107 protein-coding genes and 1 pseudogene (1 of these 108 running past the window's edge) are annotated in these 115,343 nt (G+C 59.3%); 33 read left to right on the top strand and 75 right to left on the bottom strand.

The annotated features are described in order from the left end of the window. Positions 1-138 carry the 3' end of an EscU/YscU/HrcU family type III secretion system export apparatus switch protein gene (locus tag QYH43_RS11335; RefSeq protein WP_301157063.1) on the top strand. Its footprint begins 192 nt before the window's first position, so 138 of the gene's 330 nt are visible here — the last part of the coding sequence; the start codon falls outside the window, past its left edge; the stop codon is at positions 136-138. An 85-nt stretch (positions 139-223) separates the two neighbouring features. On the opposite strand, the pseudogene QYH43_RS11330 reads toward QYH43_RS11335, so the two are convergent. The 15 genes and pseudogenes from QYH43_RS11330 to flhA form a co-directional block, all read right to left on the bottom strand. Further along, positions 224-715, bottom strand: a pseudogene (locus QYH43_RS11330) (DUF6622 family protein); the annotation flags it as partial. 389 nt (positions 716-1,104) lie between these two features. Further along, positions 1,105-1,497 carry a DUF2802 domain-containing protein gene (locus QYH43_RS11325; protein WP_095059043.1) on the bottom strand — a complete coding sequence of 131 codons (393 nt, stop codon included), beginning with the start codon at positions 1,495-1,497 and terminating at the stop codon, positions 1,105-1,107. After that, complete coding sequence (locus QYH43_RS11320; RefSeq protein ID WP_007946765.1) at positions 1,498-1,983, bottom strand: chemotaxis protein CheW; 486 nt, start codon at positions 1,981-1,983, stop codon at positions 1,498-1,500. 77 nt (positions 1,984-2,060) lie between these two features. After that, positions 2,061-3,017: a CheW domain-containing protein gene (locus QYH43_RS11315; RefSeq protein WP_301157061.1), complete on the bottom strand. Its 957-nt coding sequence runs from the start codon at positions 3,015-3,017 to the stop codon at positions 2,061-2,063. 120 nt (positions 3,018-3,137) lie between these two features. Beyond that, a complete protein-coding gene (locus QYH43_RS11310; protein ID WP_095059041.1) occupies positions 3,138-3,926 on the bottom strand; it encodes a ParA family protein in 789 nt (262 codons plus the stop codon). A gap of 43 nt (positions 3,927-3,969) precedes the next feature. Continuing rightward, the gene (motD, locus tag QYH43_RS11305; protein WP_095152115.1) at positions 3,970-4,860 is read right to left on the bottom strand and encodes a flagellar motor protein MotD; all 891 of its coding nucleotides are present in this window, start codon (positions 4,858-4,860) and stop codon (positions 3,970-3,972) included. 12 nt (positions 4,861-4,872) lie between these two features. Beyond that, complete coding sequence (locus QYH43_RS11300) at positions 4,873-5,613, bottom strand: flagellar motor protein (protein WP_095059039.1); 741 nt, start codon at positions 5,611-5,613, stop codon at positions 4,873-4,875. After that, positions 5,613-6,749, bottom strand: coding sequence for a chemotaxis response regulator protein-glutamate methylesterase (locus QYH43_RS11295; RefSeq protein ID WP_095059038.1), 1,137 nt, complete (start codon positions 6,747-6,749; stop codon positions 5,613-5,615). The genes QYH43_RS11300 and QYH43_RS11295 overlap by 1 nt, the downstream gene beginning before the upstream one ends. Before the next feature lie 49 nt (positions 6,750-6,798). Beyond that, positions 6,799-9,048, bottom strand: a complete 2,250-nt coding sequence (locus QYH43_RS11290) for a chemotaxis protein CheA (RefSeq protein WP_301157060.1) — start codon at positions 9,046-9,048, stop codon at positions 6,799-6,801. Positions 9,049-9,102: 54 nt separating this feature from the next. Continuing rightward, positions 9,103-9,891, bottom strand: a complete 789-nt coding sequence (locus QYH43_RS11285) for a protein phosphatase CheZ (protein ID WP_095059036.1) — start codon at positions 9,889-9,891, stop codon at positions 9,103-9,105. A gap of 21 nt (positions 9,892-9,912) precedes the next feature. Further along, entirely contained in the window at positions 9,913-10,284 is a 372-nt protein-coding gene (locus tag QYH43_RS11280) for a chemotaxis response regulator CheY (protein ID WP_003183998.1), read from the bottom strand. 168 nt (positions 10,285-10,452) lie between these two features. Further along, a complete protein-coding gene (gene fliA / locus QYH43_RS11275; RefSeq protein WP_095059035.1) occupies positions 10,453-11,193 on the bottom strand; it encodes an RNA polymerase sigma factor FliA in 741 nt (246 codons plus the stop codon). After that, positions 11,190-12,020, bottom strand: coding sequence for a flagellar synthesis regulator FleN (gene fleN / locus QYH43_RS11270; RefSeq protein ID WP_007975361.1), 831 nt, complete (start codon positions 12,018-12,020; stop codon positions 11,190-11,192). The genes fliA and fleN overlap by 4 nt, the downstream gene beginning before the upstream one ends. Positions 12,021-12,136: 116 nt before the next feature. Continuing rightward, positions 12,137-13,462 (bottom strand): flagellar biosynthesis protein FlhF, encoded by a 1,326-nt coding sequence (flhF, locus tag QYH43_RS11265; RefSeq protein WP_301157059.1) that lies wholly within the window; start codon positions 13,460-13,462, stop codon positions 12,137-12,139. Between the two features lie 11 nt (positions 13,463-13,473). Beyond that, entirely contained in the window at positions 13,474-15,603 is a 2,130-nt protein-coding gene (flhA, locus tag QYH43_RS11260; RefSeq protein WP_095059032.1) for a flagellar biosynthesis protein FlhA, read from the bottom strand. A 342-nt stretch (positions 15,604-15,945) separates the two neighbouring features. On the opposite strand from flhA, the gene QYH43_RS11255 reads away from it, so the two are divergent. Continuing rightward, positions 15,946-17,043: an RHS repeat-associated core domain-containing protein gene (locus QYH43_RS11255; protein WP_301157058.1), complete on the top strand. Its 1,098-nt coding sequence runs from the start codon at positions 15,946-15,948 to the stop codon at positions 17,041-17,043. A 66-nt stretch (positions 17,044-17,109) separates the two neighbouring features. On the opposite strand, the gene flhB is transcribed toward QYH43_RS11255, so the two are convergent. The 40 genes from flhB to QYH43_RS11055 all read right to left on the bottom strand — a co-directional run bounded on the left by flhB (position 17,110) and on the right by QYH43_RS11055 (position 57,092). Further along, positions 17,110-18,249, bottom strand: coding sequence for a flagellar biosynthesis protein FlhB (flhB, locus tag QYH43_RS11250; protein ID WP_095059030.1), 1,140 nt, complete (start codon positions 18,247-18,249; stop codon positions 17,110-17,112). A 3-nt stretch (positions 18,250-18,252) separates the two neighbouring features. Further along, the gene (gene fliR / locus QYH43_RS11245; protein WP_095059029.1) at positions 18,253-19,038 is read right to left on the bottom strand and encodes a flagellar biosynthetic protein FliR; all 786 of its coding nucleotides are present in this window, start codon (positions 19,036-19,038) and stop codon (positions 18,253-18,255) included. 3 nt (positions 19,039-19,041) lie between these two features. Next, complete coding sequence (fliQ, locus tag QYH43_RS11240; protein WP_095059028.1) at positions 19,042-19,311, bottom strand: flagellar biosynthesis protein FliQ; 270 nt, start codon at positions 19,309-19,311, stop codon at positions 19,042-19,044. Further along, a complete protein-coding gene (gene fliP, locus QYH43_RS11235; RefSeq protein ID WP_095059027.1) occupies positions 19,308-20,066 on the bottom strand; it encodes a flagellar type III secretion system pore protein FliP in 759 nt (252 codons plus the stop codon). Before fliP ends, fliQ begins: the two co-directional genes overlap by 4 nt. Further along, a complete protein-coding gene (fliO, locus tag QYH43_RS11230) occupies positions 20,066-20,512 on the bottom strand; it encodes a flagellar biosynthetic protein FliO (RefSeq protein WP_095059026.1) in 447 nt (148 codons plus the stop codon). Before fliO ends, fliP begins: the two co-directional genes overlap by 1 nt. Then, complete coding sequence (gene fliN, locus QYH43_RS11225; RefSeq protein WP_095059025.1) at positions 20,513-20,959, bottom strand: flagellar motor switch protein FliN; 447 nt, start codon at positions 20,957-20,959, stop codon at positions 20,513-20,515. A 67-nt stretch (positions 20,960-21,026) separates the two neighbouring features. Further along, positions 21,027-21,995 carry a flagellar motor switch protein FliM gene (gene fliM / locus QYH43_RS11220; protein WP_095059024.1) on the bottom strand — a complete coding sequence of 323 codons (969 nt, stop codon included), beginning with the start codon at positions 21,993-21,995 and terminating at the stop codon, positions 21,027-21,029. A 9-nt stretch (positions 21,996-22,004) separates the two neighbouring features. Beyond that, positions 22,005-22,505, bottom strand: coding sequence for a flagellar basal body-associated protein FliL (gene fliL, locus QYH43_RS11215; RefSeq protein ID WP_095059023.1), 501 nt, complete (start codon positions 22,503-22,505; stop codon positions 22,005-22,007). Between the two features lie 185 nt (positions 22,506-22,690). Further along, positions 22,691-24,040, bottom strand: coding sequence for a flagellar hook-length control protein FliK (locus tag QYH43_RS11210; RefSeq protein ID WP_301157057.1), 1,350 nt, complete (start codon positions 24,038-24,040; stop codon positions 22,691-22,693). Positions 24,041-24,140: 100 nt separating this feature from the next. Then, positions 24,141-24,491, bottom strand: coding sequence for an Hpt domain-containing protein (locus tag QYH43_RS11205; RefSeq protein ID WP_301157056.1), 351 nt, complete (start codon positions 24,489-24,491; stop codon positions 24,141-24,143). A gap of 30 nt (positions 24,492-24,521) precedes the next feature. Continuing rightward, positions 24,522-26,228, bottom strand: coding sequence for a fused response regulator/phosphatase (locus QYH43_RS11200; protein ID WP_301157109.1), 1,707 nt, complete (start codon positions 26,226-26,228; stop codon positions 24,522-24,524). 5 nt (positions 26,229-26,233) lie between these two features. After that, the gene (locus tag QYH43_RS11195) at positions 26,234-26,533 is read right to left on the bottom strand and encodes an STAS domain-containing protein (protein WP_095059020.1); all 300 of its coding nucleotides are present in this window, start codon (positions 26,531-26,533) and stop codon (positions 26,234-26,236) included. Positions 26,534-26,721: 188 nt separating this feature from the next. Continuing rightward, a complete protein-coding gene (gene fliJ, locus QYH43_RS11190; protein ID WP_095059019.1) occupies positions 26,722-27,171 on the bottom strand; it encodes a flagellar export protein FliJ in 450 nt (149 codons plus the stop codon). Between the two features lie 6 nt (positions 27,172-27,177). Next, entirely contained in the window at positions 27,178-28,536 is a 1,359-nt protein-coding gene (gene fliI, locus QYH43_RS11185) for a flagellar protein export ATPase FliI (protein ID WP_095059018.1), read from the bottom strand. Continuing rightward, positions 28,526-29,323: a flagellar assembly protein FliH gene (gene fliH / locus QYH43_RS11180; protein WP_095059017.1), complete on the bottom strand. Its 798-nt coding sequence runs from the start codon at positions 29,321-29,323 to the stop codon at positions 28,526-28,528. Before fliH ends, fliI begins: the two co-directional genes overlap by 11 nt. Positions 29,324-29,327: 4 nt before the next feature. After that, positions 29,328-30,347 (bottom strand): flagellar motor switch protein FliG, encoded by a 1,020-nt coding sequence (fliG, locus tag QYH43_RS11175; protein WP_301157055.1) that lies wholly within the window; start codon positions 30,345-30,347, stop codon positions 29,328-29,330. Then, on the bottom strand, positions 30,340-32,127 hold the full coding sequence (gene fliF, locus QYH43_RS11170) for a flagellar basal-body MS-ring/collar protein FliF (protein ID WP_301157054.1): 1,788 nt from the start codon (positions 32,125-32,127) through the stop codon (positions 30,340-30,342). Before fliF ends, fliG begins: the two co-directional genes overlap by 8 nt. 16 nt (positions 32,128-32,143) lie before the next feature. After that, positions 32,144-32,473 (bottom strand): flagellar hook-basal body complex protein FliE, encoded by a 330-nt coding sequence (gene fliE / locus QYH43_RS11165; protein ID WP_034146274.1) that lies wholly within the window; start codon positions 32,471-32,473, stop codon positions 32,144-32,146. Positions 32,474-32,708: 235 nt separating this feature from the next. Further along, positions 32,709-34,094 carry a sigma-54 dependent transcriptional regulator gene (locus QYH43_RS11160; RefSeq protein WP_301157053.1) on the bottom strand — a complete coding sequence of 462 codons (1,386 nt, stop codon included), beginning with the start codon at positions 34,092-34,094 and terminating at the stop codon, positions 32,709-32,711. A gap of 5 nt (positions 34,095-34,099) precedes the next feature. After that, entirely contained in the window at positions 34,100-35,293 is a 1,194-nt protein-coding gene (locus tag QYH43_RS11155) for an ATP-binding protein (protein WP_301157108.1), read from the bottom strand. 128 nt (positions 35,294-35,421) lie between these two features. Next, on the bottom strand, positions 35,422-36,897 hold the full coding sequence (locus QYH43_RS11150) for a sigma-54 dependent transcriptional regulator (protein ID WP_095059012.1): 1,476 nt from the start codon (positions 36,895-36,897) through the stop codon (positions 35,422-35,424). A 172-nt stretch (positions 36,898-37,069) separates the two neighbouring features. Next, entirely contained in the window at positions 37,070-37,366 is a 297-nt protein-coding gene (gene fliT / locus QYH43_RS11145) for a flagellar protein FliT (RefSeq protein WP_095152129.1), read from the bottom strand. Positions 37,367-37,383: 17 nt separating this feature from the next. Further along, on the bottom strand, positions 37,384-37,779 hold the full coding sequence (gene fliS, locus QYH43_RS11140; RefSeq protein ID WP_095059010.1) for a flagellar export chaperone FliS: 396 nt from the start codon (positions 37,777-37,779) through the stop codon (positions 37,384-37,386). A gap of 153 nt (positions 37,780-37,932) precedes the next feature. Next, a complete protein-coding gene (gene fliD / locus QYH43_RS11135) occupies positions 37,933-39,318 on the bottom strand; it encodes a flagellar filament capping protein FliD (RefSeq protein ID WP_301157052.1) in 1,386 nt (461 codons plus the stop codon). An 81-nt stretch (positions 39,319-39,399) separates the two neighbouring features. Beyond that, on the bottom strand, positions 39,400-39,747 hold the full coding sequence (locus QYH43_RS11130) for a flagellar protein FlaG (protein WP_301157051.1): 348 nt from the start codon (positions 39,745-39,747) through the stop codon (positions 39,400-39,402). Between the two features lie 74 nt (positions 39,748-39,821). Beyond that, positions 39,822-41,246: a flagellin gene (locus QYH43_RS11125; protein WP_301157050.1), complete on the bottom strand. Its 1,425-nt coding sequence runs from the start codon at positions 41,244-41,246 to the stop codon at positions 39,822-39,824. A gap of 246 nt (positions 41,247-41,492) precedes the next feature. Continuing rightward, positions 41,493-42,422, bottom strand: a complete 930-nt coding sequence (locus QYH43_RS11120; RefSeq protein ID WP_095059006.1) for a ketoacyl-ACP synthase III — start codon at positions 42,420-42,422, stop codon at positions 41,493-41,495. A 314-nt stretch (positions 42,423-42,736) separates the two neighbouring features. Further along, complete coding sequence (locus QYH43_RS11115; protein WP_095059005.1) at positions 42,737-44,320, bottom strand: flagellar hook-associated protein 3; 1,584 nt, start codon at positions 44,318-44,320, stop codon at positions 42,737-42,739. 13 nt (positions 44,321-44,333) lie between these two features. Then, on the bottom strand, positions 44,334-46,346 hold the full coding sequence (gene flgK / locus QYH43_RS11110) for a flagellar hook-associated protein FlgK (protein ID WP_301157049.1): 2,013 nt from the start codon (positions 46,344-46,346) through the stop codon (positions 44,334-44,336). Between the two features lie 10 nt (positions 46,347-46,356). Beyond that, positions 46,357-47,640 carry a flagellar assembly peptidoglycan hydrolase FlgJ gene (flgJ, locus tag QYH43_RS11105; RefSeq protein ID WP_301157048.1) on the bottom strand — a complete coding sequence of 428 codons (1,284 nt, stop codon included), beginning with the start codon at positions 47,638-47,640 and terminating at the stop codon, positions 46,357-46,359. A gap of 11 nt (positions 47,641-47,651) precedes the next feature. Next, complete coding sequence (locus QYH43_RS11100; RefSeq protein WP_095059002.1) at positions 47,652-48,740, bottom strand: flagellar basal body P-ring protein FlgI; 1,089 nt, start codon at positions 48,738-48,740, stop codon at positions 47,652-47,654. Between the two features lie 27 nt (positions 48,741-48,767). Then, a complete protein-coding gene (gene flgH / locus QYH43_RS11095) occupies positions 48,768-49,463 on the bottom strand; it encodes a flagellar basal body L-ring protein FlgH (protein WP_095059001.1) in 696 nt (231 codons plus the stop codon). A 52-nt stretch (positions 49,464-49,515) separates the two neighbouring features. After that, positions 49,516-50,301: a flagellar basal-body rod protein FlgG gene (gene flgG / locus QYH43_RS11090; protein WP_053156553.1), complete on the bottom strand. Its 786-nt coding sequence runs from the start codon at positions 50,299-50,301 to the stop codon at positions 49,516-49,518. 45 nt (positions 50,302-50,346) lie between these two features. Further along, entirely contained in the window at positions 50,347-51,087 is a 741-nt protein-coding gene (locus QYH43_RS11085) for a flagellar basal body rod protein FlgF (protein WP_095059000.1), read from the bottom strand. Positions 51,088-51,290: 203 nt separating this feature from the next. Beyond that, a complete protein-coding gene (locus QYH43_RS11080) occupies positions 51,291-51,887 on the bottom strand; it encodes a cytochrome c3 family protein (protein WP_095058999.1) in 597 nt (198 codons plus the stop codon). A gap of 9 nt (positions 51,888-51,896) precedes the next feature. Further along, entirely contained in the window at positions 51,897-52,388 is a 492-nt protein-coding gene (locus QYH43_RS11075) for a nitrate reductase cytochrome c-type subunit (protein WP_095058998.1), read from the bottom strand. A gap of 11 nt (positions 52,389-52,399) precedes the next feature. Further along, complete coding sequence (gene napA / locus QYH43_RS11070; protein ID WP_301157047.1) at positions 52,400-54,904, bottom strand: nitrate reductase catalytic subunit NapA; 2,505 nt, start codon at positions 54,902-54,904, stop codon at positions 52,400-52,402. Further along, complete coding sequence (locus QYH43_RS11065) at positions 54,895-55,161, bottom strand: chaperone NapD (protein ID WP_095058996.1); 267 nt, start codon at positions 55,159-55,161, stop codon at positions 54,895-54,897. Before QYH43_RS11065 ends, napA begins: the two co-directional genes overlap by 10 nt. 37 nt (positions 55,162-55,198) lie before the next feature. After that, a complete protein-coding gene (locus tag QYH43_RS11060) occupies positions 55,199-55,366 on the bottom strand; it encodes a periplasmic nitrate reductase, NapE protein (protein WP_095058995.1) in 168 nt (55 codons plus the stop codon). A 169-nt stretch (positions 55,367-55,535) separates the two neighbouring features. Continuing rightward, entirely contained in the window at positions 55,536-57,092 is a 1,557-nt protein-coding gene (locus tag QYH43_RS11055) for a sigma-54-dependent transcriptional regulator (protein WP_095152138.1), read from the bottom strand. A 361-nt stretch (positions 57,093-57,453) separates the two neighbouring features. On the opposite strand from QYH43_RS11055, the gene phhA reads away from it, so the two are divergent. The 5 genes from phhA (at position 57,454) to QYH43_RS11030 (ending at position 61,907) form a co-directional block, all read left to right on the top strand. Then, positions 57,454-58,245 (top strand): phenylalanine 4-monooxygenase, encoded by a 792-nt coding sequence (phhA, locus tag QYH43_RS11050; protein WP_301157046.1) that lies wholly within the window; start codon positions 57,454-57,456, stop codon positions 58,243-58,245. A gap of 106 nt (positions 58,246-58,351) precedes the next feature. After that, a complete protein-coding gene (locus QYH43_RS11045) occupies positions 58,352-58,708 on the top strand; it encodes a 4a-hydroxytetrahydrobiopterin dehydratase (protein ID WP_095058993.1) in 357 nt (118 codons plus the stop codon). Next, on the top strand, positions 58,708-59,901 hold the full coding sequence (locus QYH43_RS11040; RefSeq protein WP_095058992.1) for an amino acid aminotransferase: 1,194 nt from the start codon (positions 58,708-58,710) through the stop codon (positions 59,899-59,901). The genes QYH43_RS11045 and QYH43_RS11040 overlap by 1 nt, the downstream gene beginning before the upstream one ends. 521 nt (positions 59,902-60,422) lie before the next feature. Beyond that, positions 60,423-60,608 carry a hypothetical protein gene (locus tag QYH43_RS11035; RefSeq protein ID WP_095058991.1) on the top strand — a complete coding sequence of 62 codons (186 nt, stop codon included), beginning with the start codon at positions 60,423-60,425 and terminating at the stop codon, positions 60,606-60,608. 99 nt (positions 60,609-60,707) lie between these two features. Continuing rightward, positions 60,708-61,907, top strand: coding sequence for an MFS transporter (locus QYH43_RS11030; protein ID WP_095058990.1), 1,200 nt, complete (start codon positions 60,708-60,710; stop codon positions 61,905-61,907). Here the strand turns inward: QYH43_RS11030 and arfB are convergent. The 7 genes from arfB to QYH43_RS10995 form a co-directional block, all read right to left on the bottom strand. After that, positions 61,904-62,317 carry an alternative ribosome rescue aminoacyl-tRNA hydrolase ArfB gene (gene arfB / locus QYH43_RS11025; RefSeq protein ID WP_095058989.1) on the bottom strand — a complete coding sequence of 138 codons (414 nt, stop codon included), beginning with the start codon at positions 62,315-62,317 and terminating at the stop codon, positions 61,904-61,906. The genes QYH43_RS11030 and arfB overlap by 4 nt on opposite strands. A gap of 198 nt (positions 62,318-62,515) precedes the next feature. Then, positions 62,516-63,928, bottom strand: a complete 1,413-nt coding sequence (locus QYH43_RS11020; RefSeq protein WP_095058988.1) for an amino acid permease — start codon at positions 63,926-63,928, stop codon at positions 62,516-62,518. A gap of 774 nt (positions 63,929-64,702) precedes the next feature. Beyond that, positions 64,703-65,926, bottom strand: a complete 1,224-nt coding sequence (gene rluB, locus QYH43_RS11015) for a 23S rRNA pseudouridine(2605) synthase RluB (protein WP_095058987.1) — start codon at positions 65,924-65,926, stop codon at positions 64,703-64,705. 276 nt (positions 65,927-66,202) lie between these two features. After that, complete coding sequence (gene scpB, locus QYH43_RS11010; protein ID WP_095058986.1) at positions 66,203-67,186, bottom strand: SMC-Scp complex subunit ScpB; 984 nt, start codon at positions 67,184-67,186, stop codon at positions 66,203-66,205. Between the two features lie 11 nt (positions 67,187-67,197). Next, positions 67,198-67,896: a ScpA family protein gene (locus QYH43_RS11005; RefSeq protein ID WP_177408826.1), complete on the bottom strand. Its 699-nt coding sequence runs from the start codon at positions 67,894-67,896 to the stop codon at positions 67,198-67,200. 120 nt (positions 67,897-68,016) lie between these two features. Then, entirely contained in the window at positions 68,017-68,646 is a 630-nt protein-coding gene (locus QYH43_RS11000) for an L-threonylcarbamoyladenylate synthase (protein WP_095059054.1), read from the bottom strand. 13 nt (positions 68,647-68,659) lie between these two features. After that, positions 68,660-69,523 (bottom strand): PHP domain-containing protein, encoded by an 864-nt coding sequence (locus QYH43_RS10995; RefSeq protein ID WP_095058984.1) that lies wholly within the window; start codon positions 69,521-69,523, stop codon positions 68,660-68,662. An 87-nt stretch (positions 69,524-69,610) separates the two neighbouring features. Here QYH43_RS10995 and QYH43_RS10990 point away from each other — a divergent pair, with 87 nt between their 5' ends. The 6 genes from QYH43_RS10990 to QYH43_RS10965 all read left to right on the top strand — a co-directional run bounded on the left by QYH43_RS10990 (position 69,611) and on the right by QYH43_RS10965 (position 73,828). After that, positions 69,611-70,207 (top strand): septation protein A, encoded by a 597-nt coding sequence (locus tag QYH43_RS10990; RefSeq protein WP_095058983.1) that lies wholly within the window; start codon positions 69,611-69,613, stop codon positions 70,205-70,207. A 1-nt stretch (position 70,208) separates the two neighbouring features. Then, positions 70,209-70,508 carry a YciI family protein gene (locus QYH43_RS10985; RefSeq protein ID WP_057715934.1) on the top strand — a complete coding sequence of 100 codons (300 nt, stop codon included), beginning with the start codon at positions 70,209-70,211 and terminating at the stop codon, positions 70,506-70,508. Between the two features lie 110 nt (positions 70,509-70,618). Then, positions 70,619-71,032 (top strand): translation initiation factor 2, encoded by a 414-nt coding sequence (locus tag QYH43_RS10980; protein ID WP_095058982.1) that lies wholly within the window; start codon positions 70,619-70,621, stop codon positions 71,030-71,032. Positions 71,033-71,039: 7 nt separating this feature from the next. After that, positions 71,040-71,717, top strand: coding sequence for a response regulator transcription factor (locus QYH43_RS10975; protein ID WP_301157045.1), 678 nt, complete (start codon positions 71,040-71,042; stop codon positions 71,715-71,717). A gap of 215 nt (positions 71,718-71,932) precedes the next feature. Next, positions 71,933-72,382 carry an LTXXQ domain protein gene (locus tag QYH43_RS10970; protein WP_095058980.1) on the top strand — a complete coding sequence of 150 codons (450 nt, stop codon included), beginning with the start codon at positions 71,933-71,935 and terminating at the stop codon, positions 72,380-72,382. Between the two features lie 102 nt (positions 72,383-72,484). Beyond that, complete coding sequence (locus tag QYH43_RS10965) at positions 72,485-73,828, top strand: cell wall metabolism sensor histidine kinase WalK (RefSeq protein ID WP_301157044.1); 1,344 nt, start codon at positions 72,485-72,487, stop codon at positions 73,826-73,828. A 20-nt stretch (positions 73,829-73,848) separates the two neighbouring features. On the opposite strand, the gene QYH43_RS10960 is transcribed toward QYH43_RS10965, so the two are convergent. Beyond that, entirely contained in the window at positions 73,849-74,415 is a 567-nt protein-coding gene (locus QYH43_RS10960) for an NAD(P)H nitroreductase (RefSeq protein ID WP_301157043.1), read from the bottom strand. Positions 74,416-74,535: 120 nt separating this feature from the next. On the opposite strand from QYH43_RS10960, the gene QYH43_RS10955 reads away from it, so the two are divergent. Then, entirely contained in the window at positions 74,536-75,990 is a 1,455-nt protein-coding gene (locus QYH43_RS10955) for a TrkH family potassium uptake protein (protein ID WP_095058977.1), read from the top strand. Here the strand turns inward: QYH43_RS10955 and QYH43_RS10950 are convergent. Then, positions 75,947-77,008 (bottom strand): AraC family transcriptional regulator, encoded by a 1,062-nt coding sequence (locus tag QYH43_RS10950; protein WP_095058976.1) that lies wholly within the window; start codon positions 77,006-77,008, stop codon positions 75,947-75,949. The genes QYH43_RS10955 and QYH43_RS10950 overlap by 44 nt on opposite strands. A 162-nt stretch (positions 77,009-77,170) precedes the next feature. On the opposite strand from QYH43_RS10950, the gene QYH43_RS10945 reads away from it, so the two are divergent. Beyond that, complete coding sequence (locus QYH43_RS10945; protein WP_301157042.1) at positions 77,171-77,482, top strand: DUF962 domain-containing protein; 312 nt, start codon at positions 77,171-77,173, stop codon at positions 77,480-77,482. Between the two features lie 27 nt (positions 77,483-77,509). Further along, the gene (locus QYH43_RS10940) at positions 77,510-78,100 is read left to right on the top strand and encodes an HD domain-containing protein (RefSeq protein WP_095058974.1); all 591 of its coding nucleotides are present in this window, start codon (positions 77,510-77,512) and stop codon (positions 78,098-78,100) included. Between the two features lie 34 nt (positions 78,101-78,134). Here QYH43_RS10940 and QYH43_RS10935 read toward each other — a convergent pair whose 3' ends face one another. After that, complete coding sequence (locus QYH43_RS10935; RefSeq protein ID WP_095152147.1) at positions 78,135-78,950, bottom strand: UDP-2,3-diacylglucosamine diphosphatase; 816 nt, start codon at positions 78,948-78,950, stop codon at positions 78,135-78,137. A 134-nt stretch (positions 78,951-79,084) separates the two neighbouring features. On the opposite strand from QYH43_RS10935, the gene QYH43_RS10930 reads away from it, so the two are divergent. Then, entirely contained in the window at positions 79,085-79,849 is a 765-nt protein-coding gene (locus QYH43_RS10930; protein WP_095058972.1) for an AraC family transcriptional regulator, read from the top strand. Between the two features lie 145 nt (positions 79,850-79,994). Then, the gene (locus QYH43_RS10925; RefSeq protein WP_095058971.1) at positions 79,995-80,888 is read left to right on the top strand and encodes a DMT family transporter; all 894 of its coding nucleotides are present in this window, start codon (positions 79,995-79,997) and stop codon (positions 80,886-80,888) included. Here the strand turns inward: QYH43_RS10925 and QYH43_RS10920 are convergent. From QYH43_RS10920 to recQ, 4 genes are all read right to left on the bottom strand, one after another. Beyond that, complete coding sequence (locus QYH43_RS10920) at positions 80,882-81,169, bottom strand: SelT/SelW/SelH family protein (protein ID WP_095058970.1); 288 nt, start codon at positions 81,167-81,169, stop codon at positions 80,882-80,884. The two genes, QYH43_RS10925 and QYH43_RS10920, sit on opposite strands and share 7 nt — an antisense overlap. A 31-nt stretch (positions 81,170-81,200) precedes the next feature. Then, positions 81,201-82,433, bottom strand: coding sequence for a FimV family protein (locus QYH43_RS10915; protein WP_301157041.1), 1,233 nt, complete (start codon positions 82,431-82,433; stop codon positions 81,201-81,203). A 127-nt stretch (positions 82,434-82,560) separates the two neighbouring features. Continuing rightward, positions 82,561-82,995 carry a MarR family transcriptional regulator gene (locus tag QYH43_RS10910; RefSeq protein ID WP_095152151.1) on the bottom strand — a complete coding sequence of 145 codons (435 nt, stop codon included), beginning with the start codon at positions 82,993-82,995 and terminating at the stop codon, positions 82,561-82,563. A gap of 119 nt (positions 82,996-83,114) precedes the next feature. Then, entirely contained in the window at positions 83,115-85,241 is a 2,127-nt protein-coding gene (recQ, locus tag QYH43_RS10905; RefSeq protein ID WP_095058967.1) for a DNA helicase RecQ, read from the bottom strand. Positions 85,242-85,605: 364 nt separating this feature from the next. On the opposite strand from recQ, the gene QYH43_RS10900 reads away from it, so the two are divergent. The 4 genes from QYH43_RS10900 (at position 85,606) to lapD (ending at position 90,027) form a co-directional block, all read left to right on the top strand. After that, the gene (locus QYH43_RS10900) at positions 85,606-86,193 is read left to right on the top strand and encodes a YecA family protein (protein ID WP_095058966.1); all 588 of its coding nucleotides are present in this window, start codon (positions 85,606-85,608) and stop codon (positions 86,191-86,193) included. 10 nt (positions 86,194-86,203) lie between these two features. Next, positions 86,204-86,599 (top strand): YbaN family protein, encoded by a 396-nt coding sequence (locus QYH43_RS10895; protein WP_007975274.1) that lies wholly within the window; start codon positions 86,204-86,206, stop codon positions 86,597-86,599. A gap of 756 nt (positions 86,600-87,355) precedes the next feature. Further along, a complete protein-coding gene (gene lapG / locus QYH43_RS10890) occupies positions 87,356-88,063 on the top strand; it encodes a cysteine protease LapG (protein WP_301157040.1) in 708 nt (235 codons plus the stop codon). 23 nt (positions 88,064-88,086) lie between these two features. Then, complete coding sequence (gene lapD / locus QYH43_RS10885; protein WP_095152153.1) at positions 88,087-90,027, top strand: cyclic di-GMP receptor LapD; 1,941 nt, start codon at positions 88,087-88,089, stop codon at positions 90,025-90,027. A gap of 135 nt (positions 90,028-90,162) precedes the next feature. Here the strand turns inward: lapD and QYH43_RS10880 are convergent, their stop codons facing one another. Then, positions 90,163-98,082, bottom strand: coding sequence for a retention module-containing protein (locus QYH43_RS10880; RefSeq protein WP_301157039.1), 7,920 nt, complete (start codon positions 98,080-98,082; stop codon positions 90,163-90,165). Between the two features lie 591 nt (positions 98,083-98,673). On the opposite strand from QYH43_RS10880, the gene QYH43_RS10875 reads away from it, so the two are divergent. The 3 genes from QYH43_RS10875 (at position 98,674) to QYH43_RS10865 (ending at position 103,707) form a co-directional block, all read left to right on the top strand. Beyond that, positions 98,674-100,032 (top strand): TolC family outer membrane protein, encoded by a 1,359-nt coding sequence (locus tag QYH43_RS10875; protein ID WP_301157038.1) that lies wholly within the window; start codon positions 98,674-98,676, stop codon positions 100,030-100,032. A gap of 138 nt (positions 100,033-100,170) precedes the next feature. Further along, a complete protein-coding gene (locus QYH43_RS10870) occupies positions 100,171-102,330 on the top strand; it encodes a type I secretion system permease/ATPase (RefSeq protein WP_095058961.1) in 2,160 nt (719 codons plus the stop codon). Between the two features lie 9 nt (positions 102,331-102,339). Next, positions 102,340-103,707, top strand: coding sequence for an HlyD family type I secretion periplasmic adaptor subunit (locus tag QYH43_RS10865; protein WP_095058960.1), 1,368 nt, complete (start codon positions 102,340-102,342; stop codon positions 103,705-103,707). 56 nt (positions 103,708-103,763) lie between these two features. Here the strand turns inward: QYH43_RS10865 and QYH43_RS10860 are convergent, their stop codons facing one another. Beyond that, complete coding sequence (locus tag QYH43_RS10860) at positions 103,764-104,357, bottom strand: tRNA-uridine aminocarboxypropyltransferase (protein WP_095058959.1); 594 nt, start codon at positions 104,355-104,357, stop codon at positions 103,764-103,766. A 5-nt stretch (positions 104,358-104,362) separates the two neighbouring features. Continuing rightward, entirely contained in the window at positions 104,363-105,256 is an 894-nt protein-coding gene (locus QYH43_RS10855) for a LysR family transcriptional regulator (protein WP_053156392.1), read from the bottom strand. Between the two features lie 343 nt (positions 105,257-105,599). Here QYH43_RS10855 and speB point away from each other — a divergent pair, with 343 nt between their 5' ends. The 5 genes from speB to QYH43_RS10830 all read left to right on the top strand — a co-directional run bounded on the left by speB (position 105,600) and on the right by QYH43_RS10830 (position 110,443). Next, on the top strand, positions 105,600-106,550 hold the full coding sequence (gene speB / locus QYH43_RS10850) for an agmatinase (RefSeq protein WP_047532133.1): 951 nt from the start codon (positions 105,600-105,602) through the stop codon (positions 106,548-106,550). 9 nt (positions 106,551-106,559) lie between these two features. Continuing rightward, positions 106,560-106,982, top strand: coding sequence for a nuclear transport factor 2 family protein (locus tag QYH43_RS10845; RefSeq protein ID WP_095058958.1), 423 nt, complete (start codon positions 106,560-106,562; stop codon positions 106,980-106,982). 54 nt (positions 106,983-107,036) lie between these two features. After that, entirely contained in the window at positions 107,037-108,548 is a 1,512-nt protein-coding gene (locus QYH43_RS10840; protein WP_095058957.1) for a cytosine permease, read from the top strand. Between the two features lie 128 nt (positions 108,549-108,676). Further along, positions 108,677-110,056 (top strand): sodium:solute symporter, encoded by a 1,380-nt coding sequence (locus tag QYH43_RS10835; protein ID WP_301157037.1) that lies wholly within the window; start codon positions 108,677-108,679, stop codon positions 110,054-110,056. Between the two features lie 135 nt (positions 110,057-110,191). After that, positions 110,192-110,443 carry a phosphopantetheine-containing protein gene (locus QYH43_RS10830; RefSeq protein WP_095058955.1) on the top strand — a complete coding sequence of 84 codons (252 nt, stop codon included), beginning with the start codon at positions 110,192-110,194 and terminating at the stop codon, positions 110,441-110,443. A gap of 179 nt (positions 110,444-110,622) precedes the next feature. Here QYH43_RS10830 and QYH43_RS10825 read toward each other — a convergent pair whose 3' ends face one another. The 3 genes from QYH43_RS10825 to QYH43_RS10815 all read right to left on the bottom strand — a co-directional run bounded on the left by QYH43_RS10825 (position 110,623) and on the right by QYH43_RS10815 (position 112,909). Beyond that, the gene (locus QYH43_RS10825) at positions 110,623-110,751 is read right to left on the bottom strand and encodes a PA1414 family protein (protein WP_007914492.1); all 129 of its coding nucleotides are present in this window, start codon (positions 110,749-110,751) and stop codon (positions 110,623-110,625) included. 208 nt (positions 110,752-110,959) lie between these two features. After that, complete coding sequence (locus tag QYH43_RS10820) at positions 110,960-111,892, bottom strand: DMT family transporter (RefSeq protein ID WP_095152158.1); 933 nt, start codon at positions 111,890-111,892, stop codon at positions 110,960-110,962. Positions 111,893-112,072: 180 nt separating this feature from the next. After that, complete coding sequence (locus tag QYH43_RS10815; RefSeq protein WP_095058953.1) at positions 112,073-112,909, bottom strand: S1-like domain-containing RNA-binding protein; 837 nt, start codon at positions 112,907-112,909, stop codon at positions 112,073-112,075. A gap of 351 nt (positions 112,910-113,260) precedes the next feature. Between QYH43_RS10815 and QYH43_RS10810 the strand changes: the two genes are divergently transcribed. The 3 genes from QYH43_RS10810 to QYH43_RS10800 all read left to right on the top strand — a co-directional run bounded on the left by QYH43_RS10810 (position 113,261) and on the right by QYH43_RS10800 (position 115,323). After that, positions 113,261-113,449: a hypothetical protein gene (locus QYH43_RS10810; protein WP_015096330.1), complete on the top strand. Its 189-nt coding sequence runs from the start codon at positions 113,261-113,263 to the stop codon at positions 113,447-113,449. Positions 113,450-113,656: 207 nt separating this feature from the next. Beyond that, on the top strand, positions 113,657-114,379 hold the full coding sequence (locus QYH43_RS10805; protein ID WP_095152159.1) for a TorF family putative porin: 723 nt from the start codon (positions 113,657-113,659) through the stop codon (positions 114,377-114,379). Positions 114,380-114,456: 77 nt separating this feature from the next. Then, a complete protein-coding gene (locus QYH43_RS10800) occupies positions 114,457-115,323 on the top strand; it encodes a DUF6279 family lipoprotein (protein ID WP_301157036.1) in 867 nt (288 codons plus the stop codon). Positions 115,324-115,343 lie beyond the last annotated feature (20 nt).

The following is a 115,343-nucleotide window of genomic DNA, read 5'->3' as shown; positions in this document are numbered from 1 at the left end:
ATTCCGCAGGAGCTCTATCTGACGGTCGCCGAGATCATTGCGTTTGCGTGGAATTTGAAAGGGAAGTTTCCGGCGGGGCAGGATCCGGATGGGGCGATGGTCGAGAAGGATGTGACCGCGCGCGGGGATGATTATTGAGTTTTAGAGGATGCCAGCGTCGGAACGCCGCCCAGAGCAGGCTCGCTCCTACAGGTTGTCAGTTCTTGTGCGGCTTGTGCATCAACTACGCAACCGGAACATCCTTGAACAAACGCAAAAGCCTGAGACTGCGTCCGAGAATCAATCCATTGATCAGACCCGCTCCCAGTGTTGAGAAAATGACTCTCGAAAATTCATTGACCAACTCCGGATACATGGCGAGCTGATAACCGTCATAGTAACGCCACGTGAAGTAGCCCCAATACACAACCAACACTTTGATTGTTCCATCCAGCACCAGGCTTTCCCCCTCGCGCTTAACCTCGTTATACGAATAAAACCGCAATGCCACGGCCCAGCCCGCAAACAGGCCGAGTGCATAGACCGCGAGCGCACTAGCGATCCCTTGGGAAAGGTTCAGCGAAGTCAGGGATACAACTACAAATATCGCTGGCATGAACATCAGCGATCTTTTCGACATACGATGCTTGAAGCAGGCAATGGCACCGTAATAAGTCAGTATCAGAAAAACCGCGTAAATCCACAGCGGCGCACCACGTAAAATGTCAGACATAGTCCTTCCTTGGTCTCGCGTTGATCAGAACTGATCGCTGATTGAGACAAACAAGCTACCGGCGTCTCTCAGTGCTCACAAGCCGGCTGATTCCGTGACATTCATAGGCAGGAGATGACGACATCGTAGTCCCTTTCTGAGGACCAGAGGGGTGGAAAGGAAATAACCGGGCGTGGGGAAAACTATTGAGTTTTCGAGGACGCCATCGCAAGCAGGCTCGCACACAATGGTCTGTGGCGAACACATGTTTTGTGTCTGAAATAGGGGCACTGTAGAAGCGAGCAGGCTCCGGGCGGTGTTCCGGCGATGGAGTAATGAGCGCCGCGTTTTTCCCGGAAGCCCGCGTCATCGTTGAAATCCATCGCGAGCATGCTCGCTCCTACAGGTTTCTGTCAGTTCTTGTGCAACTTGCTCATCAACTCCGCCTCAGCCTGGGTCAAGCCGCAGGACTGGGTCAGTTCGTCCACGCTCGCGCCCATCCCGACCAGTCGCGCCGCCTGGGCGAACGACAGGCTGGTTGGGTCGCGCTGTTCCAGTTGAACCAGTTTGTCCGGCAATGGCGCCACGATGGCCCGCAGTTCGTGCAGGTCTTCGCCCATGCGCACATTGCCGTTCTGATAATCGTCGACGCGCTTGGCCAGGTCTTTGATGCGCTGATCACGCAGCGCATCGCCCTGGGCCTGTTGCGCGGCGATGAGTTTTTGCCCGCGAATGTACGCCAGGAACATCGCCAGCGTGCCTGCCCAAAACAGGAACAGGACAATGACCGCCACCTCAAGAATCAATCAGATGTTCTCCAGGTCCGACCATTCTTCTTCGCTCATCATCTTGTCCAGTTCGACCAGGATGAGCAATTCGTTGTTCTTGTTGCACACGCCTTGAATGAACTTGGCGGACTCTTCGTTACCGACGTTCGGCGCGGTTTCGATTTCCGACTGACGCAGGTAAACCACTTCAGCCACGCTGTCGACCATGATCCCGACCACCTGCTTGTCGGCTTCGATGATGACGATCCGGGTGTTGTCGCTGATTTCAGCATTCATCAGGCCGAAGCGCTGACGGGTGTCGATCACGGTGACCACGTTGCCGCGCAGGTTGATGATGCCCAGCACGTAGCTTGGCGCACCCGGAACCGGGGCAATTTCGGTGTAGCGCAGGACTTCCTGGACGCGCATCACGTTGATGCCGTAGGTCTCGTTGTCCAGCTTGAAGGTGACCCATTGCAGGATCGGATCTTCGGAACCTTTTGCCGCCGTTGCCTTGTCATTCATACCCTGACCCCTCAAGAAACCGCCCTGGCGGTGTGTGTTCTGTGCAACGTCATCAGACGTGACGCTGCCTGTTTTGTTTATTTGACTGATGTCGGTTTGTGGTTCGGCTTGCTGCCAGTCATGTGCCTGGCGCCGCCGCTGGCGATCAGCTCGGCCAGTGAGGTGACATCGAGCAAGGCGCACATGTGTTCAATCACCGTGCCGGCGAGCCATGGCCGCTGACCTCGGTGACTTCTCCATTTGATTTCATTCGGATCCAGGCGCAACGAGCGGCTGACCTGATGCACCGCCAGACCCCATTCGTAACCCTGAACCGAAATCACGTATTGCAGGCCCTGCTTGAAATCGTCGCGATAGCGATCGGGCATGACCCACCGTGCGGTATCCAGCACCTTCAGGTTGCCTGCCTGGCTCGGCAAGATGCCGAGGAACCATTCCGGCTGACCAAACAACGGCGTGAGCTCGTGGCCGGCCAGAGAATAGATCGAACCCAGGCATACCAGCGGCACCGCCAGGGTCAACCCGGCGACGTCGAACAAAAGGCACTCGAACGGCTCGGCGGCCCATGACGGACGCCCATCGGTTTCCACCGGTGGCGGCGTGTTGCTCGGCGGCAGATGAACTTCGACGACGGGTTCCACCAGGACTTGCTGCGTTTGCGTGGGCAGCGGTTCCTGGGCTTCAGGCACTTCGACGACGGGCTCGCACAAGGTTTGCAGCAACGGCGCGATAGTCGATACCGACACCATGGCGGGTGCAGGCGCGTCGACCACGGCAACGAGCGTTTTGACTACCGGCGCAACCGCCACCGTGTTTTTCTGCGCATCCCGGGCCTGCTCTTCAAGCACGGCTGCCTGGAATTCATCCAGCACGCCCTGCTCTTCAATGGCTTTTACCGTTGCGACGACTTCCACGACTTCGGGAATTACAGAAATGTCTGGCGAAAACTCTTCGGTCGCGTCTTGCAGCAGGTTGTCCAGATAAGACTGCAACGCCAGTTGCGGGCGCGATGTGATCTTGATCGGCCGGTTCACTGGAACATCCCCACTGTAGGAGCTGCCGCAGGCTGCGATCTTTTAGCGATATAAAGAGCGCCGCCGAGCAAGATCAAAAGATCGCAGCCTTCGCCAGCTCCTACACGTATTGAATTCATCTCAGGCCACCTGCGCGACGAGTTGCGCCGCCAGCAGATGCTTGAGCAATGCACGGTAAGCAAGAACGCCGCGGCTCTTGCCGTCGAACTGCGAAGGCGTCAATCCGGCGCGGCTGGCATCACGCAGGCGCGTGTCGACCGGGATGTAGCCTTGCCAGATCTCCTCGGGGAATTTGTCGCGCAGGACACGCAGCGTTCCAAGGGACGCTTGTGTGCGTCGGTCAAACAAGGTCGGGACGATGGAGAACGGCAACGCCTGTTTGCGAGAGCGGTTGATCATTGCCAACGTGTTGACCATGCGCTCAAGGCCCTTGACCGCCAGGTGTTCGGTCTGCACCGGGATCACCAGTTGCTGGCTCGCCGCCAAGGCATTGACCATCAGCACACCGAGCAGCGGCGGGCTGTCGATGATCGCGTAATCGAAGTCCTGCCATAACTGCGCCAGACTCTTGGCAATCACCAGGCCCAGACCGCTCTGGCCTGGCGTCTGACGCTCAAGGGTCGCCAGCGCGGTACTGGAAGGCAAAAGAGAAATGCGTTCGTCACTGGTCGACAGCAACAATTGCCCGGGCAAGCCCTGCGGCACGCTGCCCTTGTGCAGGAACAAGTCGTAGTTGCTGTGCTCCAGGGTGTCGGGGTCGTAACCGAAATAGCTGGTCATAGAGCCGTGGGGGTCGAGGTCGACCACAACCACGCGCTTGCCCGCCTCGGCCAGTAACCCGGCTAAAGCGATGGAGGAAGTGGTTTTACCGACACCACCCTTTTGATTGGCGACTGCCCAGACTCTCATTCGAATGGTTCCTCCCGACCGAATGGATCGGCCGAGAAATAGCTCAACGTGTTAATGCGGGTGACGGAGAATTGACGGCGCTCTCTCGTACCGGCGACTTGACCGGGGTCGGTGCAGTTTGTGTGCCAGCACGCTTCAATGCGGCATCCGGTTGCGCATGGGCGGTTCCGGTTCCGGTCAGGCTGCGGCGCACATCCAGGTTGCGCGACACCACCAGCACCACGCGACGGTTACGCGCACGGCCCTCGGTGGTGGCGTTATTGGCCACCGGCTGGAACTCACCGTAACCCACCGACGCCAGGCGACCCGGGTTCACCCCCTGCATCGCCAGCATGCGCACAATGCTCGCCGACCGGGCGGAGGACAGCTCCCAGTTGGTCGGGTACTGCGCGGTGCGGATCGGTTGATCGTCGGTGAAACCCTCGACGTGAATCGGGTTGTCGAACGGTTTCAGAATCGCCGCGACCTTATCGATGATATTGAACGCGATGTCGCTGGGCATGGCGTCGCCGCTGCCGAACAACAGGCTGGAGTTGAGTTCGATCTCGACCCACAACTCGTTGCCGCGCACGGTCATCTGGTTGGAGCTGATCAGATCGCCGAACGCTGCGCTGATGTCATCGGCGATGCTTTTGAGCGGATCGCTGGCCCCGGCGACACCGGCGTCGACCTGCTCGCTGTCCTTGACCAATGGCTTGGCCGGCGTGACGGTCTTCGGCCGCTCGTCACCGATCGGGATCGGCTTGAGTGCGCGGTCGTTATCGCTGAAGACGCCGATCAGCGCTTCGGAAATGATTTTGTACTTGCCTTCGTTGACCGAAGAAATTGAGTACATCACCACGAAAAAGGCGAACAGCAAGGTGATGAAGTCCGCGTAAGACACCAGCCAGCGCTCGTGGTTAACGTGTTCTTCCTGATGTCGACGACGGGCCATGAGCTTATTCCCTTAATCCATGAAGCCTTGCAGCTTCAACTCTATGGAACGAGGGTTTTCACCTTCGGCGATCGACAGGATCCCTTCCAGCAGCATTTCGCGATAACGCGACTGACGCAACGCGATGGATTTGAGTTTGGCGGCAATCGGCAACAGCACCAGGTTAGCGCTGGCCACGCCGTAGATGGTCGCGACGAAAGCCACGGCGATACCGCTGCCCAGTTGCGACGGATCCGCGAGGTTGCCCATGACATGAATCAGGCCCATGACCGCACCGATGATGCCGATGGTCGGCGCATAACCGCCCATGCTTTCAAACACTTTGGCGGCTTCGATATCGCGGCTTTCCTGGGTGTAGAAGTCCACTTCAAGAATGCTGCGGATCGCTTCCGGTTCGGCGCCATCGACCAGCAGTTGCAGGCCTTTGCGTGCGTAGTTGTCGGGTTCTGCGTCAGCGATGCCTTCCAGGCCGAGCAGCCCTTCCTTGCGTGCCGTCAAACTCCAGTTCACCACGCGATCGATACCACCGGCGAGGTCGACGCGCGGTGGAAACAGGATCCACGCCAGAATCTGCATCGCACGCTTGAAAGCGCTCATCGGCGCTTGCAGCAATGCCGCGCCGACGGTCCCGCCCAGCACGATCAAGGCCGCCGGACCGTTGGCCAACGCACCGAGATGCCCGCCTTCGAGGTAGTTGCCGCCGATGATGGCGACGAACGCCATGATGATGCCAATGAGGCTTAGAACATCCATCAGACGCAAGCCTCGACAATGTGCCGGCCAATGTCGTCGAGGCTGTACACCGCGTCGGCGAGCTCAGCTTTGACGATGGCCATCGGCATGCCGTAGATCACGCAACTGGCTTCATCCTGAGCCCAGATCGAACTGCCACCCTGCTTGAGCAGGCGCGCACCTTCGCGGCCGTCGGCGCCCATGCCGGTCAACACCACCGCCAGAACTTTGTCACCGAAGGTCTTGGCTGCCGAACCGAAGGTGATGTCCACACACGGCTTGTAATTCAGACGCTCGTCACCCGGCAGGATTCTCACCGCGCCACGGCCATCGATCATCATCTGCTTGCCACCCGGCGCCAGTAGCGCAACACCGGGTCGCAGGATGTCGCCATCCTCGGCTTCCTTGACGCTGATGCGGCAGAGTTTGTCCAGGCGCTCGGCGAACGCTTTGGTGAACGCGGCCGGCATGTGCTGGATCAACACGATCGGTGCTGGGAAGTTGGCCGGCAATTGGGTCAACACCCGCTGCAGGGCAACCGGCCCACCGGTGGACGTGCCGATGGCCACCAGTTTGTAGGCTTTGCGCTTGGGAGCGGGCGAAGACGTCACGGGTGCATGCGCTCGCGCAGGAATCGGTGCCGGTGCCGGTGCTGGACGCACAGGCGCACTGTGGCCGTAACTGCCGATGCTCGAAGGCGCCGGGGTTGGAGCTGGCGCGGCCACAGGGGCCGGCGCGCTGTAAGTGCTGACACGACGATTGCTGCGCGAGATGCTCAGGATCTTCTCGCACAGCAGTTGCTTGACCTTCTCCGGGTTGCGGGAGATGTCTTCGAAATTCTTCGGCAGGAAGTCCACGGCACCGGCGTCCAGCGCATCGAGGGTCACCCGGGCGCCTTCGTGGGTCAGCGAGGAGAACATCAAGACCGGCGTCGGGCAGCGCTGCATGATGTGCCGCACGGCAGTGATGCCGTCCATCATCGGCATCTCGTAGTCCATGGTGATCACGTCGGGCTTGAGGGACAGCGCCTGATCAATCGCCTCTTTGCCGTTGGTCGCGGTGCCGACGACCTGGATATTGGAATCCGCTGAAAGAATTTCCGAAACGCGGCGGCGGAAAAACCCCGAATCGTCCACCACCAGGACTTTGACTGCCATAAACACTCCATTAGATGGAGCGAAGCTCAGTCGCCCCGCTCCACCAGAATCAAATACGCCGTGTGGCGTAACGCTTGAGCATGCTCGGAACATCGAGAATCAGCGCGATGCGACCGTCACCGGTAATCGTGGCGCCCGACATGCCCGGCGTTCCCTGAAGCATTTTGCCCAATGGCTTGATGACCACTTCTTCCTGGCCAACCAGTTGATCGACGACGAAGCCGATCCGCTGGGTGCCCACCGAAAGGATCACCACATGGCCTTCGCGCTGCTCTTCGTGAGCGGCGGAACTGACGAGCCAGCGTTTGAGGTAGAACAATGGCAGCGCCTTGTCCCGCACGATCACCACTTCCTGGCCGTCGACGACGTTGGTGGTCGACAGGTCGAGGTGGAAGATTTCGTTGACGTTGACCAGCGGGAACGCAAAGGCCTGGTTGCCGAGCATCACCATCAGTGTCGGCATGATCGCCAGGGTCAGCGGCACCTTGATGACGATCTTCGAACCCTGGCCCTTGGCCGAGTAGATGTTGATCGAGCCGTTGAGCTGGGAGATCTTGGTTTTCACCACGTCCATGCCCACGCCACGACCCGACACGTCGGAAATCTCGGTCTTGGTCGAGAAGCCCGGCGCGAAGATCAGGTTGTAGCACTCGGTATCGCTCAGGCGATCGGCCGCGTCCTTGTCCATCACACCGCGTTTTACCGCGATGGAACGCAGGACGTTCGGGTCCATGCCTTTGCCGTCATCGGAGATCGACAGCAGGATGTGATCGCCTTCCTGCTCGGCCGCCAGAATCACCTTGCCGCCCCGGGCCTTGCCCGAGGCTTCGCGTTCTTCCGGCGACTCGATGCCGTGGTCGACCGCGTTGCGCACCAAGTGGACCAGCGGGTCGGCCAGGGCCTCGACGAGGTTCTTGTCGAGGTCGGTTTCTTCGCCGACCAGTTCCAGGTTGATCTCTTTCTTGAGCTGACGGGCCAAGTCGCGAACCAGACGCGGGAAGCGTCCGAAGACTTTCTTGATCGGTTGCATCCGGGTCTTCATGACCGCGGTTTGCAGGTCGGCCGTGACCACGTCGAGGTTCGATACGGCCTTGGACATGGCTTCGTCGGCGCTGTTGGCACCCAGGCGCACCAGGCGGTTACGCACCAGCACCAGTTCGCCGACCATGTTCATGATTTCGTCGAGACGCGCGGTATCGACCCGCACGGTGGTTTCGGCTTCGCTGGCCGGTTTTTCCGCGGGTGGCGCGGCGACGGCGCGGGCAGGTGCCGGTGCCGGTGCCGCAGCAGGTGCGTCGGCCTTCGGTTCTGGTGCCTTGGCGACAGCTTTCGGCGCTACCGCTTTGGCTGCCGGTGCAGCGACAGAAGCACTTGCGGCGGTTGCGGTGCCGACTTCGCTGAACTTGCCTTTGCCGTGCAATTCGTCGAGCAGCGACTCGAACTCGTGATCGCTGATCAGATCGCTACCCGCTGCTAAAGCGGCAGGTGCCACCGGCGTCGGTACTGAAGCAATAGCGGATTCCAGCGCATCAACCGCAAAGTTACCCTTGCCGTGCAGCTGGTCGAGCAGTGCTTCGAATTCTTCGTCGGTAATATCGGAGCTGTCGCCTGCGGCTTTCGGCGCTGGCGGTGCCGTCGGCGCGGGTGCCACCGCGTCGACGGCAAACTGGCCTTTACCATGCAATTGATCGAGCAAGGACTCGAACTCGGCATCGGTGATTTCATCGCTTGCCGCGGCATTGCCGGCAGGCACTGGAGCTGGAGCAGCTGCCGGTGCCTCGGCCTGGGCCTTGACGGCGTTCAGCGAGTCCAGCAGTTGTTCGAATTCGTTGTCGGTGATGTCACCCGATTCGCTTTCAGGCGCTTCAACCACTTCGGCGACGGGCGCAGGTACAGCCTCGTCAGCCGACTGTGGTTCGGCCAGACGGGCCAGTGCCGCGAGCAGTTCAGGTGTGGCGGCCGTGATCGGGCTGCGCTCGCGGACTTCGCTGAACATGCTGTTCACCGCGTCCAGTGCTTCGAGCACCACGTCCATCAGTTCCGAATCGACACGACGCTCACCCTTGCGCAGGATGTCGAACACGTTCTCGGCGATGTGGCAGCACTCCACCAGCTCGTTGAGCTGGAGGAAACCGGCGCCCCCTTTTACAGTGTGAAAACCGCGAAAAATTGCATTGAGCAGATCCGCATCATCCGGACGGCTTTCCAGCTCGACCAGTTGCTCGGACAGTTGCTCTAGAATCTCGCCGGCCTCAACCAGGAAATCCTGAAGGATCTCTTCATCGGCGCCGAAGCTCATTAAGGGGGTGCTCCTACAGGTCTAAAAACCCAAAAAACCTAAAATTCTAAAACTCTAAAATCCCAGGCTGGATAACAAATCGTCCACATCGTCCTGACCGGACACAACGTCTTCTCTTTTATCGGCATGAATCTGCGGACCTTCACCCTGAGAGAGATGTTTTTGTGGATCTTTTTCTGCAAGCATCGCTTCACGGTCATGTTCGATGCCCGCAAAGCGGTCCACCTGACTGGCCATCAGTACGAGCTTGAGCAAATTACTTTCGACTTCGGTGACCAACTGGGTCACACGCTTGATCACTTGACCTGTGAGGTCCTGGTAATCCTGAGCCAGCAGGATGTCGTTCAGGTTGCTCGACACTGCCCGGCTATCGACGCTGCTGCGTGACAGAAAGCCGTCGACCCGCCGCGCCAGATCACGAAACTCTTCAGCGCCGACTTCACGACGCATGAACCGCCCCCAATCCGCGCTCAAGGCCTGGGCTTCGTCACCCAGACCATTGACCAGCGGCGTAGCACTTTCGACCAGGTCCATGGTGCGGTTGGCCGCCGCTTCGGTGAGCTTCACAACGTAGCCCAGACGCTCCGCAGCATCCGTAATCTGGGACACTTCTTCGGCTTGCGGCATGTGCGGGTCAATCTGGAAATTGACGATCGCGCTATGCAGCTCGCGGGTCAGTTTTCCCACTTCCTGATACAGGCCGCGGTCACGGGTCTGATTGAGCTCATGGATCAATTGCACTGCGTCACCGAACCTGCCTTTTTCAAGGCTGGCGACCAGTTCGACGGCGTGTTTTTTCAGGGTCGATTCAAAATCGCCCAATGAAGATTCGTTATGCCCCATAGCTCCCCCGTGGCGCGTTCATCAACCGATGCGTTCGAAAATCTTTTCGATTTTTTCTTTCAACGCCTGGGCCGTGAAGGGCTTGACCACATAGCCGTTAACGCCGGCCTGGGCCGCTTCGATGATTTGTTCGCGCTTGGCTTCAGCGGTCACCATCAATACTGGCAGGTGCTTGAGCTTTTCATCGGCGCGCACGTGGCGCAGAAGATCGATACCGGTCATGCCAGGCATGTTCCAGTCCGTCACCAGAAAGTCGATGCTTCCGCTGTTGAGCACCGGAATGGCGGTAGTGCCATCGTCGGCCTCGACGGTGTTGGTGAACCCAAGGTCACGCAGCAGGTTCTTGATGATCCGCCGCATCGTTGAGAAGTCATCAACGATGAGGATTTTCATGTTCTTGTCCAATTCGACCTCCAAGCAGTCTTAAACGCGCCCAGCACCTGGACGCGCCATTTCAATCAATCCGGCAAAGCACTCAATGACTGTCTGGAGCACAACAGATCGAGACCGGTGCAGTTCAACGCCACACCAGCCCTTTTCGCAGTGTCCCCCACACTGCCTTCAGCGCGCTCGCCACTCCCCCAAACGCCCCCGCAAACGGGCCGCGCACTGGCTGTGTAACTGGCTGACCCGCGATTCGCTGACCCCCAGGACCTCACCGATTTCCTTGAGATTCAACTCTTCGTCGTAGTACAGCGCCAACACCAGTCGCTCACGCTCCGGCAAATTGGCAATCGCGTCCGCCAGCGCTGCCTGGAAGCGTTCATCTTCCAGATCGCGAGACGGCTCGAGATGAGCACTCGCGCCATCCTCGTGCAGCCCTTCGTGTTCGCCGTCCTGCAACAGATCGTCGAAACTGAATAACCGGCTGCCCAGGGTGTCGTTCAAAATTCCGTAGTAATCATCGAGACTCAATTGGAGTTCGGCCGCAACTTCGTGATCTTTAGCGTCACGGCCGGTTTTAGCTTCAATCGAGCGAATTGCGTCGCTGACCATGCGCGTATTGCGGTGGACCGAACGGGGTGCCCAGTCGCCCTTGCGCACTTCATCGAGCATGGCGCCGCGGATTCGTATGCCCGCGTACGTCTCGAAACTCGCGCCTTTGCTGGCGTCGTATTTGGTCGAGACTTCAAGCAGGCCGATCATCCCGGCCTGGATCAAGTCTTCGACCTGAACACTGGCCGGCAGACGCGCCAGCAAGTGGTAAGCAATGCGTTTGACCAGCGGCGCGTAACGCTCGATCAGCTCGTACTGCGCATCGCGTGCCGATTTTTTGTAGAGGTTGTAGCCGCTGGCACTCATAGCACGGGTCCTGCCGTTTGCTGCACGAGCCGCTCGACGAAAAACTCCAGGTGCCCGCGCGGGTTGGCAGGCAGCGGCCAGGTGTCGACCTTCTGCGCGATCGCCTTGAAGGCGAGCGAGCACTTGGAACGCGGGAAGGCTTCGTACACGGCGCGCTGCTTCTGCACAGCCTTGCGCACGCTTTCGTCGTAAGGCACCGCACCGACGTATTGCAATGCAACGTCGAGAAAACGATCGGTGACCTTGGTCAACTTGGCAAACAGGTTGCGACCTTCCTGCGGGCTCTGGGCCATGTTGGCCAGCACACGGAAGCGGTTCATGCCGTAGTCGCGGTTGAGCAATTTGATCAGGGCGTAGGCGTCGGTGATGGACGTCGGCTCGTCGCAGACCACCAGCAACACTTCCTGAGCGGCGCGCACAAAACTGACGACCGACTCGCCAATACCGGCGGCGGTATCGATCACCAGCACATCGAGATTGTCGCCGATATCACTGAACGCCTGGATCAGCCCGGCGTGTTGCGCCGGACTCAGATGCACCATGCTCTGAGTGCCGGATGCGGCCGGAACGATGCGAATGCCACCGGGACCCTGCAACAAGACGTCGCGCAGCTCGCAGCGGCCTTCGATCACGTCGGCCAGGGTACGTTTGGGTGTCAGTCCCAGCAAGACGTCGACGTTCGCCAGTCCCAGGTCGGCGTCCAGCAACATGACGCGCCGGCCGAGCTCGGCCAAAGCCAGGGACAAGTTCACTGACACGTTAGTTTTCCCGACGCCACCTTTGCCGCCGGTCACCGCGATCACCTGTACGGGATGCATGCTGCCCATGTTATTTCTTTACCTTGTCTTGCATAGACGGAGGCCACATTACTGGCTGCGCGTTCACAAACGGAACAATGCATGGCAGACCATCGATGTAGGTACAAAAACTATTCATTTTTACCTCAGCCTACCTGCTTGGTGGGGCTGTGGTAAATGTCAGCGAACATGTCAGCCATGGCTTCTTCGCTGGGTTCTTCCTGCATTTGCACGCTGACGGCGCGACTGACCAATTGATGACGACGCGGCAGATGCAGATCATCCGGAATCCGCGGGCCATCGGTCAGGTACGCCACCGGTAATTCATGGCTGATGGCCAGACTTAGTACCTCGCCCAGACTGGCTGTTTCATCCAGTTTAGTCAGGATGCAGCCAGCTAGCCCGCAGCGCTTGTAACTGTGATAGGCGGCGGTTAGAACCTGTTTCTGGCTGGTGGTTGCCAACACCAGATAATTTTTTGAGCGGATGCCACGGCCGGCCAGACTTTCGAGCTGCATACGCAGCGCCGGGTCGCTGGCTTGCAGGCCGGCGGTGTCGATCAGCACTACACGCTTGCGCAGCAAAGGTTCCAGCGCCTGCACCAGGGACTGGCCCGGGTCGACGTGGGTCACCGGCACATTGAGGATGCGGCCGAGGGTCTTGAGCTGCTCCTGTGCGCCGATGCGGAAGCTGTCCATGCTCACCAGCGCAATGTTCTGTGCGCCGTACTTGAGCACGTACCGGGCCGCCAGCTTGGCCAGCGTGGTGGTCTTGCCCATGCCGGCAGGGCCGACCATGGCAATCACGCCGCCTTCTTCCAGGGGCTCGATTTCCGGCGTGGCGATCATTCGTGCCAGGTGCGCCAGCAACATGCGCCAGGCCTGACGAGGCTCCTGGATTTCAGTAATCAGTGCCAGCAGATCGCGCGACAACGGGCCGGACAGACCAATGCGTTGCAGACGACGCCAGAGGTTGGCCTGACCCGGACTGCTGCCTTGCAGCTGATTCCAGGCCAGCGATCCCAGCTGTACTTCCATGAGTTCGCGCAGGCTGTTGAGCTCGAAACGCATCGAGTCGAACACGCGAGCGTCAACAGCCGCTGCTGGAGCAGGCGCTGGTGCCGGGCGACGCGGCTCGGCGTAAGTCGGTTCGATCAACGGCTCGGCAGCGGTCAGCGGCAGGCCTGCGAATAACTGGCGATTGGTGCTCTCGTCGCTCTCGCCTTCGCTGCGCAGGCTCAGTTCGGCCTGGGCGGTGACGATCCGCGATTGGGTCTTGCGCAGCTCATCCTCGAGCTCCATGCTCGGAACACGTGGCGCCAGCGCCGACAGCTTGTAATCCAGCGCGGCAGTCAGCTCGACACCCCCGGCGATCCTGCGGTTGCCAATGATCGCCGCATCAGCGCCCAGCTCATCGCGAACCAGCTTCATGGCCTGACGCATATCGGCGGCGAAAAAACGCTTAACTTGCATAAACCACTACCTCAGCCGTTGGGCCCTACTGTCGCAACGATGGTCACTTGCTTGTTGTCAGGGATTTCCTGGTAAGCCAACACGTGCAAACCCGGGACTGCGAGCCGGCCAAATCGCGAGAGCATCGCGCGAACCGGACCGGCCACCAGCAGAATCACCGGTTGACCTTGCATCTCTTGACGCTGCGCGGCATCGATCAACGAGCGCTGCAGCTTTTCAGCCATGCTTGGCTCCAGCAGAACGCCCTCTTCCGAGCCTTGTCCCGCCTTCTGCAGACTATTGAGCAATATCTGTTCCAACCTTGGCTCCAGCGTGATAACTGGCAGCTCGGAGTCAGTGCCTACAATGCTTTGGACGATTGCGCGGGATACGCCAACACGCACCGCCGCCACCAATGCGGCGGTATCTTGACTCTTGGCGGCATTGTTCGCGATGGCTTCGGCAATGCTGCGAATGTCACGCACCGGCACTTGTTCCGCCAACAACGCTTGCAGCACCTTGAGCAATTGCGACAGCGACACCACACCCGGCACCAGTTCTTCTGCCAGTTTCGGCGAACTCTTGGCCAGCAATTGCATGAGTTGCTGCACTTCCTCGTGGCCGATCAGCTCACTGGAATGCTTGTAGAGAATCTGGTTCAAGTGGGTGGCCACTACTGTACTGGCATCGACCACTGTATAGCCAAGGGATTGTGCCTGGGCACGCTGACTGATCTCGATCCACACCGCCTCCAGGCCGAAAGCCGGGTCTTTGGCGGTGATGCCGTTGAGCGTGCCGTAGACCTGCCCCGGGTTGATCGCCAGTTCGCGATCCGGGTAAATCTCCGCTTCCGCCAGGATCACCCCCATGAGGGTCAGGCGATAGGCGCTGGGGGCCAGGTCGAGGTTGTCGCGGATATGCACGGTCGGCATCAGGAAGCCCAGATCCTGGGACAGCTTCTTGCGCACGCCCTTGATCCGCGCCAGCAGCTGGCCGCCCTGGTTGCGGTCCACCAATGGAATCAGGCGATAGCCCACTTCCAGGCCGATCATGTCGATCGGTGTCACGTCATCCCAGCCAAGCTCCTTGGTTTCCTGGGCCCGGGCTGGCGAAGGCAGCAATTCCTGCTGACGCTTGACCTCTTGCAGCGCCTGCACCTTGGCGCCGTTCTGCTTCTTCCAGAACAGGTAGGCACCACCTGCCGCGAGGGCCGCCATGCTCAGGAAGGAAAAGTGCGGCATGCCCGGGACAAGCCCCATGACCGCCATCAAGCCCGCCGCCACCGCCAGCGCTTTGGGCGAGGCGAACATCTGGCGATTGATCTGCTTGCCCATGTCTTCCGAACCGGAAGCACGGGTCACCATGATTGCCGCCGCTGTCGATAACAACAGTGATGGCAATTGCGCCACCAAACCGTCACCGATGGTCAGCAACGCGTAAACCTTACCGGCGTCGCCGAAGGTCATGCCGTGCTGGAAGATACCGACCGCCATGCCGCCGATCAGGTTGATGAACAGAATCAGCAGGCCGGCAATGGCGTCACCCCGGACGAACTTGCTGGCACCGTCCATGGAACCGTAGAACTCGGCTTCCTGCGCAACTTCCGAACGACGCGCCTTGGCTTGCGCCTGGTCGATCAGGCCGGCGTTGAGGTCGGCGTCGATCGCCATTTGTTTGCCGGGCATTGCATCGAGGGTGAAACGCGCACTCACCTCGGAAATCCGCCCGGCACCCTTGGTCACCACGACGAAGTTGATGATCATCAAGATCGCGAAAACCACGATACCGACCACGTAGTTACCGCCAATCACCACTTCACCGAAGGCCTGGATCACCTTGCCGGCGGCGGCATGACCGTCCTGGCCGTGAAGCATCACCACCCGGGTGGAGGCCACGTTCAGCGCCAGGCGCAACAAAGTCGCCACCAGCAGAATGGTCGGGAACACCGCGAAATCCAGCGGCCGCAAGGCGTACACGCAGACCAGCAGCACCACAATCGACAACGCAATGTTGAACGTGAAGAACACGTCCAGCAGAAACGGCGGAATCGGCAACATCATCATCGCCAGCATGACCAGCAGCAACAATGGCACACCCAAATTGCCCCGACTGAGGTCGGCGACGTTTGTGCGAGCTGCGCTGATTAACTGAGAGCGATCCACCGGTATTCCCCGTTCCTTTGAAGCAAACTTTTGACGCCAGAAGCAGGCGCAGGGTGGCTATTGCAAGAAGCCTTCCAACTTTTGGATTTGAGGATGCAGCGGTGGCCTGTGCGGCCTGCGGAGGTCCTTGTGGGAGCGAGTTTGCTCGCGATGACGTCGACACAGCGAGCACGTATGTTGACTGACCCGCCGCTATCGCGAGCAAGCTCCCACAGGGTTAGTGGTGTCCAGGCTTGCAACTGATCGAGCCATACAGCGCACCGAACCTATCAGTTCTGATAGTACCGAGCTGGCAATAATCCGCCGATACTCAAGCTCCCCCGAGAATCTGGAGCAAGCTCTATGGCTTCCTCACAACCAATCCTGCTCTGCCGCAATGCCTACGATCCACTGGATCGTTTGATCAGCCAATTCCTGCCGGGGGCAGCAGCGCACCAACGGTTTTATTGCAAAAGTCGCCTGAGTACGGAAATACAGGGGGCAATCGGGTACTCCATTTTTCAGAAGGACAACCTGCTGCTAGCGCAACAGAAGCGTCAGAACGATGCCGTCGAAAGCACACTGCTGGCTACCGATCCGCAGCGTTCGGTACTGCAGACTCTTAAAGCCGATCTGCAATACCCCATCGCCTACTCGCCCTACGGCCATCATCGGGCTGAAAGCGGATTGAGCAGCTTGCTGGGGTTCAATGGTGAGCGGGCGGATGCGGTGACCGGGTGTTATTTGTTGGGGAATGGGTATCGGGCGTTTAATCCTGTTTTGATGCGATTTAATAGTCCGGATAGTTTGAGTCCGTTTGGAAATGGCGGGTTGAATCCGTATGCCTATTGCCTCGCGGATCCGGTCAACTTTTATGATCAAAACGGCCATATTCCACTCGCAAAAATCTTTACATCCTTTCTTTCATCGCGGCGAGCACTTACAGCAGCAAAAGCCCCAAGGAATGGATACATGCAAGAGATTCGAATGATCGACGACGCAGCGTTCACTTTTATAGATAACTACAAGGGCAATACACGTCTCAACATTAAAGCTCATGGCGAGCCAGGCATATCAAGTAAGCCCTCGAAAGTTATCTTCAAAGATCGACAGTTAACCCCTAAAGAGCTTCACACCGAGCTACTGCAGAAAAACTACAACTTTGAAAAATACGAAAACGTTAGAATTTTGGCTTGCCATTCTGCGGAGGGCGGCCGCAACTCATTCGCAGCAGAATTTTCACACCTGACTAGAAAACCCGTAAAAGGCTATAAAGGTATTGTGGTGGCGAACAACGACCCGCAGGATATTCTTGAACAATTTAATTATTCTCGCCAGCACTACCCAGATGACCCATACAGCGACCTAGACACCTTTTTTAGAACACAGACCCATCATGTGAAAAAAGGAAAAAGCATCAATTTCCACCCAGAAAAAATCTTACATATTCGCAACGGCTAAAATCGCCAAATCTATCCCCTGTCAAGGAGCAAGGAGCGATTGAGCTAAAAACACAGTAACTCTACTTTAAGAATCCCGCCGCAAATCCGGCGGAATCGGCAAATCATCCTTGAGCGGATCCGGCCGCTTTCCTTTGCCCGCCCGGTACTGCCGAATCTGGTAGACGTAAGCCAACACCTGCGCAACCGCGAGATACAGCCCACCCGGAATTTCCTGCTCTAACTCCGTCGAGTAATAAATCGACCGCGCCAGCGCCGGCGATTCCAGCAGCAAAATCTCATTGGCCGCCGCGATTTCACGAATCTTCAGCGCCAGGAAGTCGCTGCCCTTGGCGATCAGCATCGGAGCCCCGCCCTTGTCCGGGTCGTACTTGAGCGCCACGGCGTAGTGGGTCGGGTTGGTGATGACCACGTCGGCATCGGGGATTGCCGCCATCATCCGGCGCTGGGACATTTCGCGTTGCAACTGGCGAATGCGCTGTTTGACCTCCGGTCGTCCTTCCTGATCCTTGTGCTCGTCGCGCACTTCCTGCTTGGTCATCTTCAGTTTCTTGATGCTTTCCCAGATCTGGATCGGTACGTCTACGGCGGCAATGATGATCAATCCGCAGGCCATCCACAGAGTGCTCCAGCCGACCAATTGCAGGCTATGAGTGATGGCCCGATCCAGCGGTTCGTGGGCGATACGCAACAAATCGTCGATGTCTGCGGACAAGACCAACAGCGCCACAAACAGCACGATGAAGAACTTCGCCAAGGCTTTGAGCAGTTCGGCCACGGCCTTGGCCGAAAACATGCGTTTGAGACCTGCGCCGGGGTTCATACGGCTGAATTTGGGCGCCATGGTGCCCGCGGAGAACAACCAGCCACCGAGGGAAATCGGGCCGATCAACGCGGCCAGCAGCAAGGTGATCATCACCGGCTGAATCGCCAGCAAGGCGATCTGCCCCGAGTGCAGCAGATAGGCGCCCATCGAGCGCTGATCCAGCACCACTTCCCGCGACAGCGTAAAATTCAGGCGCATCAGGTCCATCATTTCCTGAGCCAGCGCTCCGCCGAACACCAGCAACGCGCCAGCACCTGCCAGCATGATCGCCAGCGTATTTAGCTCCTTGGAACGGGCAATCTCACCCTTTTCACGGGCGTCCTTTTTCTTTTTCTCCGTGGGGTCTTCTGTTTTGTCCTGACCGCTTTCGCTCTCAGCCATGGCTCAGCGCGCCTTTGCCAGTTCGCGTAAAAGCTGTAAGGCCTCGGTGGCCAGCGGCTGATACTGATTGAGAATGTCCGCCAGACCGACCCAGACGATGAACAGCCCGAGCACCAGTGTCAGCGGAAAACCGATGGAGAAAATATTCAGTTGCGGCGCCGCCCGCGTCATCACGCCGAACGCGATGTTAACCACCAACAGCGCCGTGATCGCCGGCAGTACCAGCAGCAATGCCGCACCCAGGACCCAACCCAGTTTGCCTGCAATTTCCCAGTAATGATTGACCATCAGGCCGCTACCGACCGGCAACGTGGTGAAGCTCTCGGTCAGCACCTCGAACACCACCAGATGCCCGTTCATAGCCAGGAACATCAGCGTCACCAGCATGGTGAAGAACTGTCCGATCACCGCCACCGACACGCCGTTGGTGGGGTCGACCATGGACGCGAAGCCCATGCCCATCTGGATTGAGACAATTTGCCCGGCCACCACGAAAGCCTGGAAGAACAATTGCAGAGAGAACCCGAGGATCGCGCCGACGAGAATCTGCTCGGCAATCAGCAGCAGCCCGCTCAGATCCAGCGCATGTACCGGCGGCATGGGCGGCAGGTTGGGCGCAATGACCACGGTGATGGCGAGGGCGAAATAGAGCCGAATACGCTTGGGCACCAGCGAAGTGCCGAACACCGGCATGACCATCAGCAAGGCGCCGACACGAAACAGCGGCAACATGAAGGTCGCGACCCACGTGCTGATCTGGGTGTCGGTCAACTGCAGCAGCGATGACATGGCTTAGCCGATGACCATCGGAATGTTGTGGTACAGCTGGATGATGTATTCCATGAAGGTCTGCACCAGCCACGGGCCGGCGACGATCAGCGTCACCAGCATCACCAGCAGACGCGGGAGGAAGCTCAGGGTCTGTTCGTTGATCTGGGTAGCAGCCTGGAACATCGCCACGATCAGGCCCACCAGCAAACTCGGAATCACCAGCACCGCCACCATCAACGTGGTCAGCCACAGCGCTTCGCGAAAAATGTCGACGGCGACTTCCGGCGTCATGGCGAGACACCGCCGAAGCTGCTGGCCAACGTACCGATAATCAAGGCCCAGCCATCCACCAGCACGAACAGCATGATTTTGAACGGCAGGGAAATGATCAGTGGCGAGAGCATCATCATGCCCATCGCCATCAGCACACTGGCCACGACCAGATCGATGATCAGGAACGGAATGAAGATCATGAAGCCGATCTGGAAAGCGGTTTTCAGTTCGGACGTCACGAAGGCCGGCACCAGGATGGTCAGCGGCGCCTGATCCGGCGTGGCAATGTCGGTGCGCTTGGACAAGCGCATGAACAGCTCAAGATCGCTGCTGCGCGTTTGGGCGAGCATGAAGTCCTTGATCGGCACCTGCGCCTTGGCAACGGCGTCCTGGGCCGTGAGCTTTTCCGCCAGGTACGGCTGCAAGGCGTCCTGGTTCACCCGGTCAAACACCGGCGCCATGATGAACATCGTCAGAAACAGCGCCAGGCCCGTGAGGATCTGGTTCGAAGGCGTCTGTTGCAAGCCAAGGGCCTGACGCAGGATCGAGAAAACGATGATGATCCGGGTGAAACTGGTCATCAGCATGACGAACGCCGGGATGAAACTCAGCGCGGTCATGATCAGCAGGATTTGCAGGCTGACCGAGTATTCCTGAGCGCCTTCGGCGTTGGTGCCCAACGTGATGGCCGGGATCGACAACGGATCGGCGGCGAACGCCAACGGCGCAGCCAGCATCAGGGCCAACGTCAAGACGATGCGTAACGCACCCATTACTTCTTATCCTTGTGATCTTTGCCCAGGATCTCCAGCAGGCGCTGGGCAAATTCCGGCGTCGTTTTTTCAATCGTGCTCGGCACCTGCACCGGCTCCTTGAGGACGTGCAGCGCGGTGATGGTCCCAGGACTCAGTCCCAGCAGAATCTGCTCATTGCCAACCTGCACCAGCATCAACCGGTCACGCGGACCCAGTGCGCGGGACCCGATCAACTCGATGACTTGCCCTTTGCCTGCGGGTCCGGCCTGCTGCACCCGGCGCAGCAACCAGGCCAGGAAGAAGATCAGCCCGAGCACCAACAGCAAACCAAACACCAGTTGCGTCAGTTGCCCGGCCACACCGCTGTTGACCGTCGGCGCAGCAGCGACGGCGGCCGTTGCGACCGGCTCGGCCGCCAGTGCAGTCAACGGCAATGCCAGAAGAACGCCCAGAACCTTTTTCACTCAGCGCAGCTTCTTGATGCGTTCGCTTGGGCTGATCACGTCGGTCAGGCGGATGCCGAACTTCTCGTTGACCACCACCACTTCGCCATGGGCGATGAGTGTGCCGTTGACCAGCACATCCAGCGGCTCACCGGCCAGACGATCCAGCTCGATCACCGAACCCTGGTTGAGTTGCAGCAGGTTGCGGATGTTGATGTCGGTGCTGCCCACTTCCATGGAAATCGATACCGGGATATCGAGAATCACATCCAGGTTCGGGCCGTCGAGAGTGACCGGCTCGTTGTTTTTCGGCACGCTGCCGAACTCCTCCATCGGCAGACGGTTGGATGACGAATTGCCCGTGTCGGCTGCCAGCAAGGCATCGATATCGGCCTGCCCGGCGTCACCGGTTTCTTCCAGGGCGGCAGCCCATTCATCGGCCAGAGCCTGATCGTCTTGCGTGTTCATAGTGTCAGTGTCCTCGGCGAGCAAAAATTCAGAATTCGGTTAACTGCGAATGTGTTTGGAGCGCCGATCAACGACGCTCGATCGGCTCGATCACTTGCAACGCCAGGTTGCCTTTGTGCGAGCCCATCTTGACCTTGAAGGCCGGTACGCCGTTGGCGCGCATGATCATGTCTTCCGGCATTTCGACCGGGATGATGTCCCCCGGCTGCATGTGCAGGATGTCGCGCAGTTTCAACTGACGTCGCGCAACGGTGGCACCGATCGGCACGTCGACATCCAGTACGTCCTGGCGCAGGGCATTGACCCAGCGCTCGTCCTGATCGTCGAGGTCGGACTGGAAGCCGGCATCGAGCATTTCGCGCACCGGCTCGATCATCGAGTACGGCATGGTCACGTGCAGGTCGCCGCCACCGCCATCGAGTTCGATGTGGAACGTCGACACCACAATGGCTTCGCTGGGGCCGACGATGTTGGCCATGGCCGGGTTCACTTCCGAGTTGATGTACTCGAAGTTCACTTCCATGATCGCCTGCCAGGCTTCCTTCAAATCGACGAACGCTTGCTCCAGCACCATGCGCACCACACGCAGTTCGGTCGGCGTGAATTCACGGCCTTCGATCTTCGCGTGACGGCCATCGCCGCCAAAGAAGTTGTCCACCAGTTTGAACACCAGTTTGGCGTCGAGGATGAACAGCGCGGTACCGCGCAGGGGTTTGATCTTGACCAGGTTGAGGCTGGTCGGCACGTACAGCGAGTGCACGTATTCGCCGAACTTCATCACCTGCACACCACCGACCGCCACGTCCGCGGAACGACGCAGCATGTTGAACATGCTGATGCGCGTGTAGCGGGCGAAACGTTCGTTGATCATTTCCAGCGTCGGCATGCGTCCACGGACGATGCGGTCCTGACTGGTCAGGTCATAGCTTTTGACGCTGCCGGGTTCGGCAGCGTTCTCGGTCTGTACCAGACCATCGTCGACGCCATGCAACAGCGCATCGATCTCATCCTGGGACAGCAGGTCCTGCACGGCCATGTCGTGTTCCTACTGCAGTACGAAATTAGTGAAAAGCAACTGTTCGATCACCACTTTGCCCAGCTCTTTCTGCGCCACTTCCTGGACACTGGCCGTTGCTTTCTGGCGCAGCATTTCCTGGCCGACCGGCGACGCGAGGGTCGCGAAGTCCTGACCGGAGAACAGCATGACCAGGTTATTGCGGATCACTGGCATGTGGACCTTGAGCGCTTCCAGATCAGCCTGGTTACGCCCGAGCATGGTGATGCTCACTTGCATGTAACGCTGGCGACCGTTCTGGTTGAAGTTGGCCACGAATGCCGGCGCCATCGGTTCGAAAATCGCTGGCTGCTTGCCGATCGGGGCGGTCTCAGCCACGGCGGCAGGCTTGCTCTGAGCGCTGTGCATGAAGTACCAGGTCGCCCCCACGGACAAACCGATCGCCAGCAGCAGGGCCACCACGATCGCGATAATCAGCTTGAGTTTGCCTTTGGTTGCGGGGTCTTTTACTGCTGCGTCGCTCTTCGCCATGCCAATAATCCGTCACTATTCGGGTTTTCACAGTCGCACGGATAGGCAAGAGCAAGTGTTATGCCATGTAGGAGCGAGCTTGCTCGCGAAAGACGTGAGAGCGCCGCGTTTATCCAGACGGCACTCGTCATCGTTAACGTCCATCGCGAGCAAGCTCGCTCCTACAAGGTTGGGCGTTGTGTTCGTCAGGCGTAGTAATCGACCGCGCTGGAGCCGATCACGCTGGTGGTGGTAGCGGCGACTTCGGCGACGCTTGGGGTGAGACTCTCGTCCACGCCGTCAAGTCGACCGCCATTGGCGTTGGTTCGACCGTTGCGGGCCTGCTGATGCTGCCCTTGATCCTGTGAACCACGGGACTGGTCGGAGACGTTGACGTCAACCTGTCCCATACCCTGCTGCACAAACATGTCCCGCAAGCGGTGCACCTGACTGTCGAGCGCTTCACGGACACCCGGATGGGCGCTCATGAACGTTACCTGGGTCTGCTGATCCGGGACCATGTTCACCCGAATATCCAGGCGCCCCAGTTCCGCGGGCTGCAACTGTATGTCAGCCGCCTTGAGATTGGCGCTGGACAGGTACATGACCCGGTTCACCACTTCTTCGGTCCAACCACTTTGATGCATGGCAATCGGCTGGTTCACTGGCAAGGCGTTGGCGGTTTTCGGCGTGGCAGCCTGGGTCAACGCGGCCAGACGGTTGGCGAAATCATCGACACGGGTATCGCTGCTGGCGCTCTTCAGATCCTTGAGACCGTCGTCGATCAGACCACTGAACGCGTTGTCGCCTCCCTGGCTGGTGCTGTCCTTGTCGACCTGCACGTCCAGCATGTTCGCCATTCCCGCAGCAAAATTCTGTGCCGCGGTTGACTCTCCGTCAGCCTGTGCCTGGGCGGGTGTCTGTGCACTCTTCGCCTGAGCCTGGCTGGACGCGGACACATGCCCACTCTGCTCCATGGCCAGGCGCAACGCCGGCAGCGCATCGAGCGGGTCGGCCTCTGGATCGAAATCCCCGTCGGTGGCTACCAGCGCCGTCGTCGCGGCAGCTGGAATAGCTGACGCCAACGGTGTTTCCTCTGCGGGCTGTGCGGCATCCGTCACTGGCAGCGGTGCTGGCACTAACGCTTGAGCGACCTGTTGCAATGCCGGGTCGAGCGCAGGGTCAGTTGGCAGTGTATCGACGAACGGAGCCTGTTCGGCCTCTGAGACCTCATCACTGACCGACGTGTCATCAGCGGGCGACGGTTTGTCGGCGGGCAAGGATTTGCCGTTATCGGCAATGGCTGGCTGCACAGCGGCAGACTTGTCGTCGCCGCTGTCTTTTTTGCCGGGCCCATCAACCGCTTTATCGCGCATTGATTTGGACGAGCCATCGCCCATCGCCGAAGGCTTGTTCTGGGCCTGATTGGCGTACACATGAGCAAAGCTGGACGCCTTGCCTTCAGGCTCGGCCGCCAGCGCCGGGCTATTGGCGGACGCCGCTTGCGCCTTGGCCTGTGCGGTGGCCTGAAGCAGGATATTGGGAGTGACAGACATGAAACGGTCTCCGCCGCACGGGGCTCGTAGATACAGTTGAAAAGTTATCTGCAAGGGGCGAGCCAGTTTCAGCCGAAAGAGAAGAATCGTATCGGACAGGTCAGCTTTCGGTCAGAGAACGTTGCCGTTCGGCTTCGTAAAGTGGCCTCACGATCGCGAACTCGTCATCAATCTCAGCGATCAGCTTTTTGATGCTTTGGGAACGCATGCTGTTGGCGTTGTGTTCGAGTTGGCTACACAGCTCGGCGAGCCTGTTAGCCCCCAGGTTGCCGCTGCTGCCTTTGAGGCTGTGAGCAGCTTCAATGAGCTGCGCAGTGTCTTCTGTTGCGTGCAGAAGATTCAAACGCGCTTCAGAGTCGGCAAGAAAAGTATCGAGCAACTTCGGATACTCATCCTCCATGACCTCCCGCAACGCACTCAATACGTCCGGGTCCAGATGTTTATCAGCCACTTGCTCACTCCCTGATCAAGAATTCGAGGATTATGCCAGAGCCTTCCAGAAAAACTCCACGCGGGCACTTCGACCATTGTCGGTCCATTGAGCGTTTCGGCCCAACTGACGGATCAGACTGATCCCACGTCCCGACAGACGGACGTCATCCAAGGGTCTCTCCATCACTCGCACCACATCAAAACCTTTGCCGCTGTCCTCGACGTGAATGGTCAGGCAACCACCCTCGTCTCTCGGTTCTACCTGCAAATTCACCCGGATATAGCCGTCCTCGAGCGCCTCGAGGCGGACACTGCGCTGTTGATAATAGCGTGCAAAACCGGAGGCGTTGCGCTTGAGACTTGAATCCAGGCCCAGCACGCCATGTTCCAGTGCATTGGAGTACAACTCCGCCAGCACACTGTACAGCGCCCCGCTCTGAGCGCGCAGGCCATGCACTTCCAGCAGCAATTGCAACAGATAGGGCAACGGATTGAAGCGTTTGAGCGTTGCGGCGCGAAACTCGAAGCTGACCGACCAATCCAGCGGACAGGACTGGCCACTGTCGGAATACATCAACGCTGGCGGGCTGATCTGCGCCGGCTCCAACAGACTGATCTCGACCATGCTGACATCATCGCGGGACTCACCGCCAAAATCCCGCAGTGCCTGCTTGATCTCTTCGAACACGGCATCAGGTTGCCGATTGGCCGCGAACACCTGCTGCAATCGCTCCACGCCAAACAGTTGGTCATCGGCATTACAGGTGTCGACTACTCCGTCGGATAGCAGGAAAACCTGGTCCCCGATGGCCATGGGGTGCACCTCGGTGCGGTCATCGAACGACTCCGGACTCAGCACGCCAAGTGGCAGATGCCGCGCCGCCAGGGGCTCGCGTTCACCGTCGGCAATGTGATGCAGGTATCCGTCCGGCATGCCGCCGTTCCAGACCTCCACCGAGCGCCGCTGAAAACTCAGGCACAGCAAGATCGCGCAACAGAACATGTCCACGGGCAGGATGCGTTTGAGCTTGGCATTCATCTCGCGCAGGGTTTCCGACACCCCATACCCCTTGGCGGTCATGCCGTAAAAGACTTCGGCCAGGGGCATGGCACCCACGGCGGCGGGCAAACCGTGGCCGGTGAAATCGCCGAGCAGCACATGCATGTCGCCCGCCGGGGTGTACGCGGCCAGCAACAGGTCACCGTTGAACAGCGCATAAGGCGACTGCAAATAGCGGATATTGGGAGCGGCATTCAGGCAACCGGAGTGCGCGACCTTGTCGAAAACGGCTTTGGCTACGCGTTGCTCGTTGAGCAGGTATTCATGGTGTCTGGCGATCTGGTCACGCTGCTGCAGCACGGTGGCCTGCAACCGTCGCAGACGATCCATCGCCTTGATCTTGGCAGCGAGGATGACCTGGTTATAGGGTTTCGCCAGAAAGTCGTCGCCCCCCACCTCCAGGCAGCGGGCCAGGGCTTCGTTCTCGGACAACGACGTGAGGAAGATGATCGGCACCAGGTTTTCCCCGGACAACGCCTTGATCTGCCGGGCCGCCTCGAAGCCGTCCATCACCGGCATCATCGCGTCCATCAGCACCAAATGCGGCCGAAGTTCGCGGAAAACATCGACCGCCTCCGCACCGTTGGCCGCTGTCAGTACCGCATGCCCCTGACGACGCAAAATGCTCGCCAACAGCATGCGATCAGCAGCGCTGTCCTCGGCGATCAGGATCGTCAGCAACTCAAGCGGCTGCACGGTGTTCAACTGATGTCGAACAGTTTGTCGAAGTTAGAGATGGCGAGGATTTTTCGCACATCCGAGCTGCTGTTGACCACTCGGATATCAGCGCTTTCGCCGCCGGCGTGATCACGCAGCAAGAGCAGCATGCCCAATGCGGAGCTGTCGAGGTAGGTGGCCTCTTTGAGGTCGACCACAATGGCTGAAAGGTGGTTTTTTTCGTAAGACTCGCGAAATTCCTGATGCTTGGCGAAATCGAATCGCCCCTTGATCGATATCGTCAGCTTTTTCCCGTCCGGGGAGATTTCAGTAACGACTGGCATGTCATGGCTTCCTTGTCATTGAGGAACCTGCTTGTACAAGGTTTAGCATTGGGTAGAGGTTGGAGCAAGAATGAACATTGCAGCGGCCCTGAAATCGCCATCGCGGGCAAGCCACGCGCCCACGCGAACGACGCAAAACCTGTGGAGCGTGGCTTGCCCGCGATGAACGATAACGCGGCCCCACTGACTCAATACGGATTCTCGCGCGGCAAGCGTTGGGACAATTCGTCCAGCAACTTCTGTTCACGCCGGTCTTCCAGCGCTCGCGCCTCATCGGTATAACGCTGAACCAGTTTGCGCAAACCTTCGACTCTTGCGAACGCCTGCTGCCAGGTTTCCCGCGCCTTGTTCAGATTGTTTTGATGCCAGGCAAGGCTTTGCCGCTGCTGGTCAATGGCCGTGCCCAGTTGCGCGAGGAACCCTTGATAGCCCAGCAACCATTGACCGGAAACGCCGCTGCTACCGCGTACGATCCATTGTTCCTGGTAGTCCAGACGAAAGGCTTCGAGGTCGGCGAGCTTGCTTTCCGCCAGCCGCACCTGACCCTGAAAATGCCCCAAACGCTGGACCGCGGTTTTCTCGACTTTTTCCGCCATTTCCACGACGGGAGCCAGACGCCCTGCCCGAGTCTGCGCCATGCCCGGTTAACCGCCAGCCGCAGGCGCGAAGATCGAGGCGAGGTAAGCCTCACTTTCGCCCAGGCTGATGCTGTCGTTGAGCCCCTGGCGCAGGTATTTGACCAATTGCGGCTGCAGGGAAATTGCCAGATCGGTCTCGCGATCGCCGCCGGCGACATAGGCACCGACGCTGATCAGGTCGCGACTCTGTTGATAACGCGACCACAATTGCTTGAAATACTGCGCACGCACCATGTGCTCCGGAGACACCACCGCCGGCATCACCCGACTGATGGACGCTTCGATATCGATGGCAGGGTAATGCCCCTCTTCTGCGAGTCGACGGGACAGCACGATGTGCCCGTCGAGCACGCCTCGCGCCGAGTCGGCAATCGGGTCCTGCTGGTCATCGCCTTCGGACAGCACGGTATAGAACGCAGTGATCGAACCACCGCCCTTCTCCGCGTTGCCCGCTCGCTCCACCAGTTTCGGCAACTTGGCGAAAACCGACGGCGGATAGCCCTTGGTCGCGGGCGGCTCGCCAATGGCCAACGCGATTTCCCGCTGGGCCTGGGCGAAACGGGTCAGGGAATCCATGAGCAACAGGACATTCTTGCCCTTGTCGCGAAAGTATTCGGCGATTCGCGTGCAATACATCGCGGCGCGCAGACGCATCAATGGCGCATCGTCCGCCGGGGACGCCACCACCACTGAACGCTTGAGCCCTTCTTCACCGAGGATGTGCTCGATGAACTCTTTAACTTCACGACCCCGCTCGCCGATGAGTCCGACGACGATGATGTCGGCCTCGGTGAACCGGGTCATCATGCCCAACAGTACGGATTTACCGACACCGGTACCGGCGAACAGCCCGAGCCGCTGACCGCGACCGACCGTCAGCATGCCGTTGATGCAACGAATGCCCACATCCAGCGGTTCGCTGATCGGTTCGCGCTTGAGCGGGTTGATGGTCGGGCCGTCCATCGGCACCCAGTCTTCGGCCTTCATCCCGCCCTTGCCGTCCAGCGCACGACCGGCACCGTCAAGCACACGCCCGAGCATGCTCATGCCCATGGGCAGTCGACCGGTGTCAGACAGAGGCACCACGCGGGCGCCGGGGGCGATGCCGGCAACGCTGCCGACGGGCATCAAAAAGACTTTGCTGCCGGAGAAGCCCATGACTTCAGCTTCAACCTGCACCGGGTGATAACTGTCATCGTTGATGACCATGCAGCGGCTGCCCATGGCGGCGCGCAGGCCTTCGGCTTCGAGGGTCAGGCCGACCATGCGCAGCAGGCGGCCTTCAAGAATGGGAGCACCGGCCAGTTCCGTCGCCTCGGCGTAACTGCCCAGGCGTTTGGCGAAACTGGTGCGATCAAGGCGCATCGGCAATGTCCGGCTCTGGCGCGACCGCGGGTTTGCTCTCGACGGGCAATTCCAGGCTCACGTCAGGTGCCGCCGGGTGCAGCGCTTGCTCGTGCAATTGGTCGAACAGCTTGTCCATCACCCGTGCGACGCGGGTTTCGACCGTCGCGTCGATGCGACTGTGCTCCGTCTCGACCCGGCAACCGCCCGCCAACAGCGACTCGTCCTCGACGATGCGCCAGGTTTCTTCATGGCGCTCGCGCAAGGCTTTGACCTGTTCGAAATCCTGGGGATTGATGTACAAGCGCACATTGCCGACGCCCAGCGGCAACAGCTTGAGCGCCTCGCGCATGACGTGTTCGATCTGCGTCGAGTCGATGGCCAGTTCGCGCTGAATCACTTGTTTGGTGATGTGCTGCACGAGATCAACCAGGGACTTCTCAATCTGCGTATCCTGCTCGGCGATGGGCTCGAACAGATGCGTCATCAACTGCTCCAGCGCCGCGACCTTCGCGGTCAGGGCCACTTCGGCTTCCTGGCGGACCTTGAGCGTGGTGCTGTGAAAGCCTTCCTTCTCGCCCACGGCGAAGCCTTCGTTGTAGGCTTCCTGGCGAATGCTTTCGAGTTCTTCGAGGGTCAGTGGCTGGACTTCCTCCAGCGGCACTTCCTCCATTTCCGGCGGCTCGGGTTCGGGCTCCGGTTCCGGCTCGGGGGGTGGCGGATCGAAACTGGGCAATGCCCAGGTATCAAAACCACTGACATCTCCCGCCCGGATCAGGTCGGTAGGCGCGTCATCATGCTTGGCCATGGGGTTAGATCATTTCCTCGCCGCCCTTGCCACCGAGCACGATTTCTCCGGCTTCGGCCATACGGCGGGCAATAGTGAGGATTTCCTTCTGCGCGGTTTCGACGTCGCTGACGCGCACCGGGCCCTTGGCTTCCAGGTCGTCGCGCAACAGTTCGGCGGCACGTTTGGACATGTTCTTGAAGATCTTTTCCTTGACGCCTTCGTCCGACCCTTTGAGGGCCAGCACCAGCACGTCCGAAGACACCTCGCGCAGCAACGCCTGAATGCCGCGGTCGTCGACATCGGCCAGGTTGTTGAACACGAACATGAGGTCTTCGATCTGACCGGACAGGTCTTCGTCGACTTCGCGGATCGAGTCCATGAGCTGGCCTTCGATTGAGCTGTCGAGGAAGTTCATGATGTCCGCCGCACGCTTGATACCGCCCAAGGTGGTGCGCGAGGCGTTCGAGTTGCCGGAGAACTGCTTCTCGAGAATCTGGTTGAGTTCTTTCAGCGCCGCTGGCTGCACGGTGTTCAGCGAGGAAACCCGCAGAATGATATCCAGCCGCACTTTGTGGTCGAAGTTGCCCAGCACTTCACCGGCCTGGTCCGGATCGAGGTATGCCACCACGATCGCCTGGATCTGCGGGTGTTCGAAACGGATCACGTCGGCAACCGCGCGCGGCTCCATCCATTTCAGGCTGTCAAGGCCGCTGGTGTTGCCGCCGAGCAGGATGCGGTCGATCAGGCCGTTGGCCTTGTCTTCGCCCAGGGCCTGGGTGAGCATCTTGCGCACGTAGTCGTCGGAGCCGACGCCCAGGCTGGTCTGGTCGCCGACGATGTCGACGAACTCGCTCATCACCTGCTCGACCTGTTCGCGATGCACATTGCCCATCTGCGCCATGGCCACGCCCACACGCTGAACCTCTTTGGGCCCCATGTGGCGCAACACCTGGGCAGCGTCGGTAGAGCCCAAGGACAGCAACAGGATCGCGGCTTTGTCGACCTTGTTGAGTTTGACGGTCGCGGCTCGGTTATCACTCATCTGCGTTAATCCACTCTTTCACGACCTGGGCCACGCGACCCGGATCTTCGGCCACCAGGCTCTTGATTGCGTTCAACTGAGCGTCATAGCCTTCGCTCGGGCTCGGCAGCAGAATGCTCTGCGGTCCGCCGAGGCTGACGCGGTCGTTGGCCAGTTCGCCATCCAGACCGCCCATGCCACCCAGCTCGACATCACTGCCGATACCGGTCAGGTGTTTGTCTTTGCCGCCACCGGTGATGTTGTTGAGCACCGGACGCAACACGCCGAACACCAATACCAGGATGAACAGGACACCCAGCACTTGCTTGACGATGTCCCAGAACCACGGCTGGGAATAGAACGGAATTTCGGCAATCGCTTCACCGCGCTCGGCGGAGAACGGCATGTTGATCACGCTGACACTGTCGCCACGGCTGGCATCGAAACCGACCGCATCCTGAACCAGACGCGTGAAGCGCGCCAATTGATCGGCGGTCCATGGCGCGCGGGTGGTTTCACCGTTGGCCGGGTTGATCATGACCTGATCGTCGACCACGACCGACACCGACAGGCGATTCAAACGACCCTGCTGTTGCTTGGTGTGGCTGATGGAACGGTCGAGCTCGAAGTTCTTGGTCGATTGTTGACGCTTGTCCGCCGGGTACGGCGCGAGCATCGGCTGGCCGGTGGCCGGGTCCATGATTTGCTGACCGTTGGCATCGATCAGCGGCTGACCTGGCTGCACCATGCCCGCCGACGCCGTGGCGCCACCGGTGGTTTGCGGCGCAGAGGCTGGCGACGGTGGCTGGTTGCTCAAGGCACCGGGAATGCCCTGCGGGCCGTTGCTGGCGGTGCGCTGCTCGTTGACCGACTGCTCGCTGCGCAACGCCGGCTGATCCGGGTTGAACTGCTCGGAGGTCGACTCGACGGCACTGAAATCCACGTCGGCCGAGACTTCGGCTTTGTAGCGGTCATTGCCCAGCACCGGTTGCAGAATGTTGTGCACACGCTGGGTGAGCATGCTTTCCATGCGGCGGCTGTAATCGAATTGCTTGCCGGCCATGGTCAGTTCGGAGTTTTCCGCCTGATCGGAGAGCAGGTTGCCCTTCTGGTCGACAACGGTGATCTGCGACTTGCTGAGTTCCGGGACGCTGGTCGCCACCAGATTGATGATCGCCACGACTTGCCCAGGCTCCAGCGAACGACCGGAGTACAGCTCAACCAGCACCGAAGCACTTGGCTTGCGCTCGTCGCGCACGAACACCGAACTCTTCGGGATCGCCAGGTGCACACGGGCACCCTTGACGTTGTTCAGGCTGGAAATAGTGCGCGCCAGTTCACCTTCGAGGCCGCGACGATAGCGGGTCGCTTCCATGAACTGGCTGGTCCCCAAGCCCTGCTCTTTGTCGAGGATTTCAAAACCGATGTTGCCATCGCTGGGAGTGACACCAGCGCCCGCGAGCTTGAGCCGCGCCCGGGAGAGGTCTTCAGCCTTGACCAGTAACGCGCCGGAGTTTGGTTCTACGGTGTAGGGAATGTCGGCGGCGGCCAGGGTATCCATGACCTGCTTGGCGTCCATACCGGCAAGGCTGCCGTACAGAGGCCGGTAGTCCGGTTGCTGTGACCACAGCACCACGGCAAAGCCAATCGCCACGCTCGCTGCCAGGCCGACCAACAGGCCTACCTGACGCAACATGGTCATCTCGGAGAGGTTTTCCAGGAAAGACAACCCGAACAGCGGCGGTTTGCCGTCAATCGGGGTGGTCTTGGCCGGAACGTTATCGGCGACTGCTTCTGCCATGACTCAATCTCGTCCTTTAAACAGGCATCTGCATGATGTCTTGATAGGCCTGAACCAGCTTGTTACGCACTTGGGTCAACGCCTGGAAAGACACGCTGGCCTTCTGCGAGGAAATCATCACGTCCGTCAGGTCGACGCCACTTTTGCCGATTTCGAACGCACTGGCCAATTGAGTAGACGCCTGCTGGGTGTCGTTCACTTTATTGACGGCCTGACCGAGCATGTCGGAAAAGCTGCTGCCATTCAGTTCGGGGACAGCGGCAGTCGATTTCGGCGCAGACATGGCATCCATTTGCATGGCGCGCATATCCAGCATCAACCGATTAAATTCAATACCTTGGCTCATGATCTACTCTCTTGGGCGACCCGCATTTTTTTGACACTCACTCGTCGGGCATTGAGGTGTTAGCAACAAGGGTGCCAGCTCCATCGCCTCATTTAACAAAAGCCCTTTCCAGACATCTCGCTCCCTTGCAGGAGCTGGCTTGCCAGCGAAGACGGCGTCACGACCACCATCGATTCGCCGGCAAACCAGCGCCCCCAGGATCGTGCTGTGGCCTATATGGTTCTTCGCCAGTCCTTCAGGTTGCGAACAAGTACGCTTCCACATCCATGCCGGCATCGCGCATTTGCGCCAGCTTGTAGCGCAGGGTTCGCGGGCTGATCCCCAGGCGTTCAGCCGCTTCTTTGCGCCGGCCACGCTCAGCGCGCAGGGTATCGATGATCATCTGGAATTCACGACGACGCAGATCATCACCCAGGGCGCCGGCCGACTCGGACTCGCTCTCTGCGATGTGAACGGGGGCCGATGACGCGACCGGTAACGGGGCGCAGGCCACCGCTCCGACCAGACAGAAATCCTGCGGCTGAATCAATCCGCCCTGTTGAAGAATCAGTGCACGCTGGATCGCGTTGTCCAGCTCCCGCACGTTCCCCGGCCACGGATAGCCGATCAGGCACGCCTGGGCCTCGGGCGACAGGCGCGCGGGTGCATGCTTCATTTTATTGACGTGTTTGGCCAGCAGGCGCTCGGCCAGCGGCAGGATGTCGGTGGTGCGCTCACGCAACGGGCGCCAGGCCAACGGAAATACCGAGAGACGATAGAACAGGTCTTCGCGGAAGCGACCGGCCGCGACCTCTGCCGCCAAATCGCGATTGGTCGTCGCAACCACACGGATATCCAGGCTGATCGGCTTGCGCGCCCCCACCCTTTCAACTTCACGCTCCTGAAGCACCCGCAACAGCTTGGCCTGAAGCCCCAGGGGCATCTCGGAAATTTCATCGAGCAGCAGCGTGCCGCCTTCCGCCTGCTCGAACTTGCCCGCCTGGGCGGCGATGGCGCCCGTGAAAGAACCCTTTTCGTGGCCAAACAATGTGGCTTCGAGCATGTTGTCCGGAATTGCGGCGCAGTTGATCGCCACAAACGGCTGGTCAGCGCGATGGGAATGCTGATGAATGTAACGCGCCAGCACTTCCTTGCCGGTTCCCGACTCACCGGAAATCAGCACCGTGGAATCGCTGCGCGCCACTCGTCCTGCCAGCTCCAGCAGCTGGGCGCTGGCCGGTTCGAATGCGATCGGGCCGTCACTGTCGGCCGGACCCAGACTGCCCAAGGCGTGACGCTTCACCAGATCGAGCAACGCCTTGGGCTCGAACGGCTTGACCAGATAATCCGCCGCCCCCTGACGCATCGCATCGACTGCGCGCTCCACCGCACCGTGCGCCGTCATCAACAACACCGGCAGTTGCGGCTGGCGCGCCCGCAGCAAGCCAAGCAATTGATGCCCGTCCATGCCCGGCATGTTGACGTCGCTGAGCACCAGGCTGAAAGCCTCGCTCCCCACCGCAGTCAGCGCCTCTTCCGCCGAGCACACGGCCTTGTAATCGTGCCCCCCGAGCAGCAGCGTATCCGCCAGCGCTTCGCGCAAGGCGCGGTCGTCCTCGACCAATAAAACCTTGATGGACATGCTTGTCACTCCGCTCCCTGAGTGCCGATGAACAACGGCAGAATCACTTGCGCACACGTACCGCGACCGAGTCGCGAACGCAGCTGCAATTCCCCTTGATGCGCACGCGCCACGGCTTTGACCACGGTCAGGCCAAGGCCCGTGCCAGTGGGTTTAGTGGTGAAAAATGGCTCACCCAATCGCGCCAGCACGGCGTCGTCGATACCGCTGCCGCTGTCACTGACACACAAGCGCAGGTGGCTGTCGCGGGTATAGAGATGGACTTTCAGGCGTAAATCGCCGGCGCTGGCCTGAATGGCGTTTTCGATCAGGTTGAGGATCGCTCCGACCAGGGTGTCGCGATTGCACAGCAACTCCCCAACATGGCTGTCGCACTGCCAGCGAATCGGCAAATCCTGCACATGCGTCAACGCTGCGGCCTGCAGCGATTGCATCAACTGGCCCGGCGTCACGCGGTCAGTCAGCGGCAGTTCACCGCGAGCGAACACCAACATGTCGCGCACCTGATGCTCCAACTCGTGCAAGCGCTCCTTGAGGCGCCCGGCAAAACGCTGCTGGGTCGCGACCGGCAACGCCTGCTCGGTCAGATGGCTGGCGTACAGCAGCGCCGCCGACAACGGGGTGCGAATCTGGTGAGCTAGGGAAGCGACCATGCGGCCGAGGGAAGACAGTCGTTCGTGGCGGGCCAGTTGATCTTGCAGGTGACGGGTTTCGGTCAGGTCGTTGATCAGCACCAACTGACCGGGCTCGGCATCCAGCGAACGCGTGGCGATCGACAGGCGCCGACCATCCTTGAGAGAGACTTCATGGCCATCGTCTTTGCGCGGCGCAAAGCAGCGGGCGATGACATGGCGCCACAACTCGCCTTCGAGCGGCAGACCAAGCAACTCGCACGCCGCCGGATTCGCTTCGCGCACGATGCCCTGGGCATCAATGACAATGATGCCGCCCGGCAACAGATCAAGAAGGTTTTGCAGACGATTGGCCAGGCGTTCTTTTTCGGCCAGCTCCTGCATGCGCTGAGCGCTGACCACCGCCAACTCACCCTTGAGCTCGGTGACCCGGGCTTCAAGCATGCTGTAGGAATCGGTCAATTGGCTCGACATCTGATTGAACAGCGTCAAGGTCTGCTCAAGACCCAGCCGGCTCGCCTGCTCTACGGACGACGATTGCCCCAAGGCAACAGGAACAGGAGACATCTGGGCGGCTTGGGGCATTGTGTTTTCTCGCTTGGCTGACCGTCAGTTAAACGGAACGTTGCGAGGGACTTAGCAATACCCGTGCCTAAAAAAAACCGCTTGAAAATGAATGAGTTGAAAAACAGGCGTCAATCATCCGCCTGTTCATCCCCATCACGACGGCTCATGCCGTACTTGCGCATCTTCTCCACCAGCGTGGTGCGCCGGATACGCAGCCGCTCAGCCGCACGCGCCACGATGCCATTGGCATCATCGAGCGCCTGCTGAATCAGCCCTTGCTCCAGCCCGCCAAGATAATCCTTGAGGTCCAGACCTTCCGGCGGCAACAGGGCGCTGGCGGCGAAGTCCTGAGTATGACCGTTGATGGCCACGCGCTCTTCCAGATCGCTGCGCAGGCTGTCGACCATCTGCTCGTCTTCATCGTCGACGTAGCGGAATTTCTTCGGCAACTCGACCACGCCGATGACGCCATACGGATGCATGATCGCCATGCGCTCCACCAGGTTGGCCAGTTCGCGGACGTTGCCCGGCCAGCCATGTCGGCACAGCGACATGATGGCGGCGGAGTTGAAACGGATCGAACCGCGCTTCTCGTGCTCCATGCGCGAGATCAATTCGTTCATCAGCAGCGGAATGTCTTCGACGCGCTCACGCAGCGGCGCCATCTCGATCGGGAACACGTTCAGGCGGTAGTACAAGTCTTCGCGGAAGGAGCCGATCTCGATCATGCTTTCGAGATTCTTGTGGGTGGCCGCGATGATGCGCACATCGACGCTCTGGGTCTTGTTGCTGCCCACGCGCTCGAAGGTGCGCTCCTGCAACACGCGCAGCAGCTTGACCTGCATCGGCAGCGGCATGTCGCCGATTTCATCGAGGAACAGGGTGCCGCCATTGGCCAGCTCAAAACGCCCGGCACGGCTGGTGATCGCTCCGGTGAACGCGCCCTTCTCGTGACCGAACAATTCGCTTTCCAGCAGCTCTGCCGGAATCGCCCCGCAGTTGACCGGCACAAACGGCGCTTCGCGGCGCTTGGAGTGGTAGTGCAGGTTACGCGCAACCACTTCCTTGCCAGTCCCGGACTCACCGAGGATCAGCACGCTGGCGTCGGTATCCGCGACTTGCTGCATCATCTGACGGACGTGCTGAATCGCCCGGCTGGTGCCGACAAGACTACGGAACAGATTGGGTTCACGGTGACGACCGCGCTCACGGGCCTGGTCGTACATCTCGCGATAGACCTGGGCACGGTGCAGCGAATCGAGCAGTTTGCTGTAGCTGGGTGGCATTTCGAGGGTCGAAAGCACACGGCGACGCTGGTCCTCAGGCAAGTCAATGGAAGAATTATCGCCCATTAACAAAACCGGAAGGAACTCATCCCAGGTTGCGAGTGTCTTTAACAGGCCCGGAAGTGCACCAGGAGCGTTAACCGTCCCGATAAGGACACAGATGACTTCACGACTTGATGACAAAGAGCCGACAGCCTGCTGCCAGTCATGGCTGCCGCAGGGTAAATTTTCTTCACCAAGAAAATTTAAAATCACCGCCAGGTCGCGGCGGCGGACGCTATCGTCATCAATCAGCAGAATTTTGGTTTCACGCCACATGCAATAGCAACTTCCCTAGTCAACTCAATGCCCAAAATGCTGGGGCAAGCTAAACGCTTGCAGGCCTGATATGCCTGAAGACGACTGAAATCTGGAACCAGCCACTAGTTAAGTCAAAAAACCGTGCACAGTCAAATTTATGGCGCGCTTGTTTGGATTAACCGGGGATTATTTAACCAAACAGATGGTAAACCTTTGCCGCGCTCTTCGCTTGGTTGATCTGCGACATCTCATCGACTATCGCCTGACGCTCACCCATCGTCGCCGTCAATAAATCCTTGTACACCGCCAACAACCCCTCCAGATTGCTGCGCACAGCGTCTTCATCAACCGGCGCTTCGCTGAGCACCTCATCAACGCATTCCCGACAGGCCGCATCCAGTTCACCGATGGCGTCCCAATTGCGCGCTGCCAGGGCGTCGACCAAGGCTTCACGGGTTTGTTCGATCCGTTGGAGTGCTTGACTCATGACGTCATCCTCGGCCGTCAGGCCTGTGGGGTGCCGATTGCATCCCAGCCGCTTTTAAGGGTTTCGAGCAACCCCGATACTTCGTCGATGATTGCTGCGTCATTACTGGTGTTAGCGTCCATCAACCGGTTGGTCATGTAGGCGTACAGACTGTCGAGCTGTTCGATGGCGGCAGGGTCTTCGGTCTTCTGCGGGTTCAGGCCGTCACGAAGCCCGATGAGGATGTCTGTCGCCTTACCCAGCATCAATCCTTTGAGGGCGATATCACCGCGCTCAAGTGCACCCTTGGCCTGGGCCATGCGATCCAGTCCACCTTCCATCAGCATCTGCACCAGGCGATGAGGGCTCGCTTCAGAGATCTGGGCATGGGAATTGACCTTCTGATATTGGCGAAGGGCTCTCATGGGGTTCATGTTTCTACCTCGTGACAGACAACAACTGAAAAAGGGACTGCTCTAATCTTTATGTCGACTGAGTGACGCATAACTTTAACGCAGGCTCGCCATCAAAGAAAAAACCCAGGCACCGTCACGACAGTCTGCCTGGGTTTTTCATGACCGCAACGATCAGTCGTCTTTCTGATTATTCAGGGCATTGAGCGTTGTCATGATGCTGTCGCTCTGGGCGCGCAGCTTTGCTACAAGGGAGTCCATGGCGTTGTATTTGGCCGAGAGACTGGCCTGCAGGAGCGTCATGCGCTCATCCAGAGTGTCCTGCTGCTTCTTCAGATCGGTCAGGCTTTCGGTCAGTGTTTTCGAGCGCTCAGCCAGAGTACCAGTGGTGGCTTTTGCATAACCGTCCGTGGCAGTGGTCATGCGCGCGAGCAAACCGTTGCCACCGTTGAAAATACTGGTGATGTCCGCCGCATTGGTGGTGACCGCCTTGTCCCACTTCTTGTCATCGATGACCAACAGGCCAGTGCTCGAATCCGTACTGATACCAAATTGAGCAATGGATTTGAACGTGCCTGCACCAGACATCGAGTTCAATTCATTGCGCAACGAACTCATCAGGGTGCGCATCGAGGAATCGCCGGTCAACGCGCCAGCAATTGGATTACCATCTGCCCCTATCGTGACTTTGGTCTCTGCACTGATTGCCTTCACCAAAGCATTGTAGGTATCGACAAAACCTTTGACACCAGACTTCAAGGCCGAATTGCTGGTAGCCACAGAAATGGTTGTTGGAGTCGGCTTTGTGGCGCTGGCGGCCGTTGGCGAAACCGACAACAACTTGATACTCACACCGCTGACAGCTTCAGCAATCGTGTTGCTCTTGGACTGCATCTCAATGCCGTCGATGCTGTACTTGGCATTTTTTGGCTCATCGATAACCGTTGCACCAAGATCGAGACCAGAGTCACCCGACAAGGTCAGATCAGAGCCAATGCCCATGGTTGTGGAGGTCAACACCAACCGCGAGCCCGTCGAGTCAGTCAGGATGTTGGCGCTCAACCCGGATGTAGAGAATTGCGTATTGATCGAGTCGCGCACCTGCTGCAGCGTCGCGCCCCCAGGAATACTCAAATCATAATCTTTACCAGATTGGGTAATCGTCAGGGTTTTCGGCGTCGAACCGCTGTTGACGACTGAAGAGGCGCCGCCAGCGAAAGTGCTGGTCGACAGTTTCGAAGCGCTGGCCAACTGAGTCACCACCAGGGCAAAACTGCCGGTAGAGGCTCCATTGCCCGCCGTCATGGTGGCGACCTTTTCATCCGAGGATGAAGTGATCATGCCGCGAAAACTGTTATCGGTGCCCATGCTGGCCAAAGCGCCACGGAAGGCATCAAGCGCCGCCTGGATCTTGCCGATCGACGACAGCGTGGTGGTTGCTTTCAACGTCTGAGTGTTGATCTGCGTCTGCTTGGGCACTTTTTCAGCGTCAACCAGAGACTTAACAATCGCCTGGGTATCGATGTTCGAACCGACACCGCTAACCGTTGAACCCGCCATCGTCTTTCTCCTTATACAGTGGCTGCCGCTTTCTTGGCGAAGTGCGCCTCAAACGCGAACAGCAACAAAATTCATGCCAGCTCAGACCTTGTCGTCAAACAGCAGGCTGCTGGCTTGACTCAGGCTTTGTGCCAGTTTCAATGCGGTTTCCGAAGGGATCTGCCGAATCACGTCACCGCTCTCGGTGGCGATAACCTTGACCACGACCCGGCCGGTGGAATCATCTATGGAAAAATCCAGTTTGCGCTGGCTCGCCTGCACGAACTCGCGAATATCGGTAACAGCCTTTTCCAGCTCATCACGCTTGGGCTCTGTCGCCGTTTTCGCGACTGCCTCAACCTTGGGTCGGCTGACCGGATCCGCCTGCACAGGAGGATTTTGCGGGGCTGCAACCGAATAAGACTGGTTCAACTTGACACTCATATCCATGTCCAATCTCCTCATCACGAAAAAGACAAAAGGGCACGTAAACGCGCCCCTCTGTCACTCACCAAGCGCTGGTATTACTGAAGCAGCTTCAGTACAGCGGATGGCAGTTGGTTAGCTTGCGACAGGATGGCGGTCGAAGCCGATTGCAGGGTTTGTTGCTTGGTCAGCTCTGCAGTTTCAGCAGCGAAGTCCACGTCCTGCACGGTAGAACGAGCAGCGGTGGAGTTCTTCTGGATGTTCTGCAGGTTGTCAGCAGTGGTGGTCAGACGGTTTTGGGTAGCACCCAGACCCGAACGCACGCCGTCGATGGTACCGATGGCCTTGTCGATCACAGCCAGCGCGTTTTGGGCTTTGGTAGCATCGGTCACGTCTGTCTGAGCGATGGTTTTCTTGGTCGACGAAACAGTCGCACCAGTGAACACATCCGAGACGCCGGTAGCGGTGTCGCTCAGCGAGTAGCCTTTGGCGGAGTCGAGGGAAACTTGACCGGTAACAACAGTCACTGCACCAACCAGTGCTGTCGGGGTAGCGAATGCGCCGCTGCCATCTTTTGCACCAACTTTGATGTTTGCAATCGCGTTAGCGTCAGCGCCCGAGAAAGTCAGGTTTTCGCCGGAATCGGATTTTACCGAAAGGCTTTTGTTCACTTCGTCATAGTTAACGCTGATACCGAGCTTGGCTGCGTTGGATTTCAGTTGGTCTGCCAGGCCTGCCAGATCGGTGACACCGACGAAGTCAACAGTACCGCTGCTGCCCACTGCCAGCTTGAAGTTCGCCGGTGTAGCGGCGCCCACTTCCAGCTTGACTTCAGTGCTGGCAGTAGCAGTCAGACCACCAATTGCACCGTTCAGACCAGTGGCAATGTCCTTCGCCGAAGCAGCAGCAGCATATGCAACAGTCTTGGTTTGGCCGTTACCAGTAACGGTGATGTTGCCGCCAGCCAAGCCAGCAGCGCTCGGTGCGATTGCCTTACTTTTGATCTGCTGCGAACCAATGTTGCTGGCTGCTACGTTTTCCAGACTCAGGTTGATGGTTTCGTTGGCGTTGGCGCCGACCTGGATAGCCTTGGTACCGTACGAACCGTCCAGCAGCTTCTGGCCACCGAAAGTGGTGGTTTGGGAGATACGGGTCAGTTCAGCAGTCAGAGCCTGGTATTCGTCGTTGTTCGACTTACGGTCGTCAGCGCTCAGGGAGCCGGTAGCCGAAGACAGAGCCAGGGTACGCATTTTTTGCAGGATGTCGGTCGAGGCCTGCATCGCGCCTTCAGCTGTTTGCGCGATGGAGATACCATCGTTCACGTTCTTGACCGCTTGACCCAGGCCGTTGATCTGACTGGTCAGGCGGTTAGCGATTTGCAGGCCAGCAGCGTCGTCTTTGGCGCTATTGATACGCAGGCCGGAAGACAGGCGCTGCATGGAGGTAGCCAGGGCGCCGCCGGCTTTGTTCAGGTTACCCTGGGTGCTGATGGAAGCGATGTTGGTGTTTACGGTTAAAGCCATGACGAAATCCTCGTTGGATGGATACTGCGGCTTCCGGCCCTGGCAACCGCCTGGTGTGGCCTAGAGAACCTACGTAATAGTTATCGTCGTGGGACCCGTTTGCTTGAGCGGTTTTTTCGAATTTTTTAGTGGCAGCGTGCCAGCCCTTTATATTCAAGGCTTTAGAGCCAGAAAGTCGGCGCCAGTAAAACGCAAAACGCCCGGACGTTTAAATGTCCGGGCGTTTTTTTGCGTCGATTCAGTCGATCAACCGCGATAGAGAATTGCCGAGCCCCATGACAGGCCTACGCCGAAGCCGCTGATGGCCACGCGCGTCCACTTGGAATCGAACACGTGGTTCTGCAACAGCAGCGGAATACTCGACGAAACCGTGTTGCCGGTTTCGAGCATGTCCTTGATGAACTTCTCAGGCTCACCCTCTTCGAAGCGGCGCGCCACGGCATCGACGATGGCCGCGCTGCCCTGGTGGATGCAGAAGGCATCGATGTCGCTGGCCTGCAAATTCGACTCATCCAGCAGTTCATGCAAATGCGCCGGGACTTTCAACAAGGCAAAGTTGAACACCTGGCGGCCATTCATGAAGAACACGCCGTCGCTGACCTTCAAGTGTGGTGCGCCGGAACCGTCGGTGCCGAACTTCGATTTACCCAGCTGCCAGACCGCGTTTTCACCCATCCAGGTCGCAGTGGCGGCATCGCCGAACAGCATGGTGGTGTTGCGGTCTTCCGGGTCAACGATCTTCGAATACGGGTCGGCAGTGATCAGCAGGCCGTTTTTCAGCCCTGCCGCTTCCATGAAGCCTTTGATCGCATAGATGCCGTAGACGTAACCCGAACAGCCCAGGGAAATATCGAACGCGGCAACATGGGTCGGCAAACCCAGCTTGTCCTGAACGATTGCAGCGGTGTGCGGCAACCCTTCTTCATCACCGTTCTGGGTGACAACGATCAGGCAGTCAATGGCTTCACGCTTGAGCTCGGGACTGGCGGCGAACAGCGCTTTGGCGGCCTCGACACACAGATCGGATGTTTCCTGATCGGCACCCATGCGCGGCAGAAATGCCGAACCGATCTTGCCAAGGATGAAGGTTTCATCCTTGTCGAACTTTGCACCCTGGGCGTAATTATCAATCCCGGCTGCCGGCACGTAACTCGCTATATTTTTTATGCCAATCATTATGGCTTCCCAATAATAAACAGCTGAACATCGCCGCTCGCTGAATCGAGGGCGTCTACAGTCAGGGTCTGGCCCCCAGAAGAGGCAACGTCGGGGCTCAAACAAACACCTTGGACAGCCCCGCCACCTTCACCGCCCGCAGACAGGATACAGTGAAGATGCGCGTTTTGACTGACGGGTCACTCAGAGATCGCTGCTTTATTTGATTTTGTGGTCCGGATCGCGCCCTGCACTGCTTCGCACACCCCTGAAAAAAATGCAAAAAAAAGCCAGTCCCCGATTACAGGGGCTGGCTTTGATCGGTCAAGACTGACTTAAAGTTTGTTGAACAGGCTCAGTTGGGAGACTTTCGCAAATGCCAGTTGCGCGGCCTGCAGCATGGTCTGCTGCAAGGTCAGACGGGTCAGCACTTCGGCTGGATCGGCCTCCCTGATCGATGACTGCGATGAGGTATTGATCAAGTCGGTGCTTTGGATCGAATCACGCTGCATGTCCATTACATTGCCCCGGGCGCCGATGGCACCACGCGCCAGGTCAACCTGGTTCTTGGCATTGCCCAGATTGGCAATCGACGAAGCGATGACGCTACCCAGATTGCGCTGTGCCGCCGGATTGCCTGCTGTAGGAATCTCCAGCGCTTGGCGTAATTGACTGATCGTGTCGAGTACGTTCTGCGTCTGGTGGGTATTGACCGAAATATCGAACTGGTCGCCTGCGGCCGGCACCGACGGTGCTCCACCCAGGGTAAAGCTGACGCCAGCCGCCGTTGCTACGCCAGCCACCACGGTTCCGCTGGTGACCGGGGTACTGCTGCTGGTCAGTGGACGGGCGTACAGCTCGAAGGTCCCGGGTGCAGTGAACTTCAGGATCGCCCCGCCCTCTGGAAAAAAGCTCTTGTAATCGACGGCGTTGGTCACCGATGTTTGACTGATCACTGCCGTCGACGTGTTACCCGGAGCACGGTTACTGACAAAACTATCCGGTTTGGCCGCTAACTGGAAACTGTGACCCGCGATCACAGCATCCGCATTGGCGGGCGTGTCACTCGCCTGAAAGGTGATGTCCAGCGCAAAGGTCACACCACGAAAACTGATGTCGGAACCGTCCTTGTTGTTCGGATCGAACGCCCCCCCGCCGCTCGCTTCGGCAGTCACGTCATTCCCCAAGGTATCCTTGATCACAAACGCTGTACTGCTGGTGAACGAGAGCGTGTAAGGCTGTCCATCGCGGAAACCCGAATCAAACGCCGGACCGGAGTTAACCAGGCCGGAAGACACGGACACTCGCCCGTCATCCACGGCTGGCGCTGTCATGGTAGTCGAGCTGCGGGCTGCATTGATCGCCTGCTGGAAGACATCCCAACCGGTATCGTTGAGGCCTAGCGACATCGAATCGCCGATTTTCAACTCCAGCTGTGTCTGATCACCTTGATAGCTGTAGGTGCCATCACTGTTGCGCACAAAGGGTTGAGTCGTGTTGCTGGCACCGGAGAAAATGTAGTTGCCGTTGGCATCTTTGCTGTTCATCAAATTCAGCAATTGCTCTTCAGCCTGAGCAACTTCCGCTCCGATGGATTTGCGGTCGTCATCGTTCAACGATGCTCCGCCCGCACGCACCGCCAGCTCGCTGACCTTTTGCAGCACGGTATTGATGCTGTCCAGTACGCTTTCTTCTTGCGCCTGTGCCGTGTTCAACACGTTGATGTTGTTGGTGTACTGGCCAAGCATCGATTTTTGCTGTTCGAGTTGCAGCAAGCGGGCCGCACCGACTGGATCATCCGCCGCAGTCTCAAGCTTGATGCCACTGCTGGCCTGCTCGGCAGTCTTCATCACGTTGCTGAGGTTGCGCTGATAGTTCGCAGCCGTGGTCGCGTAATACTGTGCTGTAGAAATGCGCATGTTCTACGGCTCCTTAAAGGGCATTGATCAGAGTGCTGAAAATTTCCTGCGCAGTCTTGATGATCTGCGAAGAGGCCGTGTAGTACTGCTGGTATTTGGTCAGGTTGCCTGCCTCTTCATCGAGGTCGACACCGGAAAGCGAGTCACGGGCGTTGCGTGCCCCGGTCAGGATGGTGTCGGTGGCCGTGCCATCCAGTTGAGCTTGCTTGGTCTGGGAGCCGACGCTCGATACCAGTCCACCATAAGCCTCGGTAAAGCTCACGCCAGGACTGGTGGCAGTGGCACCCACCGTCGCCTTGGTCTGCAATCCCAGCAGTGACTGGGCATTACGGTTGTCGGTGCTGCCCGCCTCTGTCATGGCAATGTTGAAACTGTCGCCTGAAGCGGGGCTACCACTGACGGTCATCCCCACATTGAAAGTTTTGGCATTGCCACCGGCATCGGTGTAAGGCACTGCGATACTCAGGTCGTTATTCTGGCCTGGCACGATGTTGCCGGTGCCGATGCTGTTGCCCTTGGAATCGAACACTTCGTAGGCGGTGGCGCTGGTCATCAGCATGCGCACGGGCATTGATGCCTTGACCGCCGTCTGCACTTCCAGGCGCTGGACCGGATCGTAGATATCCAGGGTGGTGGTCAGGTCCGGCTGGCTGACAGCACCGGTGCCGTCATTGCCCGACGCCTTCGTGGAGGTCAGAGGAGCGGCGGTAGCCAGGGTTTTGGCGTCGGTCATGACCGTCGTCATGTCCGCAGCGCCACTGCGGGTCGGGGTAATCTTGAAAGAGTCCCCGACGGCGACCGAACCGCTGTTCAGGCTCAGGCTGAAACCATCGATGACCGGATCGGCCGCAGGAGGCGTGGCGAAGGCGAAGTTACCCATGTCGGTGTTATCCGACAGTCGACGCACGTTGTAGCCCGCAGCAGTGACCGTCACTTGATAGTCACTGGCTTGCAGCTTGCTGGTGTCTTTGATGGTGACATTCAGGTTGCCGGACGCCGGATTGTTGTTGGCGTTGGCAATGCTGCGCTGACTGATGGCCGTCGCGCTGTTGATGTTGTTGAACAGCGCCGCACCGAAATTGCCGTTCTGATCCAGGCCTTGACCCAGTTGTTTATTGACTTGATCGGCCACGACCATGGCAATACGCCCCAGGTCGTTGACGGCGGGCGTCAGCACTTCGCTGCGATAGCGCAACAACCCACCCATCTGGCCACCGCTCATCACGCTGGTGATGTCGATCGACGAACTGCCACGGTCCATGATGATCGATGAGCGAGTCGGGTCGGTCGGATCGGTCGCCACGCGCAATTTGTTGACGGTGTCGCCGACCACCAGCGGCTGGCCGCTGCCCAGGTAAATATCCTTCCGGCCGTCGGTTTCGGTGACCTGGGTGCCGACCAGTTCGTTGAGTTGACGGATGGCTTCATTACGCTGGTCCAGCAGTTCGTTGGGGGTACCACCCGAACTACTGACTTCACCGATTTTCTTGTTGTAGGCGGCGACGGTCGACGCCAGCTTGTTGACCTGATCGGCCATCGAGCCCAACTGATCGTTGATATAGGTGCCCTGCTGCTTCAATTGCTGGGACATGGCATTGAAGCGGCTGCTCAAGCCTTGGGCATTGGTCAGCAGAGCCTGGCGCGAAGCATTGTCGTTCGAGTTGCCGGACAAGGTTTGCAGCGACGAGAAGAACGACTGCAACGTCTTGGTAATGCCGGTGCCGCTGTCTGACAACAGCTTGTCAATTTGCGTGGCCTGGCCAAGATAGGCCTGCGCATCGCCATTGAGCGAAGTGGTGGTTTGCAGTTGCGCGTCAAGGTAGCTGTTGTACACCCGGCGCACATCCGCCAGGGTCGTACCGGTGCCGATGAACACATTGCCATGCTGAATAGAGCTTTTGGTGCCCTGAACAGTTTGCTGGCGCGAGTACCCGATGGTATCGACGTTGGAAATGTTATTACCGGTAGTCACCAACGATGCGTGGCTAGCGGACAAACCCGACATTCCGATGTTGAGCAAACTCATGGTTCAAACCTTATAAATTCGTTGAAACGCCCGCCGCAGCGTAGTTTTGATAACTCGTCATCTGCCTGGCTATCTGCGAAATCTTGCTTGCGTAGTCCGGGTCGGTTGCGTAACCGGCCTTTTGCAACTCGCGTACAAACTGTTCTGGGTTATCGGCCGACTTCACGACTTCTTGATAACGATTGTTGCTCTGCAACAACGTCACCAGGTCATGGAAACTGTCCTTGTAGGAATCATAGGAACGGAACTGCGCCGTCTCCTTGACCATCTCGCCATTTCTGAATTCGCTGGTGATGGCCCGTGCCGAGTTGCCCTGCCAACTGCTGCCGGCCTTGATGCCGAACAGGTTGTGGCTGCTGCTGCCGTCCTGAGCACGCATGACCGACTTGCCCCAGCCGGTTTCGAGGGCGGCCTGGGCCACCAGGTAACGTGGATCGACGCCGATGCGGGCGGCGGCTTCCTTGGCCATCGGCAACATGGTGTTGACGAATTGATCGGAGGAACTGAAGGCTTTCTTCGCTGGCGCCAGCGGAATCTGCGCCATGGCGCGACCGTAAATCTGCATGCCGCCGCTGGAGGCTTGCTGCGCGTTGGCCAGCCAGTCGCCGTTGTACAACGGACCGGTACCGGTGGTGGTCGCGCGCTGCGGCAATGGGGTTGCGCTGACCGATGCAGCGGTGGTCGTTGCCGAAGGCACCAGCCCCGCGAGCAAGCGGTCGGCCAGTTTTGGCGGCAGCGCCAGACGTCGCTGATTGATCAGCGCCATGTCATTGCGATGGGCGCCCTCGCCTGCTTCCTGCGGCGCATGCACCGAGCGCGAAGCCCACAACGGACGCTGACCATTGACCCGCGACAGTGGCCCGTTGAGCGCGACCGTACCGGCGGCCACCGGCGTATGCACCGCTGTTTTCGCCGCCTCTTGCTTGGCAGCCGATGCGGCGGCGGCCTCGCCCGGGGCCATGGGTTTGTCCTTCGACATCTGACGCATCAGCACGTCCGCCAGACCGATACCGCCGCCTTCACGGGACATCGAAACGGCCAGCTGCTGGTCGTACATTTCCTGATACTGCTTGGCGGCTGGCGTGTTGAGCGGATTGTCCTGCCCCAGCGCTTCGGTCGCCGAGCGCATGGACTTGAGCATTTCTCCGAGGAACAGCGATTCAAACTCCTGCGCCACTTTGCGCAGGTTGCCGTCGCTGTTCTTGTCGCCGACCTTGAGCTGGTTCAGTCGATTAAGGTCCGAGTAGGAACCCGAATCGCTGCTGCTGACCAGACCGCTCTTGCGCATATCCATGAACGCCGTCCTCAGATCACGATCAGGTCGGCTTGCAACGCGCCGGCCTGTTTCAGGGCTTCGAGGATGGCCATCAAGTCACCCGGCGCCGCGCCGACCTGGTTCACCGCACGCACGATTTCGTCGAGGGTGGTGCCCGGGCCGAACTTGAACATCGGCTTGGCTTCCTGCTGAGCGTTGACCTTCGAACGCGGCACCACCGCCGTGGTGCCATTGGACAGTGGGCCGGGCTGGCTGACGATCGGGTCTTCGGTGATGGTCACGGTCAGGCTGCCGTGGGTCACGGCGGCCGGAGACACCTTGACGTTCTGGCCGATCACGATGGTGCCGGTACGGGAGTTGATGATGACTTTCGCCACCGCCTGGCCCGGATCGATTTCGAGGTTTTCCAGGATCGACAGATAGTCGACCCGCTGGCTCGGATCGAGCGGCGCCGAGACACGCACCGAACCACCGTCGATGGCCTGGGCCACGCCAGGACCGAGCATGTCATTGACCTTGTCGACGATGCGCTTGGCCGTGGTGAAGTCGGAACGGTTGAGGTTCAAGGTCAGGCTGTTGCCCTGATTGAAACCGCTCGGAACCGCACGCTCCACCGATGCACCGCCCGGGATGCGACCGGCCGACGGAACGTTGACGGTGATCTTCGAACCGTCGCGACCTTCCGCGTCGAAACCGCCAACCACGAGGTTGCCTTGAGCCACCGCATACACGTTGCCGTCGATACCCTTGAGCGGCGTCAGCAGCAAGGTGCCACCGCGCAGGCTCTTGGAGTTACCGATGGACGAAACGGTGATATCGACTTGCTGACCCGGCTTGGCGAACGGCGGCAGATCGGCACTGATCGACACCGCCGCGACGTTCTTCAACTGCACGTTGCCCGAACCCGGCGGCACCTTGATGCCGAACTGCGAGAGCATGTTGTTGAAGGTCTGCAGGGTGAACGGGGTTTGTGTCGTCTGGTCACCGGTGCCGTTAAGCCCGACCACCAGGCCGTAACCGATCAATTGGTTGGAACGCACGCCGGAAATACTGGCGATGTCCTTCAGGCGCTCGGCTTGAGCATTGAAGGCTGCGGACAGCATCAGGGCGGCCACCATGAGGTGTTTTAGATTCAACGTAGCCACCTAGAAAGGGAACAGCGGGCTGAGGAAGAAACGGTCGAACCAGCCTGGCTGACTCGCATCGGCAAACGAACCGGTACCCGAATAGGTGATGCGCGCATCGGCGACACGGGTCGACGACACGGTGTTGTCGGTGGCGATGTCATCGGCACGAACGAGACCGGCAATCCGCACCAGTTCGTCGCCAGTGTTGAGCGTCATCCACTTCTCGCCGCGTACGGCGATGATGCCGTTGGGCAACACATCGGCCACGGTCACGGTGATCGAACCGGTCAGGGTGTTGCCCTGCGCGGCCTTGCTGTCGCCCTTGGTTGCGCGTTCGCCGCTGTAGCCGACGTCGAGGCTCAGGTCGCCGCTGCCGATTGGATCGTTGGTGCTCAAGCCACCGCCAAAGAACGAGGTCAGGCCGATATCGGCCTTGCTGTTCTTGCCGATCTGCGAGTTGGCGTTTTTGCTGGCCTGGGTTTTTTCGTTCAGCGTAATGGTGATGATGTCGCCCACCCGGTACGCCTTGCGGTCGCTGTACAGGTTCTGTTCAAAACCGGCCTGATAGATCGAGCCATTGTTCGCCGCAGACGGCAACGGCGTGCGCGGCAACACCGGAGCGTAATAAGGGTCATTGGGCTTGGGCGGCACAGGCACGCAGCCTGCGAGCGCGGTGATCCCACTCAGTGCCAGAACAAATGCATAGCGATTCATGACCCTACCTCACGGTGTTGCAGGCGACCTCATGGCCGCCTCATAGACTTGATTACAGATTCTGCGTTACGAACGAGAGCATCTGGTCGGCGGTGGAGATCACCTTGGAGTTCATCTCGTAGGCACGTTGAGTGGTGATCATGTTGACCATCTCTTCAACGGTGCTGACGTTGGACGTTTCCAGGGTGTTCTGCAGCGTGGTACCGAAACCGGCCAGGCCCGGGGTGCCGACTTGCGGCGCACCACTGGCGGCGGTTTCCAGGAACAGGTTGTTACCCACCGCCTGCAGGCCGGCCGGGTTGATGAAGTCGGCGGTTTGCAGGTTGCCGATCACCTGGGACGCAGCGTTGCCAGGCACGGTGACGGACACGGTGCCGTCACGGCCGACCGTGAAGGTCTGGGCATCGTTCGGAATGACAATCGCCGGCTCCAGGGCAAAACCACTGGCGTTGACGATCTGGCCGTTGGAGTCCAGGTGGAACGTGCCGTCACGGGTGTAGGACGTGGTGCCGTCCGGTTGCAGGATCTGGAAGAAACCACGGCCGTCGATGGCCATGTCCAGCGGCTGCTCGGTGGTTTGCAGGCTGCCGGCGGTGAAGTTTTTCTGGGTGCCGACGATACGCACACCAGTACCCAGTTGCAGACCCGACGGCAGTTCGCTGTCCTGGGTCGACTGGGCGCCAGGCTGACGCTTGATCTGGTAGAGCAAGTCCTGGAACTCGGCGCGGTCACGTTTGAAACCCGTGGTCGACACGTTGGCCAGGTTGTTGGAAATGGTAGTCAGGTTGGTGTCCTGGGCGGACAGACCTGTTTTGGCAACCCATAGAGCCGGAAGCATTCGATTCTCCTCGTGCGCCTGTTTTACGGCGCGACGTTCTGGTAATTAGCTGATCTGCAAGACCCGAGCCATGGCCTGGTCATCGTCTTTGGCGGTGTTCATCATCTTGATGTGCAGTTCGAACTGCTTGGCCAGCGCCAGCACCGAGGTCATCTCTTCCACGGCATTGACGTTGCTCGATTCGAGGAACCCGGACACCAGTTTGACGTTGGCATCGGCTTGCGCCGGCTGCCCGTCCCTGGTGTGGATCGAACCGTCCAGGCCTTTGGTCATGTTCTTGAAGTCCGGATTGACCAGCTTGATGCGGTCGACTTCGGCCATCACGCGAGGACCTTCGCCCATCGCGCGAATACTGATGGTGCCGTCCTCGCCCACTTCGATCTGCTGCTCGGGCGGCACGGCAATCGGCCCGCCATTGCCCATCACCGGCATGCCGTTGCCGGCACGCAGCACGCCCAGCGCGTCAATGTTCAGGCTGCCGGTGCGCACGTAGCTTTCGCCGCCGTCAGGATTCTGTACGGCAATCCAGCCATCGCCTTGCACGGCAACGTCGAGGTCGCGGCCGGTTTCTACCAGCGAACCAGGGGAGAAATCGGTGGCCGGGCGTTCGGACAAGGCAAACGCACGCGCCGGAAAGCTGTCACCGAACACCGGCATCGAACGCGCCTGTTCCAGGTCTTTCTGGAAGCCGTTGGTGGAGATGTTCGCGAGGTTGTTGGCATGCGCCTTTTGCGCCAGTGCATTCTGGCTGGCGCCGGTCATTGCCACATAAAGGTACTTGTCCACAATCTTTCCTCTGCATGCCGGACGGTTGCCGCCCACCGCTGTGTTGCGCTGGTTGTAGCAATTTGCAGACCAACTTGCGCGCAGCGGCTCAAACCCCCTTTAAACACGGGGCTTGAGGCTCATCAGAGGGGAATTGAACAATGTATCGAAGACGAAAAACCGGCGCGCTTATGCCGCTTGGCGGCAACGCCGGGAAAACCCGGCTACCAGCCTTTCACACCGCTCATGTCGGGCAGTTTGTGGGCAATGCCTTTATGGCAGTCGATGCAGGTCGCCTGGCCGCTGGCCAATGAAGTGGAGTGCATATTGGCGGCGCGCTTGCCCTGGCGGGTGAAGTCCATGAACTCGAAGTTGTGACAGTTGCGACACTCTCGGGAATCGTTGGCCTTGAGCCGCGCCCACTCGTGTTCGGCCAGCTCCCGGCGCATGCCCAGGAACTTGTCCCGGGTGCTGATCGTTCCGAACAGCTTGCCCCAGACTTCCTTGGAAGCCTGCATCTTGCGTGCGATCTTGTGCGTCCACTCGTGGGGGACGTGGCAGTCCGGGCACGTGGCGCGTACGCCCGAGCGGTTGGAGTAGTGAATGGTTTCCTGCAATTCGACAAACACGTTGTCGCGCATTTCATGGCAGGACGTGCAGAACTTCTCGGTGTTGGTCGCTTCCAGCGCGGTGTTGAACCCACCCCAGAAAATCACCCCGGCGATAAACCCGCCGAGCGTCAGAAAGCCCAGGCTGTAATGCACGCTGGGCCGACGCAGTACGCTCCAATAATCCTTGAGCAAGGCAAGCAAAGATTTCATGGCCTCTCCTCAAGGTTTCGGCTGACGGTTGATTTCGTCTTGCAACACCTGATCGATGTTCTTGAAGCTGTTGTTCACCAGTGGCTTCACATCTTTCTGCGGCACATGACACTGGTTGCAGAAGTACCGGCGCGGCGACACAGCCGCCAACGCCTGGCCGTCACGGTCCATGTAGTGCGTGATGCTGATCATCGGCGCCTGGGTGCGCGCACTGTTGCCGCGACTGTGGCAGGTCAGGCACTTGTTGCTGTTCATGTCGATGCCATACCCGCGAATGCTGTGGGGAATGGTCGGCGGTTGCTCGGGATAATTACGTTCACGCTTGAGGTCCTTGTTCTCGTCTTCCGCGATGGGTGGAGCGGGCAGCTCCTGAGTCAAGGTCCCGCCGACCCGACGACCATCCGGTGCAGGCGCATCCAGTGGGTAACCGGGCTCTGCCGCAAATGCCAAGGGCACCCACACCAGCAGAGCGGCAAGCAGGGACAGCGAACGATAATTCATGAAAGCGCTCCTTATGCCGTCTTGATCAACTCAATCCTGATCGCGCATTTTTTGTAATCGGTCTGCTTGGAGATGGGGTCCGTCGCATCCAGCGTGACTTTGTTGATCAGCCTGTTGGCATCGAAAAACGGCACGAACACCAAACCTTGAGGCGGTTTGTTGCGCCCTCGGGTTTCAATCCGGGCACGCATCTCGCCGCGTCGGCTGATGAGTTTCACTTCGCTGCCACGCCGCGCATTCAACGCCTTGGCATCGGCCGGGTGCATGTAGACCAGCGCATCGGGCACTGCTTTATAGAGTTCTTCGACACGCTGGGTCATGGTCCCCGTGTGCCAATGCTCAAGCACCCGCCCGGTACTCAACCAGAACGGGAAGTCCGCGTCCGGGGCTTCCGCAGGCGGTTCGTAAGGCAGCGCGAAGATGATCGCTTTCTTGTCGGGATAGCCGTAGAACTGCACGCCACTGCCCTTCTCGACATAGGGGTCATAACCCTCGCGAAAGCGCCACAGCGTTTCCTTGCCTTCGACGACGGGCCAGCGCAAACCGCGCTCGGAGTGATAACGATCAAAGGGCGCCAGGTCATGACCATGTCCACGGCCGAACTGGGCATATTCTTCGAACAGGCCTTTTTGCAGGTAGAAACCGAAAGCCTTGGCCTCGTCGTTCTGATAGCCCTCAGCCAGTTGATCAGCGGGGAATTGATCGACCTGACCATTCTTGAACAGCACCTCATACAGGGTCTTGCCCTTGTACTGCGGTGAACTCTCCAACAGTTCCGCCGGCCAGACTTCGTCGGTTGTAAAACGCTTGGAAAATTCGACCAATTGCCAGAGGTCCGACTTGGCATCTCCCGGCGCCGAAACCAGTTGATGCCAGAACTGCGTACGCCGCTCCGCGTTGCCGTAAGCACCCTCTTTCTCGACCCACATCGCCGTGGGCAAAATCAGATCCGCGGCCTGCGCCGAGACGGTGGGATACACATCCGACACCACCACGAAGTTCTCGGGATTGCGCCACCCCGGCAACACTTCCTGCATGATGTTGGGCCCGGCCTGCATGTTGTTGCTGGCCATCGTCCAATACACATTGAGCACGCCGTCCTTGAGCATGCGGCTCTGCTGCACGGCGTGGAACCCGACCTTTTCCTTGATGGTTCCCGCCGGCAGTTTCCAGATTTTTTCTGCGGTGGCGCGGTGCTTCGGATTGGTCACCACCAGGTCGGCCGGCAAGCGATGGGAGAACGTGCCCACTTCTCGCGCCGTGCCGCAGGCCGAAGGCTGGCCCGTCAGGGAGAACGGACTGTTGCCCGGCTCGCTGATTTTCCCGGTCAGCAGGTGGATGTTGTAGATCAGGTTGTTGGCCCACACACCTCGGGTGTGCTGGTTGAAGCCCATGGTCCAGAACGAAACCACCTTGCGCTTGGGGTCGGCGTACAGCTCGGCCAATGCCTTGAGGCGCTCGGCCGGCACCCCGGTTTCCTTCGCGGTGCGCTCCAGGCTGTAGGGTTTGACGAACGCGGCGAACTGCTCGAAGTCGATGTCGGTCCAGGTATTCGCCTTGTCGGCATTCTTGGCCTTCATCTCCAGCGGATTGTCGGAACGCAAACCGTAGCCGATGTCATCGGTGCCTTTGGCGAACTTGGTGTGTTTGCTGACGAAGTCTTTGTTGACCGAACCGCTTTCAATGATGTGGTTGGCGATGTAGTTGAGAATCAGCAAGTCAGTCTGTGGCTTGAACACCATCGGAATGTCGGCCAGTTCAAAACTGCGATGTTCAAACGTGGAGAGCACGGCCACTTTCACATCCGGCTGGCTTAAACGGCGATCAGTCACCCGACTCCAAAGAATCGGGTGCATTTCCGCCATGTTTGAACCCCACAGGACGAACGCATCGGTGACTTCGATATCGTCGTAACAGCCCATCGGCTCGTCGATACCGAACGTGCGCATGAACCCCATGACCGCCGAGGCCATGCAATGGCGTGCATTGGGGTCGATGTTGTTCGAGCGGAATCCCGCTTTCATCAATTTGTTGGCCGCGTACCCTTCCCAGATCGTCCACTGCCCGGAGCCGAACATGGCGACGGATTCCCCGCCCTTGTTCTTCAGCGCCTCTTTGTACTTCAACTCCATGACATCGAATGCCTGTTCCCAGGACACCGGATGAAACTCGCCTTGTTTGTCATATTGCCCATTGGTCATGCGCAACAGCGGCTGCGTCAGACGATCAACGCCGTACATGATCTTGGATAGAAAGTAGCCTTTGACACAGTTCAACCCGCGGTTGACCTCGGCTTTTACATCGCCGTGAGTTGCCACCACCTTGTTGTCCTTGGTCGCCACCATGACGCTGCAACCGGTACCGCAAAAACGACAGGGCGCCTTGTTCCAGTTCAGGGAAACCATGTCTTGTTCGGTAATCAGGTTACTGGCCGAGGTAAACACCGGGAGACCCGCAGCCGCTGCCGCGATTCCGGCCGCTTGGGCTTTGACAAACTCTCGCCGAGTCATAGGCATGTGCTTTCTCCCGTCACATCGAGAATCTCGTGATAAACCAGGGCGGCATTGAGCACGCCTGGCAAGCGATTGATCTGATCGATTCGCTGAAGAATCTGGCTTTCGTGATCGGTTTCCAGCACAACCACTAACTTGCCGGCGGGGCTTTCCTGATGAAGTTCAACGCCCGTGAGCAACCGCAGGTTGGCTTTGACCGCCTCGAACAAGGCGGGACGGGCATGTACTACCAGACTGGCAATGTGCAGCGTCTTTTCCACGACCCGTACTCCCTGCTGAGTTAGAGATGGATGTCGATCAGTTGGGGGGGCCTGGCGGACCGAGGAGCATTTGCAGAAACCAGATAAAAAAACCGTAACCACCGACTATCGCCACCGATAACAGTGGAAACAGAACAATGATCAGGAAATAGAACAGGCGCGTTTCTTTACGAACCCGCTGGGTAGAGTCATCCGTTGATGGCATGGTTAGCGCTCCTGCCAAACTGTCAAACTGTCAAACTGTCAAACTGTCAAAGGAGCCTAGCTGGCTTACGCAATAAGTTCCATGATTTGGATCAACAACGGTGGTTCCAGCGCCTTAAATACGAAACCAAGGCGCTGGTTAAATATTGGCATTCAATAAGTATTCTTATTTAAGCAAGCTTCCCTATTTCATATTCACGCAACTTGTTGGCAATCGTTGTATGAGAAACACCCAGGCGCTTGCCCAGTAATCGACTGCTGGCATGTTCCGAATAAAGCCGTTCCAGCACCGCTTTTTCAAAACGCCCAACAATTTCGTCTAACCCGCCCTCGAGCGAGAAATCGCCCAATGGCTGACGCACGCCGTAATCCGGCAGACGAATATGTTCAGCCTTGACCGTCCCGCCCTCGCACAGGGAAACCGCCTGGAACAACACGTTTTCCAGTTGCCGGACGTTGCCCGGCCAATGGTAGTGACTGAGCCGCTCCATGGCGGCTGGCGCGAGTTTTGGCAATGGACAACCGATCTGCCGGCTGGCCTGATCGAGGAAGTGCTCCACCAGAGGCGTCAACCCGTCGAGGCATTCGCGTAGCGGCGGGATGTGCAGCGACAGCACGTTCAAGCGGTGGTACAGGTCCTGACGGAATTCGCCACGGGCACACAGTTCGGACAAATCGACCTGGGTCGCGCAGATCACCCGCACATCCAGATAAACTTCTTCGTCGCTGCCTACACGCCGGAAGCAACCGTCCTGCAGGAAGCGCAGCAACTTCACCTGCAAGCGCGGGCTCATTTCCCCGACGCCGTCGAGAAACAACGTACCGCCCGCCGTCAGCTCCAGCAGCCCGAGCTTGCCCTCGGCCCGCGCACCTTCGAAAGCGCCGGGGCCGTAGCCAAACAGTTCGGTCTCGGCCATCGACTCGGGCAGGCCGGCGCAGTTGAGCGCCATCAACGGCGATTGCCCACGGGGGCTGGCCAGATGGCAGGCCCGCGCCAGCAATTCTTTGCCGGTGCCGGTTTCGCCCTCGATCAACAGCGGCGCATCCAGCGGCGCCATGCGCCTAGCTTCTCGGACCACGGCGGCCATTACTTTCGAACTTTGAAAGATGCTGTCGAAGCCTCGCAATTCCTGCTTACGCACGTTGTAGATACGCTCGCCCACCCGGTCGGCACGGTGCAGCGTCAGCACTGCGCCGGCCATGGCTTCGCTGTCGTCGTGCTCTGATTGCAGTGGCGCGATGTCGGCCAGAAACACGTCGCCCTTGACCTTGACCCGCAGCCCGTTGATCCGCGATTTGTTGGCACGCACCAGTTCCGGCAAGTCGAAGTCTTCGGCGTAGCGCGACAGTGGAATGCCCGGCACCTCATCGACGCGCACGCCCAACAGCTGCGCCGCTGCACGGTTGGCCGCGACGATCGAACCGCCCATGTCGATCGACAGCACTGGAAACTCCAGCGCACCGAGCAGCGCATTGAGTTCCATGTGCCGACGCTCGCTGGGCATCAGCCCTACACGCTTGACGCCAAATACCCCGGCAATTGACTCGAACTTCGGGCGCAGCGCCTGGAACTGAATGTTGATCAGGTTCGGGCAATGCAGGTAGATGGCGTTGCCATGCTCGCCGCCCACTTCACCGCGGGCCACGTTGATCCCGTATTCCACCAGCAGGTTGAGAATGTCGCGCAGGATGCCGATGCGGTTCTGGCAGTGGACTTTGATACGCATATAAAAGACCTGGATCTGGATGAAAGGGGTGGCATTGAACCTGTAGGCGCCGGCTTGCTGGCGATGACACCCTCAAGGACGCTATCGCCAGCAAGCCGGCTCCTACAAAGGTCCCAGGCAAGCATTTTTCTGTCGGGGCGCTCAGATAGTCGTCAAGATTATGTTACAGATGTAGGGCTTTTCCCAGCCGCCAATCTCAACATCTGCGCGATGACGGCCGATACGTAACGAAAACTTTACTATATTTGAGGAGTTTTCCCACACAGTTCGCGGACTGCCTGCTGCAACGACGCAATCCTTGGGGTATTTCTAAGTCCATAGCAGCACATAACAAGAACGAATCCCCTAGCAGGAGAGCAGCATGAAGCAGACGCAATACGTGGCTCGTGAGCCCGATGCGCAAGGTTTTATCGACTACCCCGCCGAAGAACACGCGGTGTGGAACACGCTGATCACTCGCCAACTGAAAGTGATCGAAGGGCGTGCGTGCCAGGAATACCTGGACGGTATCGAGAAACTCGGTCTGCCCCACGACCGCATTCCCCAACTGGGCGAGATCAATAAAGTCCTCGGTGAAACCACCGGCTGGCAGGTCGCCCGCGTACCGGCGCTCATCCCTTTCCAGACCTTTTTCGAATTGCTCGCCAGCAAGCAGTTTCCAGTGGCTACCTTTATTCGTACCCGCGAAGAGCTGGATTACCTGCAAGAGCCGGACATTTTCCACGAGATTTTCGGCCACTGCCCGCTGCTGACCAACCCGTGGTTCGCCGAATTCACCCACACCTACGGCAAACTCGGCCTGCAAGCGACCAAGGAAGAACGCGTGTACCTGGCGCGCCTGTACTGGATGACCATCGAGTTCGGCCTGGTCGACACCCCGCAAGGCCAACGCATCTACGGTGGCGGCATTCTGTCCTCGCCGAAAGAGACCGTGTATTGCCTGTCGGACGAGCCTGAGCATCAGACGTTCGATCCGCTGGAATGCATGCGCACGCCTTACCGCATCGACATCCTGCAACCGCTGTACTTCGCGCTGCCCAATCTCAAGCGCCTGTTCGACCTCGCTCACGAAGACATCATGGGCATGGTCAAGCAAGCGATGCAGATGGGTCTGCACGCACCGAAGTTTCCGCCAAAACCAAAAGCCGCGTGATCCGCCGCTTTTAGAATCAAGTGAGCCTGTCAGAAACCATCGCTTTGGATTAGCGTGGTGGCACTGAGGGCTCCGATTTCCCAACATTCGATTTCAGGAACACATCATGACCGCACTCACCCAAGCCCATTGCGAAGCCTGCCGCGCCGATGCTCCACAAGTCAGCGACGAAGAATTGCCGATCCTGATCAAGCAAATCCCGGATTGGAACATCGAAGTCCGCGACGGCATCATGCAGCTGGAAAAAGTCTTCCTGTTCAAAAACTTCAAGCACGCCCTGGCATTCACCAACGCTGTCGGTGAAATCTCCGAGGCTGAAGGTCACCACCCAGGCTTGCTGACCGAGTGGGGCAAAGTCACCGTGACCTGGTGGAGCCACTCGATCAAGGGCCTGCACCGCAACGACTTCATCATGGCCGCGCGCACTGACATCGTTGCCAAGGACGCCGAGGGCCGCAAGTAATGCACTTCGACGCCATCGACCGTGTGCCCGGCGACCCAATCCTGGGCCTGATGGAGGCCTACGCGCAGGACCCGAACCCGCGCAAGTTCGACCTTGGCGTGGGTGTCTACAAAGACGCCCAGGGCCTGACGCCGATTCCTCAGTCAGTGAAACTGGCCGAGGCGCGTCTGGTCGAGCGTCAGACCACCAAGACCTACATCGGTGGTCATGGCGAGCCGGCGTTCGGCAAGGCGATCAATGAGCTGGTGCTGGGTGTCGACTCGACGTTGCTCACTGAGCAACGTGCTGGCGCCACCCAGACACCGGGCGGCACCGGGGCGCTGCGCCTGAGCGCGGACTTCATCGCCCAGTGCCTGCCGGGCCGTGGCGTCTGGCTGAGCAATCCGACCTGGCCGATCCACGAAACCATTTTCGCGGCCGCCAACGTCAAGGTCAGTCATTACCCATACGTGGGCAGCGACAACCGACTCGACGTTGAAGGGATGCTCGCGGCGCTCAATGAAGCGCCCAAGGGCGACGTGGTGTTGCTGCACGCCTGCTGCCACAACCCGACCGGTTTCGACTTGTCCCATGACGATTGGCGCCGGGTGCTGGAGGTTGTTCGCAAACGCGAACTGCTGCCACTGATCGACTTCGCCTACCAAGGTTTTGGCGATGGCCTGGAGCAGGATGCCTGGTCGACTCGACTGTTCGCCGCCGAGTTGCCGGAAGTGCTGATCACCAGTTCCTGCTCGAAGAACTTCGGCCTGTACCGCGACCGAACGGGTGCGCTGATTGTCTGTGCGAAAAGCGCCGACAAGCTCACCGACATTCGCAGCCAACTGGCCAACATCGCCCGCAATTTGTGGTCGACGCCGCCGGATCATGGTGCTGCCGTCGTGGCGACGATCCTCGGCGATCCGGAGCTGAAAAGCCTCTGGGCCGACGAAGTGGAAAGCATGCGCTTGCGCATTGCCCAGCTGCGCAGCGGCCTGGTGGAAGCGCTGGAGCCACATGGTTTGCGCGAACGCTTTGCGCACATTGGCGCGCAGCGCGGGATGTTTTCCTACACCGGCCTGTCGCCTGTGCAAGTGAAGAATCTGCGGGACAACCACAGCGTGTACATGGTCAGTTCGGGCCGGGCCAACGTCGCAGGGATTGATGCCACGCGCCTGGATCTGCTGGCCGAGGCGATTGCCAAGGTTTGCCAGTAACAAAGTGATATGCCGAACACCCTGTGGCGAGGGAGCTTGCTCCCGCTCGAGCGCGCAGCGGTCGCTTGAACTGCAAACGAGTTCTCACTGAAAGAACTCCTTGTATTCTCATGGGGCCGCTCCGCGGCCCAGCGGGAGCAAGCTCCCTCGCCACAATGGATTCTCGTTGCCCTTCCAGACCTGTCTAGACAACCCCGCTTATCGAAACAAATGGATATAACAGTCTGTTTGTCATTTCTGTTGCTGTATCCTGCCCAGGCTTTGTAAAAGCGCGGATCTACCAGATCTATCAACAGACTTAGCGAGGAGCGCGACTATGCACGAGATTCCTAATCTCCCCTTCCCAAGCCTGCACGAACCTGAGCAGACGACCACGCGACAAGCCGGTGCCCAACAGCCCGAGCCGAAAGATGGCACTGACAGCTGCCAAGCTGACAGCGAAGACTGAAATACCCGCCGTACAGACCGTGTGGAAAGCGCTAACATGCGCTTTCCACACTGCCTGAAACGAGACCCTGTCCATGACCGATGAATTTAGCGAAGCCCAGGCCAGTGCCCTGATCGGCACCGCCGAGAAAATGATCGAGATCTGGAATCGCCTCTCCCCCGAGAAACAAGCCGCTTTACTCGCCCGATTTGGCACCGAAGAAAACGCGTTGGCCGCCCTGGTCACCACGCACCTGGTTGCGCCCGCCAAGCCCAAGTAAAACCACCCGGCAAATAGTTTCATTTTTCCCCGGCCCACGAGCGGCCTCGCCGCTATCATAAGCAGCCTATCTATCCTGCTTTACCGTGGACCTTTACCCATGTCTGAAAAACAGCGCCCCCTGACGGTCACGCTGCAAGTTGTATCCATCGTCCTGTTTACCTTTATCGGCTACCTGAATATCGGCATCCCCTTGGCCGTATTGCCGGGTTACGTCCACAACGACCTGGGCTTCGGCACCGTGATCGCCGGGTTGGTGATCAGCGTGCAATACCTGGCCACCCTGCTCAGCCGCCCGTATGCCGGGAAAATCATCGACAACAAAGGCAGCAAACTCGCGGTGATGTATGGCCTGGCCGGATGCGGCTTGAGCGGTGTGTTCATGTTGATGTCGGCGTGGACGCAAAGCCTGCCGATGCTCAGCTTGATCAGCCTGTTGATCGGCCGTTTGATACTCGGCAGCTCGGAAAGTCTGGTCGGTTCCGGTTCGATTGGCTGGGGTATCGGCCGGGTTGGCGCGGCGAATACCGCCAAGGTTATTTCCTGGAATGGCATCGCCAGTTACGGCGCATTGGCGGTCGGCGCGCCGCTCGGCGTGTGGCTGGTCAGTCGGTTGGGCTTGTGGAGCATGGGCGTGAGCATTGTGCTGCTGGCCGTCATTGGCCTGTTGCTGGCCTGGCCGAAAACCGCCGCGCCGATCGTTGCCGGTGAACGTTTGCCGTTCATGCATGTGCTCGGTCGCGTGCTGCCCCATGGCTGCGGGCTGGCGCTGGGCTCAATCGGTTTCGGCACCATCGCCACCTTCATCACGCTGTATTACGCCACCCAGCACTGGGACAACGCAGTGCTGTGCCTGAGCCTGTTCGGCGTCAGCTTCATTGGCGCGCGCTTGCTGTTCGGCAACCTGATCAACCGCCTCGGCGGCTTTCGCGTGGCGATTGCCTGCCTGTCGGTGGAGACCCTGGGATTGCTGCTGCTATGGCTGGCACCGGATGCGCATTGGGCCTTGGCGGGTGCAGCGTTGAGCGGGTTCGGCTTTTCGCTGGTGTTCCCGGCGCTGGGGGTGGAAGCGGTCAATCTGGTACCGGCGTCCAGTCGTGGTGCGGCAGTGGGGGCTTACTCGCTGTTCATCGATTTGTCGCTGGGGATCACCGGGCCGTTGGCCGGTGCGATTGCCGCAGGTTTCGGATTTGCTTCGATCTTCCTGTTTGCCGCCCTTGCCGCTTTGAGCGGATTGATGCTGAGTCTCTATTTGTACCGGCAGGCACCGAAGCTGCGTGAATCGCGGGACGCGCCTTAGAAATCCACCTTGCCGCGACCGGCCTTGATGTTGCCGCGCTTGCTCTTGGATTCAAGCCGACGCGTCTTGGAGCCCAGGGTTGGTTTGGTCGGACGGCGTTTCTTTTCCACCTTGGTGGCGCTGAGGATCAGCTCGACCAAACGCTCCAGCGCATCGGCCCGGTTCTGTTCCTGCGTCCGGTATTGCTGGGCCTTGATGATCAACACGCCGTCGCTGGTGATGCGACTGTCGCGCAGTGCCAGCAGCCGCTCTTTGTAGAAGTCGGGCAAGGACGAGGCCGGAATATCGAAGCGCAGGTGCACGGCACTGGAGACCTTGTTGACGTTCTGACCACCGGCGCCCTGGGCACGAATGGCGGTCAACTCGATCTCGGCATCCGGCAGATGCACGTTGTTGGAAATTACCAGCATGGAAAAGCGTCCGTATTCAGAGCGTGCAGGATACCGCGAATCCCCCCTATTTTCGGCCCACCTTTTGTAGGAGCTGGCTTGCCAGCGATGACGATGGTGAACGTGACGCCGTCATCGCTGGCAAGCCAGCTCCTACAGGTTTTGCAGCGCCCAAAACAAACCCGGCACTTGGCCGGGTTGGTTGATTCTGCGTCAGTGTTACTTCACTGCTGCCTGCAACGCGTGCTGAGCACTGCGCTTGTTCTTGATGCCGTAGCAGACCCACATGAACACGACCCACAGCGGAATCGCGTACACCGAGACCTGAATCCCCGGAATCAGCAGCATCACGCCCAGAATGAACACCACGAACGCCAGGCAAACGTAGTTCCCGTACGGGTACCACAAGGCCTTGAACAGCGGCGTCTGTTTGGTTTTGTTCATGTGCTGGCGGAACTTGAAATGTGAGTAGCTGATCATCGCCCAGTTGATCACCAGGGTAGCCACCACCAGCGACATCAGCAGTTCCAGCGCGCTGTGCGGGATCAAGTAGTTCAACAACACTGCGATCAGCGTCACGGCCGCCGAAGCCAGGATCGAACGCACCGGCACGCCGCGCTTGTCGATCTTCGCCAGGCCTTTCGGCGCGTCGCCCTGTTCGGCCATGCCCAACAGCATACGGCTGTTGCAGTAGGTGCCGCTGTTGTACACCGACAACGCCGCAGTCAGGACCACGAAGTTGAGGATGTGCGCGGCGGTGCTGCTGCCGAGCATCGAGAACACTTGTACGAACGGGCTGCCGCTGTAGGAATCACCGGACGCGTTCAGGGTAGCCAGCAGGCTGTCCCACGGCGTCAACGACAGCAGAATGACCAGTGCGCCGATGTAGAAAATCAGGATCCGGTAGATCACCTGGTTGATGGCTTTCGGGATCACGGTTTTCGGCTTGTCGGCTTCAGCCGCGGTGAAACCGAGCATTTCCAGACCACCGAAGGAGAACATGATGATCGCCATGGCCATCACCAGACCACTCACGCCGTTCGGGAAGAAACCGCCGTGGGTCCACAGGTTGCTCACCGCCGCTTGCGGGCCGCCGTTGCCGCTGACCAGCAAGTAGCTGCCCAGGGCAATCATGCCGACGATGGCAACGACCTTGATGATCGCGAACCAGAACTCGGCTTCGCCAAAGACTTTGACGTTGGCCAGGTTGATCGCATTGATCAGCACGAAGAAGGCGGCAGCGGAGGCCCAGGTCGGGATGTCCGGCGCCCAGTAGTGGATGTATTTGCCGACAGCCGTCAGCTCGGACATGCCCACCAGAATGTACAGGATCCAGCAGTTCCAGCCCGACAGGAAACCGGCAAAGCCGCCCCAGTACTTGTGCGCGAAATGGCTGAAGGAACCGGCCACTGGCTCTTCGACGATCATTTCGCCCAGTTGGCGCATGATCATGAAGGCAATGAAGCCGCAGATGGCATAGCCGAGGATCATCGACGGACCGGCAGATTTCAGTACCCCGGCCGAGCCGAGGAACAAACCGGTACCGATCGCGCCACCGAGGGCGATCAGTTGAATGTGGCGATTCTTCAGGCCGCGTTTCAGCTCGCCTGAATGCGAGTTTTGTCCACTCATGAAAAGGGTCTCACGCAAGGTTTGATGATGTTCAGTAAACGTTGCTGCTCAGCAAAGACATTAAGCGGCACCGATCAAACCCCAGCGCAGGCACCAGGAGTTCAGCGTATTTACTACGGTCATGCGTCACCTGTTTGTTTTTATCTGTGACGAAATCGAACCCGACACGCTTGTGGCGCAGCGGAGTGAACAAGGCGGATAGCCTTGAGGTTTGCGCAGATGCGCAGGAGGTCACAGGTAAAACGCGGCGCATTGTACACCTGTAACCCCCTGCTGCCAGACTCGCTGGACAAGCGTGTCTATGGCCGGGATTGCCTGTGTCCGCCACGAGAGGCTCGGGCGGCTGCAAATACGGGGTCGGACCCTTGCGGATCAAAGACGGGGACGGCAGTAAAATCGCCCCTCGCGGAGAACTGAAAATGGATTGCGGCGATCATTGCGCCTCCTTTTTGTTATGCACCTGCACGACAGGCATGGCGCGCATGACACCCTGACTGGAGTGGTGAAACAAGCGGGCCAGAGGGCTGGAAGCTAACCGGGAGGGGCTGATGTGTAAGCGTTTTCTTACGGCATCCAGGAAGTGTCGAATCCACAGGGTGAATCCGTGGGATTTGTCAGGATTTCTTTACAGACCGTAACATCGGGTTTCCATTCGGGAGAGTATGGTGTTGCCGCTTTGCCCGCGAAGAGGCCATTGAAAACACTTCATGGCTAAAACCAGACCAAAAAAAACGCCAACCCGAAGGTTGGCGTTTTTTATGAAGCGCTGACCGATTACTCAGGCTTGCGACGACCAAAGCCAGGACGCTGACCCGAACCCGCCGGAGCGCCACGGCGCTTGCCCGACGGTTTGTCGCTGTCGACCAGGCTGATGCCAGGACGCTTTTTCGGTGCAGGCTTGGCCGGGCGCTTGGTGTCGACCGGACGATCGGCCACCGGCGTGCCACGACCTTCGCCGCGCTCGGTACGGCCATTCGCCGGACGCGGCGTGCGTGGACCGCGCTCACCGTCCTGACGGGCGGCTGGCTTGCGACCTGGACGCTCGCCTTCGATCTTCGGTTCGCGGCTGGCACGCGGAGCGGCGGGTGCACCGGGTACGGCAGCAGCCGGACGCAGGGTACGAACGCGCTCGGTCTTGGCCATCGGACGTGACGATTTACGCTGCATCCGGTCCAGTTTGTCTTTGCTCTTGGCGTTCATCTGCGGCATCGCGACCGGCGTCAGGCCGACTTCGGCACTCAGAACATCAACTTCGTACTGGCTCATTTCGCGCCAGCGACCCATCGGCAGGTCGGAGTTGAGGAACACCGGACCGAAACGCACGCGCTTCAGACGGCTGACCACCAGGCCCTGGGATTCCCACAGACGACGAACTTCGCGGTTGCGACCTTCCATCACCACGCAGTGATACCAGTGGTTGAAACCTTCACCGCCTGGCGCTTGCTTGATGTCGGTGAACTTGGCCGGACCATCTTCAAGGACCACGCCAGCCTTCAGGCGCTCGATCATCTCGTCATCGACTTCGCCACGCACACGTACCGCGTATTCACGGTCCATCTCGTAGGAAGGGTGCATCAGGCGGTTGGCCAGCTCACCGTCGGTGGTGAACATCAGCAAACCGGTGGTGTTGATGTCCAGACGACCGATGTTGATCCAGCGGCCTTCTTTCGGCTTTGGCATCTTGTCGAACACGGTCGGGCGACCTTCCGGGTCGACACGGGTGCAGATCTCGCCATCGGGCTTGTTGTACATGATCACGCGGCGGACCGACTCGGAAGCCTCTTCGCGCTTGATCACCTTGCCATCGATGGTGATGGCGTCGTGCATGTCGACACGCTGGCCAAGGGTGGCGTCTTTGCCGTTGACCTTGATGCGGCCGTGGCTGATCCAGGCTTCCACGTCACGGCGCGAGCCGATGCCGATACGGGCGAGGACTTTCTGCAGCTTTTCGCCTGCTGGGCCGATTTCCTGGTCGTCTTTCTGGTCTTTGATACTCATCTGGGCACCTCCCGGTGTGGTCTGTTCAGGCGTTGCCTGAAGCGATGTAAATCTGAGTTCTTGGCGATGGGATCGCCGAAGGGTCGCGAATCATACGCGCATGCGGGCGTTTGCGCATCAGAGACTAGCTGATCAAGGCAAGGTTATTTGCTTTTCCGCCGACCGGTGATCGCGAGCTTTTGTAGGAGCCGGCTTGCTGGCGATGCGGCCAACGCGGTGTATCTGAAGGACCGCGGTGATGCCATCGCCAGCAAGCCGGCTCCTACGGGATGGTGGTCAGTCTTCGAATTCGCGGCGTTCGGCTTCGATGGCTTCGGCCAATGCCTGGGCTTCGGCCTCTTCGTCCGACAGTTCAGGCTCGGGTTTCGGCGGCTCGAGGGCGGCGACGGCGGCCAGGAGTTTTTCCCGGGCTTGTGCGACGCCGAGGATATCGTCTTCCTGCTCCGGTTCAGTTTCAGTTTCAGGCTCGGGCTCGGGCTCGGGCTGCGCCGCTTCGACGTCTGGTTCGACATCCGACTGCTCCGAATCGAACTCAGGCGACACACCATCACGCAACAAATCGTCGAAATCGGTCTTGATCCCCTCCTCCATGGTGTCCAGCTCCAGAAGCAGCGTATGGAAACTGGTCTCTTCCTTCGGTTCCTCCGGCTCGGCGCTGGCATCGGCCAGCGCTTGCAGGGCGGCCGGCACCGGGGCATCGTCGAAATCGAGCACCGGGTCCGGTTCCAGTTCACGCAGTTCGGCCAGCGGCGGCAGGTCGTCGAGATTTTTCAGGTTGAAGTGATCGAGAAAGGCCTTGGTGGTGGCAAACATCGCCGGTTTGCCGGGCACGTCGCGGTAACCGACGATCCGAATCCACTCGCGCTCCATGAGGGTCTTGACGATGTTGCTGTTGACCGCCACGCCCCGCACGTCTTCGATCTCGCCCCGGGTGATCGGCTGGCGATAGGCAATCAGCGCCATGGTTTCGAGCATGGCCCGGGAATAACGCTGCGGGCGTTCTTCCCACAGACGCCCGACCCACGGCGAGAATTTTTCGCGAATTTGCAGGCGGTACCCCGAGGCCACTTCCTTGAGTTCGAAAGCGCGGCCGTCGCAGGACTTGGCCAGAATCGTCAGGGCCTTCTTGAACACCGGCGGCTCAGGGCGCTCGCCTTCCTCAAAAAGTTCGAACAGGCTTTCCAGGGATTGCGGCTTTCCCGAGGCCAACAGAAAGGCTTCAAGCAATGGCGCCAGCTCGCGGGGTTCACTCAGGTTCATGATTCAACTCGTTATTCGGCTCGGGCCCGCACGTGGATCGCTGCGAACGGCTCATTCTGCACCAGCTCGACCAAAGATTCCTTGACCAGTTCGAGAATCGCCATAAACGTCACGACCACCCCCAAGCGTCCCTCTTCAGCGGTGAACAGTTCGACAAACGGCACGAAACCGCCGCCCTTGAGCCGTTCCAGCACATCGCTCATGCGTTCGCGCGTAGACAGCGCTTCGCGGCTGACCTGGTGGCTTTCGAACATGTCGCCACGGCGCAAAACCTCGGCCATGGACAAAAGCAACTCGGACAGACGCACGTCCGGCAACAGCTTGCGCGCCCGGGCTTCAGGTGCATCCAGCTTCGGTACCACCACGTCACGTCCGACGCGGCTCAGGCCATCGATCCCTTCGGCGGCAGCCTTGAAGCGTTCGTACTCCTGCAAGCGGCGGATCAGTTCGGCGCGCGGGTCGTCTTCTTCCTCCTCGACGGTTTCAGCCCGTGGCAGCAGCATTCGCGACTTGATCTCGGCGAGCATCGCGGCCATCACCAGGTACTCGGCCGCCAGTTCCAGGCGCACCGACTGCATCAACTCGACATAGCCCATGTACTGGCGGGTGATTTCCGCCACCGGAATGTCGAGGATGTTGATGTTCTGCTTGCGGATCAGGTACAGCAGCAGGTCGAGCGGGCCTTCGAAGGCTTCGAGAAAGACTTCCAGCGCATCCGGCGGGATGTACAGGTCCAGCGGCATTTCCATGACCGCCTGGCCATAGACCATGGCGAAAGGCAGTTCTTGCTGGGCGCCGGCCTGACTGTCGACGGGTTCTACTGCCGACATCTACGCCTCGGCCATGAAAGGCGCAGGGTCGCCGCAGCCAACGCGGATGACTTCAGGCTCGCCGTCGGCGAGGTTGATCACGGTGGACGCCTTGATGCCGCCGAAACCGCCGTCGATGATCAGATCAACCTGATGCTCGAGCAGTTGGCGCATTTCATAGGGATCAGACATCGGGTCAGTTTCGCCGGGCATGATCAAGCTCACGCTCATCAGCGGCTCACCCAGCTGTTCCAGCAGTGCCAGGGCAATCGGATGACTCGGAACACGCAGGCCGATGGTGCGTTTTTTCGGGTGCAGCAACAACCGTGGCACTTCGCGGGTGGCGTTGAGAATGAAGGTGTATGGCCCCGGCAGGTGCGCCTTGAGCAGACGGAAAGTCCCGGTATCGATCTTGGCAAACAACCCCAGTTGCGACAAATCGCAGCAAATCAGCGCGAAGTTGTGCTTTTCATCCAGCCCGCGCAAACGGCGCACGCGCTCGACGGCAACCTTGTCGCCGATCTGGCAACCAATGGCGTAGGACGAGTCTGTGGGATAAACCACCACCCCGCCGCTGCGGATGATCTCGACTGCCTGTTTGATCAGGCGCGCTTGCGGGTTTTCCGGATGAATCTGGAAAAATTGACTCACATTTTCTACCTGTTCAGACGGCGGCAATAACTGGGTCATGTTTGAATCGGCACCAAAGTGGCGGCAGATCCTCCGGGAGCGGGCGGTACTCACCGATCTCTGACCAGCCTCCCGGACCATGAAAATCACTGCCGGCGCTGACCAGCAGACCGAATTCACGGGCCAGAATGGCCAGGCTGCCCACTTGCTCGGCGGGCTGGTAACCATTGACCACTTCGATGGCGTGGCCACCTGCTTGAATATAGTCGGCAATCAGGCGGCGGCGCTTGCTGCGAGTGAATTCGTAGTGCCATGGGTGAGCAAGACTGACCCAGGCCTTGGCCGCGCGCAGGGTTTCGACGGTGTCTTCCAGCGTCGGCCAGTGTTGCTTGACGTCGCCCAGCTTGCCGGCGCCCAGCCATTTGCGAAACGCTTCGGCGCGATCCTTGACGAAACCTTCACGGACCATCCAGTCGGCAAAGTGCGGGCGGGCCGGTGCGTTGCCGCTGTCGCCCAGCTCCTGCTGTATCGACCGGGCACCTTCGAGCGCCCCCGGCATGCCTTTGAGCGCCAGTTTTCGGCTGATCTCTTCGGAACGCAGCCAGCGCCCATCGTGCAATTTGGCGATCGCTTCGACCAACGGCGCGGCGTTGACGTCGAAACCATAGCCAAGCACGTGAATGGTGGCGCCGCCCCAGGTGCAGGACAATTCGACCCCGTTGACCAGTTGCATTCCCAGCGCATCCGCAGCGCTGCGCGCCTCGGCGAGGCCTTCGAGGGTGTCGTGATCGGTCAGGGCCAGGACTCGCACGCCGTTCTCGAACGCACGCGCAACCAGAACCGCAGGCGCCAGGGCGCCATCGGAGGCCGTGCTATGGCAGTGCAAATCAACATTCACAGGGCTTTGTAACCTCAAATCAGCTGGCGCTATCGCGCGCCCATATGTTTGTTATTATGCCGCCACATCCTGCTTCTGGCTGCCACTGTGAAACAATTCATCGATTTCATCCCGCTCCTGCTGTTTTTCATCGTCTTCAAAATCGATCCACGGGTCGTCGACATTGCCGGTCATGAGGTAACTGTAGGCGGTATTTACAGCGCCACGGCCATGCTGATCATCAGTTCGCTGGCGGTTTACGGCACGCTGTTCATCAAACAGCGCAAGCTGGAGAAGAGCCAGTGGCTGACGCTGATCGCCTGCCTGGTCTTCGGTAGCCTGACGCTGGCCTTCCACAGCGAGACGTTCCTGAAATGGAAAGCCCCGGTGGTCAACTGGCTGTTCGCGCTGGCATTCATCGGCAGCCACTTCATCGGTGACAGCCTGCTGATCAAGCGCATCATGGGCCATGCACTGACCCTGCCGGAGCCGGTCTGGACGCGCCTGAACATCGCCTGGATCGGTTTTTTCCTGTTTTGCGGTGCCGCCAACCTGTTTGTCGCGTTCACCTTCCAGAGCTACTGGGTCGACTTCAAAGTCTTCGGCAGCCTGGGCATGACTTTGCTGTTCCTGGTTGGCCAGGGCATCTACCTGTCCCGCCATCTGCATGATGCCGATACCACAACGCCTAAAACCGAGGACTGACATGCTTTACGCAATCATTGCCACAGACGTCGCCAACTCCCTGGAAGCCCGCCTGGCCGCACGGCCTGCACACCTTGAGCGCCTGCAAGTGCTCAAAGGTGAAGGTCGCATCGTTTTGGCCGGTCCACACCCGGCGATCGACAGCAATGATCCAGGCGCTGCGGGTTTCACCGGCAGCCTGATCGTCGCCGAGTTCGACTCCCTGAGCGCCGCACAAGCCTGGGCCGACGCAGATCCGTACATCGCCGCAGGCGTCTACGCCAACGTTCTGGTCAAGCCGTTCAAGCAAGTCCTGCCGTAACACCTCTCCACGCGGTGAACCTTATTGGTTCATCGCGTTCTCAATCGCTCATTATTCTCGTTTGCCGGCCGACAACTTGCCCAATACTCGTATTGGAATCAGGAGTCGCGATGCGCAAAGGTCCGTTGTGTCTGATGTTAGTCACGTTGTCGATCATGGCACCCGCCCACGGTGAAGAAAGCGCCGAGGAAGGTCATTCCACGCCGCTGTCCTTGAGCGCCGGCAGCCAGATCAATGAATTGCAGCAACGCTTGAAAGACAGCGAGCGGCAACGGGAAGAACTGAGCAAACAACTGCAGAATGCCGATGGCGAGCGCGAAAGCGCCCAACTGGCCCGGTTGCGCCAAGAGAACCAGCGACTGAAGCTGCAACTCAAGGAAGCCCAGGCCGGCAGTTCGGTGCCACGCTGGTTGACCGATCAGCAACAATGGTTCGTGATCGGCGCCGGGGTAGCGCTATTGGCTCTGCTCTGCGGTATCTTCGCCAGTGGGGCAAGTCGAAAACGTCGACAATGGCTAAATTGAGTGAGTCATGAGCGAGCTGTTACTGATTGATGATGACCAGGAGCTGTGTGAGCTCCTGGGCAGTTGGCTGAGCCAGGAAGGATTTCAGGTTCGCGCCTGTCACGACGGCCAGAGTGCGCGGCGTGCACTGGCGGAGGCCTCCCCGGCGGCCGTGGTGCTGGATGTGATGCTGCCCGACGGCAGCGGCCTGGAACTGCTCAAGCAATTGCGCAGCGATCATCCGGATCTGCCGGTGCTGATGCTCTCGGCCCGGGGCGAACCGCTGGACCGCATCCTCGGCCTGGAACTCGGCGCCGACGATTACCTGGCCAAACCCTGCGATCCGCGGGAACTGACCGCCCGCCTGCGTGCGGTGTTGCGCCGCAGCCATCCGGCGGCGGTGTCCAGCCAGATGGAACTGGGCGACCTGTGTTTCAGCCCGGTGCGCGGCGTGGTCAGCATCGATCAACAGGAATACATCCTCACCGTCTCTGAAAGTCGCCTGCTCGAAGCCTTGCTCAAGCAACCCGGCGAGCCTCTGGACAAGCAGGAACTGGCGCAAATCGCCCTCGGCCGCAAGCTGACCCTGTACGACCGCAGCCTGGACATGCACGTCAGCAACCTGCGCAAAAAAATCGGCCCGCACGCCGATGGCCGACCGCGCATCGTTGCCCTTCGCAGCCGCGGTTACTACTACAGCCTCTGACGAAACACGCCCCCTGTAGGAGCTGGCTTGCCAGCGAAGCTTTTGATGGCCTCAAGGCCCCTTCGCCAGCAAGCCGGCTCCTACAGGGATGTTTTGTCAGGGACATAGAAAACCATCTTTACCCAAGCCTTACACTCCGCTGACCGCCGCTGACCTTGATCTCCGTAATCTGCACTCATCCGGAACGTACCGGGAACGAGACAAGGAGATACACCATGCGCAAGACTCTTATCGCTCTGATGTTCGCTGCCGCCCTGCCGACCGTTGCCATGGCCATGCCCGAAGGCGCAGGCCCGATGGATGGCTCGATGGACGGTTCGCGCCACGGCGGTCAGATGCACGGCATGCACGGCAAAGGCCCGTACAGCCAGCTGGACCTGAGCCGCGAACAGCGCGAGCAGATCCGCAAGATCATGGGCGAGCAAATGCACGAGCGTAAGCAAGTGGTCGACAAATACCTGGAGAAGCTCTCGCCAGCCGACCAGAAAGCCATGAAAGACGAGATGACCGCGAACCACAAAAAAGCGGAAGCGGATGTACGCGCCTTGTTGAAACCGGATCAGCAGAAAGAATTCGACGAAATCCAGAAGAAACAGGCTGAGCGTCGCGCTGAATGGACCGAGTTCAAGGCCTGGAAAGCGCAACAACCGCAAAAGGCGCAATAATGCGTTAACCCCGGACCCAACGACTCAACCGCGTTGGGTCGCATGCGTTTGATCTAATGTGGGAGCGAGCAGGCTCGCTCCCACACGTTTCGAGGATTTTCTGTGCGTTCATTGTTCTGGCGTATTCTGGCCAGCTTCTGGTTGGCCATCGCTCTGGTTGCAGGGTTGTCCATTCTGCTCGGGCACATGCTCAATCAGGACGCATGGATTCTCAGCCGTCACCCGGGCCTCAACACGCTGCCCGAACAGTGGACGCAGACTTACGAGTCCGAAGGCGAAGAGGCCGCCCAGGACCTTCTTCAGCAACGCAAACGTCAGTATCACATTGACGTTCAGGTGCTCAACGAAAGTGGCGACCCGGTGGTGCGCGGCACATTCCCTCGTCGCGCCGCAGCGTTCGAAGCGCGGCAGAATAACGAAGACCGACGCCTGCCATGGCGACGCCTGACCGATGAATACACCAGCGAAAAAACCGGCGACACCTACCTGCTGATCTACCGCATCCCCCACCCGGAACTGGACGCCTGGCACCGCGAAAGCCTGTTATGGCCGTTGAGTGCGCTGGGTATTGCCTTGGTGGTGCTGACTTTATTCAGCCTGCTGGTGACCTTTTCCATCACCCGCCCGCTCAGTCGCCTGCGCGGCGCGGTGCATGACCTCGGCCAAACCACCTATCAACAAAACAGCCTGGTGAAACTGGCTAACCGCCGCGACGAGTTCGGCGTACTGGCCAACGATTTCAACCGCATGGGCGCGCGCCTGCAAAGCCTGATCGGCAGTCAGCGGCAATTGCTGCGCGACGTGTCCCACGAGCTGCGCTCTCCCCTCGCTCGTTTGCGCATCGCCTTGGCACTGGCCGAGCGGGCCACTCCGCAAGAACGCGAACAGCTGTGGCCGCGCCTGACCCGCGAGTGCGATCGCCTGGAAGCGCTGATCAGCGAAATCCTAGTGTTGGCGCGGGTCGATTCCGACAACGCCAGTGCGGAAGAGGTGGACCTCAACGCGTTGCTCACCACCCTGCAAAAGGATGCGCAACTGGCCTCACCGGATCAGCTTGTCCATCTCGAAGCCGAGCCGCAACTGAACCTCAAAGGCTGGCCGACCATGATCGAACGGGCCGTGGACAACCTGCTGCGAAATGCCCAGCGTTTCAACCCGGCAGGTGGCATGCCCATCGAAATACAGGCCTTGCGCCAGGGCGAACGCATTGTGGTGACAGTGCGCGATCATGGGCCTGGAGTGGATGCCGAGCACTTGAGTCAGCTCGGCGAGCCGTTCTACCGCGCCCCCGGGCAAACCACCGCCGGACATGGCCTGGGGCTAGCCATTGCACGGCGTGCGGCAGAACGGCATGGCGGCAGCCTGGCGCTGGCCAACCATCCTGAAGGCGGGTTTATTGCCAGCCTGGAATTGCCGTTGGTGCCGGGGGCTGTTGCGCCGTTGTAAGCGCTGCGATCTGTTGATCTTTAGGCTTTACCGGGCCAGGCGCTGACGAACTCGGCCAGGTCGACCTTCTCGGCCACTCGCGGTTCTTTCTGCGGTGTACCCAGATAAAGGAAAGCAATCACTTCCTCCCCTTCCGCCAATCCCAAACCCTTGGCCACATGCGACGAATACGCCAGGTCACCGGTACGCCATACCGCGCCGATGCCTTGGGCATACGCCGCCAGCAAAATCCCGTGGGCTGCACAACCCGCCGCCAGCAGTTGCTCGGACTTAGGGTATTTGACGTGATCCTGCACGCGAGCAATCACCACGACCACCAACGGTGCCCGCAGCGGACCGTTGCGCGCCTTGTCGATGGCCGCTTCGGTGACTTCGCTGTCCTGCAGTCTTGCCGCTTCGGCGAGCAACTCGCCCATTTGCTCACGTGCCGCGCCTTCCACCGTCAGGAAGCGCCAAGGCTGCAAATGGCCGTGGTCCGGTGCCCGCATGGCGGCGCCAAACAGCACTTCACGTTGCTCCGCGGTCGGTGCCGGATCAAGCAGTCGTGGGACGGAAACACGGTTGAGCAAAGCGTCGAGAGCCTGCATCGGCCACCTCCTGAAAAATTTGTGCGGCTATTCTAGCTGTAACTACCACCGCAGTGCGGTTTACATGCCCCGCCTCGCAGGTAGAATGGCGCCCTTCCTTACTTCAGCCGAGCGGACCTCATGGCGTTGCCGACCTTACGGATCATTGGTTTCATCATCGGCATCTTCCTGATCACGCTGGCGATTGCCATGGTCGTGCCCATGGCCACGCTGGTCATCTTTGACCGCACCAGCGACCTGACATCGTTCCTCTGGGCCAGCATGATCACCTTTGTCGCCGGTCTGGCGCTGGTGATTCCGGGGCGTCCCGAGCACATTCACCTGCGCCCGCGGGACATGTACCTGCTGACCGTGAGCAGCTGGCTGGTGGTGTGCATCTTCGCGGCGCTGCCATTCCTGCTTACTCAGCACATCAGCTACACCGACTCCTTCTTTGAAAGCATGTCCGGCATCACCGCCACCGGCGCGACCGTGCTCAACGGCCTGGACACCATGTCCCCCGGTATCCTGATGTGGCGCTCGTTGCTGCACTGGATCGGCGGCATCGGCTTTATCGGCATGGCGGTCGCGATTCTGCCGCTCTTGCGCATTGGTGGCATGCGGCTGTTTCAGACCGAATCGTCGGATCGATCGGAAAAAGTCATGCCCCGCTCGCACATGGTGGCGCGCCTGATCGTGGCAGCCTATGTCGGCATTACCATTTTCGGCAGCCTGGCATTCTGGTGGGCCGGGATGAGCCCGTTCGATGCGATCAACCACGCGATGTCGGCGATTTCCACCGGCGGTTTCTCCACCTCCGACCAGTCCTTGGCCAAGTGGCCGCAGCCAGCGGTGCATTGGGTGGCGATCGTCATCATGATTCTCGGCGCCCTGCCGTTCACCCTGTATGTCGCGACGTTGCGTGGCAACCGTAAGGCGCTGATCAAGGACCAACAGGTGCAGGGCTTGCTCGGCATGTTGCTGGTGACCTGGCTGGTACTCGGCACCTGGTACTGGTGGACCACCCAGATGCATTGGCTGGACGCGCTGCGGCATGTGGCGCTGAACGTGACGTCGGTCGTGACCACGACCGGTTTTGCGCTGGGGGACTACAGCCTGTGGGGCAATTTCTCGCTGATGCTGTTCTTTTATCTGGGCTTTGTCGGCGGTTGCTCGGGTTCGACCGCTGGCGGGATCAAGATTTTCCGCTTCCAGGTCGCCTACATCCTGCTCAAGGCCAACCTTAACCAGCTGATTCACCCGCGAGCGGTGATCAAGCAGAAGTACAACGGCCACCGGCTGGACGAAGAGATCGTGCGTTCGATCCTGACGTTTTCGTTCTTCTTTGCCATCACCATCTGTGTGATCGCACTGCTGCTGTCGCTGCTCGGTGTGGACTGGATGACTGCGTTGACCGGCGCGGCCAGCACCGTGTCCGGCGTCGGCCCGGGCTTGGGCGAAACCATCGGCCCGGCAGGCAATTTCGCCACCCTGCCGGACGCCGCCAAGTGGATTCTGTCGGCCGGCATGCTGCTGGGCCGACTGGAAATCATTACTGTGTTTGTGCTGTGTATTCCGGCATTTTGGCGTCATTGATCGCCGCAGGCGCTTGCAATAGCCGCATCCGGTACTCGCCGGGTGTGGCATCGAACCAGCGGCGGAAGGCGCGGAAGAAGTTGCTCGGATCGGCGAACCCCAGCAGATAGGCAATTTCCAGCAAGGTCATGTTCGGTTGCGCCAGATACTGCTCGGCCAATTCGCGTCGGGTATCGTCGAGCAACACCTGGAAACTCGTGCCCTCTTCCTGCAAGCGACGCTGCAAGGTTCGCTGGGACAAATGCAGCGTCTGCGCCACGGTGTCGCGCTTGGGCTCCCCTTGAGGCAACAGACGACACAACACCTGCCGCGCCTTGTGAGTCACACGGCTTTCCGAAAAGCGCGCCAGGTATTCACCGGCAAAACGATCATGCAGCAACGCCATGGCCTCGTTGGCCGTCGGTAGCGGCGCTTCCATGTCCGAGCGTTCGAAGATCAGCGCATCGTAAGGCGCACTGAACACCAGCGGCGCATGGAAGGCTTGCTTGTACGGTTCCAGGTCGACCGGCTGATCGCCCTGAACCAGCACTTTGCGTGGTTGCAACGTCCGCCCGGTCAGCCAGCCGCACAGGGCCAGCGCACAGGCCAGCGAAGCTTCGGCGCTTTGTCGGGTCGGCGGAAGATGATCGCCGTGCACCGTCAGAATCAGCGCGTAACCTTCGTCCAGCAGCTTGAAACTCAGGTCGGCACTTTCGGCGATGATGCGCTGAAACCGCACCAGGCGCTGGAAGCCTTCGGCCAGGGTCTGGCTGGACATCAAGGCGTAGCCCGCCACGTGAAATTGCGCAGGCCGCACCACTTTGCCCATGTTCAGGCCAATGGCCGGGTTGCCGGACAACTCGACCGCGCGTTGCCACAGCCGTGTCATGGAATCCTGTGGGAAGCGGGCATCCGGATCATCCAGTGCCGCATAGTCGAGCCCCAGCTGCTTGAACAGAACCCGGCAATCCAGGCCGTCCATCTCCAGCGCTTTGACAATCCCCATCGCCCAGCTTGCAGAGGTCGTTCGTTCGCTCATGGCGTTTTCTGTCTTGGTGAGCCGTCTCGAGGCGGCTGATTGTCGAAGGATAGTAAAGTGGCGCCTATTGTCACTGGCTGATGCCACTGATCACTCTAGACTCAAATAAGCTACCCACAGAACAAGTTGTCATCAGAAACAACAACCACAGAGATCGCAGTCGTGGAAAACATCAAGCGCTTCAACAGCTTCGCTGAGTTCTACCCGTACTACCTCAGCGAACACAGTGACAGTACCTGCCGACGATTGCATTTTATCGGCACAACCCTGGTCATTTTCATTCTCGCGCTGACCATCGGTCGTGGTGCCTGGATGCTGTTGTGGGCCCTGCCCCTGGCGGGTTACAGCTTCGCCTGGGGCGGGCACTTCTTCTTCGAAAAGAATCGTCCTGCGACGTTTCAACATCCCTTTTATAGCCTGCTCGGTGACTTCGTCATGTACCGGGACATGATTCTGGGGCGCGTTCCGTTCTAGTCACACGCCGTCAAAAGAGACCTGCCGATGAATGCCAATGCCCGCTTCACCCACATGAAGGATGGTACCGAAGAAGACTGGGCGATCATCGCCGCAGATTTCAGTGCCTACGCCCGACAATTGCCGACCCGGATTGTGGCGCACCTGAAGTTGCTGGAGGGTGACTTTGGCGGGTTCCCGGTGGATCGCCTCACACACTCCCTGCAAACCGCCACCCGCGCCTGGCGCGATGGCCGCGACGAAGAGTACGTGGTTTGCGCCCTTCTTCACGATATCGGCGACACGCTGGGTTCCTTTAACCACCCGGACATTGCGGCGGCGATCCTCAAGCCATTCGTCAGCGCCGAGTGTTTATGGATGGTGGAGAAACACGGGATTTTCCAGGGTTACTATTTCTTCCATCACCTGGGCATGGACCGGCACCTGCGCGAGCAATTCAAGGACCATCCGCAGTTTCAGGCGACGGCCGAGTTCTGCGCCAAATACGATGCCGCGGCGTTTGATCCGGCGTATGACACGCTGCCGCTGAGCTTCTTCGAGCCGATGATGGAGCGGTTGTTTGCGCAGCCGAAGAACTCGATCTACAAAGCGGCGATGGAAGAACATTCGCCAGCCTGAAGTCAAAAGATCGCAGCCTGCGGCAGCGATCTTTTCAAGCCAGTTCTGCGACTTTCGAAGCTTTCAACTGCGCCTCCCGCGCCTGGGCATCCGCCAACCGATACAACTCGATCGTGCCATCCCAGTGCTCGATCAACGCCGTGCACGACTCCACCCAATCCCCGCAATTGAGGTAATCCACCCCGCCCACCTTGCGGATCTCGGCATGGTGAATGTGCCCGCACACCACGCCGTGCAGCTCGCGCTTGACGCACTCATGGGCGATGGCTTCTTCGAAGTCGCTGATAAAGCTGACCGCGGTTTTGACCTTGTGCTTGAGATACGCCGACAGCGACCAATAACCGTAGCCGTAACGCGCACGCCAATGGTTGAGCCAGCGATTGAGGGTCAGGGTAAATTCGTAGGCCGAGTCGCCGAGGAATGCCAGCCAGCGGTGGTAGCGGGTGATCACATCGAACTGGTCGCCATGGATCACCAGCAGATGCCGGCCATCGGCGGTGACGTGCACGGCTTCATCCACCAACTGGATGTTACCCAGAATCAGCTTTGAATAACGACGCAGGAATTCGTCGTGGTTGCCGGTGACATAAATCACCTCGGTGCCACGCTTGCTCATGGTCAACAAGCGGCGGATCACATTGGTATGCGCCTGGGGCCAATACATGCCACCGCGCAGTTTCCAGCCGTCGATGATGTCGCCGACCAGGTAAACCTTGTCCGCGTGGTAGCCCTTGAGAAACTGCGACAGGTGTTCAGCCTGACAATCCCGGGTGCCCAAATGCACGTCGGAAATCCACAAAGTTCGCACGCGTTGCTTACGGGTAGGTTTGGCGAGCTCGGCGCTGGTCATGGGCAACCCTCTGGCAAGTTTTGGCAAGTTTGCGCCGGACCGGTTAATGGTCCATGACAGCGCCAAGTCAGTCCCGTGACAGCGTTTGCAACCCGACTCGGTGTAGACTGGCCGCCTAATCCGGGAGACCTGCGATGAGACCGATCCTCACGCTACGCCAGTACAGCCACGACCTGATCGTTCACAGCCACGAACATGCGCAACTGGTGTTCGGGCTGTCGGGCGCCCTGGATTTCGAGGTCGGCGGCCATGGCAGTCAGGTGGTTCAGCAGAGCTTCGTGGTGATACCGTCCGGCGCGCATCACGCGTGCGGCAGCGCCAATGGCAGCCGTTGTCTGGTGCTGGACGTGCCCAGCGAACAGTGGGTGGCCCAGTCGCTGGGGGATCACGCAGATTCCAGTCGGCGCCTGCTCGACAATGCCGGCCGGTTGGCACTGGATGCCGGGCAAAGCCAACTGGTCCAGTGGCTGGCGAACAGTCCGGTCGATGATCCGCTGATTGCGCAACAGGGCGCAGTCTTGCTGCTGGCCAGTCTCAACAAGGCCAGAGCCGAAACCGTCGGCGGTCGGCGCCTGCCGTATGCCGCGCTGAATGCGCACATCGATCAGTACGCAGCCTATCCGCTGCAAGTGGCCGACCTGGCCCGCGTGGCCGGGCTCTCCAGCGCTCGTTTGCACGCACGATTCGTGACCGAATGCGGGCAGACGCCGATGGATTACATCCGCAGCCGGCGCCTGCACATCGCCGTGGATCTACTGCGCACCTCAGCGCTGCCCATTGGCGAGATTGCCTGTCGGGTCGGTTACAGCTCGCAGAGTGCGTTTGCGGCAGCGGTGCTCCGGGAGTTCGGCGCATCGCCCGGCAAACTGCGGCGCGAGGCTGGCGACAAAAAACGCTAGTTTGCCGACAGACACCACGGGGCCGCACGGTTCAATGTAGGAGCTGCCGGAGGCTACGATCTTTTGACGTTGTTTTTTTCAAGATCAAGATCAAAAGATCGCAGCCTCCGTCAGCGCCTACATGATTTTACTGTTAAGGATCGCAATGACTCCCCGTACTGCCCTTGGCGCCCTGCATATCGGCGCACTGATGTTTGGCCTGACCGGCGTGTTTGGCAAACTTGCTGCCGCCTCTCCGGCAGTCATCGTTTTTGGTCGTGCCGCCTTCGCCGTGTTGGCCCTGGCGTTTTTTGCCCGGTTCGCCAGCCAGACGCGCTGGCAAAGGCTCGAAGCCGTGGATTGGCGACGCCTGTTGCTCAGTGGTTTGTTGCTGGCCGGGCACTGGGTGAGTTTCTTCATTGCGGTAAAAGTCGCGGGCGTGGCGATTGCGACGCTGGGTTTTGCCAGTTTTCCGGCGTTTACCGTGATCCTCGAAGGGCTGATCTTCCGCGAGCGCATCCGTGCCAATGAGATTCTGCTGGTGGTGCTGGTCAGCGTCGGCCTGGTGCTGGTGACACCTGATTTTGACCTGGCCAGCGGCGCCACCACTGGCCTGCTGTGGGCAGTGGCTTCCGGTTTGCTGTTCGCCCTGCTGTCACTGACTAACCGCGCCAGCTCCGGACGAATCCCGGCCGTGCAGGCAGCCCTGTGTCAGAACGTGGTAGTCGCCGTGTGCCTGCTGCCGGTCGCCGCACCGCAGTTGAGTGAAGTGCGAGCCCTCGACTGGCTGTGGATCGGTCTGCTCGGCGTGTTCTGCACCGGTGTCGCCCATAGCCTGTTTGTCGCCAGCCTCGCGGTGATCAAGGCGCGCACCGCCGCCGTGGTGTTTGCCCTGGAGCCGGTATACGGCATCACCATGGCATGGCTGTTGTTCGATGAAAATCCGACCCTGCGCATGCTGCTCGGCGGCGCCTTGATCATCGTGGCGATCGTGGTGTCCAGCAGACTCTCAGGCGGTTCTCCCAAGAAAGCACCTGTGGCACAGGCCTCGTCTCACTGAGTACGGTCGTTGTGCCCGAGGTCGCGGTCCGGATCGATCTGATCACGGACCCGCTGCTTGAGGACCTTGGCTTCAGGAAAACCACCGTCCGCCTTGCGTTCCCAGATCTGTACATCGTTACAAAAAACATGAAAGACCCCGCCCGTGCCGGGCACCAGGGACACTTTGCCCAGGTCATCACCGAACGTGCTGAGCAGTTCCTGCGCCAGCCACGCTGCGCGCAACAGCCACTGGCATTGGGTGCAATAGGTGATGATGATTTCCGGTTTGCTGGCGGTCATGGCGGGCGAAACTCCAAGTCTGAGGACGCCGCTATGATAGCCCGGCTTGCAGCTCCGGAGCTGAACGCTTGAGGTCATCCCGTGGCTGCGGATCGGCCTCCAATACCCACTCCATTGTTGCTTCGTGCTCGCTCAAGGTGACGGGTTTGGCATTTGCGTACGGATTGATCAGCTCCCAACTTGAGTCCATGGTCAGCTGATCAATGTTTAGCCGAGAGGTGTCGTCGGGCACATCTTCGGGTGGGGCCGCAGCGGCCATCGTTGTCTCAGTGGCCGGGGAGAAATACGTAAGCTGCTGATGCTCCTGATCCGCAGGAGATTCGTAATGCACGGGAGTCGATTGCATCACAGGCTCCTGCCCCCGAAGTTCATCCATCGCCCCCTCGGGCTCGGATTGAGCGCGGCGACGCTGGCGAAGCATCAACCAGCCCAACACCAGCAACGCCGCCATCATTGGATACCGGGCGGCCTGCAGCCAGTCCGTGCCGGGTTCTTCAAGCGCGTCGGGGTTGAGTGGAACCGGCTCGGCTTGCAGACTCTTGAGCGCCAACAATTGCGATTGTTGCTCGGCCAGCTGCTTTTGCTGGACAGCAATCTCCTTGTCCTGCCTTTGAAGCTTTGCTGTGAGTTCATCGACAGTGGTTTGCAGCTGTCGGTTTTGCAGGACACTGGCCGCCAGTTGCTCGGCAGCGGGGCCCGTTTCCGGCTCTGACACGAATGATGCAGGCTCGGTTTTCAGCGATGGAGTTTTCGTCGCCAGTGGCGCCACGACGGACGGTTCCACGCGGGGGAAGGCAGAAGACGAAGGGCTGAAAACCGGCTCATCCGTGGCGGGAACAATCTCCGGTGAGCCTGGCGGATCGATCAGCACGGTGTATTCACGCACCAATCGACCATTGGGCTGATCGAGTTGCACGAGGAAGTCCAGGAAGGGCTCGTTGACCGGTTTGCTGGAGGTCACCTGGATCAGGCTGCGATTGCCGCGCAGGACCGGGGTGAACGTCAGATGATGGAGGAACGGTGCGCGATCAACCCCGGCGCGGCTGAACTCATCTTCCGTCGCGAGCCTGACCGACAAATCGCCCTCTTCAAGCCCTGAGGCATCCACCAGCGCAATCTCGGCACGCAACGGCTGATTCAGCGCCGAATGCAGGGTGATTTCACCCAGGCCCAACGCAGGTGCCAATGCCGAGTAAGTGACGGCGGCCCCGACCAGAAACAGGCGACCACCACCGCGCAAAACCAACCGCCAACGCTTGAACATGAGCATCCTTTAGATTACGAGAACCGACCCGCACGTATTCGCACATCCGGTACGAACACGATATTGCCAAGTAGTTCTTATAGTCCGCGCAACGCTGTCGCTCAAAAGCCTGACGGTTTGTTATGCCTCAAGATTTTTCCAGGTTGGCCAGAATGTGCCCGTGAACCCGCATGCAGACCTTGAGATCCGCCTCGTCCACGCCTTCGAACAATTCGAGACGAAGCTGATTGGCAATGGTTTCAATTTGTTCAATCAGGGGAAGCGCCGGAGCGCAGAGGACAATTTTTTTCGCCCGACGGTCTTCCAACACTGCCTGGCGTTGCACCAGGCCCTGCCCTTCGAGGCTGTCAAGCAACCGGGCCAGGGTCGGCCCTTCGACACCAACACTTTGCGCCAGCTCACGTTGGGTCGGCGCGTCTTCAAAACGGGCCAGATGCAGCAGCACCAGCCAACGCGCCTGGGACAGCCCCAGGCCAGCCAGGCGACGATCCAGTTCGGCACGCCAGCCGCGAGACATCTGCGCCAGTTGCATGCCAAATCGGTGCGGTTCGGTTAACGGCATAAAACACTCATGATTAGACTGAAATAGAGGAAAACTAATTATTAGCCAGCTAATCATGAGCCTTGGAATGAAGCAAGGCTTGTTCCTTGGTGAATCGTTACATCACCTGTATGGATCAATCAAATCTCGAATTCAGACTGCAACGCTGCCCGGACGCAGTACAACACCCCTTCCGGCACCCTGCCGGCAAACAGCGCGGATATCTCGGAAACCGGCGGCAACTCGCCTTCGCCGTCGAGGAACGCGTCCTGGACTTCGCCCATCAGATCCTCAGGCAGATCCAGCGCCTGTTCGAGCGACAGCTGCTGCTTGCCGATCGCTTCGGCCAGCATGGTGTAGACGTTCTTTTCCGAGCACTGCAACTGACCGGCGATCTGCACCGGCGTCATGCCGGCGCGAGCCAGTGTGATCAGCTCGTGACGCACATCGGCCACCACCTTCGGTGCCTCGACCTGACCGCCGAGCACTTCGAGGAAGGCCTCGCCATAGCGTTCCAGCTTGCGTGCGCCGACGCCGCTGACCGTGGCCATTTGTGCCAGCGAAGTCGGTTGGCTGCGCAGCATTTCCAGCAGGGTCGAGTCGGGGAAGATGACGTACGGTGGCACGCCATGTTCTTCGGCGAGTTTGCGACGCAAGGCGCGCAAGGCTTCCCATTGTTCGCGCTCTTCACCACGGACCAGCTGACTCGCCTGGCTCTTGCTGCTCTTGGCTGTGGTTTGTGCCTTGAGGTCGCGGCGCAGCTCCAGGGTCACTTCCCCCTTGAGCAGCGGCCGACACGAATCGCTCAAGCGCAGACCGCCATACCCTTCATGGTCGACATCGGCCAGCCCGCGAGCCACCAACTGCCGGAACAGCGAGCGCCATTCGCCCTCGGCCCGCGCCTTGCCGACCCCGAACACCGACAGGTGCTGATGGCCGAAACTGCGGACTTTTTCGTTGTCCTTGCCCAACAACACATCCACCAGATGCCCGACGCCATAGCGCTGGCCGGTGCGGTAAATCGCCGAGAGCGCCTGACGCGCCGGTTCGGTGGCGTCCCAGGTCTGCACGCCGTCGACACAGTTGTCGCAATGGCCGCACGGCTCGGGCATGTCTTCGTCGAAGTAGGCCAACAGGGTCTGGCGACGGCAACGGGTTTCCTCGCATAGCGACAGCATCGCATCGAGCTTGTGTTGCTCCAGGCGCTTGTGACGCTCGTCACCTTCGGAGTTCTGCAACATCTGTTTGAGCATCACCACGTCTTGCAGGCCGTAGGCCATCCACGCATCCGCCGGCAGGCCATCACGACCGCCGCGACCGGTTTCCTGGTAATAGGCTTCAAGGGATTTCGGCAAATCAAGGTGAGCGACAAACCGCACGTTCGGTTTATCGATGCCCATGCCGAATGCGACGGTGGCGACCATGATCAGGCCTTCCTCGTTGAGGAAGCGCTTCTGGTTAAAGGCGCGCAGATCGTTCGGCAGACCGGCGTGATACGGCAATGCGGGAAAGCCTTGCTCGCTGAGAAACGCCGCGACTTCCTCGACTTTCTTGCGCGACAGGCAGTAGACGATGCCCGCATCGCTGCGCCGCTCGGCGAGGAACGCCAGCAACTGCTTGCGCGGCTGTTCCTTGGGCACGATGCGATAGAAGATGTTAGGTCGGTCGAAGCTCGACAGAAAGCGCTCGGCATTCTGCAAATGCAGGCGAGTGACGATTTCTTCGCGGGTGCGCTTGTCGGCAGTGGCGGTCAGGGCGATGCGCGGCACATCGGGGAAAATTTCCGCCAACTGGCCCAATTGCAGGTATTCCGGGCGGAAGTCGTGGCCCCATTGCGATACGCAGTGGGCTTCGTCGATGGCGAACAAGGCAATGTTCAGCCCTTGCAGGAACGACAACATGCGCGGCTGGACCAGGCGTTCGGGGGCGAGGTAGAGCATTTTCACCTCTCCGCGCTTGATGCGGGCCGCGAGGTCGCGCTGCTGCTCGGCGCTGAGCGTGGAGTTCAACGCCGCAGCGGCCACACCCAGTTCTTCGAGGGTGGCAACCTGGTCGTCCATCAACGCGATCAGTGGCGACACCACCACCGCCAGGCCGTCGCGCAGCAGCGCCGGAACCTGGAAGCACAGGGATTTGCCGCCGCCGGTAGGCATCAGGACCAGGGCATCGCCGCCGTTGGCCACGCGCTCAATGATTGCACCCTGGCGACCACGGAAACTGTCGTAGCCGAAGATGTCCTTGAGGACGCGTTGAGCCTGTTCGAGCATAAAAACTCCAAAAATCACCGAAACATCCCTGCAAGGCTGGTTCAGAACACGCGATGCTGCACCGACAAATCGTAAGGGTGCATTGCATGACGCTTCACATTTCAGCCGTGAGACCCGCAGGGCATCACAAAACGCGCGAGTATACCCGAGCGCTGTCCAGCGAAGGGCACCGCTGATAAGTCAAATCTGATCCGGTAGGCGCTGCCGAAGGCTGCGATCTTTTGATTTTGTTTTTCAAGATCAAACGATCGCAGCCTTCGGTAGCTCCTACATTAATAGGGAGGCAAATATGCCGTGCGGCTGGCCCAAGCGCTCAAGAAGGCCTAGAATTCCCGCATCGAACATTCCCCAAGGTAGTCCTTTAATGTCCTTCGCTGAGCAACTAACCCGCCTGCAAGTCTTCCTCGACGCCGACGAACTGCATGACGAGGCGCTGGACTACGTGGCCGCCCACGGCTACCTCACCGCGCTGTCGATCTGTTCCGAGGTCGTTCCCGATCGCGAATGGATCGATGCCCTCTTCGCCGAAGAGCCGCATTACAGCAGCGAAGCCCAGCGCGAAGAGATCGAAGCCACCCTGATCGGTCTCAAAGCGCACATCGCTCGTCAACTGGCCTCCGATGAAGAGTTCGAGTTGCCATGCGATCTGGACCTGGGCGACGACCCGGATGATTCCGACCTGCGCGGCTGGTGCATCGGCTTCATGGAAGGTGTGTTCCTGCGCGAAGCGGCCTGGTTCGAAAGCGCTGAAGAGGAAGTCAGCGAAATGCTGCTGCCGATCATGGTCGGTTCGGGCCTGTTCGACGAACAGCCAGAATTCGAAGACATCGCCAAGGATGCCAACCTGATGGACGACATGATCGTGCAGATCCCGGAAGCCCTGACTGCGCTGTACCTGCTGTGCAACGCACCCGACGAAAAACCGGCAATTCTGAAACCACGTCACCACTAAGGTCCTGCCTATGGACAACCCCATAGGCAACCGCCCCCTGATGTTGCGCTACGTGCTGCTGGCCATCGGCTGGTTGAGCGTAGCGTTGGGGGTCATCGGAATTTTCCTGCCGGTACTGCCCACCACACCTTTCCTCTTGCTGGCGGCCGCCTGTTTCGCCCGCAGCTCGCCGCGTTTCTATCAATGGCTGGTGGAACATCCGCGGCTCGGGCCGTGGATTCGCGACTACCTCGATGGCAATGGCATACCGCTCAAGGGCAAGGTGTATGCCATCGGCCTGATGTGGGCCAGCATTCTGTTTTCCTGCTATCTGGTGCCGTTGCCTTGGGCGCGGGGGTTCATGCTGACCAGTGCGGTGTTGGTGACGATTTATATTCTGCGGCAGAAAACTCTGCGCAAGTCTTGAGATTCTGAGTCGGAGTACATATCCGTTGCTGCGGTCACGGCCGCTATTGGCTCCGCCCTTACGGCGGGTCACTTTCGAAAAGCCGGAGCAACCAAAGCGCGTTGACGTTCCGTGCCCGCGGCGGCCTATCGGCCTGGTTCTGATGCGTCTGTGTTCCCCTGTAGGAGCTGTCGAGTGCAACGAGGCTGCGATCTTTTGACTCTGTTTTTTACAGGAAAGATCAAAAGATCGCAGCCTTCGGCAGTTCCTACGGAGTGATACATCCGCGAAATCAGGTCGACTGGCAGGCCGCCATCGCTGGCAAGCCAGCTCCTACAGTTTTTGGCGTGGCACACAAATTACTCGACTGGCACCAAACCTGTAGGAGCAAGCTTGCTCGCGATGAGGCCAGTGCATCCAACATCGATGCTGACCGACAGGCCGCCATCGCTGGCAAGCCAGCTCCTACAGTTTTTTGTGTGGCACACAAATTACTCGACTGGCACCAAACCTCTAGGAGCAAGCTTGCTCGCGATGAGGCCAGTGCATCCAACATCGATGCTGACCGACAGGCCGCCATCGCCGGCAAGCCAGCTCCTACAGTTTTTGCGTCGACCGCAAACTATTCGAACGACACAAAACCTGTAGGAGCAAGCTTGCTCGCGATGAGGCCAGTACATCCAACATCGATGTTGACTGTCAGGCCGCCATCACTCAACCGAGCACTAGTAACAAACACCACCTAGACTTCACCAATCTGCATTCGAGCAGCCCGACATGCCCCGCGGTCCGCGTAGTCCAGGATGGCCAGCGCTCCGACTCCGGTTCGGTGGATGGCTGCTGGCCAGTTTATTACTGCTGGCCGCCCTCAACGCCGTCCAGGCCGACTGGAACTTCACCCAAATCCTGCAATCAGCCGAAAAACGCTACGGCCCCCTTGGCCCGGCGCGAGGGCGGATCGAAGCCTGGAGCCAAATGCTGCAAGGCGAACGCGGCGCACCTGAGCGAGAGCAACTCACGGCGGTCAATCGGTTCTTCAACGGGCAACTGAATTTTCAGGACGACACACGCATCTGGCGTCAGACCGACTACTGGGCCACGCCGGTCGAGGCCTTGAGCAAAGGCGCCGCCGACTGCGAGGACTATGCCCTGGCCAAGTATTTCAGCCTGCGCCAACTCGGCGTGCCCAGCGAAAAACTGCGCATCACCTACGTCAAGGCCTTGAATCAGAACCAGGCACACATGGTGCTGACCTATTACAGCAGCCCCACGGCCGAACCGCTGGTGCTGGACAACCTGATCGGCGACATCCGCCCTGCCTCCCAACGTAAAGACCTGTTGCCGGTGTACGCCTTCAATGCTGAAGGCTTGTACCTGCCTGGCAAGAACGGTGGCCAGCGCAGCAGCGATTCGAAAAAACTGTCGCGCTGGCAGGATGTGCTGAAAAAGATGCAGGCCGAAGGGTTCGATGTCGGCGACGGTTAGGCGCGACAGCAAGGAGCCATTTCATGACATTGCGCAAACAGTTGTTTCTGGCCATCTGCCTGTTCTTGCTGGTGGCGTTCAGCGGCAGTTTTTTCGTCAGCCTGGAAAGCTCGCGCGAGCAGACGCTCAGCCAATTGCGCGCCCATGCCCAGGATGCAGCCACTGCCCTGGGATTGTCCCTGACGACGCAAATCGATGACCCGGCGATGGTGGAGCTGATGGTCAGTTCCATTTTTGACAGCGGTTACTTCAGTACCATCCGCATCGTTGACATCAAGGATGACCAGACGATGCTGGAACGCAGCACCTCCACGAAAATCGACGGTGTGCCGCGCTGGTTCGTCCGCTTGGTCCATCTGCGCCCCGAAGGTGGCGATGCGCTGATCATGCGCGGCTGGGAGCAAGTGGCGCGGGTCGAAGTGCTGAGCAATCCGCAGTTTGCCCTGGCCAAGCTCTGGGACAGCACCCTTGGCAGCCTGATTTGGTTGCTGCTGTGCGGCCTGCTCAGCGCCGTGTTTGGCGCATGGTTGCTGCGGCGACAGCTTCGGCCACTCGACAATATGGTCCGGCAGGCCGAAGCCATCAGCAAACGCGAATTCCTCAGCCTGCCGAAACTGCCGCGCACACCGGAACTGAAACGGGTCGTGCTGGCCATGAACCAGATGGTCGAAAAGCTCAAGGCCCTGTTCGCCGAAGAGGCGGCGCGCAGTGAAAAACTTCAGGCTGAAGCGTATCTGGATAACCTGACCGGGCTGGCCAACCGCCGCTTGCTGGACGAACAACTGGGCGATCATTTGCGGGTCGGCGAACAAAGCCGCGACGGACACTTGTTGATGTTGCAGATCAACAACCTGGCCGGCCTCAATCAACGCCTGGGCGGTCAGCGTACCGATGCATTGATCGGCACCGTCGCTGAGTTGCTCACTCGCCTGACCCAGTTACCGGAACGGCGGACCTGGCTGGCAGCGCGTAATCGCGGCGGTGAATTCAGCCTGCTGACTCCCGGCCTGAACAACGAAGAGGCTGCACGCCTGGCCACGGAAGTCAGCGCGACCCTGGAAAACCTGCGCTTGACCGGTTCCAGCGACTGCACGCCTGTTGCTCATTTGGGCATCGTCACCTACCGACCCGGCGAGCCGGCGAGTGATGTATGGCTGCGGCTTGATCAGGCATTGACCGAAGCACGGCAGCACCCCGAACGCCCATGGATACATCTGAGTCACCACGACACGACCGTCAATCACACTCAACACGACTGGCGGACCTGGATCGACGAGGCGCTGAACGAGGGCAAATTGAAGCTGTATTTCCAGCCGGTCGTGCAATGCGCTGACACCAGCCTGGTACTGCATCACAAAGTGCTGGCACGGTTGCTCGATCCACAAGGCGAAGCAATTGCCGCCGGGCATTTTTTGCCGTGGATCGAACGGTTCGGATGGTCGGCAAGGTTCGACATGGCGATGCTGGAAGCCACGCTGGATTACCTGGTGGTTAATCGCTGGCCTTTGGCATTGAGCCTGTCCGGGAGCACCTTGAGTGATCAGACACAGTTGAGGGAAATCCTCGATCTGCTCGACTCCCTTCCCGAACTCGCACCGCTGCTGACCCTGGAAATCGACGAGCGCCAGCTACCGTCTCCCGAGGAGCTGCATCGTTTGAACATCAGCCTGCTCAACACCGGTTATCGCATCGGCCTGCAGCACTTTGGTGGGCGCTTCAGCCAGATCGGCAACCTCACCCAGTTGGGGTTGGCCTATCTGAAAATCGACGGCGCCTATATCCGCAGCATCGATGAGCAACCGGATAAACGCCTGTTCATCGACGCCATTTTTCGCGCGACCAACAGCATTGATTTGCCGCTGATTGCGGAGATGGTCGAGACGCGTGGGGAGTTGGCGGTGATCAAGGAGTTGGGCGTGTTCGGTGCCATGGGACGATTGATCGGGCCACCGGAGCCGATGTAAGCCCGAGGAACTGGGCCTTGAGATGAGCTGAATCCATAAAGAAACGAGCCTGCGCGCGATAGCGGTTTCACATTCAAAATCCATGTTGAATGATCCACGCCATCGCGAGCAGGCTCGCTCCCCCAGGTCCTCAGGTCACACGGTATCCACCTTCAAGGTATGGTCGTTGAGCATGCCGTTGATGATGGTCGCCGTGTCTGCCCCCCCTACCAGTCCTCCGGCCCCCGGTGTTACGCCGTAGTGGTCGGCAAGGTCCACGCCCGCCAGGTCGATGGTCTGGTTCGGTATCGCACCGGCCGTGGCACTGACGTTGATGCTGGTGAGGAGTGAAGCACCGCTGCCGGTGACGGTGAAGTGCAAGTAGTCGTCGAGCGACGCCGTGGTGCTGTTTTCACCTTGCAGCAGTTGCGACAGGTCGAGCTTGTCGGTGCCGGGGGTAAAGTCGGTGATGAGGTCGTGACCGCTATTGCCGTTGAGCCATTGGAAGGTGTCGGTGCCTGCGCCCCCGGAGAGAGTGTTGTTGCCCATACCGCCTATCAAGAGGTCGTCGCCGCCCTCGCCTTTGAGCACGTCGTTACCCAGGCCTCCGGTGATGACGTTGCTGTTGTTATCGCCGGTCAGGTTGTCGTTGAAGTTCGAACCGATGAGGTTTTCGATGCTGGTCAGGGTATCCGTCCCGGCGCCAAACGTGTTTTGCCCGACAAGGGTGCCCAGATTAACGGTGACCCCGGCCGTGGCGTGGGCGTAGCTCGCGGTATCGATGCCGGTGCCGCCGTCGAGCACATCAGCGCCTGGACCGCTGTAGAGCAAGTCATCGCCTGCGCCGCCATGCATTTCGTTGTTGCCTGAGCCTGCGGTGAGCACGTCGTTGCCGTCGCCAGCATTGAGGAGGTTGTTGCCGTCGCCGGCAACCAGCACGTCGTTAAGTTCTGTACCGGTGAGGGTGTGACCGGCTTGGTAGCTGATGGTCACGTTGCCCGTGCCGCTGCCGCCGTGGTTATCGTTGGCGGTGTAGGTGCCATCGAAGTCCGGGATGACCTCATGCGATCCGTTGTAGCTGAGCGTCATGGTGAGGTTATAGTCTTCCGCCCGATCTCGAGTGTTTTGGCTACCGGAGGAGTTCGTGATGTTGGTCACGCGGATCTGATACGTGCCGTCAACGCCAGCAATGATGTCACCGCCATCGTTGATAGCTGTGAACGCGCCGTCGTTGAGCGAGTACTCCATTTTAATTCGACCAGCCGCCAAATCATGATTCAGGTTAAGGGTCTCACCCTGATTCAGTTTGACGGTAATCAGGTCTACATCGTTGGCATTGTCGTTGGTCACCGCCCCAAGATAGCCGCTGATCACCAGTAAAGCCGTCATGGTCCCGGTTTTAGTGAGAAACGAGCTGCGTACGTTGGCCAGGCTCTGATTGGCGACGATATCGTTCTCGCCGTCGAAATTGATCGCACCGGAGCCGGTGAGCTTCCAACCCGTCTTGAATGTGGTTGGCGTAGCGCTGAGCGCATCGCCGTTCGCGTCGATGTCATTGCCTAGTAGCAGTTCGCCCGGCACCACGATGTTTTCCGAGAACACGTTGGTGATGATGTGATCAGCTCCCGCCACCGGCGCCGTATTCGGAATGACCTTGACCGTCAGCGTCGAGCTGGCCAGGTCGCCGTCGTTGTCGCTGACGGTGAAACCGATGTTCTCGGTGACCACCACGGTGGTGATTTTCTGCGACGTATAGATGTAGTCGCCGGTGTCGAGGTTGACCACCAAGATGCCGTTTTTGCTGGTGGCGATGCTCAGGGTGTTATTCGCGGTGTTGAAGGTGCCAGCGTTGGTGCCGCCGCTTGGGGTCAGCGAACCCTGGCCGCCGAGTGCTTTTGGATCATAGGTGTAAGTGGTGCCGTCCACGACGATGGACTTGATGAAACCGCCATCGGCGCCGAATGTGCCACCCACGCCCAGCAGGGAACCGGTAACCGGCGCACCCTGCACGGTGCCGGTGAGCACCGAGTCGAGCTGGTTGAGATCGGTGACCACCACCGCGTTGGTGTTGGTATTGCTGATGCCGTCGTAGGACAAAGGATCGAGGTTGGCATTGCTCACACCGCTGCCAAGGCCGATCGCGTAGTTCTTGATGTCGTTGGCCTCGAAGAACGCTTTCAACGAGGCCTCATCTGCGGTGCCAATTTCCTGGCCATCGGTAGGTTTACCGTCCGAGAAGAAATAGCCGATATTCTGCGCCCCGGTGAGTTTGCCCGTGGTGACGAACGCGGTTTTCAACATGGCTACGGCGGCGTCGTAGTTGGTGGTGCCGCCCGATGTGAGGCTGGCAAGCAAGGACTTGGCCGTCGCTATGTCAACCCATACGCCCGAGCTGTCGTTGGCGCCGCTGCTGAAGGTGACCAGGTGCACCTTGACGTCGCCAAGGGCATCGTACTTGTCCAGCAAAGCACTGATCGCATTCTTGGCCAATGCCAGTCGCGTCAGACCCGGTACGCCGGAGGCATCGCCCATACTGCCGGAGACGTCGAGCACGATCAGCAGGTTCGAATCGATTTCCATCGCCGACACCGAACGCTCCGACGCCACCGCTTTGGGTATGTCATCGACAACACTGATGACGATGGTGCTGGTGGTGCTGTTACCCAGCGCATCGGTGGCTTTGTAGGTGAAGGTCTCGTTCGGGGTAAGGGTGGTCACTCCGTCGTTGATATTCGGCGTGGTTTTTGGCGCCGAGGTCAGGGTGTAGGTGTAAGTGCCATCGGCGTGGATTTCGATCTGTCCGTACAAACCGGTGGCGTTGCCGACCAGGCTGTAGGTGAGCGCACCGTTGCCACCGGAGACCGAACCGACCAACGTGCCGGTGGCGGTTTCGCCGGTGTGCGTCGGGTCGCTGCCGGTGACCGTACCAGGGGCCAGATCCAGGCCGCCCTGGCTCAGGTCGAGGGCTTTTTCGTAGACCGTTACATCCCGATCCACACTGGCGATGAGGTTGCCGTCGGCAACGCTGATGGTGATGGTCGTGGTGCTTTCGTCGCCATCGCTGTCGCGGATGGTGTAGGTGAACGTGTCAGTGGCACCCGCCGGGCCCACCGTGTTCGGGTTGCTGTGATAGATCGCGTTGCCCGCCGCATCCAGCGTCAGGTAGCCGTAGTTGCCGATGATGTTGCTGTTGAGGCCGCCGATGGCTGAAGTCGCGATGTTGCTGCCAGCGCGTACGCCGACCACCACACCGCTTACCGCCGCGCCATCCGCCCCGAAGACATCGTTGCCCAACACACTGATGTTGACCGTACCGCCCTCCACCACCGAGCTGGTGTCCAATTTGGCGGTCGGCAAGTCATCGATGATGTTGACGTCGAGTGTGGCATTGGCGGTGGTGCCGTTGTCATCGACCACCGTGACAGCAAACTGCTCAGGCAGTGAGTTGGCGCCACTCGCATTAGGGTGCGCTTCGTTATCGACCAGGGTGTAGCTGTAACTGACGACACCGGTTGTGGCGTTGAACCCGGTGATGGTCAGCGTGCTGCCCAGCGGTGTGCCGGTAGATTGCGGGAAACCAGCCACCACGCCGTTGCTGACGACCGCGATACCGCCCACGGTAAGGGTTTGCACGCCGTCCAGCGCGGTGATGGTGAACGTGCCGCTCTTGGTCAGCGCCGAGTTGTTCGCATCGCTGCCGTCGACGAGGTTTTTCTCGTAGACGGTGAGCTCACCACCGTTGACGTTGAGGCCATTGATGGTCACCCCATCGTCATTGTTGTGGATCTGCAGCACCAGGTTCGCAGTGCTGGTATCGCCGTCCGCATCGGTGATGGTGTAGGTGAAGGTTTCGGTGCCGTTGCCCCCGCCATGCAGCGCTTTGAAATCCGCATCCGTGGTCGTGAGGGTGTAGGTGTACGTACCGTTGGCGTTCAGGGTCAACGTGCCGTAAGTGCCGGTGAAGTTACCGCCAGTAATCGGGCCCGCGTTGGGGCCGGTTGGGATGCGGTCGGCGCCCTGCACATCGTTACCGAGAACATTGCCGCTCAGCGTCAGATTGGTTTCCGAGGCCGTGCCAGCGTTGGTGTCGTCCACGCCTTGCGGCAAGTCATCAATGATGTTGACGTCGAGTGTGGCATTAGCGGTGCTGCCGTTGTCATCGACCACCGTGACAGCGAACTGCTCAGGCAGTGAGTTGGCGCCACTCGCATTAGGGTGCGCTTCGTTATCGACCAGGGTGTAGCTGTAACTGACGACACCGGTTGTGGCGTTGAACCCGGTGATGGTCAGCGTGCTGCCCAGCGGGGTGCCGATAGATTGCGGGAAACCAGCCGCCACGCCGTTGCTGACGACCGCGATACCGCCCACGGTAAGGGTTTGCACGCCGTCCAGCGCGGTGATGGTGAAGGTGCCGCTCTGGGTCAGTGCTGTGTTGCTCGCATCGCTGCCGTCGACGAGATTTTTCTCGTAGACAGTCAGCTCACCACCCTTGACGTTGAGGCCATCGATGGTCACTCCATCGTCATTGTTGTGGATCTGCAGCACCAGGTTCGCAGTGCTGGTATCGCCGTCCGCATCGGTGATGGTGTAGGTGAAGGTTTCGGTGCCGTTGCCACCACCATGCAGCGCTTTGAAATCCGCATCCGTGGTCGTGAGGGTGTAGGTATACGTACCGTTGGCGTTCAGGGCCAACGTGCCGTAAGTGCCGGTGAAGTTACCGGCAGTGATCGGGCCAGCGTTGGGGCCGGTTGGGACGCGGTCGGCGCCCTGCACATCGTTACCGAGAACATTGCCGCTCAGCGTCAGATTGGTTTCCGAGGCCGTGCCAGCGTTGGTGTCGTCCACGCCTTGCGGCAAGTCATCGATGATGTTGACGTCGAGTGTGGCATTGGCGGTGGTGCCGTTGTCATCGACCACCGTGACAGCAAACTGCTCAGGCAGTGAGTTGGCGCCACCCGCATTAGGGTGCGCTTCGTTATCGACCAGGGTGTAGCTGTAACTGACAACACCGGTTGTGGCGTTGAACCCGGTGATGGTCAGCGTGCTGCCCAGAGGTGTGCCGGTAGATTGCGGGAAACCAGCAGCCACGCCGTTGGTGACGACGGCGATACCGCCCACGGTGAGGGTTTGCACGCCGTCCAGCGCGGTGATGGTGAAGGTGCCGCTCTGGGTCAGTGCTGTGTTGCTCGCATCGCTGCCGTCGACGAGGTTTTTCTCGTAGACAGTCAGCTCACCACCCTTGACGTTGAGGCCATCGATGGTCACTCCATCGTCATTGTTGTGAATCTGCAACACCAGGTTCGCAGTGCTGGTATCGCCGTCCGCATCGGTGATGGTGTAGGTGAAGGTTTCGGTGCCATTGCCACCGCCATGCAGCGCTTTGAAATCCGCATCCGTGGTCGTAAGGGTGTAGGTGTACGTACCGTTGGCGTTCAGGGCCAACGTGCCGTAAGTGCCGGTGAAGTTACCGGCAGTGATCGGGCCGGCACTTTCACCAACCGGTACGCGGTCGGCGCCCTGCACGTCGTTACCGAGAACATTGCCGCTCAGCGTCAGATTGGTTTCCGAGGCCGTGCCAGCGTTGGTGTCGTCCACGCCTTGCGGCAAGTCATCAATGATGTTGACGTCGAGCGTGGCATTGGCCGTGGTGCCATTGTCATCGACCACCGTGACCGCAAACTGCTCGGGCAGTGAGTTGGCGCCACTCGCGTTAGGGTGCGTTTCGTTATCGACCAGGGTGTAGCTGTAACTGACGACGCCGGTTGTGGCATCGAATCCGGTGATGGTCAGTGTACTGCCCAACGGCGTGGTGACCGATTGCGGAAAGCCTGCGCTTGCGCCGTTGGTAACCACGGCAATACCGCCCACGGTGAGGGTTTGCACACCGTCCAACGCGGTAATGGTGAACGTGCCGCTCTGGGTCAGAGCTGTGTTGTTCGCATCGCTGCCATCGCTGAGGTTTTTCTCGTAGACGCTGAGTTCACCACCGTTGACGTTGAGGCCATCGATGGTCACCCCATCGTCATTGTTGTGAATCTGCAGCACCAGGTTCGCAGTGCTGGTATCGCCGTCCGCATCGGTGATGGTGTAGGTGAAGGTTTCGGTGCCGTTGCCTCCGCCGGTCAGGGCTTTGAAGTCGGCATCCGTGGTGTCCAGGGAGTAGCTATACGTGCCGTTGGCGTTCAGTACCAACGTGCCGTAAGTACCGATGAAAACACCGGCAGTGATCGGGCCGGTATTTTCGCCAACCGATACGCGGTCAGCGCCTTGCACATCATTGGTTAATACATTGCCATTGAGGGTCAGCAGAGTTTCCGAGGCAGTGCCGGCGTTGGAGTCATTCACGCCTTGCGGCAGGTCGTCGATGATGCTGACGTCGAACGTGGCATTGGCCGTGGTGCCATTGTCATCGACCACCGTGACAGCAAACTGCTCACCCAGTGAGTTGGCGCCACCCGCATCAGGGTGCGTTTCGTTATCGACCAAGGTGTAGCTGTAACTGACGACGCCTGTCGTGGCATCGAACCCGGTGACGGTCAATATACTGCCCAACGGTGTAGCAACCGATTGTGGGAAACCAGCAGCCACGCCATCAGTAACCACGGCGATACCGCCAAAGGTCAGGGTTTGCACGCCGTCCGGCGCGGTGATGGTGAAGGTGCCGCTCTGGGTCAGTGCCGAGTTGTTCGCATCACTGCCGTCGCTGAGGTTTTTCTCGAAGACGGTGAGCTCGCCACCGTTGACGCTTAACCCACCAATCGTGATCGGGTCATCGTTGTTCTGGATCTGCAGGACCAGGTTCGCGGTGCTGGTATCGCCATCGGCGTCCGTCAGCGTATAGGTGAACGTTTCCGTGCCGTTGCCACCGCCATGCAGGGCTTTGAAATCCGCATCAGTGGTATTGAGGGTGTAGGTGTACGTGCCGTTGGCGTTCAGTACCAACGTGCCGTAAGTACCGGTAAACGTGCCGGGGGTGATCGGGCCGGAATTCTCTCCAACAGCAATTCGGTCGGCGCCTTGCACGTCGTTGGTCAACACGTTGCCGTTGAGGGTCAGCTGGGTTTCCGAGGCAGTGCCATTGCCATCGTTAACCGCATTGGGCACGTCATCGGTGATGTTGATGTCCAGGGAACCGGTGACGCTGTCCCCGTTGCTGTCGCCAGCCACCACGGTGAATTGTTCACCGACGCTATTGGCGCCCTCAACGCTCGCATGGGTTTCGCTGCCGTTGAGGGTATAGCTGTAACTGACCACGCCCGTGGCGGGGTTGTATCCGGTGATTGTCAGGGTGCTGCCCAGCAGCGTGGTGATCGACTGCGGGAAGCCGGAGGCCACACCACCGCTGACCACGTTGATCCCGCCGACACTCAGACTGCTCAAGCCATCGGGTGCCGAAACAGTGAACGTGCCGTTTTGCGTCAACGCACCGGCGTTCCCGGCGGAACCGTCGGCCAGATTGGCTTCGTTGACAGTCAACTCGCCGCCCGTCACCGATAGACCATCAAGGGTGACCGGATTATTAGGTGGCACGATCACTGGCGCATCGGCAGGCACAACTTCTTCCGGAGCAGCGTTCAGACGCTCTTCGGGGAATTCCGGAATACCGTTGAAACCGGCAGTGGGGAAACCGATGATGGGATCGACCCGTCCACCCACTTCTTCGAGCATGACAAAACTGTGACCGCCACCCGGCGCACCACCCGTTGCAGTCGTAGTCGTTGGACCGGCAGCGGTGGCTTCAGCGGTTTGGGTCGGGTCGTCGCCGGCCGCAATTGCTTTTTGCAGCTGTTCGACATCGCTCAGCTGTGCCTGGCTCGGCGTCGCTGCTTCAGCGATTTCGACATGGGGGATCTGCTTCTCGAGCATCTGAGTCGTCAGTTGCTGACTGCTGTCGCGCCCAAGCGTCAGCTCCTGGCCATTTTGCAGACGGACCGCCACCGCGCCTTCCGCGCCCGTGGACAATTGTTCTCCGGCAAACAAACGATCGCCCTCGACCACAGCGCGGCGCGTGCCGTCGCTCGATTGAACGAAGACTTGACCGATGACCTGACTGACGGTGCCGATTTGCGTAGCCATGTGTACTTCCTCCGCTGCCAACCGCTGTCGGCACCTTGGTTTGAGCGAAGAACGTGCTAGTGGCTCGAGCGGGTAGCCTGCCGGATTGTCTGCCGGGTGCCAGTTACATGACGTACGTCATAGCCCCGGCGACAATCTCGACCTGCCATTTCACTCACCGCAATGTTTTCGGTTCGGGAAAAATCCTATGCAATCAATGGCATCGCATCCCTGTTCCGCAACAACTTGCCTGTGAGTGATGCGTAACGATCTTGAAACAACAGAGTGACAAAAAACCGTCGCCATAAAATCGTTCGCTCCCCTCCCTTCCTGCACTTCCCTGCCCTATGTCGATAAGTGGATTGGAACTTTTTAAAAGTCCTCGACGAGCGCCCTACAGCTCGTAATTCAAGGGCTTCCGGTGTGAACAATGTGCTGGATTTGGCGAGGTGCATAAGTTTTTTTTGGAATAACCGCTATGAAAAAAATTTCTTAGCTAAACTCGAAAATGTTCTTAGCTCTGTTGTTACAAGCATGAAACGGTTTTGCCTATAAATGTCGTCAAATAATTGGCGACTAATAAGTACCATCAGGATTCAGGGAGATGCACCCATGCGCCAACTAACCCCCCTCTGCAGTGCGATTCTTCTGGCGATGGCCTGCTCATCCCAAGCTCATGCGATGTCGCTGACCGATGCGATCCAGAGCACCATCGCGACCCACCCGGAACTGGCATCGAGGGTAGACAGCCGACTGTCGGCCGATGAAGACGTGAAAGTCGCCAAAGGGGGCTTTTACCCATCGGTTGATCTAAATGCTGCGTACGGGCGCGGATACAGCGACAACACCAGTACCCGGGCATTTGGCGATCACCACACCGAAATCCTCAACTACACCCAGTCGGAGCTGCGCCTGCGGCAAATGCTCTTCGACGGGTTCAACACCTCTAATGAAGTCGAGCGCACCAAAGGCGTGGTCAACTCCCGAGCCTATTACGCTCAGGGCACCGCCCAGGATCTGGCGCTGCGCACCACCGAGGTTTACCTCGAAGTACTCAAGCGCCGTGAACTGGTGACCCTGGCCAAGAACAACCTGCAAGCGCACTTGCGGGTCAACGACCAGATCGGCCTGCGCACCCAGCGCGGCATTGGCAGTACCGCCGACGCCGACCAGTCCACTGCTCGCCGGGCACTGGCGGAAAACAACCTCGACACCGCCGAAGTCGATCTGGCCGATGCCGAGTCGAACTTCTACGCCGTTGTAGGGCGCTTGCCCGATGAGCTGGAAGCCCCGCCATCGATTCGTGGCGAAGTACCCACTGGCCTGTCTGAAGCGCAGCAAAGCATGATGGAAAACAACCCTTACCTGAAATCCGCCCAGGCCGACGTGCAATCGGCCGAGAGTCAATACGAAGTCGCCAAGTCGCCGTTCTACCCACGCTTCGATGCCGAGGCTGCGGTGGGTGCGAACAACAACATTCAGGGCGATGAAGGCCATGACAACGAATGGCGTGTCGGCGTGGTGATGAACTACAACCTGTTCCGTGGTGGCAGCGACAAGGCTCGCCTGGCCTCCGACGCGCACAAGATCAATCAGGCGATGGACATCCGTAACAACGCCCTGCGCCAGCTCAACGAAAACATTCACCTGGCCTGGAACGCCATGGTCAATGCCAAGAAACAAACCCCGACCGCCCGCGAATACGCCGACACCAGTAAGCGCGTACGCATGGCTTACCAGGATCAGTTCGGCCTCGGCCAACGCACCTTGCTCGACTTGCTCGACAGTGAAAACGAGCTCTACAACGCCAACCGTCGCTACACTGAAGTGCGCTACACCGAGGAGTTCTCGATGTACCGCGTGCTGGCGAACATGGGTCAGTTGCTCAGCAAACAGCACGTAGTGTTGCCTGCCGACGCCGTTGCCCAGACCGAAGTGAAGAGCGAAGCCCGTTTGCCTGAACTGAAGTAACTTGTAGGCGCTGCCGAAGGCTGCGATCTTTTGATCTTGTCTATTCACAAGATCGATCGACCGCGGCCCGAGCCTTCGATAGCTCCTGCAGTTCAGCGTGTCGATGCCAATTGTTGTAGTGCAACCGGAGCGATCAATTTGACCAGCATGGAACCCGGCAATACTGGTGTCGATCCGCGCCTGAGTTTCGATGACCCGCTTTTGGACGGTCTGTTGATCCTCTGCAAACTCCACGGTGCGACGGTCAGTCGTGCCAGCCTCAGTGCCGGGTTGCCAATGGCACACCAACGCCTGAGCCTGGACCTGCTGCCGCGCGCTGCGGCCCGCGCCGGTTTACAGGCACGCTTGCTGCGCCGCGACCTCAAAGACATCTCCCCGCTCAACCTGCCCGTGATGCTGTTGCTCAACAATGGCCGCACGGCCGTCCTGCGTCGTTATGCTGAGGACGGTCGGGTGCTGATTCTGCCCAGCGAAGCTGACGGCGGAGAACAATGGATCAGCCCTGAAGAGCTGGAGGAACATTACGCCGGACAGGCCTTGTTTGCCCGTCCTCGGCATGAACTTGAAGACCTGCGTTCGCCACTGGTACCGCGGGTGCAAGCTTGGTTTCGCGACACCCTGAAACTGTCGAAATGGCTATACAGCGACGCGATTCTGGCGAGTTTCCTGATCAACCTGCTGGGCTTGATGGTGCCGCTGTTCGTGATGCAGACCTACGACCGCGTGGTGCCGAACCAGGCCACCTCGACCCTGTGGGTGCTGTCGATCGGCCTGCTGATCGGCACCGGTTTCGAACTGGTGTTGCGGGTAGTGCGGGCGCACTTGCTCGATACCGCCGGCAAGAAAACCGACGTCATCCTGTCCGCGACGCTGTTCGAACGCATCACCGGCATGTCGATGAAAGCACGGCCGGCGACCATCGGCGGATTTGCCCAAAGCATTCATGACTTCCAGGGCCTGCGTGAGTTTCTCACCGCCGTGACACTGACCAGCCTGATCGACCTGCCCTTCGCCTTGCTGATGCTGGTGGTGATCGGTCTGCTCGGCGGTTGGCTGGTGGTGATTCCGGTGCTGGCGTTTCCCATCACCATTATCTTCGCCATGGTGATTCAGGTACGGCTGCGCGACACCGTGCAGAAAAGCCTGAGCCTGGGCGCCGAGCGCCAGGCCTTGCTGATCGAAACCCTCAGCGGCCTGGAAACCCTCAAGGCCTGCAGCGCCGAAAGCGAGCGCCAGCACCGATGGGAAAGCACCCACGGCGCCCTCACCCGCCTCGACAGCCATGCGCGCAATCTCTCTGCCATGGCCACCAACGGCACGCTGTTCATCCAGCAGGTCTCCGGCATGGCAACCATCATTGCCGGGGTCTACAGCATCATCGCCGGCAACCTCAGCGTGGGCGCACTGGTGGCGACCTACATGCTGGGCAGTCGGGTGCTCGCGCCACTGGGGCAGATCGCCGGCCTGATCACTCGCTACCAACAAGCGCAACTGACCATGAAAAGCACTGACGCGCTGATGGGCCTGCCTCAGGAGCGCGATGCCCGGCAACGGCCACTTGAGCGCACCCAACTGAAAGGGGGGCTGGATGTCGTGGGCGTAACCTTCCACTACAACGGCCAAAGCGCCCCGGCGCTGAACAATGTCAGTTTCAGCGTCAAACCCGGTGAACGCATCGGCATCATCGGCCGCAGCGGTTCGGGCAAAAGCACCCTGGCGCGTCTGGTGATGGGTTTCTACGAACCGGCAGAAGGCCAACTGCTGCTCGATGGCCTGGACCTGCGGCAACTGGACGTCGCCGACCTGCGCCATCAAATCGGTTACGTCGCCCACGACCTGCCACTGCTGGCCGGCAGCCTGCGTGACAACCTGACCCTCGGCGCGCGCTATATCAGCGACGCCCGCATGCTGGAAGTGGCGGAACTCACCGGTGTCACCGAACTGGCCCGCCAGCATCCCCAAGGTTTCGACCGGCCTGTGGGCGAACGTGGGCAACTGTTGTCCGGCGGTCAACGCCAGGCCGTGTTGCTCGCTCGGGCATTGCTGCTCGACCCGCCGATCATGCTGCTCGACGAACCCACTAGCGCCATGGACAACACCAGTGAAGACATTCTTCGGCAAAAACTCCATAGCCTGGTCCAGGGTAAAACCGTCTTGTTGGTGACTCACCGCACATCAATGCTCAGCCTGGTGGATCGGCTGGTCGTCCTGGACAACGGGCGGATCGTCGCTGACGGTCCGAAAGAAGCGGTCATCGATGCACTGCGCAAGGGCCGCGTCGGCTCTGCGGCTGCCTAGGAGTCGCCCATGTCTGCTGATCAGCCTGTACCGTCGAACGATCGCGGCTACTTCGACAGTTTCAACAAAAGCGCCGAAACAGAGTTCATGCCGGAAACCGCCGGCGCCGCACTGCAAGACTCGCCGCGCTGGTCGCGGATCACCGTATGGCTCGCGGCCGGGTTGGTTGTCAGCGCCGTGCTCTGGGCTAAATTCGCCGTGCTCCAGGAAGTGACCATGGGCGAAGGCAAGGCGATCCCGTCGAGCAAAGTCCAGGTCATCCAGAACCTTGAAGGCGGGATCGTCAGCGAAATATTCGTGCGCGAAGGGCAAATGGTGAACAAGGGCGACACCCTGCTGCGCCTGGATGACACGCGCTACCTGTCGAACAAGGGCGAAAGCGAAGTCGATCGTTATGCCCTGACCGCACAGGTCGAACGCTTGTCAGCGGAAGCCGAAGGCCGGCCGTTCCTGCTGTCGGCAGAAGTGATCGCCAAGGCCCCGCAAGTGGCCGAAGACGAGCGCTCGCTGTACGAACAACGGCAACGCCGACTGGCCAGTGAGCAGCGCACCTTGAGCGAACAACTGCGGCAGAAAACCCAGGAACTCGCGGAGTTCCGTTCCAAGGCAGGGCAATACAGTTCAAGCCTGGCGCTGGTCAATCAAGAGATGAACATGTCCGAACCACTGGTCAAGACCGGTGCCGTTTCACCCGTGGAAATCCTGCGACTCAAGCGCAGCGCCGTGGAGATTCGCGGTTCGCTGAACGCGACCACCCTGGCCATCCCCCGTGCGGAGTCGGCGATTGCCGAGATCCGCAGCAAGATCGACGAGTCGGAACAAACCTTCCGCTCGGAAGCGGCCAAGGAGCTGAACGAGAAACGCACCGACCTGTCGAAAATCACGGCCACGAGCATCGCCATCGACGACCGCGTGACCCGCACCACGGTGACCTCACCGGTCAAGGGCATTATCAAACTGCTGAAGGTCAATACCATCGGCGGTGTGGTCCAGCCGGGCAGCGACATGGTGGAAATCGTGCCACTGGAAGACAACTTGCTGATCGAGGCCAAAGTGCGGCCACAGGACGTGGCATTCCTGCACCCGGGCCAGAAAGCCATGGTCAAGTTCAGTGCCTACGATTACACGATCTACGGCGGCTTGAGCGCCAAACTGGAGCTGATCGGCGCCGATACCATCACCGATGACAAGGGCAACAGCTTCTACCTGATCCAGGTGCGCACCGATAAAAACCACTTGGGCGGGGACGTGAAACCGCTGCTGATCATTCCGGGGATGGTGGCGACGGTAGACATTATTACCGGGGAGAAAACGGTGCTCGACTACTTGCTCAAACCGGTGCTGAAGGCGCGGACTGAGGCGATGCGGGAAAGGTAGGCCTGAGTTGCAGGGCTGTTGTGGCGAGGGAGCTTGCTCCCGCTCCACAAAGAACTTCATTGCTTGTGATTCTTGCGGTAAACCTCCTCCCCCATCGCCGCAATCTGCCCCTCGATCAACGCCTCGAACGGTTTCAACAACGGTGCAAACGTGGTCGGTGCTTCGAGGGCTTCCAACGCCTGCACAATCGCCTCCACCGTCGACAACGCCCCTGGTCCCGGTGCCTTGCGCAGCCGATAACGGGACACCCCCCCTTCCGCCAGCGTCACCCTCGGCAACGCCGCCAACAGCGGATTGAGGTGCAGCATCTTGCGCGCCTTGCGCCAAGTGCCGTCGGGGACCACCAGCAGCAACGGCTCTTCACTGTCAGCGTAAGCCTGCATCGGTTGAGCGTCCTCGCCCGGAAACAGCAACCGTGCCCGATACCCCGGCTGATTCAACAGCGCCGACAAATCCTCGAACACCTCCCCCACGATCAACTCGGCACGATTCAAACCCAGCGCGGCCAGACGTGCCGTGTTCAAGGCATGATTGACTTCACTCGGATGCTGCAACAGCAGCACCCGGGTGCGGCTGTCGAGGCTCGGAATCAACGGGCACAGGCAGTGGGTTTGCGGACGCAGGCAGCGCGGGCATTGGATTCTGGACATCGTTTTCAGGCCTGATTCAGTTGAGCTTTAAGCAAATCGCGGAAGGTCTGGATCAGCGGCTCCCGGCTACGCCCCCGGCGCACGATCATCGAAAATGGCGCCTGATAGCCGAACGTCGCCGGCAACAACACGCGCAAATCACCCTTGTCGGCCCAGGCCTGGGCGTAGTGCTCCGGCAAGTAACCGATATAGGCGCCGGACAGCACCAGAATCAACTGGGCCTCCATGCTTTCCACCGTCGCAGCACTGTGCTTGAAGCCGTGGCGCGCCAGTTCGGCCTGGCTCCAGTAACCGCGACCGACCATGCGCTGCTGAGTGATGACCTGCTCGGGAATGCGCCGCTCGTTAAACAGCGGATGCCGCGTGCTGCAATACAGCCAATGTTGCTCGCGGTAGAGCGGCATGTACACCAGTCCGCTCATGCGGGTGGAGAACGCACCGATGGCCAGGTCGAGTCGGTTGTCCTGCACGCCCAGCTGCAATTCGTATGGGCTCATGACCGACAGGTGCAGGTGCACGGCCGGGTGTTCCTGGCTGTAGGCGCCGATGGCTTCGGCGAACGGCAAGGCTTTATCGCTGACGGTCGAGTCGATCACGCCGAGGTTCAACGTCCCGCGCAACTCGCCCTTGAGGGCGGCGGCGTACTGCTCGAAGCCTTCGAGTTCACCCAGCAGACGCAGGGTCTCCTGATGGAACAGCTCACCCTTGCTGGTCAGGCTGAAACCGCCACGCCCACGATGGCAGAGCACCAGGCCGAGGGCCGATTCGAGCTGGCTCATGTAGGTGCTGATCGCCGATGTCGAGAGGTTGAGCTCATGCTGGGCATTGGCGAACCCCTGATGGCGTACCACGCTGACGAAGATGCGCAATAGTTTGAGGTCGGGTAAAGCGTTGGCCATCGGTGGCTCCGTAGCGTGTTCAGTGAGTCAGCGATGTCTGATAGACGGTTGCTGCGCAACCCATCGCCAGCAAGCCGGCGCCTACAGAATTAACCAATACCTTAGGGCGACGCCGACCTGTAGGAGCCGGCTTGCTGGCGATGAGTCCGTCCGGACAGCGCATCACTCAAGCCGAGAAGTCTATCCCGGCACTCAGCATTAGTTTAGAAAAATCTGAACTAAGTATTTGCCCGTAGCGATTCTTCCCAGCCACTACATTTCGCAGAATCCGCACAAATCGGTGCCCGTACCTTCCGTGAACGGCGCAACCAATAAATAAAACAACGACGATGAGGCCCTACCCGTGGACAAGATTCTTCACCAACCACTGGGCGGCAACGAAATGCCGCGCTTCGGCGGCATCGCCACCATGATGCGACTCCCCCACTTGAACACCGCTGCCGGTCTGGACGCTGCCTTCGTAGGCGTGCCACTGGACATCGGTACTTCGCTGCGCCCCGGCACCCGTTTCGGACCTCGCGAAATCCGCGCCGAGTCGGTGATGATCCGCCCGTACAACATGGCCACCGGCGCTGCCCCGTTTGACTCGCTGTCGGTTGCCGACATCGGCGACATCGCTATCAACACCTTCAACTTACTGGATGCCGTACGGATCATCGAAGAATCCTACGACAACATCCTCGAACACGACGTGATCCCGCTGACCCTCGGCGGCGACCACACCATCACCCTGCCGATCCTGCGTGCCATCCATAAAAAGCACGGCAAGGTCGGCCTGGTGCACATCGACGCTCACGCCGATGTGAACGATCACATGTTCGGCGAGAAAATCGCCCACGGCACCACCTTCCGCCGCGCCGTCGAAGAAGGCCTGCTGGATCCGGACCGTGTCGTGCAGATCGGCCTGCGCGCCCAGGGTTACACCGCCGACGACTTCAACTGGAGCCGCAACCAGGGTTTCCGTGTGGTTCAGGCCGAAGAGTGCTGGCACAAATCCCTGGCGCCACTGATGGCTGAAGTCCGCGAGAAAGTCGGCGGCGGCCCGGTGTACCTGAGCTTCGACATCGACGGCATCGACCCGGCCTGGGCGCCTGGCACCGGCACCCCGGAAATCGGTGGGCTGACGACCATTCAGGCCATTGAGATCGTTCGTGGCTGCCAGGGCCTCGACCTGGTCGGTTGCGATCTGGTAGAAGTCTCGCCCGCTTATGACACCACCGGCAACACCTCGCTGCTGGCCGCCAACCTGCTGTACGAAATGCTCTGCGTACTGCCTGGCGTAGTCCACCGCTGAGGAAGGGTCATGACCGAACGTGATCAGGTTTTGAAAGCCGCCGCCGATCTGGTGTCGGCGTTTTCCCGTAACGATCGCGAAGCCTACTTCGGCGCGTTCAGCGCCGATGCCAGCTTCGTCTTCTACACCCTCGAACAGCCCCTGCTGTCGCGCGACGCCTATCAGGCGATGTGGGACGGCTGGCGCTCCGAGGATGGCTTCGAGGTGCTTTCGTGCACCTCAAGCAACGCTTTCGTCAGCCTCCAGGGTGACGTGGCGATTTTCATCCATGACGTGGCCACCGAGCTGCGCATGCAAGGGGAGCAGCACTTTAGCCAGGAGCGCGAGACGATTGTTTTCAAGAAACAAGCGTCTGGCCAAGAACAACAAGGCCTATGGCTGGCCTGCCACGAACATTTGTCCGCCATGCCGGAAGGGCTGCCACCCCCTTAGCCAAACAGGTGACGCTCACACACGATGAGCGCGCCTTTATGATCGGAGCAGATCATGAATAACAACAACAAAGAAAAAAGCCTTAGCCGCATTGAAACAAACGGGGTCGAACAGATCCCGGACCATGAGCGTACCGCCCGTCCCAGCGATTTGTTTCGCCTGATCTTCGGCGGCGCCAACACCTTTGCCACCGCCGTGCTCGGCAGTTTCCCGGTGCTGTTCGGCCTTTCATTCCAGGCTGGGGTCTGGGCGATTGTGCTGGGCGTGGTGCTCGGTGCGCTGATCCTGGCGCCGATGGGCCTGTTCGGGCCGATCAATGGCACCAACAACGCCGTGTCTTCCGGCGCACACTTCGGTGTGCACGGGCGTATCGTCGGCTCCTTCCTGTCGCTGTTGACCGCCATCGCGTTCTTCTCGCTCTCCGTCTGGAGTTCGGGAGATGCATTGGTAGGCGGCGCCAAACGCCTGATCGATCTGCCGGAAACCGATCTGACCCTGGGCCTGGCCTACGGTTTGTTCGCGCTGCTGGTGCTGACCGTCTGCATCTATGGCTTCCGCTTCATGTTGTGGGTCAACCGCATCGCGGTGTGGGCGGCGAGCCTGCTGTTCCTGCTGGGTGTTTTCGCTTTCGCCCCTGCATTCGACAGCCAGTACGCCGGCACCGTCGCCATGGGCCAGGCGGGTTTCTGGGCTGCGTTTATCGGCGCCGCGCTGGTGGCCATGAGCAACCCGATTTCCTTCGGTGCATTCCTCGGCGACTGGTCGCGTTACATCCCGCGGGAAACGCCGAAAGGCCGGATCATGGTGTCGGTGATCGCTGCGCAATTGGCCACGCTGATCCCGTTCCTGTTCGGCCTGGTCACCGCCACCATCGTAGCGGTCAAGGCACCGGACTACATCGCAGCGAACAACTACGTCGGCGGTCTGCTAGCAGTTTCGCCGAGCTGGTTCTTCCTGCCGGTGTGCCTGATTGCAGTGATCGGCGGCATGTCCACCGGCACCACTTCGCTGTACGGCACCGGGCTGGACATGTCCAGCGTGTTCCCACGGGTCCTGTCGCGAGTCAAAGCCACGCTGCTGATCGGTGTGATGTCGATTGCCTTCATCTTCATCGGACGCTTCGCGGCCAACCTGGTGCAGAGCGTGTCGACCTTCGCCGTGCTGATCATCACCTGCACCACCCCATGGATGGTGATCATGATCATCGGCCTGCTGGTACGTCGCGGCTTCTACTGCCCGGATGACTTGCAAGTGTTCACCCGTGGCGAAAAAGGTGGCCGCTACTGGTTCACCCACGGCTGGAACTGGCGCGGCCTGGGTGCCTGGATCCCGAGCGCGGCCGTCGGCCTGTGCTTCGTGAATCTGCCGGGGCAGTTCGTCGGTCCGCTGGGCGAAATGGCCGGTGGTATCGACATCAGCCTGCCGGTGACCCTGGGCCTGGCCTCGCTGGTGTACCTGGCGCTGCTGAGTCTGTTCCCGGAATCGAGCGCGGTGTTTGGCCCGAATGACCCACGCAGCAAGAGCACGGATTCGCTCGCTAAACCGGCGATGCACCAAGCCGCCTGATTTTTTGAAGACAGGGCCATGAGGTGACCTCTGTGGCGAGGGAGCAAGCTCCCTCGCCACAAAAACTACCCCATAGCCATAACGCAACTTTGTTTCACCATAAAAAAGACAATCGGAGACACGCCATCATGGCTTTGGATTTATTCGTCGTACTCATCTACGCCGCCGCGATGCTGATACTCGGCTACTACGGCATGCGCAAGGCCAAGACCAACGAAGACTTTTTGGTCGCCGGTCGTAACCTCGGTCCGAGCCTCTACATGGGCACCATGGCCGCCACCGTTCTGGGCGGCGCGTCCACTGTCGGCACCGTGCGTCTGGGTTACGTCCATGGCATCTCCGGTTTCTGGCTGTGCGCGGCCCTCGGTTGCGGGATCGTGGCGCTGAACCTGTTCCTCGCCAAACCGCTGCTCAAGCTGAAGATCTACACCGTTACCCAGGTGCTGGAGAAACGCTACAACCCGATGGCCCGCTCGGCGAGCGCGGTGATCATGCTGGCCTACGCGCTGATGATCGGCGTGACGTCGATTCTGGCAATCGGCACTGTGCTGCAAGTGCTGTTCGGCCTGCCGTTCTGGATCTCGGTCGTGCTGGGTGGCGGCGTCGTGGTGATTTACTCGGCCATCGGCGGCATGTGGTCCCTGACCCTGACCGACATCGTTCAGTTCGTGATCAAGACTGTCGGCCTGATGTTCATCCTGTTGCCAATCTGCCTGTACCGCGTCGGCGGTTGGGATGAGTTGGTGTTGAAACTGCCGGCGGCGAGCTTCAGCTTCACCACCATCGGCTGGGACACCATCATCACCTACTTCATGATCTACTTCTTCGGCATCCTGATCGGTCAGGACATCTGGCAACGGGTGTTCACCGTCAAGACCGCCAAAGTGGCTCAGGTTGCCGGTACCGCTGCCGGTATCTACTGCATCCTCTACGGCCTGGCTTGCGCCTTGATCGGCATGGCTGCACACGTACTGATCCCGGACCTGGACAACGTCAACAACGCCTTCGCCGCTATCGTCAAACTGTCCTTGCCGGACGGTATCCGTGGCCTGGTGATCGCTGCCGCACTGGCCGCCATGATGTCCACCGCCAGCGCCGGCCTGCTCGCCGCTGCCACCACCCTGACCGAAGACCTGCTGCCGAAACTGCGTGGCGGTAAACAGTCGAGCCTGGCGATGAACCGCCTGTTCACCCTGTTGACCGGCATCGTGGTACTCGGCATCGCCCTGATCGTGAACGACGTGATCAGCGCCCTGACCCTGGCCTACAACCTGCTGGTCGGCGGCATGCTGATCCCGCTGATGGGCGCCATCTTCTGGAAACGCGCTACCACTGCCGGCGCCATCGCCAGCATGGGCATGGGTTTCGCGACTGCGCTGCTGTTCATGTTCAAGGACGGCCTGGATGCCAACACCCCGATCTACTACAGCCTCGGTGTAGGTCTGGTGAGCTTCGTGGTCGTCAGCCTGATGTCCCGTCGCCCGGCCGCAGTGGCGAGCCTCGCCTAAGCTGAACATAACAACTTGATGCTTTCTTCGACGGGTGTGGCGTCGGTTGCCACACCCGTTTTTTTTCGTCTGGCGAAACCCACTCGCATCTAAAGCCTGCTGTACTCACGACAGGGAGAATACCGAAGAGTCCTCATGAACAGAGCCAGCGTCCTTGTCGTCGTGCGTCGCCACATCAACCGCCTGCTGGAAAATCAGCAAGACTTTGACGACAACGCCAGTCTGGCGAAGTTGGGACTGGATAAAGAAGATATGGAAGAGCTGATCTTCCGTCTGGAGGATGAGCTGGATTTGACGGCGTTTACCGCCGAAGAAGACCGAATGCTCAAGACTGCCAGGACGGCGAGTGATTTAAGCTGGTTCTTGATGGAAATTGGGCAGTATTGAGACTGAGTCGCACGCACTGCCCTTTGTGACATTCCCGCTCGACGGCGCTGCCGTCGAAATCAGCGATCGAGTGATGAAGCCTGATGCAACTCAGTGGTACTTGGGACCGCTTCGCGGTCCAACGGGAGCAAGCGCCCTCGCCACAGCAAGCCCCCCAAACAGCCAGATAACGTCAACCGTTACCGGCGTCGCTGCTGGCGCCGACGTTGCTCATCGTCAGTACGAATAGGCACAGGTTGCAGAGGCGGTTCGATCAGACCGAGTGCAACACCCAGGTCGTGCAGCCAGTTTTGGATTTTCTCTTTCATGGTGCCCCCTTCAGGGTAGTGCCGAGCGGCCAAAATTCTGTAGCCCCTTTGCACTGATAATAGTCCGAAGTCCCCAGCAATGCTCGGCCAATGTCGCAATGATCTGTTACTGAATCCATCACAATCATCCCGCGTTCAGGCAATGGCCTGCGCCCGCGCCGAAGCCGGCGGAAAAACTGCCTGCTGTTGTTCAATCCACGCATTCAGGTCAGTGCTGCCCAAGGACTTTGCGCAAACGACGGCGCACCCACTGCTCGGCACTGACAAAGGTAATGCCCGACAGCACCAATACCGCGCCGACGACGAAGTTGACGCTCAGTTCTTCGCCCAGCAGCACCACGCCGAACGTGACGCCAAACAGCGGCGTCATGAACGAAAACACTGCAAGGTTCGCCGCCAGGTAACGGCGCAACAGCCAGAACCAGACCAGGTAACTGAAGAACGACACCACGACGCCCTGAAACAGCACACTGGCCACCGCCACGGTGGTCAGGTTGACGTGGGTGATTTGCCCGCTGAGCAGAGCAATCAACAACAACCCGACGAAGCCGACGATCAATTGATAGAACAGCGTCAACGTGACGGGCGCTTCCGACAGCCGTGAAGCACGCACCACCACCGTTGTGGCACCCCAGGCGGCACCGGCGAGCACGCCCAGCGCATCCCCCATCAACATGCGGCGATCAAGATTGTCCCAGGAGACACCACCGGCAAACGCGATGGCGATCCCGATGAACGCGAAGATGATCCCCAACCATTGCAGGGGTCTCAAACGCTCACTGGGCAGCAACCAATGCACGCCCAATGCGGTAAAGATCGGCGCGGTGTAGAGAAACACCGACATGTGTGCCGCGGTGGTGAGTTGCAGGCCTTCGGAAATGAAGAAGAATTCGACACCAAACAACGCGCCGGCCAACAGCCCACCGCGCCAGGTAGAAGGAACCTGATCCCAGCCGCCTTTCCAGCAGATCAATAATCCTACGAGCAAAGCGGACATGCCTGACCGCGCTGCCGCCTGCATCACCGGTGCAATGTCCGGCGCGGCCCACTTGATCATCACCTGCTGAACGCCCCAGACCAGGCACAACCCGACCATCACTTGCAGGGCAAAGCCATCGGCGCTACGCCGGGTGGCAGTCACCTAAACACCTCGATTTCACGAACCATGGCTTAGACTCGGCAGTAAAAACAAAAACCCCGGCCTTCTGATTCCGGGGTAAACAATCAAGGATACCAACCGTAGGAGCTGTCGCCGGCTGCGATCTTTTCTTTTCAATCATCAAAATCAAAAGATCGCAGCCTGCGGCAGCTCCTACGGGGATCAGCTTAGTTCGATGCGATCGGCATGAATGACGATCTGACCATTCTTGTACAGCGCACCAATGGCCTTTTTGAAGTTGCCCTTGCTGACACCGAACAGGCTGGTGATCAATACCGGATCACTCTTGTCGCTGACCGCCAGGCTGCCATTGTTTTCGCGCAACTTGGCGAGGATCTTCGAGTTCAGGCTGGTCGCCGCCTCCTGGCCGACCGGTTGCAGGCTCAGGCTGATCTTGCCATCGGTGCGCACTTCCTTGATGAAACCCTTCTCTTCTTTACCTGCGCGCATGAACTTGAAGATTTCGTTCTTGTGGATCAGGCCCCAGTGCTTGTTGTTGATGATCGCCTTGAAGCCCATGTCAGTGGCTTCGGCAACCAGCAAATCAACTTCCTGGCCCGCGGTGTAATTGGCCGGGGTCTTGTCCAGATAGCGATCCAGACGTGCCGTCGCGGTGATGCGGCGAGTGTGCTTGTCGAGGTAGACGTGCACCACCACATATTCGCCGGCCGTCATTTGACGCTTTTCTTCGGAATACGGCAGCAACAGATCCTTCGGCAGTCCCCAATCCAGGAATACACCGATACTGTTGACTTCAACTACTTTCAAACTGGCGAATTCACCGACTTGAACTTTCGGTTTTTCCGTCGTTGCGATGAGTTTGTCATCGCTGTCCAGATAAATAAAAACGTTGAGCCAGTCTTCATCTTCGCTGGGAATATCTTTTGGAATATAACGATTAGGCAGAAGGATTTCGCCATCCGCACCGCCGTCCAGATATAAACCGAAGTTAGTGTGTTTAACCACTTGCAAACTGTTGTAACGCCCGACTAAAGCCATGTCCAATACCCTCATTGCGTGGGCGGCATTCTACCCGGTTTTAACGGTCGCGTTCGGTGCCCGGCCCGGTGGCGCGAGAAAATCCTGTGCAAGCCCTGAATTTTCGGGGCTCGCGCTGCGCGACTGCCCGCTCGTCAGACCGTTCGGGGCATTTATGCCAGCGCCTGGCTCGCGCGACGTCGTATTTTTTCCTGCAATCTTTTTAGTTAAAACAGCGGCTTAGGAGAATAATTCGAAGATTCACCGACAATTGATTTCACTCACACCCTGAGTATTCCGAGGGGATATTCGCCAAGCAATTATCCGCTGTTTCCTGTACGATGCATGGCCAAGTTAATTTTCTACAGGTTAATGGCCGCCATGCGCGTAAAAGCATCCACCAGCAAAGCAAAGCCAGCTCCAGCCGTCGAAACCAGCGAATCGATCAACAGCCAGATTGCTGCGTTCCTCAAGTCCGGCGGTGAAATCCAGCAAATTGCCAAAGGCGTCAGCGGCCAGACATTCGGCCCGTCCAAGCAGATCACCTTGGGCAAAAAGTAATACCCCCCGCGTCACCTGGTCCTCAAGCGCTTTGAAGCTCGAAGCGCTTGGACTGGAACCCCTCGAATATCGTCCCTTCCTACAATCAATCGTTTAAAAATCGACGAACGGCCCTCGATGCCGATCATTCGCCGGTATCCTTGCACACGTCTGGATCAAGCGTTTCAGCCGATTCATTGTCGGCGCTCGCTGCTCAAGGAGTGACGCATGCTCAAATCATCCTGTTTATCGCTATTGTTCGTCAGCCTGCTGGCATGCCCACTGGCGCACGGCCAAATCTTGCAGCGCGAACTGGGTAATTTCGACCTCAAGCTTGGCACCAGCCCCACCCGCAGCATGGCCCAGGGACTGGTCAAACCCAACGCGGCCGGCTCGTTCCATGGCGGCCTGGACCTGAGCCACGACAGCGGCTTCTACGTGGGCCAATGGTCGCCGAGCATGGGCATCAGCCCAGGCAATAACCTCGAAATCGATTCCTACGCAGGCTTTAAACAGCCCTTCGACCAAACCCTGGGTTACGAAGTCGGCATGATCCGCTACAGCTACCCCGAAGTGGAAACCCTGAACAGCCAAGAGTTTTTCGGAGGCCTGACCTTGCTGGGCAGCCGTTTCGGCGTCGCTTTCAGCAATGACCCGGACAAACAGAACAACACCCTTTTCGCGGACTTGAGCGGCAATCAACCCTTCGGCATCGGCGTGAGCATGAAATACACCACCCACCAGCTCAACGCACCGATCGCAGTGGACGGCGGTTATGTAGGCAGTTTTACCGATTGGTCGTTGAAATTGTCCCGTCCGTTCATGGGCATCGACCTGGACCTGATCTACAGTGACTCAAGCCTGCGGGGCAACGATTGCTCGGCCTATTCCGGTCACAACAGTCAATGCGACGGGCTGGTCACCCTCAAGGCCGTGCACACGTTCTATTGATCGGCTGAACTGCCTGGCTCATGCTGCGTTCACATGAGAATCAGACCCCGAAGGCAGGCTTTCGCAAGGACTCGCCCATGTCTCGCTGGCTCACACATATAGCGATTGCGCTCACCGTCGCTCTCTCGCTCGGCGCTTGCAGTCGCATGGGCCTGGCTTACCGCAACCTCGACGTGATCATCCCCTGGACGCTCAGCGATTACCTGGACATGAACGGCGAGCAAAAAGGCTGGCTGGACGAACGGTTGAAGGAGCACTTGAGCTGGCACTGCACCACTCAACTGCCGGGCTACCTGGACTGGCTGGACCGTTTGCAAGCCATGATCGCGACCAACCAGGTTACCGATGCCGGACTGCAAGCCCGAGCCGTTGAAGCTCGGCAAGCGATCGCCGAGAGCGCCCGGCAAATCACCCCTTCGGCCATCGAACTGCTGCAAGGGCTGGATGACAAGCAAGTCGCGGAGATGAACGACGCCTTCGCCAAAGATCAGCGCAAACGCCAGGAGCAGTACCTCAAACCACCCCTCGACCAGCAAATCAAGGACCGTGCCGAGCGCATGGAAAAGCGCCTCAACGACTGGCTCGGACCACTCACCCCAAGCCAGAAACAGCGTGTCTCGGCATGGTCTAAAGCCTTGGGCGAACAGAACACTCAGTGGCTCGCCAACCGCGCCCACTGGCAGAAACAGTTCAGTGCCGCCGTGGCGCAGCGTCAAAGTCCGGAATTCCCACAACGAATCGAGACGCTTCTGGTCGATCGCGAGCGTTTGTGGACACCGGCCTACCGCGAGGCTTTTGCCACCACCGAAGCCCAGGCAAGAGCGCTGTTCGTCGATTTGATGGCTGAGAGCACGCCGACGCAACGGCAGCGGTTACTGACGAAGATTGAGGGCGTGAGGAAGGATTTCAGTGATTTGAAGTGCCTGAAAGCCGCAAAAGGATAGTGGTCCAACGGCTAAGCACT

This window comes from Pseudomonas sp. C32, assembly GCF_030417915.1.
Lineage (GTDB): Bacteria > Pseudomonadota > Gammaproteobacteria > Pseudomonadales > Pseudomonadaceae > Aquipseudomonas.
Note: the sequence above shows the minus strand (reverse complement) of the source record. Positions and strands in the feature narration are given on the sequence as shown.

Coding starts and splice junctions, on each gene's coding strand:
- QYH43_RS11155 (WP_301157108.1), bottom strand. CDS start 35,293: ATGTCTCCTGTTCCTGTTGCCTTGGGGCAATCGTCGTCCGTAGAGCAG.
- QYH43_RS11040 (WP_095058992.1), top strand. CDS start 58,708: ATGCACTTCGACGCCATCGACCGTGTGCCCGGCGACCCAATCCTGGGC.
- QYH43_RS11055 (WP_095152138.1), bottom strand. CDS start 57,092: ATGCGTATCAAAGTCCACTGCCAGAACCGCATCGGCATCCTGCGCGAC.
- QYH43_RS10950 (WP_095058976.1), bottom strand. CDS start 77,008: ATGAGCGAACGAACGACCTCTGCAAGCTGGGCGATGGGGATTGTCAAA.
- QYH43_RS11100 (WP_095059002.1), bottom strand. CDS start 48,740: ATGGTGGCCGCCCTGATGCTGTCCGCAGCCTTCAATGCTCAAGCCGAG.
- QYH43_RS10845 (WP_095058958.1), top strand. CDS start 106,560: ATGACCGAACGTGATCAGGTTTTGAAAGCCGCCGCCGATCTGGTGTCG.
- napA (WP_301157047.1), bottom strand. CDS start 54,904: ATGCCTATGACTCGGCGAGAGTTTGTCAAAGCCCAAGCGGCCGGAATC.
- fliM (WP_095059024.1), bottom strand. CDS start 21,995: ATGGCCGTGCAGGACCTGCTGTCCCAGGATGAGATCGATGCGCTGTTG.
- QYH43_RS10940 (WP_095058974.1), top strand. CDS start 77,510: ATGAATGCCAATGCCCGCTTCACCCACATGAAGGATGGTACCGAAGAA.
- QYH43_RS10895 (WP_007975274.1), top strand. CDS start 86,204: ATGGACAACCCCATAGGCAACCGCCCCCTGATGTTGCGCTACGTGCTG.
- QYH43_RS11160 (WP_301157053.1), bottom strand. CDS start 34,094: ATGTCCATCAAGGTTTTATTGGTCGAGGACGACCGCGCCTTGCGCGAA.
- QYH43_RS10955 (WP_095058977.1), top strand. CDS start 74,536: ATGGCGTTGCCGACCTTACGGATCATTGGTTTCATCATCGGCATCTTC.
- recQ (WP_095058967.1), bottom strand. CDS start 85,241: ATGCTCGAACAGGCTCAACGCGTCCTCAAGGACATCTTCGGCTACGAC.
- QYH43_RS10980 (WP_095058982.1), top strand. CDS start 70,619: ATGCGCAAAGGTCCGTTGTGTCTGATGTTAGTCACGTTGTCGATCATG.
- QYH43_RS11115 (WP_095059005.1), bottom strand. CDS start 44,320: ATGCGCATTTCTACAGCACAGTATTACGCGACCACGGCTGCGAACTAT.
- fliP (WP_095059027.1), bottom strand. CDS start 20,066: ATGGGTGCGTTACGCATCGTCTTGACGTTGGCCCTGATGCTGGCTGCG.
- QYH43_RS10835 (WP_301157037.1), top strand. CDS start 108,677: ATGGCTTTGGATTTATTCGTCGTACTCATCTACGCCGCCGCGATGCTG.
- fliF (WP_301157054.1), bottom strand. CDS start 32,127: ATGGCAGAAGCAGTCGCCGATAACGTTCCGGCCAAGACCACCCCGATT.
- QYH43_RS10875 (WP_301157038.1), top strand. CDS start 98,674: ATGCGCCAACTAACCCCCCTCTGCAGTGCGATTCTTCTGGCGATGGCC.
- lapG (WP_301157040.1), top strand. CDS start 87,356: ATGCCCCGCGGTCCGCGTAGTCCAGGATGGCCAGCGCTCCGACTCCGG.
- fliG (WP_301157055.1), bottom strand. CDS start 30,347: ATGAGTGATAACCGAGCCGCGACCGTCAAACTCAACAAGGTCGACAAA.
- QYH43_RS11075 (WP_095058998.1), bottom strand. CDS start 52,388: ATGAATTATCGTTCGCTGTCCCTGCTTGCCGCTCTGCTGGTGTGGGTG.
- QYH43_RS10840 (WP_095058957.1), top strand. CDS start 107,037: ATGAATAACAACAACAAAGAAAAAAGCCTTAGCCGCATTGAAACAAAC.
- fliQ (WP_095059028.1), bottom strand. CDS start 19,311: ATGACGCCGGAAGTCGCCGTCGACATTTTTCGCGAAGCGCTGTGGCTG.
- QYH43_RS11125 (WP_301157050.1), bottom strand. CDS start 41,246: ATGGCTTTAACCGTAAACACCAACATCGCTTCCATCAGCACCCAGGGT.
- QYH43_RS11045 (WP_095058993.1), top strand. CDS start 58,352: ATGACCGCACTCACCCAAGCCCATTGCGAAGCCTGCCGCGCCGATGCT.
- QYH43_RS11035 (WP_095058991.1), top strand. CDS start 60,423: ATGACCGATGAATTTAGCGAAGCCCAGGCCAGTGCCCTGATCGGCACC.
- QYH43_RS10825 (WP_007914492.1), bottom strand. CDS start 110,751: ATGAAAGAGAAAATCCAAAACTGGCTGCACGACCTGGGTGTTGCACTC.
- QYH43_RS10920 (WP_095058970.1), bottom strand. CDS start 81,169: ATGACCGCCAGCAAACCGGAAATCATCATCACCTATTGCACCCAATGC.
- QYH43_RS11295 (WP_095059038.1), bottom strand. CDS start 6,749: ATGGCAGTCAAAGTCCTGGTGGTGGACGATTCGGGGTTTTTCCGCCGC.
- QYH43_RS11080 (WP_095058999.1), bottom strand. CDS start 51,887: ATGAAATCTTTGCTTGCCTTGCTCAAGGATTATTGGAGCGTACTGCGT.
- QYH43_RS11290 (WP_301157060.1), bottom strand. CDS start 9,048: ATGAGCTTCGGCGCCGATGAAGAGATCCTTCAGGATTTCCTGGTTGAG.
- lapD (WP_095152153.1), top strand. CDS start 88,087: ATGACATTGCGCAAACAGTTGTTTCTGGCCATCTGCCTGTTCTTGCTG.
- QYH43_RS11285 (WP_095059036.1), bottom strand. CDS start 9,891: ATGGGGCATAACGAATCTTCATTGGGCGATTTTGAATCGACCCTGAAA.
- QYH43_RS11130 (WP_301157051.1), bottom strand. CDS start 39,747: ATGGATATGAGTGTCAAGTTGAACCAGTCTTATTCGGTTGCAGCCCCG.
- fliR (WP_095059029.1), bottom strand. CDS start 19,038: ATGTCATCGCTGCTGCAGTTGACCGACACCCAGATCAGCACGTGGGTC.
- QYH43_RS10865 (WP_095058960.1), top strand. CDS start 102,340: ATGTCTGCTGATCAGCCTGTACCGTCGAACGATCGCGGCTACTTCGAC.
- QYH43_RS11255 (WP_301157058.1), top strand. CDS start 15,946: ATGGCTTCCTCACAACCAATCCTGCTCTGCCGCAATGCCTACGATCCA.
- QYH43_RS10800 (WP_301157036.1), top strand. CDS start 114,457: ATGTCTCGCTGGCTCACACATATAGCGATTGCGCTCACCGTCGCTCTC.
- flgH (WP_095059001.1), bottom strand. CDS start 49,463: ATGAATCGCTATGCATTTGTTCTGGCACTGAGTGGGATCACCGCGCTC.
- fliS (WP_095059010.1), bottom strand. CDS start 37,779: ATGAACCCCATGAGAGCCCTTCGCCAATATCAGAAGGTCAATTCCCAT.
- QYH43_RS10810 (WP_015096330.1), top strand. CDS start 113,261: ATGGCCGCCATGCGCGTAAAAGCATCCACCAGCAAAGCAAAGCCAGCT.
- QYH43_RS10975 (WP_301157045.1), top strand. CDS start 71,040: ATGAGCGAGCTGTTACTGATTGATGATGACCAGGAGCTGTGTGAGCTC.
- fliL (WP_095059023.1), bottom strand. CDS start 22,505: ATGGCGAAGAGCGACGCAGCAGTAAAAGACCCCGCAACCAAAGGCAAA.
- fliD (WP_301157052.1), bottom strand. CDS start 39,318: ATGGCGGGTTCAACGGTTAGCGGTGTCGGTTCGAACATCGATACCCAG.
- QYH43_RS10830 (WP_095058955.1), top strand. CDS start 110,192: ATGAACAGAGCCAGCGTCCTTGTCGTCGTGCGTCGCCACATCAACCGC.
- phhA (WP_301157046.1), top strand. CDS start 57,454: ATGAAGCAGACGCAATACGTGGCTCGTGAGCCCGATGCGCAAGGTTTT.
- motD (WP_095152115.1), bottom strand. CDS start 4,860: ATGGCCCGTCGTCGACATCAGGAAGAACACGTTAACCACGAGCGCTGG.
- QYH43_RS10805 (WP_095152159.1), top strand. CDS start 113,657: ATGCTCAAATCATCCTGTTTATCGCTATTGTTCGTCAGCCTGCTGGCA.
- fliH (WP_095059017.1), bottom strand. CDS start 29,323: ATGGCCAAGCATGATGACGCGCCTACCGACCTGATCCGGGCGGGAGAT.
- rluB (WP_095058987.1), bottom strand. CDS start 65,926: ATGAGTATCAAAGACCAGAAAGACGACCAGGAAATCGGCCCAGCAGGC.
- QYH43_RS11020 (WP_095058988.1), bottom strand. CDS start 63,928: ATGAGTGGACAAAACTCGCATTCAGGCGAGCTGAAACGCGGCCTGAAG.
- QYH43_RS10900 (WP_095058966.1), top strand. CDS start 85,606: ATGTCCTTCGCTGAGCAACTAACCCGCCTGCAAGTCTTCCTCGACGCC.
- QYH43_RS11150 (WP_095059012.1), bottom strand. CDS start 36,897: ATGTGGCGTGAAACCAAAATTCTGCTGATTGATGACGATAGCGTCCGC.
- QYH43_RS10970 (WP_095058980.1), top strand. CDS start 71,933: ATGCGCAAGACTCTTATCGCTCTGATGTTCGCTGCCGCCCTGCCGACC.
- QYH43_RS11030 (WP_095058990.1), top strand. CDS start 60,708: ATGTCTGAAAAACAGCGCCCCCTGACGGTCACGCTGCAAGTTGTATCC.
- QYH43_RS11310 (WP_095059041.1), bottom strand. CDS start 3,926: ATGAGAGTCTGGGCAGTCGCCAATCAAAAGGGTGGTGTCGGTAAAACC.
- fliI (WP_095059018.1), bottom strand. CDS start 28,536: ATGCGCCTTGATCGCACCAGTTTCGCCAAACGCCTGGGCAGTTACGCC.
- QYH43_RS11280 (WP_003183998.1), bottom strand. CDS start 10,284: ATGAAAATCCTCATCGTTGATGACTTCTCAACGATGCGGCGGATCATC.
- flgJ (WP_301157048.1), bottom strand. CDS start 47,640: ATGGATATGCGCAAGAGCGGTCTGGTCAGCAGCAGCGATTCGGGTTCC.
- flhB (WP_095059030.1), bottom strand. CDS start 18,249: ATGGCTGAGAGCGAAAGCGGTCAGGACAAAACAGAAGACCCCACGGAG.
- QYH43_RS10960 (WP_301157043.1), bottom strand. CDS start 74,415: ATGCAGGCTCTCGACGCTTTGCTCAACCGTGTTTCCGTCCCACGACTG.
- flgG (WP_053156553.1), bottom strand. CDS start 50,301: ATGCTTCCGGCTCTATGGGTTGCCAAAACAGGTCTGTCCGCCCAGGAC.
- QYH43_RS11320 (WP_007946765.1), bottom strand. CDS start 1,983: ATGAATGACAAGGCAACGGCGGCAAAAGGTTCCGAAGATCCGATCCTG.
- scpB (WP_095058986.1), bottom strand. CDS start 67,186: ATGAACCTGAGTGAACCCCGCGAGCTGGCGCCATTGCTTGAAGCCTTT.
- QYH43_RS10935 (WP_095152147.1), bottom strand. CDS start 78,950: ATGACCAGCGCCGAGCTCGCCAAACCTACCCGTAAGCAACGCGTGCGA.
- QYH43_RS10860 (WP_095058959.1), bottom strand. CDS start 104,357: ATGTCCAGAATCCAATGCCCGCGCTGCCTGCGTCCGCAAACCCACTGC.
- QYH43_RS11060 (WP_095058995.1), bottom strand. CDS start 55,366: ATGCCATCAACGGATGACTCTACCCAGCGGGTTCGTAAAGAAACGCGC.
- fliE (WP_034146274.1), bottom strand. CDS start 32,473: ATGAGCCAAGGTATTGAATTTAATCGGTTGATGCTGGATATGCGCGCC.
- QYH43_RS11195 (WP_095059020.1), bottom strand. CDS start 26,533: ATGCCAGTCGTTACTGAAATCTCCCCGGACGGGAAAAAGCTGACGATA.
- QYH43_RS11210 (WP_301157057.1), bottom strand. CDS start 24,040: ATGTCTGTCACTCCCAATATCCTGCTTCAGGCCACCGCACAGGCCAAG.
- QYH43_RS10925 (WP_095058971.1), top strand. CDS start 79,995: ATGACTCCCCGTACTGCCCTTGGCGCCCTGCATATCGGCGCACTGATG.
- QYH43_RS10855 (WP_053156392.1), bottom strand. CDS start 105,256: ATGGCCAACGCTTTACCCGACCTCAAACTATTGCGCATCTTCGTCAGC.
- QYH43_RS10910 (WP_095152151.1), bottom strand. CDS start 82,995: ATGCCGTTAACCGAACCGCACCGATTTGGCATGCAACTGGCGCAGATG.
- arfB (WP_095058989.1), bottom strand. CDS start 62,317: ATGCTGGTAATTTCCAACAACGTGCATCTGCCGGATGCCGAGATCGAG.
- QYH43_RS10930 (WP_095058972.1), top strand. CDS start 79,085: ATGAGACCGATCCTCACGCTACGCCAGTACAGCCACGACCTGATCGTT.
- QYH43_RS10815 (WP_095058953.1), bottom strand. CDS start 112,909: ATGGCTTTAGTCGGGCGTTACAACAGTTTGCAAGTGGTTAAACACACT.
- fliT (WP_095152129.1), bottom strand. CDS start 37,366: ATGAGTCAAGCACTCCAACGGATCGAACAAACCCGTGAAGCCTTGGTC.
- QYH43_RS11120 (WP_095059006.1), bottom strand. CDS start 42,422: ATGATTGGCATAAAAAATATAGCGAGTTACGTGCCGGCAGCCGGGATT.
- QYH43_RS11300 (WP_095059039.1), bottom strand. CDS start 5,613: ATGGATGTTCTAAGCCTCATTGGCATCATCATGGCGTTCGTCGCCATC.
- flgK (WP_301157049.1), bottom strand. CDS start 46,346: ATGAGTTTGCTCAACATCGGAATGTCGGGTTTGTCCGCTAGCCACGCA.
- flhF (WP_301157059.1), bottom strand. CDS start 13,462: ATGCAAGTTAAGCGTTTTTTCGCCGCCGATATGCGTCAGGCCATGAAG.
- QYH43_RS10880 (WP_301157039.1), bottom strand. CDS start 98,082: ATGGCTACGCAAATCGGCACCGTCAGTCAGGTCATCGGTCAAGTCTTC.
- fliA (WP_095059035.1), bottom strand. CDS start 11,193: ATGAGTGCCAGCGGCTACAACCTCTACAAAAAATCGGCACGCGATGCG.
- fliN (WP_095059025.1), bottom strand. CDS start 20,959: ATGAACACGCAAGACGATCAGGCTCTGGCCGATGAATGGGCTGCCGCC.
- fliJ (WP_095059019.1), bottom strand. CDS start 27,171: ATGGCGCAGACTCGGGCAGGGCGTCTGGCTCCCGTCGTGGAAATGGCG.
- QYH43_RS10915 (WP_301157041.1), bottom strand. CDS start 82,433: ATGTTCAAGCGTTGGCGGTTGGTTTTGCGCGGTGGTGGTCGCCTGTTT.
- fleN (WP_007975361.1), bottom strand. CDS start 12,020: ATGGGCAGCATGCATCCCGTACAGGTGATCGCGGTGACCGGCGGCAAA.
- QYH43_RS10985 (WP_057715934.1), top strand. CDS start 70,209: ATGCTTTACGCAATCATTGCCACAGACGTCGCCAACTCCCTGGAAGCC.